The sequence below is a fragment of the Hyalangium sp. genome, from assembly GCF_045802625.1.
In the GTDB taxonomy this organism is placed as follows: domain Bacteria; phylum Myxococcota; class Myxococcia; order Myxococcales; family Myxococcaceae; genus Hyalangium.
The window spans coordinates 1-115343 of sequence record NZ_JBJMQP010000019.1 but is presented as its reverse complement, the minus strand read 5'-3'; the positions used below and the strand labels follow the sequence as shown (position 1 = coordinate 115343).

94 protein-coding genes and 1 pseudogene (1 of these 95 running past the window's edge) are annotated in these 115343 nt (G+C 69.1%); 57 read left to right on the top strand and 38 right to left on the bottom strand.

The window, feature by feature from the left end; all coding sequences use genetic code 11:
- The 11 genes from ACJ8AT_RS03825 to ptsP all read left to right on the top strand — a co-directional run.
- Positions 1 to 714 carry the 3' portion of a methyl-accepting chemotaxis protein gene (locus tag ACJ8AT_RS03825; RefSeq protein WP_407736164.1) on the top strand. 876 nt of this gene lie to the left of the window's left edge, so only the last 714 of its 1590 coding nucleotides appear in the window; its start codon lies beyond the left edge, outside the window; it ends in the stop codon at positions 712 to 714.
- 92 nt (positions 715 to 806) lie between these two features.
- Entirely contained in the window at positions 807 to 3461 is a 2655-nt protein-coding gene (locus ACJ8AT_RS03820; protein ID WP_407736163.1) for a TonB-dependent receptor domain-containing protein, read from the top strand.
- On the top strand, positions 3461 to 4411 hold the full coding sequence (locus ACJ8AT_RS03815; protein WP_407736162.1) for a hypothetical protein: 951 nt from the start codon (positions 3461 to 3463) through the stop codon (positions 4409 to 4411). Before ACJ8AT_RS03820 ends, ACJ8AT_RS03815 begins: the two co-directional genes overlap by 1 nt.
- Positions 4412 to 4514: 103 nt before the next feature.
- Positions 4515 to 5513, top strand: a complete 999-nt coding sequence (locus ACJ8AT_RS03810; RefSeq protein WP_407736161.1) for an SPFH domain-containing protein — start codon at positions 4515 to 4517, stop codon at positions 5511 to 5513.
- 7 nt (positions 5514 to 5520) lie between these two features.
- Complete coding sequence (locus ACJ8AT_RS03805; RefSeq protein WP_407736160.1) at positions 5521 to 6441, top strand: NAD+ kinase; 921 nt, start codon at positions 5521 to 5523, stop codon at positions 6439 to 6441.
- 302 nt (positions 6442 to 6743) lie between these two features.
- Complete coding sequence (locus ACJ8AT_RS03800) at positions 6744 to 7166, top strand: PTS sugar transporter subunit IIA (protein WP_407736159.1); 423 nt, start codon at positions 6744 to 6746, stop codon at positions 7164 to 7166.
- 33 nt (positions 7167 to 7199) lie between these two features.
- Entirely contained in the window at positions 7200 to 7685 is a 486-nt protein-coding gene (locus ACJ8AT_RS03795; RefSeq protein WP_407736158.1) for a PTS sugar transporter subunit IIB, read from the top strand.
- 4 nt (positions 7686 to 7689) lie between these two features.
- Positions 7690 to 8406, top strand: a complete 717-nt coding sequence (locus ACJ8AT_RS03790) for a PTS sugar transporter subunit IIC (RefSeq protein WP_407736157.1) — start codon at positions 7690 to 7692, stop codon at positions 8404 to 8406.
- Entirely contained in the window at positions 8403 to 9173 is a 771-nt protein-coding gene (locus tag ACJ8AT_RS03785) for a PTS system mannose/fructose/sorbose family transporter subunit IID (protein WP_407736156.1), read from the top strand. The genes ACJ8AT_RS03790 and ACJ8AT_RS03785 overlap by 4 nt, the downstream gene beginning before the upstream one ends.
- A gap of 25 nt (positions 9174 to 9198) precedes the next feature.
- Entirely contained in the window at positions 9199 to 9477 is a 279-nt protein-coding gene (locus ACJ8AT_RS03780) for an HPr family phosphocarrier protein (RefSeq protein WP_407736155.1), read from the top strand.
- Positions 9478 to 9517: 40 nt separating this feature from the next.
- Complete coding sequence (gene ptsP / locus ACJ8AT_RS03775) at positions 9518 to 11284, top strand: phosphoenolpyruvate--protein phosphotransferase (protein WP_407736154.1); 1767 nt, start codon at positions 9518 to 9520, stop codon at positions 11282 to 11284.
- Between the two features lie 120 nt (positions 11285 to 11404).
- Here the strand turns inward: ptsP and ACJ8AT_RS03770 are convergent, their stop codons facing one another.
- From ACJ8AT_RS03770 to ACJ8AT_RS03730, 9 genes are all read right to left on the bottom strand, one after another.
- Positions 11405 to 12001 carry a hypothetical protein gene (locus ACJ8AT_RS03770; RefSeq protein WP_407736153.1) on the bottom strand — a complete coding sequence of 199 codons (597 nt, stop codon included), beginning with the start codon at positions 11999 to 12001 and terminating at the stop codon, positions 11405 to 11407.
- 23 nt (positions 12002 to 12024) lie between these two features.
- Positions 12025 to 13512 carry a hypothetical protein gene (locus tag ACJ8AT_RS03765; RefSeq protein WP_407736152.1) on the bottom strand — a complete coding sequence of 496 codons (1488 nt, stop codon included), beginning with the start codon at positions 13510 to 13512 and terminating at the stop codon, positions 12025 to 12027.
- A gap of 448 nt (positions 13513 to 13960) precedes the next feature.
- Positions 13961 to 14383 (bottom strand): hypothetical protein, encoded by a 423-nt coding sequence (locus ACJ8AT_RS03760; protein ID WP_407736151.1) that lies wholly within the window; start codon positions 14381 to 14383, stop codon positions 13961 to 13963.
- Positions 14384 to 14511: 128 nt separating this feature from the next.
- Complete coding sequence (locus tag ACJ8AT_RS03755; RefSeq protein ID WP_407736150.1) at positions 14512 to 15234, bottom strand: hypothetical protein; 723 nt, start codon at positions 15232 to 15234, stop codon at positions 14512 to 14514.
- Positions 15231 to 16118: a transporter gene (locus tag ACJ8AT_RS03750; protein ID WP_407736149.1), complete on the bottom strand. Its 888-nt coding sequence runs from the start codon at positions 16116 to 16118 to the stop codon at positions 15231 to 15233. Before ACJ8AT_RS03750 ends, ACJ8AT_RS03755 begins: the two co-directional genes overlap by 4 nt.
- A 134-nt stretch (positions 16119 to 16252) precedes the next feature.
- Positions 16253 to 16756, bottom strand: coding sequence for an MgtC/SapB family protein (locus ACJ8AT_RS03745; RefSeq protein WP_407736148.1), 504 nt, complete (start codon positions 16754 to 16756; stop codon positions 16253 to 16255).
- Between the two features lie 6 nt (positions 16757 to 16762).
- A complete protein-coding gene (locus tag ACJ8AT_RS03740; RefSeq protein ID WP_407736147.1) occupies positions 16763 to 17362 on the bottom strand; it encodes an MXAN_6521/LA_1396 family lipoprotein in 600 nt (199 codons plus the stop codon).
- A gap of 77 nt (positions 17363 to 17439) precedes the next feature.
- Positions 17440 to 20052: an efflux RND transporter permease subunit gene (locus ACJ8AT_RS03735; RefSeq protein WP_407736146.1), complete on the bottom strand. Its 2613-nt coding sequence runs from the start codon at positions 20050 to 20052 to the stop codon at positions 17440 to 17442.
- A 205-nt stretch (positions 20053 to 20257) separates the two neighbouring features.
- Complete coding sequence (locus tag ACJ8AT_RS03730; RefSeq protein ID WP_407736145.1) at positions 20258 to 20842, bottom strand: ABC transporter substrate-binding protein; 585 nt, start codon at positions 20840 to 20842, stop codon at positions 20258 to 20260.
- A 231-nt stretch (positions 20843 to 21073) separates the two neighbouring features.
- Here ACJ8AT_RS03730 and metK point away from each other — a divergent pair, with 231 nt between their 5' ends.
- Positions 21074 to 22255 carry a methionine adenosyltransferase gene (gene metK / locus ACJ8AT_RS03725; RefSeq protein ID WP_407736144.1) on the top strand — a complete coding sequence of 394 codons (1182 nt, stop codon included), beginning with the start codon at positions 21074 to 21076 and terminating at the stop codon, positions 22253 to 22255.
- A 257-nt stretch (positions 22256 to 22512) separates the two neighbouring features.
- On the opposite strand, the gene ACJ8AT_RS03720 is transcribed toward metK, so the two are convergent.
- A complete protein-coding gene (locus tag ACJ8AT_RS03720; protein WP_407736143.1) occupies positions 22513 to 22983 on the bottom strand; it encodes a YchJ family protein in 471 nt (156 codons plus the stop codon).
- A gap of 130 nt (positions 22984 to 23113) precedes the next feature.
- Here ACJ8AT_RS03720 and ACJ8AT_RS03715 point away from each other — a divergent pair, with 130 nt between their 5' ends.
- Complete coding sequence (locus ACJ8AT_RS03715) at positions 23114 to 24007, top strand: undecaprenyl-diphosphate phosphatase (RefSeq protein ID WP_407736142.1); 894 nt, start codon at positions 23114 to 23116, stop codon at positions 24005 to 24007.
- A gap of 1 nt (position 24008) precedes the next feature.
- Positions 24009 to 24623 carry a CoA pyrophosphatase gene (locus ACJ8AT_RS03710; protein ID WP_407736141.1) on the top strand — a complete coding sequence of 205 codons (615 nt, stop codon included), beginning with the start codon at positions 24009 to 24011 and terminating at the stop codon, positions 24621 to 24623.
- A 6-nt stretch (positions 24624 to 24629) separates the two neighbouring features.
- Here ACJ8AT_RS03710 and ACJ8AT_RS03705 read toward each other — a convergent pair whose 3' ends face one another.
- Both ACJ8AT_RS03705 and ACJ8AT_RS03700 read right to left on the bottom strand, forming a co-directional pair.
- Positions 24630 to 26054, bottom strand: coding sequence for an MBOAT family O-acyltransferase (locus tag ACJ8AT_RS03705; RefSeq protein ID WP_407736140.1), 1425 nt, complete (start codon positions 26052 to 26054; stop codon positions 24630 to 24632).
- Position 26055: 1 nt separating this feature from the next.
- Positions 26056 to 28965, bottom strand: a complete 2910-nt coding sequence (locus ACJ8AT_RS03700; protein WP_407736139.1) for a GDSL-type esterase/lipase family protein — start codon at positions 28963 to 28965, stop codon at positions 26056 to 26058.
- Between ACJ8AT_RS03700 and ACJ8AT_RS03695 the strand changes: the two genes are divergently transcribed.
- Positions 28964 to 30028, top strand: a complete 1065-nt coding sequence (locus ACJ8AT_RS03695; RefSeq protein ID WP_407736171.1) for a mannose-1-phosphate guanylyltransferase — start codon at positions 28964 to 28966, stop codon at positions 30026 to 30028. The two genes, ACJ8AT_RS03700 and ACJ8AT_RS03695, sit on opposite strands and share 2 nt — an antisense overlap.
- Before the next feature lie 57 nt (positions 30029 to 30085).
- Here the strand turns inward: ACJ8AT_RS03695 and argS are convergent, their stop codons facing one another.
- A complete protein-coding gene (gene argS / locus ACJ8AT_RS03690; protein WP_407736138.1) occupies positions 30086 to 31864 on the bottom strand; it encodes an arginine--tRNA ligase in 1779 nt (592 codons plus the stop codon).
- A 143-nt stretch (positions 31865 to 32007) separates the two neighbouring features.
- Between argS and rdgC the strand changes: the two genes are divergently transcribed.
- The 6 genes from rdgC to ACJ8AT_RS03660 all read left to right on the top strand — a co-directional run bounded on the left by rdgC (position 32008) and on the right by ACJ8AT_RS03660 (position 40453).
- Positions 32008 to 32658: a recombination-associated protein RdgC gene (gene rdgC, locus ACJ8AT_RS03685; protein ID WP_407736137.1), complete on the top strand. Its 651-nt coding sequence runs from the start codon at positions 32008 to 32010 to the stop codon at positions 32656 to 32658.
- Entirely contained in the window at positions 32645 to 33319 is a 675-nt protein-coding gene (locus tag ACJ8AT_RS03680) for a hypothetical protein (protein WP_407736136.1), read from the top strand. Before rdgC ends, ACJ8AT_RS03680 begins: the two co-directional genes overlap by 14 nt.
- Positions 33320 to 33670: 351 nt before the next feature.
- Entirely contained in the window at positions 33671 to 35437 is a 1767-nt protein-coding gene (locus ACJ8AT_RS03675) for a protein kinase domain-containing protein (protein ID WP_407736135.1), read from the top strand.
- Positions 35438 to 35724: 287 nt separating this feature from the next.
- Positions 35725 to 37095: a phosphomannomutase/phosphoglucomutase gene (locus tag ACJ8AT_RS03670; RefSeq protein WP_407736134.1), complete on the top strand. Its 1371-nt coding sequence runs from the start codon at positions 35725 to 35727 to the stop codon at positions 37093 to 37095.
- Positions 37096 to 37127: 32 nt separating this feature from the next.
- Positions 37128 to 38063: an ROK family protein gene (locus ACJ8AT_RS03665; protein WP_407736133.1), complete on the top strand. Its 936-nt coding sequence runs from the start codon at positions 37128 to 37130 to the stop codon at positions 38061 to 38063.
- Between the two features lie 107 nt (positions 38064 to 38170).
- Positions 38171 to 40453 (top strand): hypothetical protein, encoded by a 2283-nt coding sequence (locus ACJ8AT_RS03660; RefSeq protein WP_407736132.1) that lies wholly within the window; start codon positions 38171 to 38173, stop codon positions 40451 to 40453.
- A gap of 15 nt (positions 40454 to 40468) precedes the next feature.
- Here the strand turns inward: ACJ8AT_RS03660 and ACJ8AT_RS03655 are convergent, their stop codons facing one another.
- Together ACJ8AT_RS03655 and ACJ8AT_RS03650 are read right to left on the bottom strand one after the other, a co-directional pair.
- The gene (locus ACJ8AT_RS03655; protein ID WP_407736170.1) at positions 40469 to 40939 is read right to left on the bottom strand and encodes a hypothetical protein; all 471 of its coding nucleotides are present in this window, start codon (positions 40937 to 40939) and stop codon (positions 40469 to 40471) included.
- A gap of 205 nt (positions 40940 to 41144) precedes the next feature.
- Positions 41145 to 41330: pseudogene (locus ACJ8AT_RS03650) on the bottom strand (Rpn family recombination-promoting nuclease/putative transposase); the annotation flags it as partial.
- Between the two features lie 295 nt (positions 41331 to 41625).
- Here ACJ8AT_RS03650 and ACJ8AT_RS03645 point away from each other — a divergent pair.
- The 4 genes from ACJ8AT_RS03645 to ACJ8AT_RS03630 are packed head-to-tail and all read left to right on the top strand — an operon-like array spanning position 41626 to position 45923.
- The gene (locus ACJ8AT_RS03645) at positions 41626 to 42762 is read left to right on the top strand and encodes a sugar ABC transporter substrate-binding protein (protein WP_407736169.1); all 1137 of its coding nucleotides are present in this window, start codon (positions 41626 to 41628) and stop codon (positions 42760 to 42762) included.
- Positions 42763 to 42777: 15 nt separating this feature from the next.
- On the top strand, positions 42778 to 43566 hold the full coding sequence (locus tag ACJ8AT_RS03640; RefSeq protein WP_407736131.1) for an ATP-binding cassette domain-containing protein: 789 nt from the start codon (positions 42778 to 42780) through the stop codon (positions 43564 to 43566).
- Positions 43563 to 44792: a sugar ABC transporter permease gene (locus ACJ8AT_RS03635; RefSeq protein WP_407736130.1), complete on the top strand. Its 1230-nt coding sequence runs from the start codon at positions 43563 to 43565 to the stop codon at positions 44790 to 44792. Before ACJ8AT_RS03640 ends, ACJ8AT_RS03635 begins: the two co-directional genes overlap by 4 nt.
- 42 nt (positions 44793 to 44834) lie before the next feature.
- Positions 44835 to 45923 carry a Gfo/Idh/MocA family protein gene (locus tag ACJ8AT_RS03630; RefSeq protein WP_407736129.1) on the top strand — a complete coding sequence of 363 codons (1089 nt, stop codon included), beginning with the start codon at positions 44835 to 44837 and terminating at the stop codon, positions 45921 to 45923.
- Positions 45924 to 45928: 5 nt separating this feature from the next.
- On the opposite strand, the gene ACJ8AT_RS03625 is transcribed toward ACJ8AT_RS03630, so the two are convergent.
- Positions 45929 to 46837, bottom strand: coding sequence for a DUF547 domain-containing protein (locus ACJ8AT_RS03625; protein WP_407736128.1), 909 nt, complete (start codon positions 46835 to 46837; stop codon positions 45929 to 45931).
- Positions 46838 to 47087: 250 nt separating this feature from the next.
- Here ACJ8AT_RS03625 and ACJ8AT_RS03620 point away from each other — a divergent pair, with 250 nt between their 5' ends.
- The 7 genes from ACJ8AT_RS03620 to ACJ8AT_RS03590 all read left to right on the top strand — a co-directional run bounded on the left by ACJ8AT_RS03620 (position 47088) and on the right by ACJ8AT_RS03590 (position 55252).
- On the top strand, positions 47088 to 48167 hold the full coding sequence (locus ACJ8AT_RS03620; RefSeq protein ID WP_407736127.1) for a hypothetical protein: 1080 nt from the start codon (positions 47088 to 47090) through the stop codon (positions 48165 to 48167).
- Positions 48168 to 48221: 54 nt separating this feature from the next.
- Complete coding sequence (locus tag ACJ8AT_RS03615; RefSeq protein WP_407736126.1) at positions 48222 to 49325, top strand: hypothetical protein; 1104 nt, start codon at positions 48222 to 48224, stop codon at positions 49323 to 49325.
- A gap of 26 nt (positions 49326 to 49351) precedes the next feature.
- The gene (locus ACJ8AT_RS03610) at positions 49352 to 50656 is read left to right on the top strand and encodes a hypothetical protein (RefSeq protein WP_407736125.1); all 1305 of its coding nucleotides are present in this window, start codon (positions 49352 to 49354) and stop codon (positions 50654 to 50656) included.
- Between the two features lie 19 nt (positions 50657 to 50675).
- On the top strand, positions 50676 to 52730 hold the full coding sequence (locus tag ACJ8AT_RS03605) for a hypothetical protein (protein ID WP_407736124.1): 2055 nt from the start codon (positions 50676 to 50678) through the stop codon (positions 52728 to 52730).
- A gap of 61 nt (positions 52731 to 52791) precedes the next feature.
- Positions 52792 to 53136, top strand: coding sequence for a hypothetical protein (locus ACJ8AT_RS03600; protein WP_407736123.1), 345 nt, complete (start codon positions 52792 to 52794; stop codon positions 53134 to 53136).
- Positions 53137 to 53182: 46 nt separating this feature from the next.
- A complete protein-coding gene (locus ACJ8AT_RS03595; protein ID WP_407736122.1) occupies positions 53183 to 54274 on the top strand; it encodes a hypothetical protein in 1092 nt (363 codons plus the stop codon).
- Positions 54275 to 54289: 15 nt separating this feature from the next.
- Positions 54290 to 55252, top strand: a complete 963-nt coding sequence (locus ACJ8AT_RS03590; protein ID WP_407736121.1) for a DUF4438 domain-containing protein — start codon at positions 54290 to 54292, stop codon at positions 55250 to 55252.
- 12 nt (positions 55253 to 55264) lie between these two features.
- Here the strand turns inward: ACJ8AT_RS03590 and ACJ8AT_RS03585 are convergent, their stop codons facing one another.
- From ACJ8AT_RS03585 to ACJ8AT_RS03575, 3 genes are all read right to left on the bottom strand, one after another.
- A complete protein-coding gene (locus ACJ8AT_RS03585; protein WP_407736120.1) occupies positions 55265 to 55657 on the bottom strand; it encodes a response regulator transcription factor in 393 nt (130 codons plus the stop codon).
- Positions 55658 to 55680: 23 nt separating this feature from the next.
- Positions 55681 to 56844: a hypothetical protein gene (locus ACJ8AT_RS03580; protein ID WP_407736119.1), complete on the bottom strand. Its 1164-nt coding sequence runs from the start codon at positions 56842 to 56844 to the stop codon at positions 55681 to 55683.
- 144 nt (positions 56845 to 56988) lie between these two features.
- On the bottom strand, positions 56989 to 58398 hold the full coding sequence (locus tag ACJ8AT_RS03575) for a hypothetical protein (protein WP_407736118.1): 1410 nt from the start codon (positions 58396 to 58398) through the stop codon (positions 56989 to 56991).
- 109 nt (positions 58399 to 58507) lie between these two features.
- On the opposite strand from ACJ8AT_RS03575, the gene ACJ8AT_RS03570 reads away from it, so the two are divergent.
- The 3 genes from ACJ8AT_RS03570 to ACJ8AT_RS03560 all read left to right on the top strand — a co-directional run bounded on the left by ACJ8AT_RS03570 (position 58508) and on the right by ACJ8AT_RS03560 (position 61487).
- On the top strand, positions 58508 to 59557 hold the full coding sequence (locus ACJ8AT_RS03570) for a Rieske 2Fe-2S domain-containing protein (protein WP_407736168.1): 1050 nt from the start codon (positions 58508 to 58510) through the stop codon (positions 59555 to 59557).
- Between the two features lie 93 nt (positions 59558 to 59650).
- Positions 59651 to 60295 (top strand): NADPH-dependent F420 reductase, encoded by a 645-nt coding sequence (locus tag ACJ8AT_RS03565; protein WP_407736117.1) that lies wholly within the window; start codon positions 59651 to 59653, stop codon positions 60293 to 60295.
- Positions 60296 to 60335: 40 nt separating this feature from the next.
- Positions 60336 to 61487, top strand: coding sequence for an FAD-dependent monooxygenase (locus tag ACJ8AT_RS03560; protein WP_407736116.1), 1152 nt, complete (start codon positions 60336 to 60338; stop codon positions 61485 to 61487).
- Between the two features lie 21 nt (positions 61488 to 61508).
- On the opposite strand, the gene ACJ8AT_RS03555 is transcribed toward ACJ8AT_RS03560, so the two are convergent.
- From ACJ8AT_RS03555 to ACJ8AT_RS03530, 6 genes are all read right to left on the bottom strand, one after another.
- A complete protein-coding gene (locus ACJ8AT_RS03555; protein WP_407736115.1) occupies positions 61509 to 62840 on the bottom strand; it encodes a DUF1552 domain-containing protein in 1332 nt (443 codons plus the stop codon).
- Positions 62840 to 64489 (bottom strand): DUF1592 domain-containing protein, encoded by a 1650-nt coding sequence (locus tag ACJ8AT_RS03550; protein WP_407736114.1) that lies wholly within the window; start codon positions 64487 to 64489, stop codon positions 62840 to 62842. The genes ACJ8AT_RS03555 and ACJ8AT_RS03550 overlap by 1 nt, the downstream gene beginning before the upstream one ends.
- 129 nt (positions 64490 to 64618) lie before the next feature.
- A complete protein-coding gene (locus ACJ8AT_RS03545; RefSeq protein ID WP_407736113.1) occupies positions 64619 to 65830 on the bottom strand; it encodes a GNAT family N-acetyltransferase in 1212 nt (403 codons plus the stop codon).
- Positions 65827 to 66987, bottom strand: coding sequence for a DegT/DnrJ/EryC1/StrS family aminotransferase (locus tag ACJ8AT_RS03540; protein ID WP_407736112.1), 1161 nt, complete (start codon positions 66985 to 66987; stop codon positions 65827 to 65829). Before ACJ8AT_RS03540 ends, ACJ8AT_RS03545 begins: the two co-directional genes overlap by 4 nt.
- Positions 66988 to 67001: 14 nt before the next feature.
- A complete protein-coding gene (locus ACJ8AT_RS03535; protein ID WP_407736111.1) occupies positions 67002 to 68108 on the bottom strand; it encodes a polysaccharide deacetylase family protein in 1107 nt (368 codons plus the stop codon).
- A 234-nt stretch (positions 68109 to 68342) separates the two neighbouring features.
- Positions 68343 to 69866 (bottom strand): TolC family protein, encoded by a 1524-nt coding sequence (locus tag ACJ8AT_RS03530; RefSeq protein WP_407736110.1) that lies wholly within the window; start codon positions 69864 to 69866, stop codon positions 68343 to 68345.
- A 151-nt stretch (positions 69867 to 70017) separates the two neighbouring features.
- Between ACJ8AT_RS03530 and ACJ8AT_RS03525 the strand changes: the two genes are divergently transcribed.
- Positions 70018 to 70548, top strand: coding sequence for a MarR family winged helix-turn-helix transcriptional regulator (locus tag ACJ8AT_RS03525; protein ID WP_407736167.1), 531 nt, complete (start codon positions 70018 to 70020; stop codon positions 70546 to 70548).
- On the opposite strand, the gene ACJ8AT_RS03520 is transcribed toward ACJ8AT_RS03525, so the two are convergent.
- The 4 genes from ACJ8AT_RS03520 to ACJ8AT_RS03505 all read right to left on the bottom strand — a co-directional run bounded on the left by ACJ8AT_RS03520 (position 70545) and on the right by ACJ8AT_RS03505 (position 73993).
- Positions 70545 to 71327: an energy transducer TonB gene (locus ACJ8AT_RS03520; protein ID WP_407736109.1), complete on the bottom strand. Its 783-nt coding sequence runs from the start codon at positions 71325 to 71327 to the stop codon at positions 70545 to 70547. The two genes, ACJ8AT_RS03525 and ACJ8AT_RS03520, sit on opposite strands and share 4 nt — an antisense overlap.
- Positions 71328 to 71344: 17 nt before the next feature.
- The gene (locus tag ACJ8AT_RS03515; protein WP_407736108.1) at positions 71345 to 71788 is read right to left on the bottom strand and encodes an ExbD/TolR family protein; all 444 of its coding nucleotides are present in this window, start codon (positions 71786 to 71788) and stop codon (positions 71345 to 71347) included.
- A gap of 3 nt (positions 71789 to 71791) precedes the next feature.
- Positions 71792 to 72493: a MotA/TolQ/ExbB proton channel family protein gene (locus tag ACJ8AT_RS03510; protein WP_407736107.1), complete on the bottom strand. Its 702-nt coding sequence runs from the start codon at positions 72491 to 72493 to the stop codon at positions 71792 to 71794.
- Between the two features lie 165 nt (positions 72494 to 72658).
- Complete coding sequence (locus tag ACJ8AT_RS03505; protein WP_407736106.1) at positions 72659 to 73993, bottom strand: hypothetical protein; 1335 nt, start codon at positions 73991 to 73993, stop codon at positions 72659 to 72661.
- A gap of 139 nt (positions 73994 to 74132) precedes the next feature.
- Here ACJ8AT_RS03505 and ACJ8AT_RS03500 point away from each other — a divergent pair, with 139 nt between their 5' ends.
- The 15 genes from ACJ8AT_RS03500 to ACJ8AT_RS03430 all read left to right on the top strand — a co-directional run bounded on the left by ACJ8AT_RS03500 (position 74133) and on the right by ACJ8AT_RS03430 (position 93505).
- Positions 74133 to 75650 carry a hypothetical protein gene (locus tag ACJ8AT_RS03500; RefSeq protein WP_407736105.1) on the top strand — a complete coding sequence of 506 codons (1518 nt, stop codon included), beginning with the start codon at positions 74133 to 74135 and terminating at the stop codon, positions 75648 to 75650.
- A gap of 16 nt (positions 75651 to 75666) precedes the next feature.
- Positions 75667 to 76662, top strand: coding sequence for an AAA family ATPase (locus tag ACJ8AT_RS03495; protein ID WP_407736104.1), 996 nt, complete (start codon positions 75667 to 75669; stop codon positions 76660 to 76662).
- Positions 76655 to 78565 carry a hypothetical protein gene (locus ACJ8AT_RS03490; protein ID WP_407736103.1) on the top strand — a complete coding sequence of 637 codons (1911 nt, stop codon included), beginning with the start codon at positions 76655 to 76657 and terminating at the stop codon, positions 78563 to 78565. Before ACJ8AT_RS03495 ends, ACJ8AT_RS03490 begins: the two co-directional genes overlap by 8 nt.
- 28 nt (positions 78566 to 78593) lie before the next feature.
- Complete coding sequence (locus ACJ8AT_RS03485) at positions 78594 to 79574, top strand: ABC transporter ATP-binding protein (RefSeq protein ID WP_407736102.1); 981 nt, start codon at positions 78594 to 78596, stop codon at positions 79572 to 79574.
- Complete coding sequence (locus ACJ8AT_RS03480; protein ID WP_407736101.1) at positions 79571 to 81049, top strand: ABC transporter permease; 1479 nt, start codon at positions 79571 to 79573, stop codon at positions 81047 to 81049. Before ACJ8AT_RS03485 ends, ACJ8AT_RS03480 begins: the two co-directional genes overlap by 4 nt.
- Positions 81046 to 81906 (top strand): DUF58 domain-containing protein, encoded by an 861-nt coding sequence (locus tag ACJ8AT_RS03475; protein ID WP_407736100.1) that lies wholly within the window; start codon positions 81046 to 81048, stop codon positions 81904 to 81906. The genes ACJ8AT_RS03480 and ACJ8AT_RS03475 overlap by 4 nt, the downstream gene beginning before the upstream one ends.
- Positions 81903 to 83621 carry a BatA domain-containing protein gene (locus ACJ8AT_RS03470; RefSeq protein ID WP_407736099.1) on the top strand — a complete coding sequence of 573 codons (1719 nt, stop codon included), beginning with the start codon at positions 81903 to 81905 and terminating at the stop codon, positions 83619 to 83621. Before ACJ8AT_RS03475 ends, ACJ8AT_RS03470 begins: the two co-directional genes overlap by 4 nt.
- On the top strand, positions 83618 to 84286 hold the full coding sequence (locus tag ACJ8AT_RS03465; protein ID WP_407736098.1) for a hypothetical protein: 669 nt from the start codon (positions 83618 to 83620) through the stop codon (positions 84284 to 84286). The genes ACJ8AT_RS03470 and ACJ8AT_RS03465 overlap by 4 nt, the downstream gene beginning before the upstream one ends.
- Positions 84287 to 84360: 74 nt before the next feature.
- Positions 84361 to 84780: a hypothetical protein gene (locus tag ACJ8AT_RS03460; protein ID WP_407736097.1), complete on the top strand. Its 420-nt coding sequence runs from the start codon at positions 84361 to 84363 to the stop codon at positions 84778 to 84780.
- A gap of 105 nt (positions 84781 to 84885) precedes the next feature.
- The gene (locus ACJ8AT_RS03455) at positions 84886 to 86466 is read left to right on the top strand and encodes a serine/threonine protein kinase (protein WP_407736096.1); all 1581 of its coding nucleotides are present in this window, start codon (positions 84886 to 84888) and stop codon (positions 86464 to 86466) included.
- A gap of 166 nt (positions 86467 to 86632) precedes the next feature.
- Positions 86633 to 87649: an Rpn family recombination-promoting nuclease/putative transposase gene (locus ACJ8AT_RS03450; protein ID WP_407736095.1), complete on the top strand. Its 1017-nt coding sequence runs from the start codon at positions 86633 to 86635 to the stop codon at positions 87647 to 87649.
- Positions 87650 to 87885: 236 nt separating this feature from the next.
- Positions 87886 to 88779 (top strand): Ku protein, encoded by an 894-nt coding sequence (locus ACJ8AT_RS03445; protein WP_407736094.1) that lies wholly within the window; start codon positions 87886 to 87888, stop codon positions 88777 to 88779.
- A gap of 120 nt (positions 88780 to 88899) precedes the next feature.
- Positions 88900 to 89100, top strand: a complete 201-nt coding sequence (locus ACJ8AT_RS03440; protein ID WP_407736093.1) for a hypothetical protein — start codon at positions 88900 to 88902, stop codon at positions 89098 to 89100.
- Between the two features lie 256 nt (positions 89101 to 89356).
- Positions 89357 to 90655 (top strand): immunoglobulin-like domain-containing protein, encoded by a 1299-nt coding sequence (locus tag ACJ8AT_RS03435; protein ID WP_407736092.1) that lies wholly within the window; start codon positions 89357 to 89359, stop codon positions 90653 to 90655.
- 78 nt (positions 90656 to 90733) lie between these two features.
- Positions 90734 to 93505 (top strand): VWA domain-containing protein, encoded by a 2772-nt coding sequence (locus ACJ8AT_RS03430; protein ID WP_407736091.1) that lies wholly within the window; start codon positions 90734 to 90736, stop codon positions 93503 to 93505.
- A gap of 9 nt (positions 93506 to 93514) precedes the next feature.
- On the opposite strand, the gene ACJ8AT_RS03425 is transcribed toward ACJ8AT_RS03430, so the two are convergent.
- From ACJ8AT_RS03425 to ACJ8AT_RS03390, 8 genes are all read right to left on the bottom strand, one after another.
- On the bottom strand, positions 93515 to 95521 hold the full coding sequence (locus ACJ8AT_RS03425; protein ID WP_407736090.1) for an MASE1 domain-containing protein: 2007 nt from the start codon (positions 95519 to 95521) through the stop codon (positions 93515 to 93517).
- 257 nt (positions 95522 to 95778) lie between these two features.
- A complete protein-coding gene (locus ACJ8AT_RS03420) occupies positions 95779 to 98595 on the bottom strand; it encodes a carboxypeptidase regulatory-like domain-containing protein (RefSeq protein ID WP_407736089.1) in 2817 nt (938 codons plus the stop codon).
- Positions 98596 to 98627: 32 nt separating this feature from the next.
- Complete coding sequence (locus ACJ8AT_RS03415; RefSeq protein ID WP_407736088.1) at positions 98628 to 99623, bottom strand: hypothetical protein; 996 nt, start codon at positions 99621 to 99623, stop codon at positions 98628 to 98630.
- Between the two features lie 271 nt (positions 99624 to 99894).
- Positions 99895 to 101628, bottom strand: coding sequence for a LysM peptidoglycan-binding domain-containing protein (locus tag ACJ8AT_RS03410; RefSeq protein ID WP_407736087.1), 1734 nt, complete (start codon positions 101626 to 101628; stop codon positions 99895 to 99897).
- A gap of 117 nt (positions 101629 to 101745) precedes the next feature.
- Positions 101746 to 102459 (bottom strand): expansin EXLX1 family cellulose-binding protein, encoded by a 714-nt coding sequence (locus ACJ8AT_RS03405; protein ID WP_407736086.1) that lies wholly within the window; start codon positions 102457 to 102459, stop codon positions 101746 to 101748.
- Positions 102460 to 102571: 112 nt separating this feature from the next.
- Positions 102572 to 103279: an expansin EXLX1 family cellulose-binding protein gene (locus ACJ8AT_RS03400; RefSeq protein ID WP_407736085.1), complete on the bottom strand. Its 708-nt coding sequence runs from the start codon at positions 103277 to 103279 to the stop codon at positions 102572 to 102574.
- A 49-nt stretch (positions 103280 to 103328) separates the two neighbouring features.
- Entirely contained in the window at positions 103329 to 108101 is a 4773-nt protein-coding gene (locus ACJ8AT_RS03395; RefSeq protein ID WP_407736084.1) for a translocation/assembly module TamB domain-containing protein, read from the bottom strand.
- Entirely contained in the window at positions 108098 to 110179 is a 2082-nt protein-coding gene (locus ACJ8AT_RS03390; protein ID WP_407736083.1) for a BamA/TamA family outer membrane protein, read from the bottom strand. The genes ACJ8AT_RS03395 and ACJ8AT_RS03390 overlap by 4 nt, the downstream gene beginning before the upstream one ends.
- A 178-nt stretch (positions 110180 to 110357) precedes the next feature.
- Here ACJ8AT_RS03390 and ACJ8AT_RS03385 point away from each other — a divergent pair, with 178 nt between their 5' ends.
- Complete coding sequence (locus tag ACJ8AT_RS03385; protein WP_407736082.1) at positions 110358 to 110711, top strand: hypothetical protein; 354 nt, start codon at positions 110358 to 110360, stop codon at positions 110709 to 110711.
- Between the two features lie 9 nt (positions 110712 to 110720).
- On the opposite strand, the gene ACJ8AT_RS03380 is transcribed toward ACJ8AT_RS03385, so the two are convergent.
- Positions 110721 to 112271, bottom strand: a complete 1551-nt coding sequence (locus ACJ8AT_RS03380; protein WP_407736081.1) for a 4-alpha-glucanotransferase — start codon at positions 112269 to 112271, stop codon at positions 110721 to 110723.
- 126 nt (positions 112272 to 112397) lie between these two features.
- On the opposite strand from ACJ8AT_RS03380, the gene ACJ8AT_RS03375 reads away from it, so the two are divergent.
- The 5 genes from ACJ8AT_RS03375 to ACJ8AT_RS03355 all read left to right on the top strand — a co-directional run.
- Positions 112398 to 112976: a DNA-3-methyladenine glycosylase gene (locus ACJ8AT_RS03375; protein WP_407736080.1), complete on the top strand. Its 579-nt coding sequence runs from the start codon at positions 112398 to 112400 to the stop codon at positions 112974 to 112976.
- A gap of 35 nt (positions 112977 to 113011) precedes the next feature.
- On the top strand, positions 113012 to 113644 hold the full coding sequence (locus ACJ8AT_RS03370) for an RNA polymerase sigma factor (RefSeq protein ID WP_407736079.1): 633 nt from the start codon (positions 113012 to 113014) through the stop codon (positions 113642 to 113644).
- 70 nt (positions 113645 to 113714) lie between these two features.
- Positions 113715 to 113954, top strand: coding sequence for an anti-sigma factor family protein (locus ACJ8AT_RS03365; protein WP_407736078.1), 240 nt, complete (start codon positions 113715 to 113717; stop codon positions 113952 to 113954).
- Complete coding sequence (locus ACJ8AT_RS03360) at positions 113951 to 115018, top strand: radical SAM protein (RefSeq protein ID WP_407736077.1); 1068 nt, start codon at positions 113951 to 113953, stop codon at positions 115016 to 115018. The genes ACJ8AT_RS03365 and ACJ8AT_RS03360 overlap by 4 nt, the downstream gene beginning before the upstream one ends.
- Before the next feature lie 92 nt (positions 115019 to 115110).
- Positions 115111 to 115343: PAAR-like domain-containing protein (locus tag ACJ8AT_RS03355; RefSeq protein ID WP_407736076.1), on the top strand; the 233-nt coding region annotated here is incomplete at its 3' end.

The following is a 115343-nucleotide window of genomic DNA, read 5'->3' as shown; positions in this document are numbered from 1 at the left end:
GTGGAGCAACTGCGGGAGACCTCCTCGCTGGCGGCCGAGACGGCGGGGACGGTGCTCCGGGTGGCCGAGAAGGCAGACTCGCTCGGCCGGGCGGGCGAGGCCTCCATCGCCCTAGGCGTCTCGGGGCTGGCGGACCTGGGCGCCCAGGTGCAGGAGATTGCCCAGCGCATCCACAACCTGGGGACGACCACCCAGCAGATCGGCGCCATCACCAAGACGGTGAAGGACCTGGCGGACCGCTCCAACATGCTGGCGCTCAACGCGGCCATCGAGGCGGCGCGCAGCGGCGCCGACGGCAAGGGCTTCAGCGTGGTGGCGCGGGAGATCCGCTCGCTGGCGGACCAGTCCATCGAGGCCACCTTGAGGGTCCGGGAGATCCTCGAGGTGGTGGGCCACGCCGTGACGGAGACGGTGAGCATCACCCAGCGCAACGCCGAGCGGATGCAGAGCGGGCTGGAGCAGGTGCGCGCCACGGGCGAGAGCCTGCGCGAGCTGTCCTCGCTCATCCGGGACAACACCACCGCGGTCCGGCAGATCGTCGCCGCCGTGAGCCAGCAGGACCTGGGCATCGCGCAGATCCTCGGCGCGGTGACGGAGCTCTCCATGATGATGGAGGACACGGAGAAGGAGCTGGACTTGACGAAGAACGCGGCGGTGATGCTCGACGAGGTGTCCCGCAAGCTCACCGAGGTGGTGACGCGCTATCGCGCCTGAGTGGCAGCTTGACGGGATGAGACCCGTGGATGAGCATGGGTCCGTCGGGGCCGGCCACTGCTCACCGCGTTGCAAGAGCTCACTACCTGAGAATGCTCGTTCACTTCCGTTCTGTGGGGCGCCGCGGCTGTGGGCGCGCGGCTCGATGGGTCCTCGTCGTCTGTGCGCTGCTCGCGGGAAGCGCGGGCGCCCAGGAGGACCAGGGTATCCACCGGGAGCCGGAGGACGCGGGAGTCCCGCCATCGGCTCCGCAGCTCACGAAGGCGCCCGAGCTCCTCAAGTTCGTCGAGGCGGTCTATCCCCCCGAGGCGCTCGCCCGAGGCGAGGCGGCGGAGGTGGCCTTCACCATCGACATCGATGAGACGGGCAAGGTGACGCAGGCGGAGGTGACGCGCTCGGCCGGGCCGGAGTTCGATGCGGCGGCGCGCGAGGCCGTGCTGCAGCTCGAGTTCTCCCCGGCCGAGGTGGATGGCAAGCCAGCGCCGGTCCGCATCGAGTACGTCTACCACTTCGTGCCGAAGCCGCCGCCACCCCCCGAGCCTACGGCCGTCGTCGAGAAGCCCGTGAACTTCCGCGGCCGGGTGGTCGAGCGCGGCACGCGGGATCCCATCGCGAACGCCACGGTGTACCTGCCCGAGCAGGGGCTGACGGCGGAGACGGATGAGGAGGGCCGCTTCGAGCTGCGCGGAGTGGTGCCTGGGCGCATCAAGGTCGAGATCTCCGAGCCGAAGCACCGGAAGTTCCTCACCACGGAGGAGCTGCGCGAGGGCGAGGTGACGGATCTCACCGCGTACCTCTGGAAGAAGGTGGAGAGCGGCTTCGAGACGGTGGTGGTGGGTGCCCGGGAGAAGAAGGAGGTCGCCCGGCGCACGCTCCAGAAGCAGGAGCTGCAGACCGTGCCGGGCACCTTCGGAGACCCGCTGCGCGTGCTGCAGAACATGCCGGGCATGGCGCGAGCTCCCTACATCTCGGGAGCCCTGCTGGTGCGAGGCGCTCAGCCGGAGGACACCCAGGTGATGATCGACGGGGTGCCCATCCCGCTGCTCTACCACTTCGCGGGTGGCCCCTCGGTCATCAACGCGTCCTTTATCGACCGGATCGACTTCTTCCCGGGGGCCTACGGCGCGAAGTACGGGCGAGCCATCGCCGGCATCGTGGACGTGGGCGTCAACTCGCCCGAGCCGAAGCGGCTGCACGGCCTCGTGGACATCAACCTGCTGAACTCGGGCTTCTACCTGGAGTCCCCGCTCAGCGAGACGAAGAACTACGGCACGCTCGCGGTCTCGGCGCGGCGCAGCTACATCGATCTGTTGCTGCCTCCCGTCCTGGAGGCCTTCCGTTCCCCTGGCGGTGCGACGACCGTGGCCTCGCCGGTCTACTGGGACTACCAGGCTCGCTATGACTTGAAGCTCGGGAAGGACCGGCTCGAGGTCCTCGCGTTCGGTTCGAGCGACAGTCTGGCCATCTCCCAGAGCGGCTCGGAGGAGACCCAGCCCTTCTCGCTGGACACGCACCAGGCCTTCCACCGGCTTCGCCTGGGGTGGAACCGGCTGACCGACTCCGGATGGAAGCTCTCGCTGGCGCCGACGATCGGAATCACCCCCTTCAACTTCCAGATTGGAACCGTGTTCAAGGGAGGGATCACCTCGCACGATGTGAACGTGCGAGGGGCCGCCGAGAAGGAACTCGTGAAGGGGCTCTCCGTCGAGACGGGCACTGACATCAACGTCGCCAACTACGACGTGCACTTCGAGTTCCCCCAGGTGGCCAAGCCGGAGGACACCGAGCCGCCGCCGCCGCGCGTCGTCAGCAAGCACGTGAACGTGTCCACGTATGCGGCCTATGGGGAGGCGGTGTGGTTGCCGCTCGAGCACCTGAAGCTCGTTCCCGGGCTCCGGTTCGAGGCCTATCAGCTCCCCGGAGGCACGCGAGGCTCGCTGGAGCCTCGGCTCGCGGCGCGCTACGAGCTGACCGACACGCTCACCGCGAAGGCCGCGGTGGGACTGTACCGGCAGGCGCCTCAACCCGCGCAGGTCGCGCCCACGTTCGGCAACCCGGAGCTGGGGCTGCCGCGCAGCCGGCAGACGGCCGGGGGCATCGAGTGGAAGCTCAGCCAGTTGGTGCTGTTGGATCTCCAGGGCTTCTACAACTGGAGAGATCACCTCGTCGTCTCGTCCCAGGACTTCGTGGAGCGCAACGGCCAGCAGGAGCCCGAGCTCTACAACAACCGGGGCCATGGCCGGGCCTACGGCATGGAGCTGCTGCTCAAGCACGAGCTCACCGAGCGCTTCTATGGCTGGGTGGCCTACACGCTCTCGCGGTCCGTGCAGTGGGACGAGGACGCGAAGGTCTACGCCCCGGTCGAGTTCGATCAGACGCACATCCTCACGCTGGTGGGCTCCTACAAGCTGGTGGGGGGCTGGGAGTTGGGGATGCGGTTCCGCCTCACCACGGGACGGCCGGAGACGCCCATCTCGGGAAGCACCTACAACGCGGACACCGGGCGCTATTTCCCGGTGGAGGGCGTGCCGGGCTCGGCCCGAGGCGTCACCTTCCACCAGCTTGATCTCCGGGCCGAGAAGCTCTGGACGTTCGAGCGCTGGAGGCTGTCCGCCTACCTGGACGTCCAGAACATCTACAACGCCTCGAATCCGGAGGGGACGCTCTGGGACTACCGCTATCGCGAGAACGCGCCGATCCGGGGGCTGCCCCTGCTTCCGACCTTCGGTATGAAGGGAGAGTTCTGATGTCCGCCCGTCTGATTCCTCTCGTGACGCTGGTGGCGCTGACGGCCTGCTCCTATGACTTCCAGCGCTCGAGTGAGGTCATCGATCGCCGGATCCTCGCCATTCAGGTCGATCCGCCGGAGCTGGCCGGTGGAACCGCGCTCCCCGACTCCGTGAAGGCGCTGGCGCTGGTGGTGGACCCGGCGGATCCGCTCGGCGCCGCCGAGGTGAGCTGGGCCGCCTGCCTCCTCCCCGCGCTCTCCAATGGCAACGAGGGCGATGCCCAGAACAAGCGCTGCCCCGAGGGCGATTCGACCCTCCGGCTCCCGAGCAACAGCATGCCGCTCTCCTCGGTCGGCTTGACCCTCCCTGTCCCGCCGGACGTGGTGGGCCTGCTGGGCTCCGGGAGCGACATCCCCGCGGCGCAGATCCAGATGGAGCTCTCGGTCAGCTCGGACCAGGGTGAGCTGGTGGCGGTCAAGGAGGTGGCGGTGACCGCGGTGCTGCCAGAAGGGCAGGAGCCCAACCGGAACCCGGTGGTGAAGGGCCTCACGCTGGATGGTACCGACTGGCTCCCGGATACGCCGAGGACGATCACCTACGGAGCCTGCCCGGACGAGAAGAAGAAGGAGGTCGAGGCGAAGGACAAGAGCCTCGTCCGGGTCTGCGAGCACGAGATCGAACCGCTCTTCGACGAGTCCGAGTCCCAGTTCTACAACGACCGGGGGTTCAGCGGAGAGACGGAGCTCCAGCGCGAGCGGCTCCGGTTCGCCTGGTTCACCGACGCGGGCTCCTGGCGGCATGACGTCACCCGACAGTACGATCCTCGGGATCCCTCGCCCGACAACGTCGGGCCCCAGTCCTTCTGGCGCGAGCCTCCCGAGAAGACCGAGCGGTCCACCCTCTGGGTCGTCGTCCGGGACGGGCGCGGCGGCACGAGCTGGGAGCGGCGCGAAGTGCTCTTCCAGTAGCGGTTCTCCCACCCCGTTGCTCCCTGTGCGCGTTCATCTACGTTGCGAATGTGTTTTTGAGACACTAAGTTAGTGTAAGAAGAACACAAAAGGGGAGCGGGTCATGCCCATCCGGTACATCAAGGCTGCGCCGACGACGTACGTCATCCAGTTCCAGGACGGGAAGGTGAGGCGGGAGGGGCCCGGGTTGTCCTTCCTCTACTGGGCGCCCACGACGACGCTGGTGGCGGTGCCGCTGGCGAGCGCGGATGTGCCCTTCGTCTTCAACGAGATCACCCAGGACTTCCAGGCGGTGACGCTCCAGGGGCAGCTCACCTACCGGGTGGCGGATCCGAAGCGGCTGGCGTCGCTGCTGGACTACTCCATCGCTCCCTCGGGGCGGTACCTCTCCCATGATCCGGAGAAGCTGGAGGAGCGGCTGGTGCAGGTGGCTCAAGTCCGCGCCCGCACGGTGGTGCAGGGCATGGGGCTGCGCGAGGTGCTCGGGCGCTCGGACGTGGTGGAGGCGCAGGTGCTCGCGGCGCTGGGCAGCTCGGAGGCCATCCGCCTGCTGGGCGTGGAGGTGATGGGCTTCTCGCTGCTCTCGGTGCGGCCCACGCCGGAGATGGCTCGAGCGCTGGAGGCCGAGGCCCGCGAGGGGTTGCAGCGCCGCGCGGACGAGGCCATCTACACCCGCCGCAACGCCGCCGTGGAGCAGGAGCGCCGCATCAAGGAGAGCGAGCTGGCCACGGAGCTGGCCGTGGAGGCAAAGCAGCGGCAGATCCGCGAGGCGAAGATGGCGGCGGACATCGCCGTGGAGGAGCAGCGCGGGGCGCTCATGGAGCGCTGGAGCCAGAACGAGCGCCAGGCGGCGGACGCTCGGGCCTATGCGCTGGAGAAGGTGCTGGCCCCCGTGCGCGACGTGGACTGGAAGACGCTGATGGCGGCCAACGGCGGCGGGAACGATCCCAAGCTGAACATCGCCCTGGCCTTCCGGGAGATGGCGGAGAACGCGCAGAAGATCGGCGAGCTGAACATGTCTCCGGAGCTGCTGAGCGGGCTGTTGGGCCCCTCGCAGCGCGAGCCGCCCGCCGAGCCGCAGCGCACGCGGGCCAGCCGGTGAGGGAACCATGTTCGAGAAGATTGTCCTCGTCACTCGGAAGACGCGGCTGGCGGAGCTGGTGGAGCGGCTGAACACCCGCGCTCAGGCGCGCTTCTACCTGGAGCACGCCGGGCAGGACTTCGAGGACTACGCCCGCGAGGATGACACCTACCGCCGGGCGCTGGAGGGGCTCCATGGAGCCCTGGCGCTCGGGCTGCCGGTGCAGCAGGTGGACCGCTCGCTGGTGCCCACCTTCCTCTTCACCGGCAAGGAGGTGGTGGTGGCGGTGGGCCAGGACGGGCTGGTGGCCAACGTGGCCAAGTATGTGAGCGGCCAGCCCCTGGTGGGCATCAACCCGGACCCCTCGCGCTTCGACGGGGTGCTGCTGCCGTTTGGCGTGGACGGGGCTCGCGCGGCGGTGTGGCGGACGCTGGAGGGCAAGGCGAGCGTGCGCGAGGTAACGCTGGCCGAGGCTCGCCTGGACGACGGGCAGCGGCTGTTGGCCTTCAATGACCTGTTTCTCGGCGCGCGCACGCACGTCTCCGCCCGCTACATGCTGCGCTACGGGGACACGGCCGAGTCCCAGTCCTCCAGCGGGGTCATCGTCTCCACCGGAGCGGGCTCCAGCGGGTGGCTCTCGTCGGTCTTCAACCTGGCCCGCGGGCTCACCACCGCCGCCGGTGGCGTGCCGGGGAATACCTGGCGCATGGGCTGGGAGGACCCTCGGCTGGCCTTCGTCGTGCGCGAGCCCTTCATCAGCCGCCACTCCTCCGCCAGCCTGATCAGCGGCTTCGTCTCCTCCGAGCGGGAATTGGTGCTCGAGTCCCGCATGCCCTTGGGTGGCGTCATCTTCAGCGATGGCGTGGAGGAGGACTTCCTGGTCTTCAACGCGGGGGCTACCGCCCACGTCCTCCCAGCGGCGCAACGGGCCCGACTCGTGGTGTCCTGAGGCCGCCTGCCCGCCCGCCAGCCAATAGGCAAGGGCCGGAAAATCGGCTCCGAGCTGAACCTTTAGTCATGTCCCGGCATCTACAGAATGTGGGAAGCTGGGGAGGTGCTCCCCCGTCCGGTGGGTAACGGCGCCTTGTCCCACGGGGCGAGGAATGGTGGGCGTAAAACTGGGTGCGTTCTTACCTTTCGAGATAAGAGGGTAGTCTGTAACAGGTGGCGGGACGCGGAACCTTTCACCGGGGTTGCACGCCGTTGGAATCAGGCGTAGGACGCAAGCCCGGGGGGTGGTGAGGAGTGAATATGGTTGGCCTCGTCGTCGCATCTCACGGGCGTCTGGCGGAAGAGTTGGTCGCCACCGCCGAGCAGATTGTGGGCAAGTTGCCCTCGGTGGCCACATGCAACATCGAGCCGGGCACGTCCGTCGAGGACCTGCGCGCCAAGATGAAGCAGGCGGTGGCCCGGGTCGATGACGGGGAAGGTGTCATCGTCATGGCCGACCTGTTCGGAGGTACCCCCTGCAAGGAGTCGCTGATGATGTGTCAGCGGGGGAATCTCGAGGTCCTCGCCGGCGTGAACCTTCCGATGATCCTCAAGGCCAACTCGCTGCGCGACGAGCACCTGCCGCTGCCGGAGATGGCCAGCCTGTTGGCCTCGTATGGGCAGCGCAACATCACCTGCGCCTCCGCCCTGCTTCGTGAGGCCCAGCAGTCGCCGCGAACTTGACGCGCGTGCGTCCCTAGGCGATTCGAGACAGCCGTGATCACCCTGGTCCGGGTCGACAACCGCCTCATCCACGGACAGGTCGTCGAGGCCTGGCTGCCGCACCTGAAGGTGCAGCGCGTCGTCGTGGCCGATGACGAGGCCGCCTCCAGTCCGCTCATCCGCGCCGCCATGGCGCTGGCGGTGCAGAGCGCCATCGAAGTTCAGATTCTTCCCCTGGCCCAGGTGGACTTCGCCTCCGTCTCCAAGGACGGGGTGCGCACCCTGGTGCTGCTCAGGGATGTGGCCTCGGTGCCCTTCGCCTTCGCGCACGGGCTGGCCATGGACCACCTCAACCTGGGCAACGTGCACTTTGGAGCCGGTCGCCGGCAGGTGTCTCCGTCCGTGTTCCTCGCGGAGGCGGAGGTGCAGGCGCTCACGGGGCTGGCGGACAAGGGCGTGCGGGTAGAGGCGCGAGCGGTGCCCTCCGAGAAGTCGTTGGAGCTGGGGGAGCTGACCGAGCGCTGGGCAAAGGGCGGGTGAGCGCGTGAGCGTGAGCTGGACCCAGGTGCTGCTCGCGGGGCTCTGGGGCGGCGTGGTGGCCGTGGAGCGCAAGGCGTTCCTGCAGGCCATGCTCTCCCGGCCGCTGGTGTCCGCCACGATCATGGGCGCCCTGCTGGGAGATGTCCGCTCGGGCCTCTACATTGGCATGCTGCTGGAGCTGTTCTACCTGGGCACCGCCAACCTGGGCGCCTCGCTGCCGGAGAACGACACCGTGTCCGCCACGGGCACGGCGGCGGCGGCGGCCACCATGGCGGCGGCCACGGGCGCGGGCTCCACGCAGGCGATCTGGTCCGTCGCCGTGCTGCTCTTCATTGGCCTGGGCCGGGCGGGGCGGTACGTGGATCGGCTGCTCGAGGGGTACATGGCGCGGCTGGCCCGGGTGGCGATGGCCTCGGCCGAGGCGGGCAACCTCTCTCGCGCGGTGCGGCAGAACCTGTGGGGCATGTGGCCGCACTTCCTGGTCTATGCCCTGGCCACGGCTGGGTGCGCGGTGCTGGGCTTCTTCCTCGGGCCGTGGATGGAGCGGCTGCCGTTGGATCTGCTCCGGGGGCTGGCGTGGGCGTTTCCGGCCATGGCCTCGGTGGCGGCGGCGCTGGCGGCGCAGGGCAGCCACGCCAAGCGCGCGCCCCTGTACGCGAGCCTGGGCGCGCTGGTGGTCATCCTGGTGGTCATCCTCCGCACCTACCAGGAGCGCCGATGAGCTCCGTGCCCGCGCCTACCCTCAGCCGGTCCGTGCTGCTGCGCGTCTTCCTGCGCTCGCTGGCGCTGCAGGCCTCGTGGAACCCCAAGGGGATGCAGAACCTGGGGCTGGCCTACAGCCTCTTCCCGGCGCTGGAGCAGCTCTACCCGGAGAAGAAGGAGCAGGAGGCCGCGGTGCAGCGGCACCTGGTCTTCTTCAACACCCATCCGTACGTGGCGGCGGCCATCGTCGGCGGGGTGCTCAACCACGAGCAGCGCATCGCCCGGGGCGAGGAGACGCCCGACAAAGTGGTAGCCTTCAAGGCCGCGCTCATGGGCCCGCTGGCGGCGCTGGGGGATGGGTTCTTCTGGCTGTCGCTCAAGCCGGCCGTGGGCGCGGTGTGCGCCGCCCTGGTGCCCCTGCTGCACGCGTGGGCGGCCCTGCTCTTCCTGTTCCTCTACAACCTGGTGCACCTCACCCTGCGCGCCCGCTTCTACTGGCTGGGCCTGGAGCTGGGGGACCGGCTGGTGGAGGCCGTGGCCCGCGCCAACCTGCCTAGCCGGGGCGCCCGGCTGCGCTCCATCGCGGCGGCGTGCGCCGGGGGCACGGCCGCCTGGCTCTCGGTGGACCTGGGGCGGACGGCGGGAGGGGACCATGCGCCCTTCCTGGTGGCTGGCTGTTTGGCGTTGGGGGTGGTGTCCTATGTGCTCGTTCAACAGCGGGTGCCCAACTACGTCGTGCTGTACCTTGCCGCGGGCCTGGCGTGCGCGGCGGGGGCCTTTCTCTAGATGACGAGGGGGAGTGGAGCCGCACATGGCTAACGTCGCTGAAGGCACGTACGAGATCATCAACGCACTGGGCCTGCATGCCCGGGCGGCCGCGCAGCTCGTCAAGGTGGCCAACCGCTTCAAGTGCGAGACGTCCATCGAGCACCAGGGCCAGAAGGCCAACGCCAAGTCCATCATGGGAGTGCTCATGCTGGCGGCGGGGCAAGGGTCCAAGGTGAAGCTCACCTGCAAGGGCGAGGACGCGGAGGCCTGCCTGGCGGAGATCGTCAAGCTCATCAACGATCGCTTCGGAGAGGGCCAATAGGCGCGGCAGGGTATGCTCTGCCGCGGATGAACGAGGAACCGTGAGCTCGCCAGGTACCCCCACCCTGAACTTGAAAGGCATCGGCGCCTCGCCCGGCGTCGGGGTAGGGCACGCCTTCATCCTGGACCGCAAGCGGGTGCGCACCCCCAAGCTGCGGCTGGCCGAGGCGGAGGTGGAGCCCGAGCGCATGCGCATGCGCACCGCGCTGGAGCTGTCGGACCGCCAGCTCGCCGAGCTCAAGGACCAGATCACGCGCTCGGAGGGGCATGACCACGCGCTCATCCTCGAGGCCCATCGGCTGATGCTGCACGACCCGATGCTCGTGGACGAGGTGGACAAGCTGATCGTGGAGGACCGCATCAACGCCGAGTGGGCGGTGCGGCGGGTGGCGCGCAAGCTCAAGCACCTGTTCGACAACATCCCGGACGAGTACTTCCGCGAGCGGCGCTCGGATGTGGACTACGTGGCCGACCGCGTGGTGCGCAACCTGATGGGCCAGGTGGTGGACGAGGAGGTGGAGATCCCCGCCGAGGCCATCGTCGTGGCGCATGACCTGGCTCCCTCGGACGCGGCGATGATGGCTCGCAGCGGGCGGGTGGCCGGCTTCATCACGGATCTGGGCGGCCAGACGAGCCACACCGCCATCGTCGCCCGCGCCCGGGAGACTCCCGCCGTGGTGGGCGCGGGCAAGGCCAGCGAGCAGATCTCCCCGGGAGACCTGGTGGCGCTGGACGGCTCGAGCGGCGTCATCCTGGTGAACCCCACGCCGGATCAGCTCGCCCTGTTCCGAGAGGCGCAGCGCGTGCAGCAGGCCAGCGAGCAGCTGGCCCTGCGCACCAAGGACTTGCCGGCGACGAGCGCGGACGGCTACCGGATCCGGCTCAACGGGAACATGGAGTTCCTGGAGGAGATCCCCTCGCTGCTGGCGCACGGGGCGGAGGGCATCGGGCTGTACCGCACGGAGTTCATGTTCCTGGACCGGAAGACGGTGCCCTCCGAGGAGGAGCACTACCGGGCCTACAAGCAGGTGCTGGAGGCGATGGGCGGGCGGCCTGTCACCATCCGCACGCTGGATCTGGGCGGGGACAAGGTCCCAACCAAGGTGAAGCACGAGAAGGAGCCCAACCCGGCCATGGGCCTGCGGGCCATCCGCTACTGCCTGGCCCACCGGGAGCTGTTCCGGGCGCAGCTCCGGGCGCTCTTGCGCGCCAGCGCGCACGGGAACCTGCGGCTGATGTTCCCGCTGATCAGCGGCATGAGCGAGCTGCGCGAGGCGCGCGCGGAGCTGGAGCACTGCCGCACGGAGCTGAGCCGGGCGGGGGTGCCCATGGGCAAGCGCTTCTCGGTGGGCATCATGGTGGAGACGCCGAGCGCGGCGCTGATCGCGGACCGGCTCGCCCAGGAGGCGGACTTCTTCTCCATCGGGACGAACGATCTCATCCAGTACACGCTGGCCATCGACCGCCAGAACCGGGACGTGGCCTACCTCTACAAGCCGCTGCACCTCTCGGTGCTGCGCTCGATCCAGAACATCGTCGGCGCGGCGAAGTCGGCCAACATCCCGGTGTCCATGTGCGGTGAGATGGCGGGAGACCCCATCTACTCGCTGGTGCTGCTGGCGCTGGGCTTCGACGAGCTGTCGATGACGTCGGGGCAGATCCCGGTGGTGAAGAACATCCTGCGCAGCGCCAGCCGCGCGGATGCGGTGGCGCTGCTCAACTCCGCCATGGAGCTGACCACGGCGGAGGAGATCGAGCGCTACATCCGCACGGAGATGGAGCGGCGCTTCATCTCCGCGGAGCCCTGAGCGGCGCGGCCACCTTTCTTGTTGGGGTGGCCGCCACCCGCCCACGACTGGAAGGATCCGTGGTGAGTGCATGGAATGGGGGCTGCATCTGGATCAGTTGCGCGATGGACGCGGGGCGGCTCAGTAATACACGCCGTCCAGCTTTTCGATGAGCGCTTTGATGGCTTCCGGGGTGGTGCCGCAGAACTTCGCGAGGTCTGGGGCCGCATAAGTCAAGGCAACGGTTGAAGGCGGTTCCTCCGCGATCGATTGCGCAATAACGCGCCCGTACTTCCCGGGCCAGGGAAGCGCGGCCAGTTCGGCGGCCCTGCGCGCGGGGGCGAACAGTGTGAAGTACGGCCAAGGGGGGAAACGCAGCGTACGAACGTCGCAGTGGAGGAACCGACACTGATCCACGTGCGCGGAGCTGAAGTCACAATCCACAATGGTTGCTTGGGTTGCGTCCCGCCAATTCCCAAAGTCATTGCCGACGAAGCGCCCCTTGAACCGGCAGCCTTTCAGGTGGACTGAGTCCCACCCGAAGTTCTTCAGCACCCGTGCCACCTCAATGGTGCAGTCGATCAAACGAACCTGGTTCACCACCAGCGCTTTCCTGGGGACCTTCACGACGAGAGTGCAGTTCCTCAGCGTCAGCGCGGGTCCCAAATAATAGAGTTCGGTTTTACTATCCAGGACAAGTTGCTCATTGGCGATTTCACGGTTGCGGAACGTGATCATGGTGCCCCTGGGTGCCGCCTGGCTCAGAAGGTAATCATCCGGAAGAACTCTTCGGCCATCCTCCGCCCGTGCAATTGCATGTTCCAGTCCGTCCCGGTAAGAATCTCGTATTTGAGCCCCGTCACCGGATCAACTGCATCAACACCGGTTGGATTCCACTTCAGGTTCGTGAACTCAAGGCTCAGTTGCTCTTCCACCCATTGCCCTCGGAACATGCGCTCCATCAAGCGTGCTCGTAGATATTCGCCCGCCTCGCGCGCCTTGTTGATGGCGTTGCGCTGGGCTGGTCTTAGAGCATCACGGCTCCAGGCCTGCCTAAGGCGCTGGGCCGCCGCCGCCAGAGCATCCCCGACAGGGTCTTTCGCCGGGATGTCCCTGACGGATCTGTTGGCGGACACGTGCCAGCGCTGACCGTTGAAGAGAACCTGCCGGTTGCCGCCTTGGTGGCGGATGATGACCGTGACACCCTCGCGTCCCTCCGCCGCTTCCTCCGCCGCCGCAGTTGCGCGTCCTCCGGGACGGCGCACCATGAGGGTGAAGGTCTCGTTCTCGGCGGCAGCCACCGCCTCCACCTCGTCGGCCCCCGCGAGACTCAAGCCCTGCGCCTCGGCCTGAGTCACTGCCTGCGCGTAGCCCGGCAGTTTGGGCAACTGGGCGGTGAACTTCGCCGCGCCCCCCGCCAGCACCGCCGTGACCACCATCACCAGCACGTGCGCTGTATTCTCCCCCAGCACCTGGCTGAACTTCGCGCTGGCCTCCTGCACCTGCTCAAAGGAGGTAGCCCGATCCACGTCGTGCACCAGGCGGCCCCAGCCATCCATCATCCCCCACAGCGTGTGCACCGGCAGCCACGCCAGCAGCGCCAGCGTTAATCCGGCGGCCACCAATTTAGAGGCGGGCTCAGGTAGCAGCCAGAGCGTGAGGTACACGCAGCACGACCACACAATCATCCCTATCAGCGCCTGAGGAGACACCATGCCCTTGAGCGCCACGCGCGTCTGCTTGAGCACGTCCTTCAACGCCAGCGCCAGCCCCAGGGTGCGCACGTCCTCCCGGGTGAGAGTGGGCCCGTCCGCCAGCAGTCCCAGGCAGTCGCCTCCGCCGTACTCCTGCTGGCACAGGCCCAGGTACTTGCGCCTTAGCTCCGCTGCCGAGCCTGCCTCCAGGGGGCTGCCGTCCTCCATCGGCATCAGCCGCACCACGCGCCCGTGCTCCAGTTCCGCCAGCAGGTCCGCTTGACGCGAGCCCTCCATCAACCAGTGCGCCGTCTCCGCAGGCTGCGCGGACGGGCGGAACTCCCGCGCCAACACCCTCATGGCGCGCTGGAAGTCCTCGGTGTTCACCTCCACCGGCTCGGAGCGCCCACTGTCTGCGGTGAGCACGTGCAGTTCGTAGCGCACTGCCGCCAGTTCAGCCTCGGCTGGGTCGGTTTCCGGGTACAGCGCGCGGGGAGTGCCCGCGCAGGCCGTCAGGTACATCAACACCACCGCGCCCACCTGCCGCAGCCTCATGGAGCACCTCCCTCAGGAGCATAGGTCCAGGCTATGGAAAGCTCCGAGTGGGGGCGATGAAGCCTCGCGTTCCGCGCACTCTTCTCACGTGGCCGGTTCACTTTGTGCCAGCGAAGTGTAAAGGCCTTTGACAGCGTGGCACCCGGCGCGAACGGGCACGTCCGCTCCCGACTGGTCGGTACCGGCACGTTTGCTCCCGACGGGTCGGTGCCGGCAGGCCCACTCCTGAGCGTGAGGGTTGATCACAATGACCGTTTGAGACCTCTTCTGAACCTTCAGAAGTGCCCCGCCTCCTCTGAACCAGACGGGAGCGGCCCACCGGTACCGACCAGTTGGGAGTGGCTCACCGGTACCGACCAGGGGAACTGGTCGGAATACGCCCGGCGCATCTGATCCCATGTAAACCGCAGGCGTACAGCAGGCGTCTGGGAAGTTATCAGGCGAAATTTTAGGGAGCGCCACAGGCCAGCCACTCGCCCAGCTTCTCGCGCTCCAATTGCGTGGGTTGCAGTCGGCCGGCGGGTGGCATCTCGGTGTTGGTGGTGATGGGACCCGCGGCCGCATGCATGTCCATGTGCATGGCATGCATGCGCACCTCGTCGAGGGTGTCGAAGTTGGTGTCCGTGGGGGCGTCGTGGCGCGCATCGCCGGTGACGGACGCGCTGTGGCAGTACAGGCAGTACGTCTGCAGGAACGCCGTGCCGAAGCTCTGGGCCGTGGGGGCGTCCGTCGGGGGGCACGTCGCGCCCGTGGCAACGCCCTCGTGCTCTTCATCACCGCCGCCTCCACAACCTCCATTGTCCGAATGTCCGAGGCACAGGACGGCGGCGATGAGGAGTGCACCAATACGGGACAGGGTACGGAAGGTCATGCTGGGACTCGGAGGGCTCGAAGCCACCGAAGTGGAGGCTCGATCGCGACGATCCAGCATGCCGCGGCCAGGAACAGTGCGGCGAAATGTCGCAGAGGTGAGAAGGCGGCCTCAGCTCGCCAGGTGAGTCAGTAAACGGACTTGAGCGCTGCGGAGCGGGCGACATTGCTCTGCACCTGCGCCGCGGCATCGGTGGCCAGCGGTGAGACCCCGTCCAGCCAGTGATCGTACGCCAGGGAAATCACCTGCTCGGCCTCCAACTTCTCGGTCGAGAGAGTGAGCCCTTCGAGCGACAGCTCGGCATTGGCGATGCCGCTGCTCTCCAGCCGGAAGGGGCGCGAGTCCTCTCCATTGGCTGCGAGGACCTCGCCCTCCATCAGGATCGTCCGGCCGTCCATGGCGCCATCCGCGGGCAGCCCCACGGCGTCCTCGTCCGCAGGCCCGAAGACCAGGTGCACTCTGCAGTAGCGGCTCGGCGGTGGACGCAGGGTGCCCAACTCCAGGGCCTCTCCATCCGGGCGCTCCAGGCTGCTCACGTGAGGCGTGCCCAACTGCCGGGGGCTGGACGCGGAGTGCGCGTAGGCCGTGCCGATGGGCGAGAGCTCACGGAGCCACCGCCACGCGGCGCCCTCCGGGCAGGGGAAGATCTCCACGCTGTTCAGGGTCACCTGGGCGCGGTTCAGGACGATGCGCTCGCCCCGATCGTTGGTGAACCTGCGCGAGCTCCCCTCCACCTGAACCGGGCCTGCCGGCCGCAGGGTGAGTCCCAGGTGCAAGCGAATGCCTTCTTCCCGCGCGCCACAGCCCGCGAGCAACACGAAGAGCATGGAACGCAGCGCCGCTGACTTCATAGGTCGTACGCCAAGGCCGCCTGGAGGATGGGGCTCTGCCGGGTATGGTTCAGGAGGTTGAGCACGGGCACGCGCACTCCCAACTGGATGACGGTGTCCGTGGTGGGGCTGAACAGCACGTCCGGAGACAGGAAGCCGACGAAGCCGCTGCCCTCGGGGTCGCGCACGCCCAGGGTGTCGCTCGGGCCCTCCAGGCGGGTATCGGTGGCCAGGTGCAAGGCCCACCGCGGGCTCGGCTGGTACTGAGCGGCCAGCGTGGTGCGCAGCGAGGCTCCGGCGCGAAAGCCCTCGCGTCCTCGGGTGGGGAGAGAGCCCGTCGCATTGACGACGAAGGACCACTCCCCGCGAAACGCCGTATAGGAGAGCCCAGCGAGTGGATCCCACGAGCCGGTGCCCAGCTGGGCATCAATGGACAGCGGGTCACCCGCCGCGTCATGCAGGGTGGGCGACGTGGGCAGCCGGGCCCCGGCGACAATCCCCAGCAGGTGGTCCGGCGAGAACTCCTTGTCGCGGAACACATACGCCTTGGCGGCAACCTCCAGATCCCCGGGCCCCCAGCCGCGCTCCCGCATCAAGCTGACGTCCTGCACCCGGCGAGCCTGGAGGGGCAGGGTGGCGGAGAGGATGAGCCACGAGCGAGGCGCATAGGCAGCGGACAGGTCCATGCGCAGCTCGCGCAGGGACACGGCGTCCACTCTGGCTTCCCCCTGGGTCTGTCCCCAGGTGCGGACCGTGGTGGCCAGGCGCAGCCGCCCCGCGAAGGGTTGCTCCGTGCCCATGGAGGTGAGCGTAGGGTCTCCACAGGCGCACGTGGCGCAGGCCCGGGCGAGCCCAGGGACGATGAAGAGCGCCACCGCGAGGGAAACGACACACGCCTTCCACATGACGGGCGCACTCTACAGACGCCGCTTCGCAGGCGCCCTGCGGTGAGTTGTCGCGGCGCGCAGCTGTGCCCCGAGCAACACGAGAGCCGGAAGGCTCTGTCCACCCAAGGGCAGATCCAACGCCTGGAGAACGGTCAGCGCTCGTGAGGCCCGGGCTCCTGGGACTCCGATTTGTCGGGGGAGATGCCCTGGCGTACGCGGAAGCGCGCGAGGAGGTGCTCCACCGGGCGCAGGCCCACGAGCACCAGCAGGGCGAAGCCCACGGTGATGGCGGCGCCGAAGAAGAAGCCCATCCCCACCGCGAGGCCCACGGAGGCGGTGAGCCACAGGTTGGCGGCGGTGGTGAGCCCGTGGATGGAGGTGCCATGGCGGAGGATGGCGCCGCCGCCCAGGAAGCCAATGCCCACGACGATCTGGCTGGGAATCCGGGTGATGTCCGCGCGGATGCCCGAGGCCTCGACGCCCACAAGGGACTGCCCGGCGGACAGGCCCACCAGGGTGAAGAGGCAGGCCCCGAGGCTGACGAGCAGGTGAGTGCGCAAGCCCGCGGCATGCCCGCGCAGCTCCCGCTCCAGTCCGAGCAACCCGCCCAGCAGCAGCGTCAGCGCCAGGCGCAGGGCGATGGTGTGCTCGTCCATGGGCGGCTACTCCCCCAGCTCGATCTTCTCGTCCTTGTCCGCGTCGTTCAGCTCGGGGTTGGGCAGCGTGTCGAGCGTGGCCTTGAGCAGCTTGTAGGTGGGCACCACGTAGGGCTCCACCTCGGGGCCGAACTGCTTGACGTAGTGCTCCACGCGCTCGCGGAACTTCTCGTCCCGCGAGTCCCAGCTCCCGGAGGCCTCGGCGCTCCAGACGTCCTCGCCGTCCGCGCACCGCATCAGCCGGGCGCGCACCGCCGTGTCGGCGCCGTCCTGGGTGCGCTTCACCTGGGGCGCCAGCAGGAGCACGCCCTCGAAGCCCTCGGTGCACAGCGCCTTGAGCGAGGCGTCCGTCGCCTGCGCCTCCTGGGTGAGGTTCTGCTTCACCAGGAAGTCGCGGTTCTGGTTGATGTACTCGCGGGCGATGAGGCTCCACAGCTCGCCCACGGGCTGCTTGCCGTCGGGCAGGGGCTGCGTCACCACCACCAGCCGCTTCACGCGCTGCTTGTCCACCTGCGCGTAGTCGGGGCGGGTGGTGCTGTTCTTCACCGTGGCGCAGGCCGTGAGCACGCCCAGGCCCAGCGTGAGCGCGAGTCGCTTCGTCATCATCGTGTCCCTCTCCCGGCCCCTCGTGAGGAGGGGCCTCCAATCATGTCCGGCTCAGCGGGCCCGGAGCCCTGGCGAGCCTAGGCCGCGCGGGTCTCGGAGCCCGGAGCCCCAGGGGCCGCCGAGCCCGAGGGGGGCTGCTGCCCGCTCTTGCGCACGCGCCGGTCGTGCAGCAGCTGCATCACCGCGGCGAGCACCGTGAAGGACACCACCAGCGTGGTGATCAGGCCGATGCAGGCCACCAGGCCCATGGAGCGCAGGCCGTTGTGGCTGGCCCACAGCAGCGCGCCGAAGCCGGACACCGCCGTCAGGGTGGACGAGGCCACCGCGGCGCCCACGCTGCGCAGCGCCACCACGGGCGAGGTGCCCTCCAGGAAGCGGTGGAGCAGGTACAGGCCGTGGCTCACCCCGAAGCCCAGGAGGATGGGCAGGATGATGATGTTCATGAAGTTCAGCCGCAGATCGAAGATGGACATGAACCCCAACATCATCCCCAGGCCCACCGTGAGCGGAATCACGGAGGCGAGCGCCAGCGGCACGCTGCGGAAGTCCGCGAAGTGCATGACGAGGATCCACAGCGCCACCAGCAGCACGGTGAGCTGGCCATCCTTGAGGACGATCCGCGCCAGCCGCGCGTAGAGCTGCGCGGCGCCGGCGGAGCGGTACTCGTGGCCGGAGGCCGTCTTGATGACGCCCGTCTCGTCGGCGAACTGGAGCATCAGCTTGCCATCCCACAGGTCCACGCTCGGGTAGATGAAGGTGAGGTAGCCGTGGTTCTCCACCTTGGTGGTGGGCAGGTGGCGGAACTGCTTGGCGTAGATCTCGGGCACGCCGTTCACGTCGAAGGGCCGCGCCTCCAGCATCTTCTTGAAGATGGCGGCCTTGTCCTGCAGCTCGGGCGGCAGGGAGGTGACGTCGATGTCCTTCAGCTCGTCCTGCCACTCCTGGAGGATCTTCGCGTTGGCCTGGGCGACTTCCGGCGGCGGTACGAAGGTGTAGACGCTCACCACCTGATCAATGGACTTGTACTTGTCCTTGTGCTGCGTCAGCTCGTCGTAGACCTCCTTCGCCTCCTCGAGCGTCTTCGTGTAGACGGCGATGGGGTCGCTGGAGATCTGGAAGCGCCGGCTGATCTCGTCCTGCAGGTGGACGGAGGGCTGGTTGGCGGGCATCAGCGCGCGGGTGTTGTAGTTGAAGCGCACGCCGTGGGTGATGCGCTGGAAGAAGCTCAGCTCCTGGCTGGCGGGCACATCCTCGCTGCTCCAGGGGATCGCGCACGCGCACACCGCCACGACGATGAGGGTGCTGATGCTCAGCAGCAGGCCGGGCCGTGGGAAGCGGATCTCCTTCCCCGAGGCGTTGTTGGTGGCCGGCGGCTTCATGGTGCCAATGAGGCGCTCGGGCAGGGTGGGGTTCATGCGCCCGATGAGCGACAGCAGCGCCGGGCTCCACGAGAACAGGGTGAGGCCGAGGATGAGCGTGCCGCAGCCGGCCAGGAAGCCGAACTGGCTGAAGCCGCGGAACTCGCTGACCATCAGCACGAAGAACGAGCCGCTGGTCACCACCGCGGACACCATGGCGGGCCGGCCCGCGTTGATGATGGCATCCCGGATGGCGATGTCGTACGGCTTGCCGGCGCCCAGCTCCAGCCTCGTGCGGAAGACGAAGTGGATGCCGAAGTCGATGCCGAACCCCATCAGGATTCCGCCCAGGATGCTGGTGATCATGTTGAGCTCACCCACGGTGGCGTAGGTGAAGCCCATGGTGATGACGGTGCCAATCACCATGCCGCTCACCACGATGGCCGTGGGAGCCCACTTGCGGAAGAACGCGATGGTGATGCCCAGGATGGCCAGGAAGGCGATGATGGCCACCGGCGTGAGCGAGTCGTGGATGGCGTACGAGTCATCCACCGCCGTCTTGTACGAGCCGGTGAAGCCATAGGCGACCGTCTTCGCGTCGCCCATCAAGTCGTAGTCCTCCACCAGCTTCACGCCCTGCGGGTTCGTCTTCGAGTACTCGGCGATGTCCTTGCTGAGCTTCTCGACGTAGGCCTTCGTCTTGCCGATCTCGTTGGTGTCCCACATCGGCTTGATGAGCATCATCATCATCTTGCGGTCGCGCGAGATGTAGTAGTCGTCGATGATGCTCTTCTTGCCGACGCTCGAGTACTTCTTGATCAGATCCTGAAGGTCGAGCTTCACGGGCTCGGTCTTCTTCAGCTCGATGAAGAAGGGGTTGTTGCGGCGCAGCTGGTCCTTCATGTAGGCGCTGATGCGCCGCTTGCCCTCGGCCAGGTCCTCCGTCTTGATGAAGAGGGCCATGTTCTGCTGCATGAACTCGACGGGCAGCTTGTAGGTGATGAAGCGGACGTTCTCCTTGTCCGCCTCGAGCTTCATCGCCATGTCATCCGCGACGCGCTTGAGCGTGGCCTCATCGGACGAGCGCAGCGCGAGCATGAAGTAGCCGCTGCCACCCACCATGTCGATGATGCGCTTGACCTCCTTCACCTCGGGGAGATCCTGGGAGATCAGATCGAGCTGGTTGGAGTTGATGGTCAGCTTCGACGTGCCGTAGGCGGAGATACCCAGCAGCGCGAGGATGACGAGGAGAACGAGGCCCGGCCTGCGGACCATCAGTCCAGCGTAGGCGAGAGCGAAGCGATTAGGCGGGTGGTTCGACGAGGCGCTCATGTGCGCAGGACCCTACCGGCAAATGGCCTCGCCCGGAAGCAGTGCCTGGGCGCTCGGCTGCTGGGGCAACGGCCACACTGCCAGAGTGAGAGGACGAGGGGAGGGGCGCCGGCTCCTGAGCAGAGGAAGTCCGGCGCCTACATAGACCAAAGGCCCCCTCCCATGACGAGAGGAGGCCCGGCGGGATGCCACGGAGGCGAGCGGCCTACTTCAGGGTGACCTTCTCCAGCTCCTTGTTCTTCTCGCGCATGGCCTTGAGCAGCGCGTCCCAGCCGCCGTCCTTCAGCAGCGGCTGGACCTGATCATCGCGGATGCCGGTGAGCATCGAGTCGCCGAGCACCGCCACATCCACCACCTTCCAGCCGGCCTTGTCCTTGGCCAGGGCGTACTTGAGCTTGAGCTCCTGCTTCTTCAGCGGGTGGTCGATGACGATGGTGGAGGCCACCTTCGCCTCATCACCCTTCACCTCGGGGTCGTCGTAGGTGATGGAGGCCAGGTTCTTGAAGTTGTCGCGGACCTTGGGGAAGGCGATCTTCGCGAAGAGGGTGTGGAACAGCTCGATGAACTCCTTGCGCTGGGGCTCGGAGGCCTTGTCCCAGGCGGCGCCCAGGAGGAAGCGGGCCTGCTGCTCCCCGCCGAAGTACTTGAGGGCGGCCAGGTCCTTGCCGTAGCGCACGGACTGGACGACGGTCTTCACGGGCTTGGCCACCTCCTCGTTCGCCGCGGCGAACGCCGGGACGGAGAGTGCGAGGACGGCCAGGAGGGAGACGGTGCGGAGGCGAGCGTTCATACGGATCCTTGTTCCAGTCAAAAGGAAGCGGCGGCTTCCTGTAGTCCAGGGGAACGGCGCATGCCTGGGAAAATTCACGTGAAGGGCACCGGCCCTCGGCTGGCCGGCTGGCGGCACTGAGTGAATTCCAGGCCCTCTCAGGGGGTTTGACTGAGGAAGGACCGCACGTTTACTGTGCGCTGCGCCGTAGCCGTCTGTGGTCCGAGCCTTCCTGTTACTCTCTGAGAAGACATGCCTACCGACTTCCTGTTCACGTCTGAATCCGTCACTGAAGGGCACCCCGACAAGATCGCCGATCAGATCTCCGACGGCGTGCTGGATGCCATCATCGCCAAGGACCCGCAGGGCCGCGTCGCCGTGGAGACGCTGGTCAAGACAGGTCTGGCCATCGTCGCGGGCGAGGTGACGACCAACTGTTACGTGGACATCCCGAAGATCGTCCGCTCGACCATCTGCCGCATCGGCTACACGGACAGCTCGATGGGCTACGACGGCAACACCTGCGGCGTGATGGTGGCCATCGAGGGGCAGAGCCAGGACATCGCCCGCGGCGTCGACAACAAGAAGGAGCAGGGCGCCGGCGACCAGGGGATGATGTTCGGCTACGCCTGCGACGAGACGCCGGAGCTGATGCCGGCCCCCATCCACTACGCCCACGCGCTCACCCGCCGCCTGGCGGACGTGCGCCGCAAGCAGCACCAGTGGATCCGCCCGGACGGCAAGAGCCAGGTCACCGTGGAGTACAAGGACGGCCGCCCGGTGCGCATCGACACGGTGGTGGTGTCCACGCAGCACGCGGATGACATCTCCAACAAGAAGATCCACGAGGCCATCCGCGAGGACGTCATCGCCAAGGCCCTGCCGGCGAAGCTGCTGGACAAGAAGACCAAGTTCTTCATCAACCCCACCGGGCGGTTCGTGGTGGGCGGCCCCATGGGCGACTCGGGCGTGACGGGCCGGAAGATCATCGTCGACACCTACGGCGGCATGGGCCGGCACGGCGGTGGCGCCTTCTCGGGCAAGGACCCGTCCAAGGTGGACCGCTCGGCGGCGTACATGGGCCGCTACATCGCCAAGAACGTGGTGGCCGCCGGCCTGGCGCGCCGCTGCGAGGTGCAGGTCTCCTACGCCATCGGCGTGGCGGACCCGGTGAGCGTGATGGTGGAGACCTTCGGCACGGCCACCGTGCCCGAGGAGAAGATCGCCCAGGCGGTGCGCCAGGTGTTCGGTCTGCGCCCGCGCGAGATCACCGAGCACCTGGATCTGCTGCGGCCCATCTACCAGAAGACCGCCGCGTACGGGCACTTCGGCCGCGCCGAGAAGGAGTTCACCTGGGAGCGCACGGACAAGAAGGATCTGCTGCGTGAGGCGCTGGGCGGCTCGTCGCGGCTGAAGGCCGTGGGCAGCCCGTAAGCGGCTCGCCGCGGAACCTCTGGAATGGAAGAAGCGCGCGAGGCCCGGGTTCGGGTCCCGCGCGTTTCTTTTTTTGGAGCTTGGAGGGGAAAGGTTGCTGCCCGAGTGGAGAAGCCACTTTGGGTGACCTTTTCAGGTCTGGAGCGGATTCGAACCGCGTCGCTTTGCAGGCGATTTACCAGAGCGTGTAGGGCCTCACCGGCCGGGCAGCTGAAGGGAGGGACGAAATGGTCCGGAAAATCCTGACGGCGCCCCCTTCACCCGGGGAAGGTCGCCAGCGTGAGCGCCTCCGGAGGCCCCTTCAGCTCGCTCGGTAGCCGCAGCGCCCCGGACACGTAGCGCCAGCCCGTCCCGTCGTGGCGGAAGTCCGAGCGCTCCACGAAGGAGCGGTCCTTGCCCCGCTCGAAGACCTTGGCGAAGAAGAGCACCTGCGCCACCCCCTGCGCGTCCGGCGGCCGGCGATCCATTACCACCAGCCCCGGGAACTGGTGGCTCTGCGAGAAGGCTCGCAGCTCCTTCACCACTTCTGCCTCCGGCCGGGCCCGGTCCGGGTGGCTGGGGTGTAGGGTCTTCCAGAGGTAGGCCGCCTCCTTGAGCGCGAAGGCGCTGTAGCGCGAGCGCATCAACGCCTCCGCGTCGGGCGGTTCCGCCTCGCCTCGATGGAAGGAGGCGCAGCACTGGCGATAGCGGAGTCCGGAGGAACAGGGACAGGGGGGGGCAGGGGGCATGGCGTGGGCCGGGAGCCTACCGCCATGGCGGGCATGCCCACCTTCGGACGTATCCACGAGTGGACAGCCCGATGGGGTGGATATCGCCCTTGCGGGCAGGGGGTGGAAGGCTTACATCCGGGCTCGCCCTATGAGTCTCATTGAAGCCATCGTCCTCGGGCTGGTCCAGGGACTCACCGAGTTCCTGCCCATCAGCTCCACCGCCCACCTGCGCATCGTCCCGGAGCTGCTTGGCTGGAATGATCCGGGTGCGGCCTACTCCGCCATCATCCAGCTGGGCACCGTCGCTGCCGTGCTCATCTACTTCCGCCGGGATCTGGTGAAGCTCATCGCCGCTTTCTTCCAGGGGCTGAAGAGCCGCCAGCCGTTCGCCACCGTCGAGTCGCGGCTCGCGTGGTTCGTGCTCGTGGGGACGCTCCCCATCGGGGTGCTCGGCCTGGCCTTCAAGAAGTACATCGAGACCTCGCTGCGCTCGCTCTACATCATCTCCGGCAGCTTGATCATCCTGGCGATCATCCTCCTCATCGTGGAGCGCATGGCCGCTCATAAGCGCACCCTGGAGGACATGCGCTGGAAGGACGGGCTGGTCATTGGCGGGTGGCAGGCGCTGGCGCTCATTCCGGGCTCGTCGCGCTCGGGCACCACGCTGACTGGAGCGCTGTCGCTCGGGCTGAAGCGCGAGGACGCGGCCCGCTACTCGTTCCTGCTCTCCATTCCCGCTACCTCACTGGCGGGTATCTTCGAGCTCAAGCACGTGCTGCAGGCTGAGTCTCGGCCCTCCACGCTGGCCCTGGTGACGGGGACACTGGTGGCGTTCGGCTCGGGCCTGGCGGCCATCGCGTGGCTGCTGCGCTACCTGCGCACGCGCTCGACGATGGTTTTCATCGTGTACCGCATCGCGCTCGGGCTGGCGCTGATCGGGTTGCTGCACGCAGGCGTGCTCAAGCCGCTCTCCGGGGTGGAGAACATCGACGTGCCCGAGAAGCCGCTGAAGCCGCCCATGGAGAAGCAGGTCACGGACTGACGTGGACTCGTTCTTCGACAGCCTGGAGGCCTGGCTGGCCTCCCATCCGCCCCGGCCGCTGAACCTGCCGGGGTTGGTGCTGCGTGAGTCCGCGGTGCTCGTTCCGCTCTTCGAGCGCGACGGCGTGCCGCACATCGTCTTCACGCGCCGCCCGGCTCATCTGCGCCATCACGCCAACCAGTTCTCCTTCCCCGGGGGCCGCCGGGATCCGGAGGACTCGACTCCGCTGCACACCGCGCTGCGGGAGACCGAGGAGGAGTTGGGCATCGAGCGCTTGCGAGTGCGGGTGCTCGGTATGTTGAACGAGGTGCCCACGACGACATCGTTCCGCATCCAGCCCTTCGTGGGCATCGTCCCGAGCGATGGGCAGTACCGCCCGAGCGCCGAGGAGGTGGAGTTCATCCTCGAGGTTCCGCTCGCCGGCCTGTTGGATCCGTCCATTCTCCGCACCGAGAAGCGCGCGGCGCGAGGGACGGAGTACGACGTATACTTCTATACCTACAACTCTCACGTCATCTGGGGCGCGACGGCGCGCATCCTCTACAACCTGCTGGAGCACATCCGGCAACTCCGCCTCCGTATTCCCTCCGCTCCCCTGGGGAGAGAGATGAGCTGAGGCGGCTCAGAACTGCAGATAGACGTACGGCCGAGCCTCCACGGAGGTCAGGTGCCGGATGCCCAGACCGAGCGCCACCAGCACCACGGCTCGGGCTGGCGCGGGCAGGCGCACGAAAAGCGTGCCCCCGAGATCGTAGAGCTTCATGGGCAGCGCGTGGCTCACCACCGCCACCGCCAACATCCCCCACACCAGGGTGCTCACGTTGGCCAGCCCGGGCATGAACAGCAGCATGCGCGCGTAGAAGTCGGCCGCGTGCGCCATGTTCGGCGCTCGGAAGACGATGCGCGTGAGCACCACCACCGTGAAGGTGAGGAGCATCCCCACAGCCGTGCGGATGGGCCCCACGGACTCGGACTTCGGGCTGATGCCGCGGAGCCGCCACCACGTGCGGGTGAGGCACAGCCCCACGCCGTGCACGCCCCCCCATATGGCGAAGCGCCAGTCCGCCCCGTGCCACAGGCCTCCCAGCACCATCACCGTCATCAGGTTGAAGAGCACTCGCGGCTCCGAGCGCCGATTACCGCCCAGCGGGATGTAGAGGTAGTCCCGCAGCCAGCTCGACAGGCTCATGTGCCAGCGGTTCCAGAACTCGAACAGGTTCTTCGCCAGGTACGGCCGCTTGAAGTTCTCCGGGAACTCGAAGCCGAACAGCGTCGCCGCGCCAATGGCGATGTCCGAGTACCCCGAGAAGTCGAAGTACAGCTCGAAGGTGTAGGCCACCGCCGCCAGCAGGCACTCGGCCGAGGTGTAGGCGCCGGGATCCGCGAACACCGGATCCACCAGCCCGCTGCCCAGCACGTCGGCGATGACCATCTTCTTCACCAGGCCCACGGCGATGCGGTACAGCGCGCGGCCTCCGGCCTCCGCCGTCAGCGTGGGCACCTCGTTGAAGCGCTCCAGCAGCGCCGAGGCGCGCACGATGGGGCCCGAGACGACGCGCGGGAAGAAGAGCAGGTAGAGCAGGTGCTCCAGGTAGCTGTGCTCCGCGCTCGCCTTGCCGCGGTACACGTCCACCACGTAGCTGATGGCCTGGAAGCAGAGGAACGACAGCCCGATGGGCAACAGCAGCCCGAAGGGTTCCTCGCGCACGGCGATGCCCAGCGGCGCCAGCAGCGACCGGGCTGTTTCTCGGAACAGCTCCGCGTACTTGAAGGTGGCCAGCAGGCCCAGGTTGGAAGCCACCGAGGCCGTCACCAGCGCCTTGCGCAGCCCCGGGGACTTCGCTCGGGCCAGGCCCTTGACGATCAGGTGGTCGAACGCCGCGCACCAGAAGAAGACCAGCACGGGCAGCGGCGTCCACACCATGTAGAAGAAGAGGCTCGCCGCGAGCAGCACGCCCAGCCGAGCCACCCGGTGGCGGTGCACCGCCCAGTACAGCGCGAAGGTGAAGGCCAGGAAGGCCAGGAAGGGAATGCTGGTGGACTGCATGTCAGCCTCCCTCCGCGTTCCGAGTGATCGGGGCCGGCGGAGGAATGGGAGCCTGGACCTGCTCTGGAGGCGCCGCCTTGTAGGCCTCGTACGCTCCGAGCAGCTCCTTCACGAAGGACGTGGCGAGCTGCTCGTAGCCGAGCTGCGTCAAGTGCGTGCCGTCCTCATGGCCCAGCACCGGCTCGGAGCGCTGCCAGCGCAGCATGGAGCGCTCGCCGCCCATGGCCGCTCGGGCGGACCAGTAGGCACAGCCCGCGTCGCGCGCCACCACCGGCAACGTGGCGAGCACCTTCCCCAGCGAGACAGCCTCCGTCCAGCGGCCATTCGAATCCTGCGTCAGGCGGTCCGTGGGGCCGATGAGGAGGCACTCCGCGCCGGTCGAGGCGCGCAGCCGGGAGAGCAGGGCGACGTATTCCTTGTGGAGCGCCTCAGGGTCGAGATCCGGTAGACCCGCCTCGTTGGTGCCATACCAGAGCACAAGCAGCTGCGGCGTTCGCGCGGTGAGCTGCGCGTTGAGCGCCGCCGGATCATGGTTGCTCAGGGTGAAGGCCGTGCTGCCGGGCAGGCCCGCCGAGTCGTAGGTGACGCCCGGCTGTTCGAAGTCCAGCGAGGCACCCAGCACCGTGATGGGGCCGCCGCCCGCGTTGGACACCTCGAGCGAATGAATCGGGCCCGTGACGGGGAACGTGCGGATGCGCACCGTGGGCACGGTGGCTGGGGCGAGAGGCGGTTCCTCGGGCGCTACGGGCGCTCCGTCCACCTTCACTTCCATCTTTCCGGCGCCCGGCGCGTCCAGCCAGTACAGGGCCAACTTCGCCCGAGGCGACTTCGCGGGCGCACAGCCTTCGCAGAACTGGATGCGCATCGAGGCTCCTGGGGCCCCCACCGCGCGGATGCCACTGAGCCCCCACGACTCACCGGGCTTGGCCTCCGGCTGGAGCGCGTCCAGCACCTGCCATTCGCCTGTCAGCTCTCGCGCTACGTGGGCGGCGGCCAGCCGGGCAGAGGGCTTGCCCGCCGCGATGAAGCCGCGCCCTCCGTCTCCAAAGGTCTGGGTGAGCGCGCCTCGGACCGCGTCCGTGAAGTAGTGGGCCGCCGTGTGCGACGCGCCGAGCTGGACGATGCCCAGCCGCTCCGTGCTCTTCTTCTCCTCCAGCGCTTGCAGCCGCGCGAAGGTGCCCTTGAGCGCCGTGGCGCCGTCGATCAGGCCCGGTGGATCCTCGACCGCGAGCAGCGGACGGTGGGCCTTGGCGTAGGCGCGCTGGAGCGCGATGTCGAAGAGGTGGCCCATCAGGTCCGAGCCCCTCGCTCGCGGGTGCACCAGGTCCTCGTTGAACAGGCCCGCGGACAGCCACTTGATGGAGGCGCCCTCGCCGCCCATGGCCGACAGCGCATCCCAGAAGGCACAGCCGCCTTCACGCGCCACCTCGCGGAATATGTCTCCCACTTCCTTCGAGCCTCGGCGCGGCACCAGCTCTCCGCCCATCGTCCGCACCGCCGCGTCGATCGGCGACATGATCAGGCACGCGGAGTCCGGCACCGCCTCGTGCACCCACTTCACCAGCTGCGTCGCGTGGGCGCGAATCTCGTCGGGGGTGATGCGGTTGCGCGAGATGTAGAATGCCTCGTTGCCGCCCACCATCAGCACCACCAGCGAGGGCTTGCGGTGGCGGAGCTGTGCGCGAAAGGCCGCGGGCTGGGCTCGGAGGAAGACCTCCGCCGTGGCGCCCGGCAGGCCGATGGTGTCGTAGACGATGCCCGGCAGGCCGGTCTCGAGCGAGACGCCGTGCAGCTCCACCTTGCCGATCGTCTGCAGCGAGAGCGTCTTCGTGTCCTCGGGCAGCGCGAAGCGGGAGAAGGCCACTCCCGGTAGCTCGAAGCGGGTGAGCAGGCGCTGCAGGGGCTTGCCGTCCGCGCTGAACTGCACCGAGCCGCCGTTGGGCTGGGTCTGGAAGAACAGCTCCGCGACCCGAGCGCCCTCCGCCGGGAAGCGCACGCTCTGCGAGCCGGCGGTGCCCCCGGACGCGAAGGCCACGCCCGTGTAGCCCAGCCGATCCTTGGGGTAGTTGCGATCGATGAGGCGGGTGATCTGCCAGCCCTCGCTCGCGGTGCCTGTGCGCACCGCGCGCCCAGAGCCCGTGGGCCGGTCCACGAAGAGGAAGCCCTTGCCACCCGAGCCGTGCCGCTCCTGGAGCCGCGCCCGGATCATGTCCGTGATGTGATCCGAGGCGATCAGCGAGTCGCCCAGGTGCACTACTCGCACGGGCTGGCGCCGCTGGTCCTCACGCAGCTCGTTCAAGGCCGTGAAGAAGGGAGCCAGCCCGCTCTCCTCGCACCCGGACGGGCCCATGCGACGGCAGCCCAGCTCAATGTCCACGTGCTGGGCGCCCATCTTCTCGCGCAGCGCCTCCAGGGAGAGCGCCCGGGCCCGAGTGAGGGTGCTCAGCCCCTCCAGATCGGACGGAGGCGCCGTGGCGAGGGGGCCATCCTCTTCCGCCGCTGGAGTCTCGTCCTCGGGGGGAGGACCCTCCTCGGCGGCGGGAGCATGGGGCGCCGCACCCGCCAGCGCGTCGTCGCCCCCGCGCCTCGGAGCGCCCTTTCCCATCAAGGACTTGGGCAGCACGAGCTCCGCGAGCCGTGGCGCCAGAGGGCCTTCCTTGCTGAGGCTCGGAATAGGACGGTAAGCCTCCGGCAGCGGCGCCAGGGACAGCCCGAGCGCGAGCGCCGCCGTAAGGACGATCGTCCATCCGGTGGATTTGGCCTTGAGGTCCAACGTCCGGCCATGAGACTGGCTTTTTGGCGCGGGGTCAAAACTCTGATCATCGATGCCCCGGCTGCCAGCCAGCAGGGCATCCGAGCGGTGGAAGTGGGCTCCCTTCCGGCCGGGAGGCGCTATGGTGCGCCGCCTCATGGCCCTCTATCCCGTCATCATGGCCGGTGGGTCCGGCACCCGCTTCTGGCCCCTGTCCCGCCAGGCCCGTCCCAAGCAGTTCCTCCCCCTCGCCTCGAAGAGCCCGCTGATCACCGACACGGCCTCCCGGCTCAAGGGGCTGGCCTCGATGAAGAACACCTTCATCGTCTGTGGGCCGCTCCACGCGAAGGCCGCCGCGAAGCTGGTCAAGGGGCTGCCGAAGCAGAACCTCCTGGTGGAGCCCATGGCGCGCAATACCGCTCCGGCCATCGCGCTCGCCACGGTGCAGGTGGCCGCGAGGGATCCGAAGGGGATCCTCATCGTGCTCCCGTCGGATCATCACGTGGCCAACCCGGAGGCATTTCGGCGGACGCTCGCCGAGGCCGCGCGTATCGCCGAGGCCGGCCACATCGTCACCCTGGGCATCAAGCCCCACCGCCCGGAGACGGGCTACGGCTATATCCAGGTCGGCGAGCCCCTGGAGGGCGGTGGGCGAAAGGTGAAGGCCTTCAAGGAGAAGCCGAACCTGGAGACAGCTCGGGGCTACGTGGACTCGGGCGAGTTCCTGTGGAACGGCGGCATCTTCGTGTTCCGTGCGGATGTGATGCTCGAGGCCTTCGCCCAGCACATGCCCGAGATGCAGAAGGGGCTGGGGGCCCTGAGCGCGGCGGTGGGCAAGCGGACGTTCCCCGCGGTGCTCAAGCGCGTGTTCCCCAAGCTGCCGTCCATCTCGATCGATTACGGAGTGATGGAGAAGGCCTCGAACATCGCCGTGCTGCCTGGGGACTTTGGCTGGTCGGACGTGGGCTCCTTTGCCGCCATCCCCGAGGTGCGCCCCGCGGACGAGCGCGGCAACGTCGTCTCCGGCCCCGAGTCCATCGTGGTGGACTGCAATGGCTGTGTGGTGATTGGGGACAAGCGTCCGCTGGCGGTGGTGGGGCTGACGGACGTGGTGGTGGTGGACGCGGGAGACGCGGTGCTCGTGGTGCCCAAGGACAAGAGCCAGGACGTGCGCAAGGTCGTCGAGGCGCTCAAGGCTCGCAAGCGCCAGACGTTCCTGTAGCCACGGCGATGCGTGCTCCCGCGGCCCGGCTCACGGAGAGGGCTCTGGGAGCTGCGCTCACTCCTCCTCGGGCGGCGCCTCCATGTACTCGGGGGCGTTGATACCCAGCAGCGCGAAGGCGCTGCGCAGCGTCTGCTTCAGCGCCGCCACCAGCGCCAGCCGACCCTGCGTCTTCTCCACGTCCGAGCTGATGATCGGGTCCGTCTTGTACTTCGTATAGTAGCTGTGGAAGTCGGTGATCAGCTCCTGGCAGAAGTACAGCACGTGGTGAGGCTCGAGCCGCTCGGCGGCGCTGGCCACCACGTCCGGCAGCTGGCTCATCTTCTTCAGCATCGCCAGCTCCTCGGGCAGCGTCAGCCGCGCGAGCTGCGCCTGCGTGAGGTTCTCCGCCCCGACGAACGGTGTGCCCTTCTCCACCGCCTTCTTCAGGATGCTCGCGCACCGCGCGTGGCCGTACTGGAAATAGAAGACCGGGTTGTCCTTCGACTGCTTCTGCACCAGGTCCAAGTCGAAGTCGAAGCGCGAGTTCGCGGTCTTGATCAGGAACAGGAACCGGCACACATCCGGGCCCACCTCGTCGATGAGGTCCGCCAGCTCGAACACCGTGCCCTTGCGCTTGCTGACCTTCACCTCTTCGCCGCCGCGAGTGATTCGCACCAGCTGCACCAGCAGGAAGTCCAGCTTCTTCGGATCCAGCCCGAGCAGGATCATCCCCGCCTTGATGCGCGGCACGTGCCCCGCGTGGTCCGCGCCGAACACGTCGATCATCCGATCGAAGCCCCGGTCGTACTTCTCCTTGTGGTACGCGAGGTCCGCCGTCAGGTACACCGGCGTCCCGTCGTGCCGGAGAATCACGCGGTCCTCATCGTCCCCGTGCTGGCTCGTCACCAGGAAGGTGCCACCCTTCTGACGCTCCGTGTACTGCGCGGCCTTGCTGTCCTCGCTGCGGACTTTTTCGGTGTCGCGCCGGGCCTCGGACGCCTCGTAGGTGACGCCCCGCTTCTTGTACTCCCCGGCGATGGCCACCACCTTGCCCGAGGTGTGCAGCGATGCCTCGCTGAAGAACACGTCGTGCCGGATGTTCGCCTTCTCCAGCGTGGCCTTGATGGCCTTCAGGTTCTCCCGGATGGCCACCGCGATCGCCTCCGGCATCCACTCGGACTCCGGCGCCCGCAGGTACTTCTCGCCCACCTCCGCCCTCCACGTCTTCGCGATGTCGATGACGTACTCGGCCGGGTACTCGCCCTCGGCCAGCTCGATCTGCTCGCCGAAGAGCTGCCGGTAGCGCTTGTGCACCGTGCGGCCCAGCGTCTCCACCTGCTTGCCGTAGTCGTTGATGTAGAACTCGCGCGTCACGTCGTGCCCGGCCGCGTCCAAGAGCCGCGCCACCGCGTCGCCCATGAACGCCCCGCGCGCATGGCCGATATGCACCGGGCCCGTGGGGTTGGCCGACACGAACTCCACCATGATGCGTTTGCCCGTCGACTTCGGCGCCCGCCGCCCGAACGTCTCCCCGGCGCTCAGCACCTCCCGCGCCACCTGCTGGATGACCTGCTCCTTGAGCGTGAAGTTCAGGAAGCCCGGGCCCGCCACCTCCACCTTGGCGACGATGCCCTCCTTGTCCACCAGCCCCTTCACGATGGCGTTCGCGAGGTCGCGGGGCGGCTTGCCCTCGGGCTTGGTGAGCAGCATCGCCACGTTCACCGCCCAGTCGCCGTGGGCTGCGTTCTTGGGGGGCTCCACGGTGTAGCCGGGCACCTGCTCCAGCTTGAGCGTGCCGGCCGCCTTGAGCGCCTGGAGCGTTGCATCGATGAGAGCGAAAACCTTCTGCCGCATGGGGACTCCAATAACGGGACTTGAGGGCTGCGCAATCTAGGCAGAATCCGCGCGGGCTTCACGGCTTCCGTGCGCCCTCTGCTGACGGATGCACTCTCGGTGACTTGACGCAGGAAGCGGCCCTCCTCATTGTGCCGCGCCTCATGCCCGTCCTGCGTGGTGCCGTCACCTTCTCACGCTTCCTCGTCGAGCCCGCCGAGGGAGCTGCCGCGGACCTCAAGCGCTCGCTGTCTCGCGCTCTGAAGGCCCGAGCCTTCGCCCCCATCGATCGCCGCTCCGAGGAGGAGCGGGCCGCCGGCTTCGTCGAGCTGGAGAATCACGACGCCACCGAGTTCTCCGCCGGCGCCCTCTTCTATGGAGAGTACGCCCTGTTCGGGTACCGCATCGACACCATCAAGGTGCCCGGCCCCGTGCTCCGCGCCGAGGTCGACAAGTGGGCCGCCGCCTTCGAGAAGGAGAAGGGCCGTCCGCCCAGCCGTGGAGAGAAGGGCGAGAACCGCTCCTCGCTGCGCCAGGTGCTCCGCAACCGCGCCGTGCCCCTCACCAAGGTGCATGACGTGAGCTGGAACCTGAAGTCGCGGCAGCTTCAGATCTGGGCCGCCTCGCGCAAGGCCGTGGAGGAGGTGCTCAACGCCGTGGAGACGGGCTTCAAGGTGAAGCTCACCCCGCTCATCCCCGCCTCGGCGGCGGCGCGCATGGGCATTGATGAGGCGACGCTGGGACCGACCGCGGAGCTGATTGGTGTGGAGCTGGCGGCCGAGCTGCCGGTGGAGGTGAGCCATGGGGAAGCGTGAGCAGGCCCGCGAGGAAGCGGCCTTCATGCGAGGGGATGTCGGCGTCGATGGCGCCGCCACCGAGGAGAAGCAGGACGAGGCCGAGGTCGAGCGCGGCAAGGCCCGCGAGGCCCTGCTGCGCGGCAAGGCGTACCTGGGGCGGGAGTTCCTCACCTGGCTGCTGTGGCGCTCGGAGGAGGGCGAGCCGCTGGCCCAGTTCGACAAGGCTGGGCTCACCGTGCTGTTCCTCGGGCGCGTGGTGCTCAAGGGCGTCAGCGGGGATGTCACCGAGCTGTCCGCTCGTGGCTCCATGGCGCCGTACTCGGAGCAGGTGAAGCACTCGCTGGATCGCGGCCTGCTCGTCCACCAGGCGCGCTTGCGCATCACCCACGGCGAGCGCGCGTTCGAAGTCACGGTGGACGCCGAGTTCCTCGACATCCGCGCCGCCAAGCTCCCGGAGCTGATGAGTGAGGAGGAGGACTCCCGGCTCGACGAGCGGCTGTATCTGTCCGAGCAGCTCTCCGCGATGATCCACACCCTGGTCGAGACGTTCATCGCCGTGCGCGCCGGACGCGCTTGGAACAAGCAGGTGGTCCCCGCGATGAAGGAGTGGATGCGCGGCGAGGAGGGCACCCGGAAACAGACGGCCCTCCAGCGCGCCGCCCACGTGCGCAAGCGGTAGGCGCACCGGCTCCCACGCCTCGCACCGTTGCAGAAGTCCCCACGTGTGGCACCCCGCCTCGCATGACCGGCAATCTCGGAAAAGCCGGTAGATGCTGGAGTCTCTTTGCGGGGTACATCGGTAGAAATGACAGCCACGCTCCACCCGGAGTTGCGCGCCTCCGTGCCGCTCCGAGGGTTTCGAACGTCCGATAAGCCACCTCAGCGCTCTGCACGAAGGTTGCAGTGATCCGGCTCGCGCATTTCGGGGGGGTTGGGGATCGATGTGGGGGTGGCGGTCATGAGATGCGTTCGATGCCAGGCAATTCACTCGGTCGGCAGTCCCTGTCCGGCCTTCTCAGGTGCCACGGAGATGGACGAGGTCAACTCGCTCGTAGGCCATCACCATGGCCCGCTCCTGCTGGAGCGTTTGATCGGGCTCGGAGCCGTGGGCTCCGTGTACCTGGCGCTGCATCCGCCCACCGGCACGCGCTTCACCGTGAAGGTGTTGCACCCGCCGCTGGCCGCGAACCCCAACGTTCGCACTCGCTTCTACGTCGAGGCGCAGGCGGCCAGCCGGGTCATCCACCGCAACGTCACGCGCGTGCTCGATGCCCGGCCGGGCCCCTGGGATCTGCCCGCCATCCTCATGGAGTACGTCGAGGGCGAGTCCCTGTCGTGCCTGTCCCTGCCGCTGCTGCCCAATGACGTCATCGGGCTGCTCATCCAGGTGCTCGAGGGGCTCGAGGCCGCGCACGCTCGGGGCGTGGTGCACTGCGATCTCAAGCCGGACAACATCGTCCTCACTCGGGACAAGCACGGCGAGCGGCAGGTGAAGGTGCTCGACTTCGGCATGGCCAGCGTCCTGTCCGCGTGCTTCTCCCAGGAGGAGCTGGCGGCGGGCGTGTCCCTGGGCTCGCCCGCGTACATGGCTCCGGAGCAGTGGGAGACCACCGCCGCGGACACGCGCATGGACATGTATGCGCTGGGAGTCATCGGCTACCGGCTCCTCACCGGGCGGCTGCCCTTCGGCCGTGGCCGCGTGGGCGAGGTGCTCCTCAAGCAGCAGGAGATCCGTCCGCCGCCGCCGCACGCCCTGGATGCCCGCGTTCCGCAGGCCCTGTCCATGGTGGTGATGCAGGCCATCGCCCGGCGCCCGGAGGAGCGCTTCCCCAGCGCCCGGGACTTCCAGCTCGCGCTCGTCGCGGCCCAGCGCCGCCTGGCTCGGCCGACGGTGACGCTGCAGGCCGTGGCGCCGCGTGCGGAGGTGCCCTCGGGCCTGCAGGTTCGCGTGGGAGGGCTGGGCAGTCCGGAGGCCCGCTCCGCCCAGGCCAGCGATGTGACGGCCGAGGGGCTCTTCATCGCCTTCGATGGGCCTCCGCCTGCGCTCGCGGCGCGGCTGCCGCTGGAGCTCTCCTTCCAGGGCCGCTCGCTGCTGTGCTCCGGGGACGTGGTGCGCCACGTGTCCCAGGACGAGGCCCGGGCCTGGAATGTCTCCGCGGGGTTCTTCGTCCACTTCGCCGAGCCCTCGGAGGCGCTGCGGGCCCTGGTGACCCAGGCCCGTGGAGGCACCGTCGAGCCGCAGGCCGACGCCGAGCTGGCGCAGCTGCTCACGCGCACCGCCGCGCTCGGCAAGGATCCCTACGTGTTCCTCGGACTGCCGCCCTCCGCGAGCTTCGATGAGGTGCGCCAGCGCTCCGAGGCCGCGCTTCGCCGCGTGGAGGCCTTCTGGGGACGCGCGCTCCCGCAGAGCCAGCGGAAGGAGCTGGAGGCCCTGCGCGCTCGCGTGGAGGCGGCCCAGCGTACGCTCGGTGATCCGCTGACTCGTGCGGGCTTCGACGCCGCCAAGGGCAATGTCCACGGGATCGCCCGCTGCATCGCCGCGGGGCTCTCGGAGCATCAGGTGGCGCCCATGCGCCATGCCTACCTCTCCGCCCGGACCGGCGCCGAGGTCCGCGCGCGCTCTCTCTTCGCCCAGGGCCAGACCCTGGAGGCGCAGCACGCCTTGAAGGCGGCCCTGGATTGCTACGCGCAGGCGCTCGCGCTGGATCCGCTCAACATCCCCGGGCAGCGCCACTACTGGACGCTCCAGCGGAGGATGCGCCCGATGACGACCTCGATCCCCGCGATCGCCCGCTGATCCGCTCCTTCGTTGGAGCCGCTCAGGCTCCAGCGCCAGGGCAAGCCGATCCGGCCGCGGGCCGCTCCACGGCCACACCCAGGGTGACAAATGGCGGCCATCAAGGTGGCCTGACATGCACCCGTCTGCCCGGCGGGAGGCTTGTCTGGCTTTCCTCCTCATGACATGGAGCGCTTGCGCCGGCCCCCGAGGCCGTGAAGCGCTTACCCCTCTGCCCCCGCTTGTGTAGAGTCCGCCGCCCTCTGGCCTTACCTCTCCCATTGGCTGGGAGGGTGGGGATTTATCCCATGAATACGCACATCTTTCGCGAGTACGACATCCGTGGCCTGGTCGATAAGGATCTCACCGTCGAGGTGGTGGAGCTGCTCGGCAAGGGCCTGGGCACGCTCATCCGCCGTCAGCACGGGCGCTCCATCGTGGTGGGCCGCGACTGCCGAGAGTCCTCCACCCGCTTCCGGGACGCGCTGGCCAAGGGGCTGAGCTCCACGGGCCTGCATGTGCTGGACGTGGGCGTGGTGCCCACGCCGCTGACGTACTTCGCGGCCAACACGCTGCCGGTGGATGGGCTGGCGATGATCACCGGCAGCCACAACCCGCCCGAGTACAACGGCTTCAAGATCGGCGCGGGGAAGACGACGTTCCACGGCCCGGAGATCCAGGCGCTGCGCAAGCTCATCGAGGCGCGCGACTTCGAGAAGGGCGGCAAGCCGGGCACGGTGACGCCGTTCGACATCATCACCCCGTACAACCACTTCATCCAGCAGACCATCAAGGTCGGGCGGAAGGGGATGCGCATCGTCATCGACGCGGGCAACGGCACGGGCGGCGCGGTGGCGGTGCCGCTGTTCCGGGCCATGGGCTTCGACGTGGTGCCGCTGTTCTGCGAGATGGACGCCACCTTCCCCAACCACCACCCGGACCCCACGGTGGTGGAGAACCTCGAGGACCTGATCGCCGCCGTGAAGCGCGAGAAGGCCGAGGTGGGCATCGCCTATGACGGCGACAGCGACCGCATCGGCGTCATCGACGACAAGGGCAACATCCTCTGGGGCGACCAGTTGATGGTCCTCTTCAGCCGCTACGTGCTGAAGGAGAGCCCGGGCGCGGCCATCGTCGGCGAGGTGAAGTGCAGCTACACCCTCTATGACGACATCGCGAAGCGCGGCGGCAAGCCGGTGATGTGGAAGGCGGGCCACTCGCTCATCAAGGCGAAGATGAAGGAGACCCACGCCGAGCTGGCCGGCGAGATGAGCGGCCACATCTTCTTCAAGAACCGCTACTTCGGCTTCGATGACGCGGTGTACTCGTCCGCCCGGCTGCTGGAGATCCTCACCCACGAGCAGGGCAAGCTCTCGGAGCTGCTCTCGGACGTGCCGAAGACGTACGCCTCGCCCGAGCTGCGCGTGGACACCCGCGAGGAGAAGAAGTTCGAGCTGGTGAAGCGCGCCACCGAGACGCTGCGCGCGGCGGGCCACAAGATCATCGACGTGGATGGTGTGCGAGTCACCTTCCCAGACGGGTGGGGCCTCATCCGCGCCTCCAACACCCAGCCCATCCTGGTGCTGCGCTTCGAGGCCAGCACTCCCGAGCGGCTCAAGGAGATCCAGCAGCTCATCGAGGGCACGGTGGAGAAGGTGAAGCGCGAGGTCGGCGGGTAGCAGGAGTATAAGGACCCAAGGAGAGCGCACTGATGTCCACGCTGGGAATCGACCTGGGAGGAACCTTCGCCCGCGCTGCGGTGGTGGACGAGCACGGCCGGATCATGGCCTCCGCCAAGGTGGCGCTCACCGAACGCAGCCCCGCGGCGGTGGTGGAGGTCATCGCCCTGGCCGCCGCCGCGGCCCTGGCCGAGGGCGGTGGAGTCACGGTCCACGGCTGCGGTGTGGGCGCGGCGGGGCAGATCCACCGGGACTCGGGAATCATCGCGGTGGCGCCCAACCTGGGGTGGCGCAACGTGCCGCTGGGGGCGCTGCTGGCGCAGCGGCTCGGGCAACCCGTGCGTGTCGTGAATGATCTGGCCGCCGCGGCCTGGGGCGAGCTGCACGCTGGGGCAGGGCAAGGCGCCACGGACGTGTACGTCGTCTTCGTGGGCTCGGGCGTGGGCAGCTGCATCATCGCCAACAACCAGCTGGTGCGCGGCGCCGGGGGCGTGGCCGGCGAGCTGGGCCACACCAAGGTGGTGCCCAACGGCCGCCGCTGCGGCTGCGGCGAGCTGGGGTGTCTGGAGGCCTACGCGGGTGGGCACAACCTCATCGCCCAGGCGCGCGAGCTGCTCGCCTCGGGGCGCTCCACCGTGCTGGCCCAGCTGGCCGGGGGAGACCCGAACCGCATCACGCCCGTCACGCTGGAGCAGGCGGCGGACGCGGGGGACCTGGGCGCGCGGGAGATCCACGAGCGCGCCGGGCACATGCTCGGCATGGCCATCGCCAACATGGTGACGGTGCTCAACCCGGCGCGGCTGATCATTGGCGGTGGAGTGTTGACGCACTGCCCGGGCCTCCGCCGCCACGTGATGGAGGGAGTGCAGGCGTTCGCCTCCAACACCTCGCGCGAGGGGCTGCTCATCGCCGACGCCGAGCTGGGCGACGACAGCGGCCTCATCGGCGCGGCGCTGCTGGCCGTCTGAGCCTGGGGTAGGGCGCGGGCCCGCGAGCCAGAATTCCGCACGAAGGAGGGGCCTGTCCGCTACGCTGGACGTGCGCTTCGTTCCAGCGCCACGCTCCGAGGTCGCTCATGCCCTTCGATTGGAAGCTGGCCCTTCTCGATCAACTCAAGGCGCTGCTCCCGAGCACCATGCTCCAGGACTCGCAGGTCCCGGTCAGTCTGGCCAAGGCCAAGGTGGATCAGCCGGTCACCTTCGGGTTGGAGCAGCTCACCTTCGTCGTGGACGGGGGCGCCGAGGTCTCCATCGAAGCCTTCAATGCGCCGGGCGACGTGGACGCGGACGGCGTCCTGGGGAACGCGCCCACGAAAGAGGACGTGACCAAGCTGAGCCCTCCGCTGGTGCTTGGCCAGGATGGGTGGCTGAAGTACGCCGTTCGCGCCCGCGCCAAGGCCCAGGCTGGGGTGAACCTGCCCTTCCTCAGCGCCTCCGGCAGCGCAGAGGGCTCGCTGTTCGTGGCCGACTACCACGTGCACGCGCTCACCGACCGGGTGCAGGACTCTGTCATCAACGACGCCCAGCACCTCCGGCTGCCGATGGTGCTCGACCACGTGCTGAAGCTCCAGCCCAAGGAGGCGCTGGCCTTCCAGGCTCGCACGCGCCTGGAGACCTCGGTGACGCTCAAGTGGGCGGACGTGCTCACCTCCAACCTCAACGCCCTCAGCCGCTTGCTGCCGGCGGGTACGCTGGTGGGGATCAAGACCTCCACGGGGGCCACGGTGGGGGGCTCCATCACCGTCACGGACGACTTCCTGCTCACCTTCTCGCGCGAGAAGGCGGGGGCGGTGGTGGTCTCGGTGCAGAGGGGTGTGGTGCGCGAGCCAAAGCTCGCGGCGCAGGTCGGCGTCAGCGTGGAGCTCGCCGATGCGCAAGTGGTGGGAGCGGCGCTGGATGCGCTCGTGGGGCTGCCGGGGCTCGCTCAATTCGAGGCGCTGGTGAACAAGCTGTCCACCGCGCAGCTCAATGACGTGGAGAAGCGGGCGCTGCGCCTGGCGCTGGACCGGCTGGGGTTGAAGGACTACGAGGCCGACGCCTCCGCTCTCAAGCGGGCCTGGGAGGACCGGAAGGTCCAGGTCAAGCAGGCGCTCACGGCCATGGCCGCGGGGAAGATCTCCGCTGGGTTCCAGTACGAGTACTCGCGGCTCTCCGATGAACAGACGCTGCTGCGGATGGAGCTGCCCGACGAGCAGCTCAAGAAGTTCCACACCTCGCTGGTGCTGGGGCGGCTCTCGCAGGTGCTCCCGCAGGTCGACCCGGGCGCGCTGCGCAGCTACTTCGAGCAGGACTCGCGGACGCTGAACGAGGCGTGGGGGTTCTCGCTGGGGTTCTCGAAGTGGCAGCTGCTCCACAGCCAGAGCCAGAAGAAGCTCCAGCGGGTGGCGCAGTTTGGCTCGCCGGATCATGTCCATGGCCCGCGGCGCTACGCCTACGTGGGCGTGCGCAGCTACGAGGGTGGCTTCTTCAAGGACAGGGGTGGCTGGTCCGTCGACTTCAAGTGCGACATGGCCGAGTTCAAGTCCGAGCCCACCGTGCGGGACTTCAACTTCGGGCTCTACATGTTGCTGCGCCGCAACGGGAAGCTCTCGGACGAGTCGCTCCGCCAGGCCATCGACGAGGCCATCGTCTGGCACGTGCTGGATGACGCGGACGAGGAGCGAGTGCTCCAGCAGATCAAGGACACAGCCAGGGGCGGGGAGGTGGAGCTCCGGCTGGAGCTGAAGCTGGCCGACGCGCTGTTCCGGGAGCTCACCTCGCTGATGGCGTTCGGCCAGCCCGAGTTCTTCGCCAAGGCGCTGGCGCGCTCGATGCCGTGGGACACCCTGAGCGCGCGAGCCAACCCCGGGTTCCGTCAGGGCGTGTACGCGCCGCTGTGGATGGCTTACCTGACGGAGAAGGCCAAGGACTGGACGCCGCAGCGGGCCGCGCAGCGAGCCGCGGCGTGGCTCAAGCAGGACCGGATCGCCAAGGGTGAAGACGGACAGGTGGCGTTCTGGGAGGGCACGGGAGGCGCCAACACCTTCGCGGACGTGCTGGACAAGAACTCGCGGCTGGCGGACGTGAGCGGCATGTACGGAGGCACCTACGTGCGGTGGCAGCGCCTGGTGGCCGGTATGGCTCAGCTCAAGGACGGGCTGTTGCAGGGCGGAGATCCGACCCTCATCGACAGCGTGTTCTCGGAGCTGGAGGAGCTCTGGCGCGTCTCGTTCCACGTGAAGGCGTTCGGCGCGATGCTGCTCGACTTGTCCACCAAGAGCATCCAGGGCCTCAAGTCCGCGGAGCGCACGCTCACGGTGGTGACGGGCACGGGCACCCAGCAGGCGCAGCTCGTGTTCAGCGCCTCTCGCGAGGGGTGAGGCCTCACCGCAGGCTCAATCGTTCACCAGCAGATCCGCGAAGCGGATAGCGGTCAGGGCTCGGTCGAACCACCGCTCGAGCGTGGCGAGATCCGAGCATGAGAGGATGAGCTCGCGAGCCTTGTCATCCACGGTGACGCCGCGAGCGGCCAGAATCCGCAGCACTCCTTCGGCTCGCTCCAACGCCCGCCCCCTGGCCAGCCCTTGTGCCAGCCCTTTGGCCATTCCCTGCTCGATGAGTTCCTCTCCCATGGTCTTCATCAGTTCCTTCGCTCGCTGCTCACCTGCTACCGAATTTATCACTCTCCTCAAGGACTCGCGTGCGGCCTTCACCCCTACGAGGAGCAGGTAGTGGACGATGGCGCGCAGGTGCTCCTCCCCGCCGGGGGCGGCCAGCACTTCGGCCAGCAGCGGCTTCCAGGTCTCCAGGAGCACGGCCAACCCTTCGGAGCGGCCAGAGCGCAGCAGCAGCAGGGCCAGCGGCACCAAGGGTGGGCCAGGCCGCGCTCGGAGCACGTCCTCTCGCTCGGCTGTCAGGTCGTCCAGCAGGTATCCGAAGCGGGGTACCAGTGCCGTCCAGCGCTCCGGGTCGTCTTCCGGTAGCTGGAACAACTCTTCGACCCGGCGCGGGGCCGTCCTGGTGCTCCAGCAGGAAATAGAGCAACACGGGCTGTCCCCCGTGAAGCCGAGCCGAGAACAGCAAGTCGCTCTGGCTCTCTCTGAGCTCCGGATCCACCACGCTGGGAGGCTCACGGTGCAGGCTGCTCCAGTCCACCCGAGCGACCACCTCCGGTGGCAACACGGCGCGCAGCTCCGCCGCCGCCCGTTCCGGATGGTCGAAGGTGAAGCGCGCGAACAGATCATGGGGGCCCGGCATGGAGGGCGGTGCCAAGCATGCGGCATGCCAGCACCAGCGGTGCTTCGTGTCCGAGAGGGACTCGCAGGCTGATTGCGCCGCCGCAGGAGCTTCCTGTTCAGGCATTGCCGCGGGGAAGTCTCGCGCGGTGGACGGTGAGTCCACGGAGCGCTCCGTGGCATGACGCGCGGCGGCGCCCGGCGCACTGGCCTGGGCAAAGTCTTGCGGTACCTGGCGGGTGAGGACAGGATGCCCGGCGTTTTCCGGCAACCTACCCACTCACTAGAGGGAGGGACGAGTGACTACCCGTTCTTCGATGACTCGCGTCGGCGCCGCCTCGGTGCTGGCCGCTGTGATGCTGCTGATCCCCGCCTGCAAGAAGGAGAACAAGGAGACGCCGGCTGGCAGTACTGCCACCACTGGCGCCGCCACCGGCACCGCCGGAGCCGAGAAGAAGCCCGCGGGCGGCAAGATCGCCCTGCTGCTGCCCGAGTCCAAGACTGCGCGCTACGAGTCTCATGACCGTCCCCACTTCGAGCGCAAGGTGAAGGAGCTGTGCGGCCAGTGCGAGGTCATCTACAGCAACGCGGACCAGGACGCGTCCAAGCAGCAGAGCCAGGCCGAGGCCGCGCTGACCAACGGCGCCCAGGTGCTGGTGCTGGATCCGGTGGACTCGGCCTCGGCGGCCGCCATCGTGACGCGCGCCAAGCAGGCCAAGATTCCCGTCATCAGCTATGACCGCCTGATCACTGGCGCGGACGTGGACTACTACATCTCGTTCGACAACGAGCAGGTGGGCAAGCTGCAGGGCATGGCGCTCGTGGACAAGCTCAAGGCCGACGGCAAGACGGGCGGCACCATCGTGGTGATCAACGGCGCGCCCACCGACAACAACGCCAAGCTCTTCAAGAACGGCGCGCACAGCGTCATCGACGGCAGCGGCCTGAAGATCGGCGCCGAGTACGACACGCCGGACTGGAGCCCGGACAAGGCCCAGCAGGAGATGGAGCAGGCGATCACCGCGATCGGCAAGGACAAGATCGCCGGCGTGTACTGCGCCAACGACGGCACGGCCGGTGGCGCCATCGCCGCGATGAAGGCCGCGGGCGTCAAGCCGCTGCCCCCCGTGACGGGCCAGGACGCGGAGCTGGCCGGCATCCAGCGCATCATCGCCGGCGAGCAGTTCATGACCATCTACAAGGCCATCAAGCCCGAGGCCGAGACGGCCGCCGAGCTCGCGGTGGCGCTCGCGCACGGGCAGCCCGCCCCGGCCGGCAAGGTCAACGCCAAGGTGAACAACACCCAGAAGGACGTGCCCTCCATTCTGCTCACCCCGGTGGCGGTGACGAAGGACAACGTCAAGAGCACCGTCATCGCCGATGGGTTCTGGAAGGCGGACGAGATCTGCTCGTCCAGCTACCAGGACGCCTGCAAGGCGGCGCAGCTCCAGTAGTCCCGGGAGGGAAGGATGTCCGCGACCCCGCTGCTGGCGCTCCGAGGTGTCTCCAAGCGCTTCGGAGCCGTCCAGGCACTGACGACGGTGGACTTCGAGGTCCATCCCGGTGAAGTCGTCGCCCTGGTGGGCGACAACGGCGCCGGGAAGTCCACCCTGATCAAGATCATCTCGGGCATCCTCCCCGTTGACGAGGGCCAGGTCCTCTTCGAGGGCCGGCCCGTGTCCCTGACAGGGCCACAGGCCTCGTCGTCGCTGGGGATCGCCACCGTGTACCAGGACCTCGCGCTCTGCGACAACCTGGACGTCGTCGGCAACCTGTTCCTCGGGCGCGAGCTGCGCGGCGGGGGCGCTGGGAAGCTGGTGGGGTGGCTGGACGAGACGGCCATGGAGCGGCAGGCCACGGAGCTGCTCCAGCGGCTGAGCGTGAGCATCCCCAGCGTGCGCACGCAGGTGGCGTCGCTGTCCGGCGGGCAGCGGCAGTCCATCGCGGTGGCGCGCGCGATGATGGGCTCGCCCAAGGTGGTGCTCCTGGACGAGCCCACCGCGGCGCTCGGCGTGGCGCAGACCAAGCAGGTGTTGGAGCTCATCCGCCGCTTGCGCGAGCAGGGCCTGGGCGTGGTGGTGATCAGCCACAACATGGTGGACGTCTTCTCGGTGGCGGATCGCATCATCGTGATGCGGCTCGGCAAGCGCGTAGCGACGTTCGATGCCAAGGAGGCCAAGCAGGTGGACGTCGTCTCCGCCATCACCGGCGTGAAGAAGACCGAGGTCGTCGAGACCCTCAAGCCGGAGGTCGTATGAGCGCCCCCCGCGAAGCCGCCATCGATCCCCGGCTGATCCAGGATGCTCCCGGGCTGAAGGGGGCGTGGCAGGGCTTCCGCCGCCGCGTGTCCCAGGGCGAGCTGGGCAGCCTGCCCGTCATCGTCGGGCTGGTCGTCATCTGGCTCATCTTCTACCTGGCCAATGAGCGCTTCCTGTCGGCGGTCAACCTCACCAACCTCATGCTGCAGATCGCGGCCATGGGGACGATCTCCGCGGGCATCGTGCTGGTGCTGCTGCTGGGAGAGATCGATCTGTCGGCCGGTGCCGTGAGCGGTCTGTCCGCCGCGGTGATGGCCATCCTCAACGTGAAGCACCAGTGGTCTCCCGGGCCCTCCATCCTCGTGGGGCTGGCCACGGGCGCGGCGATCGGCCTGTTCCATGGCCTGTGGATTACGCGGCTCCGGGTGCCGTCATTCGTGGTGACCCTGGCCGGGCTGCTCGGGTGGCAGGGCGCGCTGCTCTTCACCCTGGGCGGCACCGGCACCGTGAACTTGAATGATCCCATCATCACCGGGCTCACCGGCACCTTCTTCGAGCCGGCGATCGCCTGGCCGGCCGCGGCGCTGATCCTCCTGCTCTACGTGGCCACGGTGCTGCTGGAGCGGTGGCGGCGGGCGGCGGCGGGGCTGCCGCAGGCGCACCCGCGCTCCACCGTGGCGCGGGTGGTGGTCATCTCCGCCGCCGTGCTGGCGGCCGTGGCCATCTTCACCGAGGACCGGGGACTGCCGCTCGCGGCGCTCATCTTCGCGGGCTTCGTGGTGGTGCTGGAGCTGACCCTCCGCGGCACGCGCTTTGGCCGTCACGTCTTCGCGGTGGGCGGCAACGCGGAGGCGGCGAAGCGGGCCGGCATCCGCGTGGACACCATCCGCGTGGCCATCTTCACCCTGGCGTCGACGATGGCCGCCGCGGGAGGCATCCTCGCGGGCTCGCGCCTGCTGGCGGTGAACCAGTCCTCGGGCAGCGGAGACGTGCTGCTCAACGCCATCGCGGCGGCGGTGATCGGTGGAACCAGCCTCTTCGGCGGGCGCGGATCCGCGTGGTCGGCGATTCTGGGCGCGCTGGTGATCGGATCCATCTCCAATGGAATGGACTTGTTGGCCCTGTCCTCGTCCGTGAAGTTCATGGTAACGGGGGCAGTGCTGCTCGTGGCGGCCTCGATCGACGCGCTCTCCCGGCGCGGACGACAGGCGGCGGGACGAGCCTGATCCGGGACCTTGGGGTGCCTGCCCGGCTTTGATGGAGGCGGGATGACGACCGAAGTACAGCCCCTTCGGGTGGGCATCATCGGAACGGGCTTCGCGCGCTCCACGCAGGTGCCCGCCTTCCAGGCGTGCCCTGGCGTGGAGGTGGTGTCCATCGCGAGCGCCCACCGCGAGCGCGCGGAGCAGGCCGCGCGGGAGCTGGGCATTCCGCACGCCACCGGCGACTGGCGCGAGCTGATGCGCAACCCCGAGGTGGGGCTGATCAGCATCGTGACGCCGCCGCACCTCCACCGCGAGATGGCGATCGCCGCGGTGCACGCCGGCAAGTCCGTGCTGTGCGAGAAGCCCACGGCGCTGGAGGCTGCGGAGGCGGAGATCATGTGGATGGCGGCCGAGCAGCGCGGCGTGGTGGCGCTGATGGACCATGAGCTGCGCTTCCTGCCCTCGCGCCTGCGGATGCGGGAGATCATCAAGTCCGGAGAGCTGGGGGTGATCCACCACGCCCGGGTGCGCTACCGGAGCGACAACCGCGCCGGCTCCGGGCGGCCCTGGGACTGGTGGTCGGACGTGGCGAAGGGCGGAGGGTTGCTGGGGGCGCTCGGCTCGCACGCGGTGGACGCGTTGCGCTTCCTGCTGGGCCGCGAGCCGACGGAGGTGCTCGGGGTGCTCGCCACGCACGTCACGACGCGGACGGACACCGTCACCGGGGCGTCTCGGATGGTGACGTCCGACGACGAGGTCCAGGCGCTGCTGGGCTTCGGTGGAGGCCTCACGGCGGCGGTGAGCCTGTCCGCGGTGGAGCCGGGCAAGCCCACGCACGTGGTGGAGGTGTTCGGGGCCCAAGGAGCGGTACGCGTCGAGGGGCTGGAGCTGCTCCGTGCGGAGGTGGGCAGCCAGAAGTGGGAGCGGGAGCCGCTGCCCACGCCGGAGAAGCTCCCGGCGGGGATGCAGGAGAACGAGTGGGCCCACGGCTTCTTCCACTATGCCCGCGCCATCTCCGAGACGCTGCGCCTGGGGTTGCGTTCGCTCCCCGGGGCCGCGACCTTCGAGGATGGGTGGCGCAACCAGCGCGTGCTGGATGCCATCCGGCGTTCGCACTCGGAGCGCCGCTGGATCTCGCTCTCCCGGTTCTAGCCGGATCAGCGGGTGCCAGCCCGGGGCCCGCGCGCGGCGGCGTCCGGGAGCGCTGGATCCTCGCGCTCGAAGACGAGCTGGCACTGATCGAGCTTCGGGCCGCAGACGCGATCGAGATCGCTCCGGGTGTCACAGCCGTAGCGATCCGTGCAGGTGTCCGGCAGGAAGGCCCAGACGAACTGGAGCACGTTGCCCCGGCGGCCCTCGGGCAGCGCGGCGAGGAAGTCCTCCCGGTACGTGTCGAAGAGGCTGTCCAGGTGGACGGTGTTCTTCTCCAGCCTCACGTGGCGCGGATCTCCCACGAAGCGGCGGGCCGCGTCGTTGAGCTGTGAGTCGAGGAAGGCCGGCTCGAAGGGCGCGCCATCCAGCAGGGGCCCGCCGCGCGTGCCGTGGAAGAGGGCCAGGTGAATGCGCGGGTCGGCGAACTCTCGCAGGAGGATGCGGTGCTCCAGCGCCCAGAGCGTCAGCCGCTGGCCACCCACGGGCCAGGAGCGCCCCCAGAAGAAGCGCCCGAACCACTTGTCATTCACGCTCTCGAGGTAGGGGTACTCGTCCACCACCGCCTGCAGCACGAGCGCATGGTAGGCATTGAGCCAGTAGGCCAGCGCGTCCTCGGGCTTCTCGAAGAGATCAGGCCGGGTGCGCGGCGAGAACGTGGCCAGCGAGCGCACGAAGGTGTCCAGCTCCTGGCGCTCCCGGCCCAGGGCGGAGAAGTCCACGTCGCCGTCCGGCTTCACATGCTGGAGCACGTGGGCATAGCCGCCGTAGTGGAAGGGGAAGTCCCCGCTCGGAACGAAGGCGGGCAGCAGCCCGTGCACGTAGAACACTCCGCCCACCGCGAGCACCGCGGGAAGCACGAAGGCGGCCACCACGAGCAGGAGACGGCGGCGCCGGTTGGGAGCAGGGGGTTCCACGGTGCACGCAGTGTAGTCCAGCGAAGCACCGCGTGGGACATGGCGGGCCGCTCGCGGGAGCACGCCTGGCAGGTGTGGCTCGGTGCTAGTTCAAACGAGCGACAGGGTTAGCTCAAACGAGCGACTGTGCCCGACGTGTCCTGTTCTCCATCTTGGCGCTCTTGTAGGGCTGAGTTCACGCCATGACGGGGGGACATTGATGACCAGCGCCGAGTTCTTTTCGGAAGAGGCTTTCGAGTCCGAGCTTGGGATGGCGGACGCCTTCCAGGAAATGGAGGAGCTGGCTGACGAGTTCGGCGAGCTCGACGGGTTCGAGGAGGACGGCTTCGCCGAGCTGCTCGGCGAGGACGCCGAGGGCTTCGAGGAAGGGGATGGCTTCGAGGGCTTCGAGATGGATCTGGCCAGCGGCCTCTACATGCCCAACGCCAGCCCGCGCCTCATCTCCGGCCCCGCCGCCGTCGTGCTCGCCCGCAGCCTCAACCCCTTCATCCTGGAGTCCATGGACGCCGATGATGCCGAGGCGTTCTTCCGCCGCATCGCCCGGCGGGTCCGAGGGGCCGTGCGTGGCGTTGCCCGGGGTGTACAGCAGGTGGGCCGTGTCGCCGGGCCGCTGCTGCGTCGCGCCGCGCCCCTGCTGCGCCGCGCGCTGCCCATCATCCAACGCGTGGCGGGGGTCGCCGGCCCATGGGGGCGGGTCCTCTCCGCCGGTATAGGTGCTGCCCAGGGGCTGCTGGAGGGCCGCGGGCTGCGAGGCGCGCTGGCCGGAGCCGTGGGCGGGCTCATCCCCGGAGTCGGCGGGCGGATCGCCTCGACCCTGCTGCGCGCTGACGGCGCGGACGACGACGCCTCCCTGGACGCGCTCGCGGACATGGCGGACGCGCGGCAGGTCCCGCCGGCCGTGGCGCTCCCGATGGGGGCGGGCCTCGCGGCACGTGTGGTGGCCCGGCAGGCGGTCCCCTCGGGCACTCCGCTCGGGGCGGCCGCCCAGGGAGCCATGCGGGCACGGACCCGGGCCTTGGAGCAGTACTTGATGCGGGTGGCCCAGCAAGTGCCAGGCACCGCGGGCAGGCGCCTCCGGGTGCTGCGAGCCATCGCCCTGCTCGCGGCGAGGAACCTGCACCGCCGTGGGCCTGGCGCGGCCATCGGGGCATTGCCTCAGGTGGTGCGGGGGGTGTCCCGGCGGGTGCTCGCGCGCACGGCCCAGTCTCCTGGACTCGGCGCGGTTGCCCCAGGCGTGGCGGCGCAGCGGGTGCGGGCGCGGCAGCAGATCCTTCGCCGCATCCCTATTTCCACGGTCAGCGCCGCGAGTCTCCGCCAGGCGCTTACCTAGGCCGGCGTCCCATCCCACCCGTTCACGACGTTTCCAGGACAAGGAGGAGTACCGATGCAGCAGCCTTTCGAGGAGGAGTTTTCCGGCCAGGCCGATGAGATGTCCGACCTGATGGCCGAGGGTGAGGAGGGCATGGAGGAAGGCTTCGAGGGAGAAGGCTTCGAGGGCGAGGGCTTCGAGGCAGAAGGCTTCGAGGCAGAAGGCTTCGAGGGCGAGGGCTTCGAGGCCGAAGGCTCCGAGGGAGAAGGCTTCGAGGCAGAAGGCTTCGAAGGCGAGGGCTTCGAAGGCGAGGGCTTCGAGGCAGAAGGCTCCGAGGGAGAAGGCTTCGAGGGCGAGGGCTTCGAGGCCGAAGGCTTTGAGGCCGAGGGCTTCGAGGCCGAGGAGGCGCACTCGCTCGAGGATGCCTTCGCCCAGGCGATGGACGCGCAGGACGAGGACGAGTTCCTACGACGCCTCTCCGGAGCGTTCCGCACGGCGATGCGCGTGGCCGGGCCCACGCTCCAGCGCATCGGCCGGAGAGCCATGCCCATCGCCGTCCGGCTGCTCCGGCAGGCCGCGCCACAGGTGGGAGGCATCGCGGGGCAGGAGATTGGCCGCACCCTGGCCGGGCTGTTGCGCGCCGATGCCATGGACGCCTTCGCGGACGCCGCGGCGGACTACGCCAGCGACGAAGATCTGGACGCCTTCACTTCGGTGCTCGGTGGGCTCGCCGCGCGCCACGTGGTGCGCTCCACCATTCCTCCCGCGCGCCGCCGGCAGCAGCCCCAGCAGGTGCGGGCGCTCGGGCGTGCCGTGAGCCGGATGACGACGCAGATTGCCCGGCGCATTGTCCAGCGCTTCGGCGCGCGAGCGCTCCCGGCCGTGACGCGCGTGGTCCGCGAGGTGACACGCCTGGTGCGCCAGCAGGGCGCCAGCCCTCAGGCAGTGCCGAGGATGATCCGCCGCATTGGCAGCCGGGTGGCCTCCAGCCCCCGGGCGGTGCGCCGGCTGGCCCGTCCAAGCCCGGCCGCGCGGCAGCTCCGGCAGAGAGCGGGAATCCGGCGCCCGGCCAGCCGGCCCCAGATGGGCAGAGGGGGCCTGGGCGTGGGCGGGGGGATGGGGAGGCGCCGGATGCGGACCGTCACCCTCCGCGCGCCAGTACGAGTCGTCGTGAGGTGAGTCCCGAGGGGAGGGGAGGGGAGCATATGGCCGACGCGCTGCAGCAGTTCCTGAGGGCCAAGGTCCAGAACGTCACGTTCCGCGCGGGGCGGCTGTCGCGCCTGACTCCGCGGGACGTGGGGATCCGGCCGCAGGACGTGCCCTTTGCTCCCTCCGCCGCCCACTTCGCCGCGGCCAACACGCGGCTGCAGGAGATCGATCGCGGTGTGCGCCGGGCGCTGGCCAGCCTGACCCAAGCGATCAACGGCTCCGAGCCGCGCTCCCGCGAGGTGCTGGCCCGGACCGCGTTGCTGGAGCGGGAGATTGACCGCGCCCGCCGCGCCTTTGGCCTCTTCTTCGACGTCTTCAGCCAGCGGGGCACGCGCTTCGCGCCAGCGCTGGCGGCCTGTGACGTCATCGCGGCCGACTGCTTCCGGGTGATCCGGCGGGCCGCGCCGGGGCTGCTGGGCAATTCGCTGCTCAAGCCGCTCGCCTACCTGGAGCACGGCTTCTCGCCCGCCACCTTCCGGCGCGGCGTGTTGCTGCGGCGGTTGCTGGGCGAGCGCAACCCGTTCCCGCTGATCCGCGTCCCGTACGAGCGCGTGGAGGCGCCCTGGGGCATGGGCGTCATCCTCCACGAGATAGGCCATAGCCTGCAGGCGGATCTGAACGTCTGGCAGGAGACGGAGGTGGCCCTCCAGCGCAGGGTGCTCGGCATCACGGGCGACCCCTGGCTGACCCGCCTGTGGGGCCGCTGGCACAAGGAGATCTTCGCGGACCTCATCGCCTGTCTGCTGGGCGGGCCCGCCTCGGTCCAGTCGATGAAGGACTTCCTCGCGTATCCGCCAGCCCGGGTGCTGACGTTCCATCCGCTGAGCGTCCACCCCACGCCGTACCTGCGGGTGCTCATCCAGGCGGAGATGCTGCGGCGGATGGGCTTCCTGGAGCAGGCGCGGGACGTGCGGGACAACTGGTACCGGCTCTATCGCGAGTACCTGCCCGCGGCACGCATCCCAGCGCGGCTGCTGGAGACGGCGGCTCGGGTCATCCCTCACGTGGTGGACGAGGTGGCCTTCCAGACGCGCCGCGGGCTGGCGCAGGCCGCGCTGGTGGACGTGGTGCCGTTCCATGCCGAGGATCAAGAGCGGATCCGCCGCGCGGCCGAGTCCATCGCGCGGGGGAAGGTCCCCGAGCAGCTGCCTCCTCGCTTCACGGTGGGAGCCAGCCGCGAGGCGCTCGCGCGCAGGCTGGCTTCACCCGAGCACATTTCACGCACGGTACTCAATCATCTGGCGGGGCTTGGCTCTCGAGGCGTGGGAGCGCCCAGCGTGAGCGCCGCCATGGCCGCATGACAGCAACTCAAGGGGATGGATGATGTACGAGAATGGGAAGACACAGAGTGCTACGGGCTCCATGCAGCTGGCGGCGACGGCGAAGACGAAGTTCGAGGAGTTCCTGCGCCAGAAGTCCGGGCTCGCGGACGTAGGAAACCCGGAGCAGTGGGTCCAGGTGCTGAGCAAGCTGTACCCGGACATGGCTGCGCGCCTGACGGACGAGAGCCGAGGCCTCTCCATCCGCCCATCGGCGGAGCCCGAGCCCGTGGCGCTGGGGCCTGTGGGCAGCACGGAGTCGCCGGGCTTCCAGCGCTACCAGCAGGCGCGGCAGGCGCTCGAGGCGGACCTGAACTGCGTCGTGGAGCTCGCCTCCAACCGCGACTACAAGGCCCCGCTCGTCGGGTGGCGTGACGCCATCCTCGCCGAGCTGGGAGAGGGGGTGGGGGCGGCCTCCCTGGCGGCGGACGCCACTCAGCGGGACCGGACCTTCTACAGCGTGCGCAAGCTGGGAGACTACGCGCGCGTGGCGCGCATGGTGGGGCTGCTCAACCCCGCGGTGGACGCCGAGTTCCGCCGCCTGGCCGCCACGCTGGATGAGTCCTCCATCGTCCTCCGCGTGCTCGCGGGCGAGGCGCTCTTCCGGGCGGGCTTCGACGAGGGGGGCACCGTCTTCCAGGTGACGCTGGAGGATCTGCGGCAGCGCCGCGAGGCCGTCATCACCAGCCTCGCGCGCCTCATCTCCGGCAGCCCCGAGGACGCGGATGACTGGGGCGATGGCAGTGCGTCCTATGGGGCGCTGTACACCGCGCTCGGCAACCTGGGCCACTCGGACCTCCGGGCCATCATCCGCCCGGATGCGATGTCGCGGCTGCTCACCGTGCTGCTGGATACCGTGCCCCAGCAGCAGCAGGAGCTGGTGCGGGAGATCACCTCGACGGTGCCCCTGGAGCTGGTCCATCTCCGGCGGCTGTACGCGGTGGCGGTGCTGGTGCTGGAGGGGCAGGGCGGCGCCTCCCAGTCCGCCTCCGCGCCCTTGAGCGCCTTCGTCCAGGCCCTGAAGCTGTTCATCGAAGCGTTCGCCAAGCCCGGCACGGGCTCCCGGCTGCTCAACATCGCCTTGCCGTCCCCGCTCGCGTCCGTGGAGCTCGCGCGCGTCGACGACCAGGGCAGTGACGTCGTGCAGGAGCTGTTCCGCCAGCGCAGCAAGCTGGCTGCGCAGCTGGATGCGTTGCACGCGATTCCAGACTTCGACCCCATTACCTGGCCGCTCGCGGTCAAGCTCGATCGCGTCCTCTACGACGTGGACCGCGCCATCGATCTGTACCTGATGGGCGGGGGCACCACCCTCGACGGTGTCGAGGAGCGGCGCGCGGCGATCTACGGGTCGATCTTCGAGACGTGGTTGTTGAGCGACGTGGATCCACCTGGCAGTGACTGGAATGAGCCCCCCCCGCCGAGCATCTCGAAGGAGAATGTGAGGGACACGCTGCGCAAGCTGGTGGAGGACATCGCCGGCGAGCTGAACCGGGCTCCCAACCTGCCGCCCATTGACGAGCGGAATCAGTTCCTGAAGGAGCAGCGCATCCTGGAGGCGGAGTGGAAGGAGCTGGCGCTGCAGCTCACTCTGGCGAGCGCCGGGCGCGAGCAGCTGCTGGAGGATGCGACCCGGCTCTATGCCGGCCCGGACCGCGCGCTGGACGCGGATGACACGCTCGAAGTGGGCCTGATTCCCGCCGAGCGCGTCTCCCAGAACGAGCTCGTCGAGTTCACCCGGCGGCTCAGGCAGACACCTCCAATGGAGGACTTCGCCGCCGGTTCGCCAGGGCGCGCGGGGGGAGCCGCCGCGGTTCAATCGAGGTTGAGCGAGCTCGAGAGCGATCTCCGGGACGAGCGAGAGGCACGGCGGAGGGTGCAGCTCGATCTCCAGCAGCTTCAGGCGAGGATCGACCGCTCGCAGCCGGGGGCGAGCATCGCGCCACCGCCGGGGGCGTCTCCCGTCAGCCCCAGCGTGGGGGCGGGTGATGCGCTGGATCGCACGTTGCGCCAGATCAGCGATCTCGAGGACTCGGTGGACAAGCACTTGGGGCTGTAGGGCGGGAAGTCATGAAGGCCGGACTCCTTTTCGTCAACGTCATTGAAGCAGGTGGCACGCCATGAGCCAGAAGGACAAGATTCATCAGGCTGCGAAGCCTCAAGCCCCATCGGGCCAGGACACGACCCCCTCACACGCGAAGCCCGCGGCCGCGCCGGACCCAGGCACGGCACAACCAACCGTGAAGCCCGCGGCTCCCACGCCGCAAGAGCTCATGAGCAGGCTCCAGGCCTTGGCGGATATCGTGCTCAGGCTCACCTTGCAGGTGAAGCTGCTCAGCGAGAAGCAGGAGTACTTGGAGAAGTCCCTGGGCGTGCGAGGCGAGCTCAAGACGGCCGAGCTCAAGACGACCGGGCCCGGCGAGCAGGCAAAGCCCCCTGAAGCGGAGTTGCCCGAGATGCACTGAGGGCACATTCCTTTTCCGTCAACACGTTTGATCCAGGTGGCACGCCATGAGTCTCGGTACGGCTGAAGCTCTGCAACGTCTCTTCTCTCAGTGGAAGCGGGATGTCCTCACCAACGTCCCCATCGAGCAGCGCGCGGAGCTGCAGAAGCAACTCGACGCCCGGGAGGGGGAGCTGCTCACCCGGGCGTCCAACGGCGCGACTCCATCGTTGTTCTCGGACCTGATGGGCCTGAGCAAGGGGGGCGCGCCCTCCTTCGATGCCATCAGCAAGCCGGTGCTCGTCCAGGACTTCGATGAGTCCGTCATCCAGACACAGCTCCATGCGGCCTCGGAGCTCTATTACATCTACCAGCACGAGCGGATGAAGGTGTTCCAGGTGGCGGGAGTGCTGCTGCGGCTCTTCCACGACGGGCGCATGCGCATCCAGCGAGGCCCCGGCGCGCGGGCGCTGTACCTGCTGGAGAAGCACCACCCGCTGCGGTACAAGCCGCGGGACCGGCAGCTCGCCTACCGGCGCGCGTTCAACTACGGGACGCTGGTGGCCACGCCGGGCGCGGTGGTGTTCCGCAACTTCCACCGCGAGTTCGTCGCGTTCGTGGCCGCCATCGCCCAGTACTTCCGGGACTTGCTGATCGGCGAGGTCATCCGCGGCTCGCAGACGCTCAACGAGCGGCCCTTCGCCAGCCAGGCCACCATCCAGCGGCTGGGCACCGACATGCGCTGGCAGCTGGACCGCGCCACCTACGGCAACCTGCTCGCGCTCACGATGGAGACGGGCGAGTACCTCAAGACGATCCTCGACACGCTGGAGACGCCGGACATCAAGAAGGCCTTCGACGCCAACACCAAGTGGGACGTCATCGAGGTGGTGTCCCAGCGCTACCTGGGCGGCACGGGAGAGATCTCCCAGCGCTCGAAGATGGCGGACGCTGGGCGGCTGCTGCTCAACTTCGTGGCGGACAACCCCTTCAAGACCCGAGACTTCCAGGACTTCCAACTGGAGGTGAGGCCGCTGGGGCCGGTGTCCGAAGAGTGGATCGCCGCCTACCGGATGACGCGCGAGGGGCGCTCCTTCCGCGGCGTCACTCCCACCCTGCGCAAGACGCTCGGCATTCCCAGTGCCGCGGCCGCGCTCTGAGCCTGGGGGCACGACATGGACGTCCAGCAGCTTCCAGTGATGGAGTCGGGCGCGCACGCCCAGGGAGCGCCGCGAACCAACGTGGCGCGGCTGGTGGAGGTGGCGGTCGCGGGGCAGGTCGCCCACCCCATCATTCGCCCCACCACCTATCGCATTGGCCGGGATGGCGTGCTCCGGCTCCTGCCGGGCAGCGGAGGCATCGTCCTCAACCGGCGGGTGGGGGATCCCGCGGTGGGGCTGGCGGCGGACCACATGGAGGCGGGGGTCTCGCTCCACAACAACGGGCGCGAGGTGGTGGGCCCGCGGGACGGCCCCAACCGGGCGCTCATGTTCTACTCCTGCGTGGGCAACCGGGCGCGAGTGACGTCCGGCCCCGCGGAGGGCGCCGTGGGCACGGTGGTGGGCAAGCACGGCGGCATCAACCACGTCATCATCGACTTCCCACCCGAGGTGAAGCGCCGCCTGCTCATCGGGGATCGGGTGCAGATCGACGCGTGCGGCCAGGGGCTCGCGCTGCCGGACTTCCCGGAGGTGCGACTCCAGAACCTCTCCCCGCGCCTGCTGCGGCGCTGGGGCGTGCGGGGCTCCGGTGGGCGGCTGACCGTCCCCGTCACGCACCGGGTTCCCGCCGAGGTGATGGGCTCCGGCATGGGGCGCTTCGAGGGCGTGCTGGGAGACCTGGACATCCAGCTCTCGGATCGGGAGCTGGTGCGGCGCTTCCGGCTTGGCTCGCTCCGGCTGGGAGATCTGGTGGCGATCAGCCCGCTGGACTATCGCTTCGGCCCCTCGCGGCGGCAGGGCCTCGTCACCGTGGGCGTGGTGGTCCACTCGGACAGCCGCATCGCGGGCCACGGGCCTGGGGTGACGCCGCTGCTGGTCGCTCCCGCGACGCGCCTGCGTCTGGTGCGCGAGCCTGGGGCCAACCTCGCGCTCCTCCTGGGGCTGCGCAGGAGCCTGGCCTCCTCCGCGCGGGGGTGAGCCGCCTGCCCCTCAAGGGCTTCGCGGCCCGGGCTGGGCCCCGAAGCAGCGCGACACCATGGCGGCTCGGTTCTCGACTCCGAGCTTGCTGAAGATCCTTCGCAGGTGAGCCGCGACGGTCCACGCGCTGATCTGGAGGTCCGCGGCGATCTGCTTGTTCACCTGGCCCGCGGCGACGCGCGAGGCAACCTGCAGCTCCCGCGCGGTGAGCAGTTGCGCGTCCGGGAGCGTAGGCGCGGGAGTGGGGGCTGGTTCCTCGGATGGCGCCGGCACGAGGTGATAGTGGCGGGAGCCGATGATGAGCTCACCAGCGGGAGCAGGGCCTTGCGCACCTGCCGCTCGCGGCGCCTGTGGCTCCGCGATGATGAGCAGGACACGGCTGCCAGGAGGCAGTGGAGTCTCCATGGTGGCCTCTTGCCTCTGGCGCCCTACGACGGCGCTCCTGCCAGCTCGGGGGACGACAGGATGCGCCGGAGCTCGGTGGCCTCCCGGACGCGCCCGGCGGCTTGCAGGTCCGCCGCGAAGCGCTGGCCCGCGGGTTCCCCGGAGCCTGACTGCCCCGGCTTCTCGTGCGCGTGCGCCACGAGCCGCGTGACGCCTCGGCGGCCCAGGCGCAGCTCGGTGTGGAACAGCAGGGCCAGCGCGCGGGGGGTGGCGAAGGGACTGCCCGGTGCGTCCAGCGGAGCGGCGCTCCCCTCGGAGGAGAGCAGCGCGGGGCGAAGCACCTGTTCGTGGAGATACTCGAGCTGCGCGAGCTGCGCGCCCCGCTCCCGTCCCGCCTGGGCCAGCGCCGCGAGCAACCGAGGATCCTCTCCCAGCCGCTCCAACGCTTGCGGGCCTGTGATGAGATGGCCGTGCTCCAGGTCCATGAGGCTCAGCGAGGGCGGCTCCGGCGGCTGTCCCGGGGTGACGTCGATACCCAGGCGTTCCAGCCGGGCCTTGAACACCTCGGGCTCACGCCGCTTCCAGCGCACCAGGGCTTCGATGAGAGCGGCGCCCGAGAGCGGCCACACACCCCAGCCGGGACCTTCCCCGTCCGAGACCTCCGAGGTGACCGAGTCGAACGGAGAGCCGAACCACGCGAGGACGAACTCCAGCGCTCGGGCCTGGGCCTTCGTCATCCCCAGTCCGAGCAACTCCTCTTGAGTGGGCGCGCAGGGACCCCGGACTCCCACGGTGCCTCGGTGGACGATCCGTCCGCCCTCGCGGCCGAGGACGATCTGCGCATCTCCTGGCGGGAGCGTGACCACCAGGCCCTGGAGGCGGAGCTCCTCACGAGCCGCGCGGGCGGCGGTGGCGGGGTGCCTCTGCTCTCCTGGCTCCCGAGGCCTGGCCTCGGGCCGTGGCCGCGCCGGACTGGGGGCGGGGGCTTGTGGCGCGGGAGCTTCCTCAGCGGACAGCTTGTCGGTGAAGGGATCGGGCTCGAGCCGCTCTCGAGCGGGCCGGTTGCGTGAGCGAGGCGCCTCGGGCGCTGGGGCGGAGGCAGGCGCGTCGCGCTCGAGCTCGGAGACCCACCGCTCCAGGAGCGCCATCACGCCTTGAGCGGGGAGAGGGGGACGTGCGCGCTTCCGCTCGGAGTCATGTTCGGCCAAGGCAACCTCCACGGCAGGAGTCTCGTGGCGAGGCACTGTAGAGATCTCCCAAGCGCGATCATCAGCGCGCGGCGTGGCATGGTTGATTTCAGGAAGGGGGATGGGCGGGCTCTGATGGATCAGACATTGGGCTGCCTTGCGGGGTCAGTCCGCGTGTCGAGGAGGGGACGTACCGGCACAGCGCCGTTCGTACTCGCCGAGCTTCTGTTCCATTGCCTGCTGGGTGGCCTGGGCCGCCTCTCGCAGGGCCGCGGTGATGTGGCCATTCAGGAGGCTGATGGCGCGCTGCTGGGCCGTGACGCTCTCTTCACACCGGCCCGCCTGGAAGAGCAGCGCCGCGTAGGCTTCCAGCGTGGAGGCCCGTCCTGGCGCCAGGTGGACGGCGTGCTCGGCCTTCGCGAGCCCCTCCGCCGTCTCTCCCTTCTCGGTGTGGAGCCAGGCCATCGCCACGAGCGCATCCACGTCCTCCGGTTCCAGCGCCAGGGCGCGTTGGAGCGCTTGCTCCTGCTCGGCCACGGGAGCGTTCGCATCCTGGAGCGCCTGGCCCAACAGGCTCCACGCGGCCCCACTCTGGGGGCGTGCCTGGACCAGGGCTCTCGCCAGCGCGAGCCGCTTCTCCGGCTCCGGGGTGAAGCCGGCCTGGAGCTGCACGGCGCTCACGTTCGTTGGGTCCTCGCGCAGCGCCTGTTCCACCTCCTGCCCAGCCAGGCGAAGGCGCTCGGCCAGGCGCCTGCGCCCCGGGCTGCGCAGGAAGAGCCGCGCGCGCAGGGCGTGGATCTCCGCGCAGTCCAGCTCTTGCACCTGGAGCTCCGGGTCGATCCGCGGCAGCTCCACCGTGAGCGAGTCCTCCCTTCGAGGCACGTACTTCTGGAAGTCCTCCTCCAGCCGAGGCACGTCCCCGAAGGCCGCGTCCCACGCTTGACGGGGCTCCTCGGCACGAGACAGCCGCTCCTGGAAGTCGTGGAAGCGCTTCGGCTGCTTGTCCATCAGGTACACCACCCACAGCCACGAGGTGGCGTAGTAGGGCCGCGCCTCCGCGCCGATGGCGTACGGCCGCTGATCCCACGCCCAGAGCTGCTTCAGCGAGAGCCGCCCATGGGTGCGGAGGTAGAAGTAGTGCTGGGGGTGGAACCACCCGAAGGTGGCCTTCCGGTGCAGAGAGGAGAACCGCACCGTCTCGAGATAGGTGGCCAGTCCCTCCGAGAGCCACTTGGGCTGGCGCACCATCACGAAGCGGCTGATGTGGTGGGCCAGCTCGTGCGCCTGGACCGGGAGGGACTCGGGATGTTGCGCCAGGAACTCGCCCTCTCCGGCCATCACCATCAAGGGGTCTCGCCCGGACGAGTCCAGGAAGGCCTCCAGCGCGGCGCCCTGGGTGAACTCCTCCAGCTCCGCGTCGTTGCGGGCGACGATGACATCCACCTGGCCTGGGGGATCCACCTTGTCTCCCCACACGAGCAGCAGAGCGGCGCGCAGCTGCTCCAGCTCCACGGCCGCGAGGCGCGCCACGCGATCGCCGAGATCCGTCGAGATGCGGAAGTGGGGACTGTTCACTTCACGCCACGAGTGTCCCCCTTCGTCCGGGCAGGTGGCGACCGGGCGCCGGACACAGCCAGCCGAGAGGAGCAGCGCCGCCCAGACCGATAGAAGTATCGTGAGACGTATGGAACCCATGCCGGATGTCACCCGTTTCTTTCACCCCGTTCTGCCAGCCCGCGAGCTTCGAAAGAAGCCCCTGCGGGTGGAGCTTGCCGGGCGCGCCTACGCCCTGTTCCGAGATGGGACGGGGAAGGCCGCGGCGCTGGTGGATGCCTGTCCCCACCGCTTCGCCCCGCTCTCGGCGGGGAGGGTGCGCAAGGATGGGCGGCTCCAGTGCCCATACCATGGCTGGAACTTCGACGCCGAGGGCCACGGCCGCAGCCCCAGCCAGCCCGACCTGAAGAAGTGTGATGCGCGCGCCCTCCAGCTCGTCGAGCGCCATGGCTACCTCTGGCTCGCGGCCCGGGACACGCCGCTGTCGGCCTTCCCGGACTTCGCGCCCGAGGGGTTCGAGCTCACCGGCTCCTTCTCCATGCTCTTCCGCGCGCCGCTGCACGTGGCGCTCGACAACTTCAGCGAGGACGAGCACACCCCGTTCGTCCATACGCGCCTGGGGTGGGACGACCAGGGCACCCGCGCCATCGAGTTCTCGGCGGAGAACCACGAGGACCGGACGGAGGTGCATTACCGCGCGCCGCAGCGAAACAGCCAGCTCCTACGGCTGCTCCTGCTGAAGCCCGGTGACGTCTTCCACAACGACTGGGTGACGCGCTTTGATCCGGTTCGTACGGGCTACTCCATCCGCTGGAGCGCGGCCTCGGGAGAGCCCCGCCCGTTCCATCACCACTTCGCCATCTTCATGGTGCCGGAGACGCCGCGCACCACGCGCTTCCACGTCTTCGCGTTCCTGAAGCTCGTTGATCCCCGCTTCCGGCCGCTGATGCCCGTGGTGCGCAGGGCCCAGCCGATGCTCGCCTGGTTCGAGATCCGCGATGACGCGCGCTTCATCCCCACCGTCGCCGACACACCGTACAGCCTGAAGGGCATGCGCCTGGGCAAGTACGACAAGCCCATCATCCATCAGCGCAAGCTGCTGGAGCGCATCTACTTCGGCCAGGGCTCGGCGGAGGAGCCCGTCGCGCCCGTGGCGCTCGTTCAGGGCTCCACACGCTGAGACGCGCTCCCACTGGAAGTGTTGACCCAGGCGAGCTACACCTGAAAGAGAGCGGAGAGGCACCTCAGCCTCCCGCACTTCAGGAGCAACCTCATGAGCCAGAACCCTCGCATCGCCATCGTCGGCGCCGGAAATGTCGGCGGCAACCTGGGCATCCACCTCGCCCGCAGTGGCTTCTCCGTCCGCTTCGGCGTCCGGGAGGGCTCGGACGCGAAGGAGGTCATCGAGAAGAGTGGAGGCAAGGCGGAGCAGAGCAGCATCCCCGAGGCCGCCAAGTGGGCCGACGTCATCTTCCTCGCCGTCCCCGCCAACGCCGCGGTGGAGGCCACCCGCTCCATGGGGGACATCTCCGGCAAGGTGCTCGTGGATTGCAACAACCCCTTGAAGTGGGACGACGGTCCGGTGCACACCCCGCCCCCCGAGGGCTCGCTGGCCGCCGCGCTCGCCAAGGCCTTCCCGAAGGTCCGCGTGGTGAAGGGCTTCTCCACCTTCGGCGCCGAGTTCCACCTGGAGCCGAAGCTCGGCAACACCTCCATCGATGTGCAGCTCGCGGGGGATGACGCGCAGGCCAAGGAGCTGGTGTCCTCCATCGCCACCCGCGCGGGCTTCACGCCCGTGGACGTGGGGCCGCTGCGCAACGCCGCCCACCTGGAGTCGCTCGCCATCCTGTGGATCCACCTGGCCATGAGGGCCGGGCAGGGCCGGGAGATTGGCTTCAAGCTGCTCAAGCGCGGGTAAGCGGCCTGGGAGCGTGGAGCTGGAACCTGACGGACGCGCCATGAGCCTCTCCGGACTGCGCTGCCTCGTGGTGGGAGGCTCCATTGGCGGGCTCGCCGCCGCGGTGGCGCTGCTCCGGCATGGCGCCGACGTCCAGCTCTTCGAGCGCTCTCCCGGAGCGCCGGACGGGCAGGGCGCTGGCATGGGGGTGGAGCCGGGGCTCATCGGTGAGGTGCTGGCGGCTCCAAGGCCAGCCCTCGCCTGTGCCCACCTCACGCGGCGGCATGTGTTCTCCGCGTGGGAAGACGTGATGGAGCCGGCCTCTCTCTTTGTCACCCACTACGAGCTGCTCCGCCAGTGTCTGCGGGAGCGGCTCCCGGACGAGCGCTACCACCCGGCCTCGACGCTCGCCGCCGTGGAGCAGCATGACGGAGAAGTGCGCGCTGTGCTGGAGGATGGGCGTGTGGCGGCGGGCGAGGTGCTGATCTGCGCGGACGGCTACCACGCTCGCTCGCGAGGCATGCTGTTCCCCGAGGGCGTCGAGCTCCACGCCTCCTACGCGGGCTATGTCCTGTGGCGTGGGGTGCTGAACGAGGCGGACCTGGGCGCGGAGCTGCGCGAGTACTTCTTCCGGGACGCGCTCCACATCATTCCCCGGCCGCCGTATCACATGGTCGTGTATCCGGTGCCGGGTCCGGGAGGAGATCTGCGCCCGGGGCATCGGCGCCTCAACTGGGGCTGGTACTTCGGTGCCTCCGAGGCGCGGCTCCGGGAAGAGCTGCTGGTGGATCGTCACGGCGTCCAGCAGCCCCGTGCGGTTCCTCCCGGGCAGTGCGCGCCCCGGGTGCTGGAGGACTTGCGTGCGGTCTCGAAGCAGACGTGGCCGAAGCCCTGCCACGCGCTGCTGGAGACGACCATCGCCGCGGAGGCGCTCTCGCTGCGTCCCATCTACGAGTACCTGCCCTCGGCGCTGGTCTCGGGGCGCGCGGGCCTGTTGGGGGACGCCGCCCACGTGGCCAGTCCCATCACCGGCTCCGGCGCGCGCTTCGCGATGTTGGATGCGCTGGAGCTGGTGAGGACGCTGGAGCAGCACGCCTCCCAGGGCGGAGCCGATGTCCGCGCCGCGCTTCGAGCGTACGAGCAGCGCCGGCTGGGACCTGCTCGGCAGCTCGTCGCTTCCGGGCACGCGATGGGGGCTTCCTTTCGAAGCTGAGCCCCTCGGGCGTGCTGAAGCCTACGCCTTGATCGCGGCGCACTCGGTGGTGCTGAGCCCCTCGGCGCCTCCCACCGAGGTGACGCCCGTGCCCACCGCCTTGAGGCAGGTGAGCAGCACGTCGCTGGCGTTCGCCTGAGTGGTGGAGCGCACGTGGACGCCGGGATATTTGAAGTAGCCCCCCGCGCGTCCCGCCACGAGCAGCGGGTAGTCCCTGATGGAGTGGGAGATCCCCTCGCTGACATCCGAGGTGAGCAGCAGGCAGCTGTTGTCGAGCAGGTTGCCTCCCGCCTCGGGCGTCGCCTTCAGCTTGCCCAGCAGATAGGCGAACTGCTGGACCACCCAGACCACCGAGGCGTGGACTTGATCCTGCTTCGCCGCGTCGTGGGTGAGATCATGGTTGCCCTGGGTCTGCCCGAGCATGTGGAACACGGTGGCGTTCACCGCGCCGCTGAACATGTAGCTGGCCACGCGCGTCAGGTCGCACGCCCACGCCATGACGAGCAGATCGCTGAAGGCCTTGCTCACCAGCTCCAGCGGCTCCTTGCCGTTCACATCCTGGTTGTACAGGGTGACGGGCGCGGGCTTGGTGCACTCCGGCGGCAGGGCGAGGATCTGCTGGCGCAGCTCGCTGATGCTGGTGAGGTGCGCGTCCAGCCGGGCCCGGTCCGCGCTCCCCAGCCGCTGCTGGAGCCGTTGGGTGTCGTCACGCACCGCATCCAGCACGCTGGCGCGGAGGAGGTTGCGCGGATCCGTCGTGTTGCTGCTCGTGAAGCTGCCGAAGATGCGGTTGTACAGCGCGGCCGGGTTGAACTCCGGCGGCATGGGGCTGTCCGGCCCCTTGTGCGAGATGTACTGCAGGGTCGGCCCCTCGACCCTGGAGGTGCGCTTGGAGACGGCGATCTCGAGGGAGGGGAACGTCGTGCCCTGCGCGATGTGGCTCGCCGCCACCTGATCAATGGAGGGCCCGCCGAACTTGGAGGCGTAGTTGGCGCTGCCCGCCGGGAGCTCGATCAACGGATAGCCGGACAGGATGCCCGCCGCCCCGGTGTGGTGGGCGCGCAGGTCCGGCGTCTTCACCATGTAGCCGGTGATGACGTTGACGTAGTCCTTCACGGAGGCCAGTGGCGCCAGCGCGGGGCTCGGCTGCCAGCCCGGGCCCGTGGCCGAGGGCACCCACTGGTTGAGGATGACACCATCCCCGAAGAAGAAGGTGGCGAAGCGCTTCGGGATGGTCCCTCCGGCCGCGTAGGCGGTGCCGTGGGTGTTCAGCATGGCCTCGAGGGTGGGCAGCGCCACGGCGGCCCCCAGGCCCTTCAACAGCGTCCGGCGAGAGAGACGAAAGGGAGCCATCACTGCACCTCCGGATCGGCGGCGTAACGGAAGGCATCACTCGCGGTGATCTCCACCAGCAGATCCCTCAGGTGGTAGCCAGACCGGGAGAAGGTCGCGGCCAGCTCGCTCAGGGGCTCCGTCTCGCCCTCCACCTCCACGTGGCCGGTGGCCATGCGGAACACGTTGCGGACGAGGCACGGCACGGTGCGATCGCTGCGGCGCAAGAGCTGGCCGAGCTGTCTCGGGTTCTGGAAGGTGCCCAGCGCATCCAGCTGAGTCACCGAGTCGATGGGCGCGCCGTGATCGCTGTCCCGGAAGCGGCCCACCGGGTCGAAGTTCTCCAGGCCAAAGCCGATGGGATCCATCCGCGTGTGGCAGCCGGAGCACGCGGGGTTCTTCTGGTGCTCGGCCAGCCGCTGCCGCATCGTCTGGGGCTGATCCCCGGACTGGGGCTCGGGGAGGTTGGGGATCACATCGGGCGGAGGCGCGGGGATGGGCTGGCACAGCAGGCGCTCGCGCACGAAGCGGCCGCGCACCGTGGGCGAGGTCGTCGTCTGGTGCGACAGCAGGGTGAGGAGGCTCGCCTGGCCCAGCAGTCCTCCGCGGCCCGACTCCGGCGGCAGCTTCAGCCGCGCGAAGCCGGTGGCTGGCGCTCCGGACAGGCCGTAGAGCGTGGCCAGATCCTTGTTCACGAAGGTGGAGTCCGAGTCGAACGCCTCCCGGAAGTCCGTGTTCCGGTCCCACACCAGATCCGCCAGGAAGCGCTGCGTCTCCTCGCGCATCCCCGAGGCGAGCTCCGGGGTGAAGAACGGGAAGAGGGTGGAGTCCTTGCTCAGCGTGGGCAGCTCGCGCAGCCGGAGGTACTCGTCGAAGAAGCGGGTCAGGGCCTCTCGGGCCTCCGGGCGTGACACCAGTTGCAGAGCCTGAGCCCGGACTCCCTCTTGCGTGTCCAGGCCGCCGCGCTCGGCCGCCGCGAGCAGCTCATCGGAAGGCGTCGTTCCCGTGAGGAAGAAGGAGAGCCGCGTGGCCAGCTCCAGGCCCGTGAGCTTGCGGCGCCCAGGGTGCTCCGGATCTGGCTGCCCCACCTCCACCATGTAGAGGAAGGAGGGGGACTGGAGCAGGCCCGCGACGGCGAACTCCACGCCCTTGTAGAAGTCGCCGTACGCGGTGGCGGCCGCCGTGCCCACGTGGATCCACGAGGCCAGCTCCTGCTCGGACAACGGCCGGCGCCAGGCGCGGTGCCCGAACTGGCTCAGGAAGTCATGCAGGCACGACTCGTCGGTGGTGGAGGTGGGCGTGCAGCCAATCAGCGTCTTGCGAGTTGCCGTGCTGGACAGCGCGGCCTGGGCGGCGTGCAGAGCCGAATTCTCATAGCTCACGAGGGCGCTGGGGCTCAGCGCGAGCTGCGCGGCGCCGATGGCATCGAACCCGTTGACGGCGGTGTCCTGGGGAGGCTGGACCGCGTTGGCGGCCTCGACTCCCAGCAGCGAGCCGATGGCGTTGCGGTACTGCCACCCCAGGAGGATGCGCAGGGTGACGGGCGCTGGCTGGAAGGGAGGCGGCGGCGGCCCAGATGAGGGCTGCGGGGTGTTGATCGGGCCTGTGTGGACGTCGTCCAGCGCCGCCTTGCCCGAGCAGCCTCCAAGGAAGCTGCACGCCAAGGCCATGGCGAGTGGGACGCGATACAGGTGGTGGAGGTGGTTCCCTGGATGGGAGCGCGCCATCGTGATCCCCGGAGCAACGAGTCCAATGCGTCGCGCATGAGACAGTGCAAGCCAGGGGAATGCCAACGCCGCTCAGTCGTGGGGTCGGGTGTCCGATCGGAGGGCAGACGACCGGATCCGCCGCAGCGCGCTCAGCGCTCGGGCTGGCAGTACGGATCGCAGTACCCGGCGTGTCTGCTGCCCTAGGCGTTCGGCGTGAGCCACCCACGCGCCTGGGCCTCCGGGGCGCCAGATCTGGATCCGGGCCGTGCGGCGCACCTGGGTCGTCCACTCGAGCTTGTAGGGTTCGGTGCCTCGCAGGAAGTCGTATTCGCGGTGGCCCTCGGCGATGGCGTCCTGGAACGTCGTCCCCACGAGGACGAGCCCCACGCTCTTGCTCTGCCAGGCCGGATCATATCCCGCGTTGTAGTAGCTGAAGGTGCCGCCATGGCGCAGCGCATGGACGGAGGCCACGGCTGCTCCTTCGACCCAGAGCGTGTACAGGCGCAGCTGGCCGCGCTGGGCCAGCCTCGCGGCAGCCTCTCGATGAAAGGCCTGGGCCTCCGGAGTGTTCAACTGGGAGTGGCCTTGCCAGCGCAGCTCGTGCAGCCTGAAAAAGGACGAGAGCGCCTGTTGAACCTCCTCGCTGGACTCCGCGCGCTCGATGCGGAATCCCGGCTGGCGCTCCAGCCAGCGCCGCCGGCGCAGGAAGTTGTCGGCTCGCCGCGTCCGCGCCAGGAAGCGCTCGAAGGTGAGCCCTGGCTCGAAGGGCTCGAAGGGGCACTCATTGCGCTCCTCGAAGCGGACGCCAAGCCCGGCCGAGCGGAGTTGCTCCACGAGCGCCCGGGTACTCGGGGAGTCGGTGTCCACATCGAGCAGCTCGAGCAGATCCCACTCCTCCTGGTGCGAGAGCAACCCCTGCGTCAGCGCGGCCAGGGCCTTCTCTTCCTCCCCCTGCCGCACCAGCGGCCCAAGGTGATCGCTGCCGACGCCCTCATCCCCCAGCAGGCCCAGGCGGCGGTAGCGGCGGCCAGCGCCATGCTGGACCTCGAGGTAGAGCGGGAGCAGTCCGTGCAGCCTCCGAGTCATCCGATCCCGGGCGCAGATCAGGAACGGCTGACGGCTTCCTCCTGGCCGTTGTTGCCAGGGATGCAGCCACTGCCACGAGCTGAAGATGGACGCTGCGCTCTGATCCAGCAGCTCACTCCATGCCTCCTCGAGCGCGGCGAAGCCCGCTTCGTCGCGCACGACGCGCACGTCGAGCCCCGGCGCTACCGTCCGCTGAAGATCAACCTGCTGTCTCACGTGCCCGCCCCGCCTTTTCCCGAGTCCTCCCGCACCGCCTCCCTCGCCGCGAGGACCAGCCGATCCAACTGATCCGGATTGAGATCCTGGTGACAGGGAATCTCCACGATCTGGCGGCGCAGCGCTTCGACTTCGGGGAAGCGCTCCCGCTCCACCGAGGGGTGCCCGAACCGCCAGAAGTCCACCGCGGCGATCCCGCGCGCGCGCAGCACGGCCAGGGCGCGGTCCTTGTCCTCCACCCGGAGCGCGTAGAAGAGCGGGCAGGTGCCAGCGGGGAGCTCCTCCCACGGAGAGCGCCGCAGCCCACCGAGCTTCTCGTGCAGGTAGAGCCAGTGCAAGCGTCGGCGGCGGACGATCTCCTGCTCGTTGGTGGCCCGGAGCACCTGCTCCGCCACGAGGCTCATCCCCAGGTCCACCGCCGCCAGCTCGAAGTGCTGCGTCCCCACGGCGACATCCACCTCGTCGGCGCGCCGCCGGAGCTGCCGGGTCAGTGACTTGACCGCGTTCCGTGCCGCCCGGGCGGGGACTCCCAGCTCCAGCTCCATGCTGAACAGCAACGAGCCCGTCAGATGCGACAGCGTCGACAGCAGCGGCGGCGGCCGGGTCTTTGGGAGCTGGGGATGCCGGGGCCGGGCCGGCACCAAGAGCGCTCCCCCATGCGTGACGGGCACCGTCTTGTAGAAGCAGAAGATCGCCGCGTCTCCCAGGCTTCCCAGGTGAATCGAGCCGTCCCGTGAGAAGAGCGACAGCGCGCAGTCCTCGATGACCAGCAGCCCGCGCTCCCGGGCCAGGTCCACGATGGGCTTCATGGGCTGGGGAAATCCGGCGTAGTGGATGACGTAGAGGGCCTTGGTCTCGGGGCCAAGCTGTGCCGCGACGTCCTCGAGATCCAACCGCATCGCGGAGTCCACTCGGGCAAAGCGCACGCGCGCCCCCGCCGCGAGTAGGGCGGAGATCTCCACCCCATGGTGGTACGCGGGAGCGATCACCTCCGCGCCCACGAGTCCCAACCGGTGGATGGCTCGGAAGACGGCGTTGCGCCCCAGGTACGTGAACTCGAGGTCCGAGCGGTTCAGTGGAAATCCCCGCCGCGCCTGGATGCGAGGCAGCAGCTGGGAAGGCCACAGGTTGGGCAGGGAATGAATCAGCGTATCCATCAGGTCCGCTCCGCTCATCCGCTCCGCACGAGGGGCCAGAGGAACGGAGGCCCCTGCAGGTGGTGGAGCGTCAACAGGTAGGCCAGCTCCCCCGCCGGGGGCGGAGCGGCGATGCGCGGCAGCTCCAGCAGTGACGTGGCGGGCGAGCACACTCCGGGGCGGGTGGTGACCGCGGCCTCGAAGAAGCGGCCGACCCGCTCGGTGATGGCGCGGCTGGTGATCCCATTGGGATAGGCGAAGAGCGCCGGCCGGGTTCCAAGCTCCCGCTCCAGGACCTCCAGGCTGACCGCCAGCTCCCGCTCCACCTCCTCGATCGGGATGCGAGGCAGGATGGGATGCGTCTCGGTGTGGGCGCCGATCTCGAAGCCGTCGTCCCGCAGCCGCCGCACCTCGTTCCAGCTCAGGAAGCGGTTCTCTTCATCCGGCTCCACCGGGAGCTGTTCGCGCAGCCGTGCCATCACCTCGAGCAGCTCGCCGTGCGGCACGGACTTGAGGTACTCCACGCACGCCAGCATGGTGACCCGGTTGGGCAGCGCCAGCGAGCAGATGCGCTCGATGATCGGGTGCCGGGCGCACTCGCGGATCCGCTTTAGCGGGTACTGGTGGAAGATGTGCTCGCACTCGTAGGCCCACATCCACTGGTTCGTGCCCACGAGGCCCGTGGTGATGAAGAACGTCGCTGGCACGCCGTAGTGGCGCAGGATGGGCGCCGCCAGCACCAGGTTGTTCCGGTACCCGTCATCGAAGGTGAGCACGACGGCCCGGTCCGGGAGGGGCCCCTTGCGCTGGAGCCCAGCCACCAGCTCGGAGAGGGAGATGGGTTGGTACTCGCGGACGAGGAAGGAGACGTGCTCCTCGAACTGCTGCATCCCCAGCACCGGATCTCCCCAGAGGCTGACCGAGCGCCGCTGCACCTTGTGGTAGAAGAGGATGGCGGGCTGAATGCCGCCGGGCTGCTGGAGGATGGGGTACAGGCCCGCGTGGTACGAGAGCGTCTTCAGCCCCTGTGAGAGCATGGAGCCGAGCCCATGCCTCATCACGTTCCGCGCACGCGAGACGAACCGCTCCGTGGTGGAGTGGGGATCCTGCTGTGAGCCTTGGCCTCCTGTCTTCCCTCGCATCTCCTCCCCCCGGGGCTGCGGCCACCGCCCTCGCCATGGCTGGAAGATCCATCGCCGTGGGCCGGTTGGGGACGTCCCCGGGGTCTATCGAGGGTGCAGGGTGCTCAACACGCGAGGCGGGGACACGGCCTCAGCGGGTGGCCAGGCATGCTGCGCAAGACAGCGAGGCAGAGGAGCCCCGAGGGGAGGGCTGCTCGCTCCTCCCCTCTGTCTCACTTCACCTGAGGTGGGGTGCTACGGCGTCGGCCTGGAGGGCGGTGCGTCCTCACCCTGGCCCGAGGCCGGCGCGGTCTGCTGCTGGGGCGCCGCGGGCGCGGACGTGGGCGCAGGTGCAGGCGCGGGCGCAGGTGCAGGCGCGGGCATAGGAGCGGGCGTCGCCGTCTCGCCCGAGGAGCCCTGCCCGGTGAGCTGCGGCGGCGGGAACACGCCCACCGCCTTGAGCAGCCGCAGCGCGGCCAGCGCGGCCTGGAGCCGCTCCGCCACGAAGCCCACCTCCGCCGAACTGAGCGTCGTGTTCGCGTCCGTCACCTCCAGGTACGTGGCCACGCCGGCGCGGAAGCTGATGTCCGTCAGCCGTCCCGACTCACGGGCCAGCTCCACCGCCTCCTGGGCCTTGGCGCGGTTGGCCAGGGCGCTCTCCAGCTCCAGCTGATAGCGGGCCACCTCTTCCTGGGACCGCGACTCGGCCGACTGCCGCAGCGCCTCGGCCTCCGCCACCCTCGCGGACGCCTCGTGCAGGTTGGCCTCGCGCAGGCCGCCGTCCCAGATCGTCCACGAGGCCCCCAGCGTCACCAGCCACGCGGTGCTCTTCCCCGTGAAGCCCACCGCGTTGCTCCACCGGTACGCCCCGTTCAGCCCCACTGACGGCAGGAAGCTGAGCCAGACGCCGCGGCGGTTGGTATGCGCCAGCTCCTCGTTCTCGCGCGAGGCGGCCACGTCCGGGCGCAGCTCGAGCGCGCGCTCCGCCAGATCCGTCCGCTGGGCTGGCAGCTGTGGCTCTGGCGGCTCGGCCAGCTCGAAGTTTGGATCCCGCTGCAGCAGCGTGCTCAGCGCCAGCTTGGCGGCGGACAGCGCGTTGCGCGAGCGCAGCAGATCCTGCTCGGCGCGCGTCCGGTCCAGCTGCGCGCGCAGCACCGCCACCCGCGTCACCGTGCCCGCCTGGAAGCGCGCCTGCGAGTCCTTCTCGCGCGCCTGGTTCAGCTCCAGCAGCCGGGCCTGGGCGCGCAGCGCCGCCTCGGACGCGGCGGCGCCGTAGTACGCCTGCGCCACGGCGAAGAGGATCTCCCGCCGCTGCATCTCCAGGGTGAGCTCGGCCAGGTGCTCGACCTGGGTGGAGGCCTGGATGGCCGCCCACAGCTGGGGAACGATGACGGCCTGGCGCAGCTCGATCTGCGCGCCGAACTGGTTGCGAGGCTGGATGGTCAGATCGAGGATCTGATCCGGGACGACCTGCAGGTTGGTGGGAGCGCCAGGGCCGGCGGCCGGATCGCTGGTGGGGTGGCCCACGTCGCGGACGCTGCCGCCCAGCGGGAAGACGATCCGGGCCTCATCCGAGTTGCGCGTATAGGTGCCGCCAGCGTTGAGGGTCGGCAGGTAGCCCGCCCAGGCCTTGCGCGAGGCCTGTTCGGCTTGTTCGAGCCGGGCGCGAGCGGCCTTCAGGTCCAGGTTCTTGTGTTGGGCCTCCGCCAGCGCCTCATCCAACGTGAGCACCGGTCCCGCGGTCGTGACCGCCAGGGCCAGCGCCAGAAGGGGCGTCATACGATTGATCCTCCAAGGGCCCGCGAGAGCGCGGGCGCGTGCTGCACTCCGTCAGCGGCGAGCTTGTATCTTTCAATATTTGAGGTTGTCAATTGTCGAGGTGCACCGGGTGAATTACCATGAAGGCATGAGCCGGACGGAAGCGGACAGGATGGAGGGCCGGGCCAAGCGCGGCGGCGAGGTGCAGGAGTTACCTCGGGCCGAGGCGGACCTGGCGCGTGAGGCGTGGGCGCCGTTGTTCGAGCTCATCCAAGAGCGGATGCGCCGCTTCCCCGGGCTGGCGGCGGAGCTGGAGCTGTCCTCGGTGCAGGCGCACGTGCTGCGGATGCTGGGCTACGGGCCGCAGCCCATGAATGGGCTGGCGAGCTACCTGGCGTGTGACGCCTCGAACGTGACGGGGCTGGTGGATCGGCTCGAGGGACGCGGCCTGGTGGAGCGGCGCAGCGCCGAGAACGATCGGCGGGTGAAGCTGCTGTGTCTGACGGAGGCGGGCTCGCAGGTGAGGGAGCGGCTGATGGAGCGGCTGGCCGAGCCTCCCCCGGCCATCGCGGCGCTCTCGGCGGCGGACCTGCGCGCGCTGCGGGATGTGATGAGGCGCGCGGTGGAGAAGCTGAACGAGCAGCGGGAGGCGGCGGGTGGGGCCACGGCCGCGTCCCCTCCGCGAGGCGACAAGCAGGGCTAGTCCAGCAGGAACGTGTACGAGTACTTCATCTCGGTGGAGACGGCCTCGCCGCCCTTGATGGCGGGCTTGAAGCGGAAGCGCTTGATGGCATCACGCGCGGCCTCGTTGAGCCCATAGCCCGGGCCGGAGATGATCTTCGCGGCCACCACCTTGCCCTCGGTGTCGATGGTGATGGAGAGCGTGACGGTGCCCTCGATGCCGGCGCGCCGGGCCTCCTCGGGATAGGGGATCTTCACCTCGGAGGCGACCTGCGGCTCGGAGTCCACCTGGTAGATGGGGGTGTACTTGGGCGCCGCATACTGCTGCACCTGCTTCGGGTCCTGCGCCTTGTCGGACACCTTGCCGTAAGCGGTGTTGCCCACGGGCGCGGCGAAGGAGCCCGCGCTGGTGGTGGAGGACATGGAGATGCCCACCACGAGCGGCACCGGCTTGGTGGGCTGCGGCGGCGGCTCGTTGGGAGGCGGCGGGGCCTGCTGCGGAGGCGGCGGGGGTGGCTTCTCGACCTGGGCCACCTTCACCGGGGGCGGCTTGGGCGGAGGCTTCGCCTTGGGCGGCTCGGGAGGCTTGGGCTCCTCCTTGGGCGGCGGAGGCGGCGGGGGCTTCTGCACCTCCACCACGACGAGCTCCACCGGCTTCTGGGCCTCGAGCGGGCGCTCCTTCATCCGGCTGAGCGCGAACAGGCCGGCGCCGTGCACCGCCAGCGAGACGAGCACGAACACCAGCGCCGCCTGTGACGAGCGGCGAGGAGGGCTCGGGCTGTCGAGTGCCGCCTGGCTCATGATCGGCGCGCCTCTGCTCAGGGGCTGGCGGGGGAGGCCGCGGGCGTGGGCGCGGCGTCCTTCTGGATGTTGAGGGCGAACTTGGCGACGCCCTGGCCCTTCACCACGTCGATCAGGTGCATCACCCGGCCATACGGCAGGCTCTGATCCGCGCTGATGATGGCGCGGGTGTCCTTGTCCTTGGCCACGGCCTCGGAGACCTTGCGAGACAGCTCGTCCTCGACCAGCTCGGCGCCATCCAGGTAGAGCTTGCCGTCCTTGTCGATGACCACGTTGACCAGCCCCTGCACCGTCTCTCCGCCGTTGGCGGCGCGAGGCAGATCCACCTCCACTGTCTCTCGGACGATGAAGTTGGCCGTCACCATGAAGATGATGAGCAGCACCAGCACGATGTCCACCAGCGGTGTGACGTTGATGCCGGTGATCTCTTCATCATTGTCCTGCGGGGCCCCGCCGGCCATGGCCTAGCGCCCCTCTCCGGACGAGGGGGCCTTGCGGCCCTCGGCGCGCAGGCTGCCCACCAGCGCGAAGCCCAGGGCGTTGGTGCGGCTGGTGAGCGTCTTGAGCTGGCGGTTGAAGGCGTTGAAGGCGACCACGGCGGGGATGGCGACGGCCAGACCCACCGCGGTGGCGACGAGCGCCTCGGAGATGCCGGCCATGACCGTCTGCTGGATCTGCGCGCCCTTCACGCTGGTGGCGCCCAGATCATGGAACGCCTTGATGATGCCGAGCACTGTGCCGAACAGGCCGATGAACGGGGCGTTGTTGCCCAGGGTGCCCAGGAAGGACAGGTAGCGCTCGTACTGAGGGCGCTCGCGAGCCACGGTGGAGGCGATCACCTGCTCGACGGTGTCGGCTCCCTGGGCGGTGGAGGCGAGGCCGTCGCGGATGACGGCGGCCTCCATGCCCTTCTTGCCCTCGACGGCGGCGCGCACGGCGTCGAACTCGCCGCGGGACAGCTTGAGGGCCAGCAGCTCCGAGTCCGGCAGCCGGTGGGTGGCGAAGTACACGGCGCGCTCGAGCATCAGCGCGATGGACAGCACCGACAGGGTGAGCAGCAGCCAGAGCACCCACTCGGCGCTGGAGAGCGTGACGCTGAGCAGCTTGTGGCTCAGCCAGCCGACCTCGGACTGAATGGCCTGGGCGAGGAGGAGGAGGGGCGTCATGGAACCCTGAGAGGGAAGAGAGTGCCCCGGCGGAACACCAAGGCGCCGCATCCATTCCTGCTCTAGGGGCGGAAAGTCAAATGAATCAGCAGGTTGGCCCGTGTTTCCCAGGCCGCGAGAGGGCGCTTGGGGGTGCGTCAAGGAGGAGGTGGGCGGACGTGCGCTTCAGCGGTCGCGCTGGCGCGGGCGGTCGGCTCGCGCGAGCCCTTCATCCGAAGCGCCGGAGGAGATCTCGCTGATGGGGCTGGGGAGCGGTTCGGAGCGGGAGTCTTCCGCGCCGGAGGAGACGTGCTCCAGCGCGTCGGCGATGGCTTCGATCTCGCGGTGAAGCTGCACGAGGCTCTTCTCGAGCTCTGGATCCGTTGCGGCTCCCGGCTGCGGAGCGGCGCTGCGGAGGCGCACCAACTGGGCGGCCATGCCTTCGAGCATGTAAGCGAGCCGCGTGAACTCCGCGTCGAGCCGATCCGCGTTGCGCTGGAGCGTCTCCCGCTGGCGCTTCTGCTCCTCGATGGCGGCCACGGCCCCCTGGAGCGAGCGGCGGATCACCTCGTCGGTGGTCTTGGCGATGCGCGACTCCAGCACGGACTTCTCGGAGTCGAGCCGGGCGAGCGCCTCGGCGGAGGACTCGTCTCTCAGGGCGCGCTCGCGGCGCAGCAGATCGTGACAGGTGCGGCGCAGCGCGGAGATCGTCTCGGTGCTCGTGCCGAGGAAGGTGCGCACGCTCTCGGGGGCATCGCGCAGCTCGACCTCGAGCCGATCGCAGATCGTATCGATACGGGACTCACGCGGGTCGACGGGCTTCGCGGGCTGTGGCTTCTCGGCCTGGGGAGACGGCGCGGATGTGCTGGCGCCCGGTATGTCGGTCGCGGGCGAGTGATAGTCGGAGCCCGGCATGAGCCAGGTGTTCGGAGGTACTCGTGCGCCGGGCATGATGTCCGAGCCTGCTCCGACCGTGGCGTTGCTGCCGACGACGGCGCCCTCGTGCACGGTCGCGCCCCACGATACGACCGCTCCGGACTCGATGACGGCATGGGGCATGACGGTCGCGCCCATGCGCACGACGGCGCCCGCGCGGATGGTCGCTCCCGAGCCGACGGTGGCGCCCATCTCGACGACCGCGCCCGGTTCGAGCACCGCGTCGGACGCGATGGTGGCGCCCATGCCGATATGGGGACCCTTCATGCTCTGCCCGTGTGGAAGGCCGCGCTCGAACGGGGAGGAGGACTCGCTCAAGCGGCGCTGCACGAGGAGGAAGCCAGCGGCGATGCCGAACACGAGCGCCGGCAGCACCAGCCACGGGTTGCCGAGCGCGATCGCCAGCACGAGGAAGGTCAGGGCGAAGGCCCCGGTGCCGAGGGCGGCCGTGGTGGTTCCCTGGGAAGGCGTGACGGGAGCTCCCGCCTTCGTGGGGGCGGCTTGGTTCGTACGCTCGAGCGCCTCGTTGATGCGGGCGAGGCGCTCTTCGAGGGACTTTTCCCTGGGATCGGATTCGCGGCTCATGCTCGGCGGATTCGTTCACTTCCCGCGAGCGGATTCAAGCTCACGCGCTTCCCTGGCCCCGTTCGGGAAGCGGAGGGGGAGGTTGTGCTCGGGGCGGCTTGTGGAAGCCCCTCGGGGTGACCGACACTCTGTACCGACCATGGCCGTCAGTGAAGAACGCCGCTTCGAGGCTCTCGTGCTCGCCCCCGTCCGGCGCGTGCAGCGGCGTCTCAACGCGGTGAGCTGGGCCGAGGCGGGCATCGCGCCCATGTGGGCCGCCGTGACGGCCTGTGTCCTGGCCCGCCTCCTGCTGCGCGAGACGGCCCTGTGGGTGGCCCCCGCGCTCCTGCTGGCGGGGGGGCTGTGGTGGGGCTTCCGGGCTCGCCACCGAGGCATCTCCCTGGAGCACGCGGCGGTGCTCGCGGACCGCTCGGCCAACGCGGGCGGGCTGCTGCTCACCCGCCTGGAGCGCCCCGTGGGAGAGTGGGAGCTCTCCGTCAACCAGTACGCCCGCGCCGTGCAGCCTCCCGAGGTGCGCTGGCGGCGTCCCGTGGGGGCGCTGCTCGGCTCGCTCCTGTTCCTGGTGGTGGGGTTTCTTCTGCCACTGCCCGCGCCTGCTCCGAGCCGCATCAACGCCGCGGCTGCCGCGAAGGTCGCCGCCGTTCAAGCCAAGGCCGAGGCGCTCGCCAAGGAGGAGCCGTTGGGGACTCCCATGGAAGAGGAGCTGCGCCGGCTGGCCGAGGAGGCCGCCGAGGGCCGCTTCGACTCCGCCGATTGGGAGGCCGCCGATGGGCTGGACAAGCGGCTGTCCGAGCGCGCCGCCGAGGCCGCCGCGGAGCTCGCGGGAGCCTCCGAGGCTGCCTCGGAGCTGGAAGATGCGCTGGGCGCCGCGGGGGACGCGGAGCGCGTGGCTCGCGAGCGCGAGAACCTGGAGCGGGCCTTGATGGCGCTGTCGGACGGAGAGGGAAACCCGGCGGAAGGGGCGGGCCAGCGCGGCGCCAACGGAGAGAATGGTGCGCAGGGGGAGAACGGCGCGAACGGCTCGAATGGAGAGAGCGGGGATGCGGGCGATGGTGGCACGGGGACGAGTGGGCAGCGGGGCACCCAAGGCTCGCAGGGTGCCCGGAGCACGGCGTCCGCGCAGGCGGGAGGAAACCTCGGTCAGATCTCCGATCTGCGTCGCACGTTGGAGCGGAGGCAGCAGCAGCTCCAGGATCACTTCGGCCAGGGCAACTCCGGGCAGCGGGCGACGACGCGTCGCCAGTCCGGCTCAGGGCGGCAGGGCAAGGGACAGGGACAAGGCCAAGGCGAGGGCGAGGGTCAAGAAGGAGAGGGGCAGGGCGAGGGACAGAGCAGTGAACATGCGAGCCGGGGTGTCAGAGCGGGAGAGGGAGCGGGAGTGGGGCGAGGCGGCGAGAGCCAGCCGCTCGTCTTCGGAGGCGAGGCGGAGATGGATCCCAACCGCCTGAAGTTCCAGCCGCTGCCGGAGGGGCAGGGAGGCGAGGCGAGCGAGCTGTGGGGCCTGAAGGCCGCGGATCCCCAGCACGAGGGAGTCACGGTGACGCCCTCGGCGGTGCGCGGCACGGGGGCACAGGGAGACGCGACGCCGGGGTACTCGACCGGGCCGCTGCTGCCGCGCAACCGAGATCTGGTGAAGCGATATTTTGGCAGTCAGTGAAACGAGAGGAGCCGACGTGTCTGAGCTTCTGAGCCCCGCCGAGGTGCAGGGTGCGGCGGAGGTGGCGGCCCAGCTGAAGAAGGGCCTCAACCAGGTGATGCTCGATCAGGAGTCCGTGGTCGAGCAGGTGGTGGTGGCGGTGCTCGCGCGAGGCCACGTGCTGCTCGAGGGCCTGCCCGGGCTCGGCAAGACGGAGCTGTGCAAGGCGCTGGCGCGGCTGCTGGCGCTGCCGTTCCGCCGCATCCAGTTCACGCCGGATCTGCTGCCCGGCGACATCACCGGCACCTATATCCTGGAGGGCGAGGGCCGCCGCGAGTTCACCTTCCGGGAAGGCCCGCTCTTCGCCAGCGTCGTCCTCGCCGACGAGATCAACCGCTCCAGCCCGAAGACGCAGGCCGCCCTGCTGGAGGCGATGCAGGAGCGGAGCGTGACGGTGCTCGGGCAGACGCGCTCGCTGCCGGATCCCTTCTTCGTGCTGGCCACGCAGAACCCCATCGAGCTGGAGGGCACCTACCCGCTGCCCGAGGCGCAGCTCGATCGCTTCCTCTTCCGCATCCAGGTGCCGCCGGTGGGGGCGAAGACGCTCGCCACGCTGCTCACCACCCGCGTGCGAGGCGCGCCGCCCGCGCTGCCGCCCGTGCTCGATGGGGAGAGCCTCTCGCGGCTCTTCGCCGCCACGGACCGCGTGCACCTGCCCGGGCCGGTGGCGGAGTTCATCGGCCGGCTGGTGGAGGCCTCGGATCCGCGCCAGACGCAGGCTCCGGATGCCGTGCGCCGCTTCGTCCGCTATGGCGCGTCGCCTCGGGCCGCGCTGGGACTGGCGGCCGCGGGCCGGGCGCTGGCGCTGCTGCGCGGCAAGCCCAACGTGGGGTTCGACGAGATCGTCGCCGTGGCGCCCGCCATCCTCAACCACCGGCTCGTGCTCGCCTACGAGGCCTCCTTGGAGAAGGTGGCCTCCACGGACGTCATCCGCGCGCTGCTCCAGGCCGTGCCCGAGGTGCCGCGTGCGTAGGTTCCTGGAGCCCTGGCTGCTGCTGGCCTCGCTGCTGGTCGCGGGCCTGGTGTTCGCGCAGCCGTCACCTCCGGCCGCTGCCGCCCCGGCAAAGGCCACAGCGGCCCAGGCGCCGCCTCCAGCGCCCATGGCCGAGCCAGCGGCAGGGGATGAGGATGCGGGGACCGACGAGGCGGACTCCGCAGACGAGGCGGACCCCGAAGATGAGGCGGCCGCCGACGACGAGAACGCTGTCGAGCCGGACGAGCCGGAAGAGCCCCCGCGCTCCGGCTACGCCGACCTGACGGGCACGCTGGAGGCCCTGGATGAGACGGACGGGCTGCGCGTCTCGCTCCACACCGGTGGCTTGAAAGCCAAGCGTGGGTTCACGCCGATCGAGGTGAGCTTGCACAACACCGAAGCCGTGCCGCGCTCGCTGCGGCTCAGCTTCCAGGGGTACGGCTCGGGCGCGTCCACCACGGTGCGGACCGTGGAGCTCGCCCCGCGCCAGCGGCTCACCACGTACCTGCTCGTCCCCGTGGCGGTCCAGAACGGCACCTTCACCATCGAGGGCCCCACCATTCGTCCGCGCACCGGCAACGTGTACCTGGACGAAGGCACCGCGGTGGCCACGCTGGTGCTCGGCACGGCCAAGGCGTTCGAGGCCGGTACGGGGATCCCTCGCACCGAGAGCGGCAAGCCGTCGCAGGTGGACGTCCGCTTCTTGAGCGTGCAGGACGCGCCTCGAGAGCTGGCTGCCTACGTGGGCTACCCCTCGGTGCTGGTGACCGAGGACGTGGCCTCCGTGCCCGCGGATGTCTGGGCCGCGCTGGAGAACTACGCCGCGGTGGGCGGCTCGCTCGTGCTGGCCCGGTCTCCGCGAGATGTGCGTCAGCGCCTGCCGCTGCTCGGCCAGGAGCCGGAGCGCGATGCGTGGAATGCCTATGGCTTCGGCAGCGTGTACCTGTGCCAGGGCGGGGCCGAGGACTGCGGCAAGGCGGTGGCCTCGGTCGAGGAGGAGAGCAAGCCGCTGCTGGAGCCCATCGGTCCGGCGCCGCGTTGGGAGAACAACCGCTTCGCGCTGCGCGGGGGCGAGGTGCCGCTGCTGCCCAATGCCCTGGTCCCGGTGGGGCGCTTCCTCGTCCTCATCTTCCTGTTCTCGCTGGTGGTGGGGCCGGGAGGGCTGATGCTGGCCCGGCGCAAGGGGCCCGTGGCGCTGTTGATCGGCGTGCCGGCGGTGGCGCTGCTCACCTGCCTGATCATCATCGGGGACTCGGTGCTGGGAGAGGGCTTCGTCACCCACGCCTCGCGCTACAGCTACACCTGGCTGGACCGGCCGAGAGACCGCGTGGTGACGGCGGCCGTGGCCGGCTACTACGCCAACCTCTCTTCCGACAAGGTGCAGCTCCCCGCCACCGGAGTGCTGCTGGCGCCGCAGGAGCTGGACGAGTGGCTGGTGGACGTGAGCTGGACGGGAGGCGGGATGGAGGCGGAGGGCCTCCTGCCCGCGCGAACCTATGTGGAGTGGGGAGAGCTGGCCGTGGTGCCCACGCGCGCCCGGCTGGTGGTGCGCAAGGAGGGCGAGGGGTGGAAGGTGCAGAACGCGCTCGGCGCGCCGCTCCAGGCTGGCTACGTGCGCCTGGGGAAGAGCTGGTACTCGCTGCCGGAGCTCGCCGACGGCGCCGAGGGGAGCGTCGCGGAGCTGAAGGATGACGCCAGCGGGGAGCTCGTCCGAGGGTTCGTGAGTCCCCCTGGCAGCGCGATGCACCGCTCGAGGGAGGACGTGGGCAGCTTCGCGTTGCCGCTGAAGGACGGGGACTTCGTGGCGCGGCTCGGGGGCGCGGGCTTCGCGCCGCTGGCGGCGCTGAAGGTGCAGCTCCACGAGGGAGTCCATTACGTGCGAGGGCAGGTGGACACGCCATGAGCCACGCGCGACGAGTCGAGGTGAGGCGATGAGCCTGCTGCAGGTGAAGGGGTTGCGGCGCGTCTACGGCGCGCTGCGTGCGGTGGATGATGTGTCCTTCGAGCTGGAGGCGGGCACCATCCTGGGCTTCATCGGGCCCAACGGCGCGGGCAAGAGCACCACCATGCGCATCATCGCCACGCTGGACACGCCCACGGCGGGCGAGGTGCTGCTGGACGGGCAGTCGCTGGTGGACGCGCCGGACAAGGCCCGGCCGCTGATCGGCTACATGCCGGACCGGTACGGCACCTATGACGACGTCACCGTGTGGGAGTTCCTGGACTTCTTCGCGCGGGCCTATGGCCTCAAGGGCGAGGCGCGGAAGAAGCGCGTGGAGTCGGTGATGGAGTTCACGGGGCTGATCCCCCTCAAGGACAAGCTCACCAGCGCGCTGTCCAAGGGCATGCGGCAGCGCGCGGCGCTGGGGCGGACGCTGCTGCACGATCCGAAGCTGCTCATCCTCGACGAGCCCGCGGATGGGTTGGATCCGCGCGCCCGCATCGAGCTGCGCGAGCTGCTGCGAGCGCTGGCGGATCAGGGCAAGGCGGTCCTCATCTCCAGCCACATCCTCACGGAGCTGGCGGAGATCTGCGACACGTGCGCCATCATCGAGCAGGGGCGGCTGCTGGCGACGGGCAAGGTGGCGGACCTGCTGGCGCAGAGCCAGGCGGGCGGGGGCTCGGAGCTGATGGTGCGGCTGGCGGTGGGCGCCGAGGGAGAGGCTGCGTACGAGCGGACGGAGAAGGTGCTGCTGGAGCAGCCTCACGTGGGGCAGGTGACGCGCGAGCCCGGGGGGCTGCGGGTGCAGCTGGAGCTGGAGCCGGGGGCCACTCGGGCGCAGGTGGATGAGGTGGCGGCGCGGCTGCTGGCGGCGCTGGTGGGGGCGGGCGTGCCGGTCTGCGCCTTCAGCCACCGCGAGCTGAACCTCGAGGATGCCTTCATGACGGTGACGAAGGGGAGGGTGGCGTGAGCGCGCCCGTGGAGAGCATGGCGAGGGCCCCGCTGAGCGAGCGGCTGGGAGATCGGATCAACCCGCTGGTGGTGAAGGAGATCCGCCAGGGCCTGCGCACCCGGGTGTTCTGGGTGTGCTTCGGGCTGATGCTGCTGGCGTGCGTGCTGCTGTCGCTGACGGCGTACGCGGACGTGCGGGATGGAGGCTACCGGGCTCGGGGCGGGTTCTACTTCTTCACCTACTTCGTGTGCCTGGGGCTGGTGCACTTCTTCGTCATCCCCTACAGCGCGTTCCGCTCGCTGGCGCGCGAGCGCGAGGACGAGACGTGGGTGTTGCTGGCGCTCACGGGGCTGGGGCCTCGGCGCATCCTGCGCGGCAAGATGACGTCCTTCCTGGCGCAGGCGGGGCTGTACGCCTCCGCGGTGGGGCCGTTCCTGCTGTTCAGCTACTACCTCAATGGGATCGATCTGCCGACGATCCTGATCATCCTGGCGCTGGGAGGCGCGTGGCTGGTGTTCCTCACGGTGCTGGGGGTGTGCTCGGCGACGCTGGCGGACGGTCGGCTGGGGCGCGCGTTCGTGCACTTCCTCGTGCTGGGCATGCTGGCCAGCGGGGTGGTGATGGGGCTGTCGGCGGCTTTCGGGCTGAGCGAGGGAGGCTCCCGGCTGATGCGCGAGCGAGAGCTGACGTACATGATCGGCATCTCCCTATGGCTGATGCTCGGCTATGGGTGGCTGCTGTTCGAGGTGGCCGCCGCGCGGCTGTCGTTGATCACCGAGAACTACTCCCTGGGGCCTCGGCGGGCGCTCGTGGCGCAGATGCTGATCAGCGCGGTGGTGGTGGGGATGATCTGGTGGAAGCAGGGCTTCGAGCGGCAGGTGGTGGCCGTGGCGGGCGTGGCCGGGTGCCTGCACCTGACGCTGGTGGGGCTCTTCGTCATCTCCGATGTGGACGGACAGGCGCGAGCGCTGCGGGCGAAGACGCGGGCCTGGAGCCTGCTGCGGCCCGGAGCGGTGCGCGGCTTCCGGCTCATGGTGTTGCTGCTCGTGGGCTGGTCGTTCTTCTGCTGGCTGCTCGGGCACAACTCGGTCGATGGACGGACCAACGATCGCTCGATGCTCTATGTGACGGTGGCCGCGGCGGCGTACCCGGTGCTGTACTTCGCGGTGGCGCTGCTCGTGGCGAGGATGCCGCGCTCGGATCGGCTGGCCTCTCCGACGGCGGTGCGCATCGTGTTCGCCGCGCTGGCGGGCCTGGCCTCCGTGATTCCGCCGATCCTGGCCTTGCTGGTGGACGAGCCCTCGGACAATGGGCTCATCAACCTGCTCAATCCCGTCGTGGGGCTCGTCGACTTTGGCTCGTATGACTACGCGCTGGGCCAGCCGAAGATGACCGTGGAGCTGCTGTTCTTCCTATGCGGGGTGGCCGCGCTCGCCGCCTTCGGCGCGGATCGGGCCCTGGTCGAGCGCGAGCGGAGGGTCCACGCCTCGTGAGCGCGGCGGCGGACGAGAGCGAGGTGGCGAGGTTGGCGCCGGGGCTGGCGCTGGCGCTCCCGCGAGTGCCTCACCGGGGGCGCGTGGGCGAGGCGCGAGCCACGTCCGCGGGCTCCTCGTTGGAGCTGCACGACTTTCGCGCCTACCAGCCCGGGGATGATCTGCGGCAGGTGGACTGGAACGCGGTGGCGCGCACCGGAGAGATCATCCTCCGCGTTCGTCAGGATGAGGTGTCTCCGCGCCTGGAGGTGCTGGTGGATGCCTCGCGCTCGGTGGCGCTGAGCCCGGCGAAGGAGGCCAGGACCCGGGAGGTGGCGCTGCTGGCCGTGGAGGTGGGCGCGCTGCAGGGGTTGACTCCTTCGCTGCTCACCACGAGCGTTCGGCCGGAGCGGGCGCAGGGACAGGTGTGCCGCTCGGCGTTGCGTGCGGCGGCCTTCGACGCGAGGGATGATCTGGCCTCGGCGCTGGGGCGGATGCCGCCACTGCGCCCGTGTGGCCTGCGCGTGGTGGTGAGTGACTTCCTCTTCGAGACGGAGCTGTCCGCCCTGGTGGCGCGGCTGGCTCGAGGGGCCTCGGCGCTGTTTCTGGTGCAGGTGCTGGACGCGGAGGACCTGGAGCCCTCGGGAGGCGAGGGGGCTCGGCTGGTGGACTCGGAGAGCGGCGCGGCGCTGGAGGAGTTGCTGACGGAGGACGTGCTGGCGGCGTACGCACGGCGCTTCGCCGAGCACCAGAAGGCGCTTCGGGCCGCGGCAGTGCGAGCGAAGGCAACCCTGGTGACGGCGCCAGCCCCCGAGTCCTTGAGCGCGCTCGTGAGAGGCCCCTTGCGGCCACTGTTCCTGGCGGGAGGAGGCGCGTGAGCTTCGGCTTCCCATGGGGACTGCTGGCCCTGGGGGCGCTGGTGCCTCTGGCGGCGGCGTACTTCCTGCGGCGGCGGCAGAAGCCAGTGACAGTGAGCGCGCTCTTCCTGTGGCGCACGCCTCGCCCGCGCGCCGAGGCGGGGCCGCGCTTCGAGCGCTTCACCCGCGAGGCCTCGCTGTTGCTGGAGGCGCTGGCGGTGGTGGCGGCGGCGCTCTTCCTGGCGGACGTGCGCTTCAGCAGCGACACCCGCGCCCGGCACGTGGTGCTGGTGGTGGACGGGAGCCTCTCGCTCTCGGCGCGAGGGCCGGATGGGGTGACGGTGCTGGAGCGAGTGCGCCGCGAGGCCGCCAAGCGGGTGGAAGAGGAGCGCGCCACGCGGGTGACGGTGCTGGCCAGCGGCTCGGCGCCGAGGGTCATCGCGGGGCCGGAGGCGGAGCCCTCGAAGGCGCTGGGAGCGCTGGAGTCGTTCCAGGCGCTCGGAGCGGACCATGACGTGACGGCCACGCTGCTGTGGGCGCAGGAGCTGGCCGGGCCGGGGCGGCGGGTGCACTTCTTCACGGACGTAATGCCCGCGGAGGGGGCGGTGGTGCCGCCGGCGGTGAGGTGGATGGCGCTCGGGGTGCCTCGGGACAACGTGGCGCTCGTCTCCGCGCAGCGGCGGGACGAGGGCACGAAGGCCACGGTGACGCTGCGAGTGGCGCGCTTCGGCGGACCGGACACGGTGGAGGTCCGAGTGCGCGCCCAGCCGGGCCCGGGCGCGAAGGAAGGCACGGAGCAGCGCGAGCAGGTGCAACTGCCCACGGAGGGAGCGGCGACGGTGCGCCTCACCTTCGAGAACGCGGGAGACGTGGAGGTGACGCTGCCGCAGGACGCGCTGCCGGAGGACGGGCAGGCAAGGCTGGTGCCCTCGGTGGTGAGACCGGTGCGCGTGGCGCTGGCGGAGGGCTTGGATGCGCAGGCCCGTCAGGCGCTGGAGCGTTTCCTGGTGGTGGCTCCGGACGTGGAGACAGGCGCGGGCGAGGGAGCGCTGCTCATCGGACCCCGAGGAACGGACGCGAAGGTGACGGTGGGAGCAGGAGGCACGCTGCGCACATTCCTGGGGCCGTTCTTCTCGGAGAAGAACAACCCATTGCTGGACGACGTGCAGCTCGCTGGAGTGCGTTGGACCGCGGGAGACAATCCGCCGGGGCGAGCGCTGATCACAGCAGGAGACGCGGTGCTGCTCTCCGAGGAGGACGGGCGCGTGCACGTCAACCTGGAGCTGTCGCGCTCCAACCTTCAGCGCACGCCGGCATGGCCCGTGCTGCTGGGAAACGTGCTGCGTGAGGAGCGACGAGCGAGAGAGGGGTTCCCCCGCCGACAGCTCACGCTGGGCGAGCCCCTGCCAGTGGTGACTCAGCCGGGAGCCCGCTACACGCTGGTAGGCCCGCTGGGAGACAAGCCTGTCTTCGGGGCGGGAGCGCTGACCCTGCCCGCGCCGCTGCTGCCGGGCCGCTACACGCTGGAGCGGGACGGAAAGCCCGTGGATGTGACCGAGGTGCTGGCGCTGGACGCGCGAGAATCGGACCTGCGCGGGCGCGGCAGCGGCGAGCGGAAGGCGGAGGCAGAGGAGAAGGAAGAGGGAAGCACGGGCTCACCGGGACGAGCGCGCTGGCCCCTGCTGGTGCTGCTGGGAGCGCTGCTGGCGGACTTCTACGTGACGAGGCGGAAATGATGGGAGGTAAAGGTCTGATTGCAGCGGCGCAGGTATTTGTCATGGCCTCGTGCTTGGCCTGCTCCGCTCCCAACCCCAACATCCGTGCGCATCGCCTGCCTGATGGCAGCGTCGAGGTCGAAGGTCCATTGGCAGGACCGTTTCAGACGATGGAGGAACTGGCTGAGAAGTCGTGTGCCATCATGACCGATCAACCTGGAGCGTCCAATGGTGCTTACGGCTCCGAATATTGCGCCCTGTACTACTACTCACGTTCGAGTGACGGTTACTTTCTCAGCTATCTTTCGGACATCAAGAACAGATTGGACAGTGAGCTGAAGACCTGTGTGGTTCCTTCCTCGATAGATGACCGGGAGCATCGTGATGCCATCATTCTTGGCAAAGCTCACACGCACCCTAACAACCGGCGTCTCTCGTTCAATGACATGAGCGTTGCGGCGCATTGGTATCCAACCAGGGCCGCAGACAGTGAGACAGGCAGAGTCTGGCATCGAGGCGTGATGCTCTTTTACCGAGAGAAGACCGGTGGGTGCAGTGCCTATCTTTATGACAATGTGACACGACTGGTGATGGCCCTCCGTGGAGGGAAGTGGGTCGCGATTGGCAAAGCTTACGATGAGAAGGGCAACGTCGAGATGCTCAAGGGCATGGACTGGTTGCCCTGAACAGTCACCGAGAAGGGGTGCAAAATGAGCCGCGCTGTACCCTACGGCCAGCAGCGAATTGCAGAGGGAAGGCCATGAAGCCATGTCTCTGGATCATCCTGGGATGCTCCGTCGCGATGCTGGGATGCTCCCACTTTGGGTATTACAAATATGAGAAACCCCAAAGGGCTCCTCCAGAGGTCTCGGCCCAGGTGCGATTCCCGAACGCGCTCGAGGGCGGAGCGCAGTTGACTGGGCCGATGATGCTTGCTCTGAAGGTGGCGATGTCTGATTTCCGCCCTCCTTGGATCAAGCCAGAGAAACAGCAAGATCCTGAAGACAAATGCCTCGCGGATTGGAGGTATATCGACACCACTGTCGTGCAGGCCGAGGAGAATCTTTTCTACGTCCTCTTCACGCCAGATTTGAGGCAATGCGGCCCTGGGTTCGTGGTCCTTGATGCGGGGGCGCTCTACGCCATCGATGCTCAGGGTCGGATTCTTGCGAAGGAGTAGTCTTTTGCTTCCGGCAACAGCGAGGCAAGTCCAGTACCTTTCAGACAACCCATGAGGTAGGCTCACCGAGCGGGCGGAGGTGGCGCCCCATGCCGGGAGGAACTCATGGAGGCTCAGCCTCTCGCGCCGGACGAGGACCCAAGAGCCTTGCCCCTGGGCACCCGCATCGGTGCGTGGCGAGTGAGCGGCTACGGAGGCGTGGGAGTCTACGGCGCCGTCTACAAGGCCCTCCGAGTGGGGCATGAAGAGGCCGGGCCCGTGGCCCTCAAACTGGCCCTGTGCCCTCGGGATCCTCGCTTCGAGCGCGAGGCCCGGCTGCTCTCGATCATCCGGCACTCCAGCGTGCCGCGGTTGCTCGACGCCGGGCAGTGGCGGCACTCCTCCGGCTTCATGCACCCGTACATCGTCATGGAGTGGATTGATGGATCGCCGCTGTACTCCTGGGCCGCGCGTCGCAATCCTTCCTCGGCTCAGGTGATGCGGTTGCTGGCTCAAGGAGCCCAGGCGATGCACGCCATGCACTCGGTGGGCGGAGTGCATCGGGACATCAAGGGCGACAACGTGATGGTCCGAGCGGCGGATGGCCGGTTCTTCCTCGGGGACTTCGGATCGGGGCACTACCCGGGAGCGGAGCGATTGACGCCGTCGGTCCTGCCGCCCAGCACTCCGGCCTATCGAAGCCCCGAGGCTTGGGACTATGCCCGGCGCCACGGCCACCTCCCGTTCGCCCTCTATGTTGCCCAGCCCTCCGATGATGTGTTCGCCTTCGGGATCATGGCCTACCGACTGGTGACGGACGAGTACCCACCTTCTCCGGAGTCCCGCATGGCAGAGGGGCGGTGCTGGCTGCCGGGTGGTGGGGGTCCTCGGCCTCCGAGGGCGCTCAATCCCCGGGTGGATCCACGGCTCGATGCGCTCATCCTGCGCATGCTGTCCTCGAAGCCCGAGGAGCGTGGCACCGCGGAAGAACTGGCCGAGGCGCTGGAGCAACGAGCCGCGCACGCCGGGCCGGAGGCGGAGGTCCCCCTATTCGACTGGGAGACGTTGGAGCGTTCGGAGTGGCCGCCCGAGGAGGCAGCCGAAGCCGGGTTCTCTGGCCACCGTCTGCGCCGCAGAGAAAGAGAAGAGGTACGCCGCGCCGCGGAGATGGATGCCGCCGCACAGGCGAAGACAGAACGTCCAGCGGTTGAAGCACAGCCCTCCGCTGCGGCTTCCCGCGAGCACGTCACGCCTCATGAGCGGAGCGGGAGATGGCTGGCTCTGCTTGCGCTAGTGGCGGCTGTGGCTCTGGCGCTGTGGCCTCGGGGGACCGTGCCTGAGCGCACCGAGGATGAGCCGCCCATGGTGCGGAACTCACCCGAGGAGGAGGAGCGCGACGGTGGCTCTATCTCAGTCGGGGACGCTGGGCTGACCTCTTCCTACTCGCCCACGAAAGGGTCCCCAGGTGCCTCCTCAGGAGGAGCGATCGCCGTGGAGGTGCCGCCGAAGCCGCAGCCAGGGCAGATCAAACCGGATGGAAATGGTCGCTGCCGCAAGGGACAGATTGCGATCAACGGTGGATGCTGGTTTGAAACGAAGGTTGCGCTCGAGGACTGCAGTGGGAACGGGGTCGTGTACCGGGGCGGCTGTTACGTCCCCGCCTACCCGTCCGATCGCGAGCCGACCTCTACTCGCATGAAGAAGTGATCCGCGCACTGAAAGGACTCTGTCTCCTTACCTTGCCCCTCCGCTGATCACGCCGCACTTTTGAGGTCTCTCGTGCGAGACGGTAGTGGACTGAGGAGGACCCCTTCGACCCTGTGCTCCCCTGCGAGCGAGCATTGGTCCGTTTTGTGCTTCAGCCCTGCGGACCATGTCCGGTCCGCATGATCTCTTTGTCCGGAGAACCTTCAGCCACCCCGAGCTGGCCGCGGCCGAGCTGCGCGCTGTCTTGCCCCCACAGGTGGTCTCCCAGGTGGACTGGTCCACCCTGCGACGCGAGTCGGGCTCGGTGGTGGACCCGGAGCTGAAGGAGACCGAGAGCGATCTGCTCTTCTCCGCCCGCCTTTCCGGCGGACGGCCGGTGCTGCTCTATCTGTTGCTGGAGCACCAGTCGTCCGTGGATCGCTGGATGGCCCTGCGGATGCTTCGCTATGTGGTGCGCCAGTTGGAGCACTGGCGCAAGGAGCACGCGGGCAGTGGGTTGCTGCCAGTCATCATCCCCTTGGTCATGTACCACGGGCCCGGCGGGGCCTGGAGCGCCCCTCGCCAGATCGAAGAGCTTTTCGATGTGCCAGGAGAGGGGGCGCTGTCCGAGGAGTGGAGGGCACTGCTGCCACGCTTCGAGTACCTGGTGGATGACCTGACGTCCGAGCGGGCGGAAGCGCTCCTGGCGCGCCCAGGCCCGCCTCAAGCCCGGCTGGCGCTGCTGGCCTTGCGGTACGGGCGGACGGAAGAGCTGGCACAGCAACTGCCGCGCTGGGCGGCGCTCTTCGCTCAGGTGCGAGCCACCCCCAATGGTCTCGAGGAGCTGAGCGGAGTGTTTCACTATCTACTGCTGGTGGGGGAGCGGTCCGTGCGAGGTGCCACGGTGGGCATGTTAAAATCGGTCGTGGGTTCACGCCGAACGGAGGAATTGATGCTGACCTGGGGTGAGGAGCATTTCGAGCAAGGGCGTCAGAAGGGCTTGAGCGAGGGCCTGAGCCAAGGGCGTGCCGAGGGGCGCGCCGAGGATGTGCTCCGGATCCTCGCCGCACGCGGGGTGCAGGTCGACGACCAGGCCCGCCAGCGCATCTTGTCGTGCACGGACCTGGCCACCCTCGATCAGTGGTTTGATCGGGCGTTGAAGGCCACTCGCCTCGCGGAGGTCCTGGAGGACCGCGCGCAGTGAGCCCGTAGGGCACGGAACCCAGGTTCAGTGCGATCCCATGATCAGGGTTGTCTGCCGTCCGATCGGCGGGGCCACCCGCGAGGTTTGCCGCGGAGGGGGATCGGATCGAGCTTTCTGACGTCGGCCCATCGCGTCCGGAGCCGATTTTTCGGCCTCCGGCGCGATTCGCGGTACCCGGCGCTGGACCTGCTCCGAGCGCACTTTTCTCCGACCTGGGCCGTCAGAGGAGGCAGCGCATGGCACGCCCCATGTGGAAGGGCTCGGTCAACTTTGGTCTCGTGAACGTGCCGGTGCGGATGTACCGCGCCGTCAGCCCGCGCGACATCCGCTTCCACCAGCTCCACGAGAAGGACAAGGCTCGCATCCGTGAGAAGCGCGTCTGCGAGGCCGAGGGCGTGGAGGTCCCCTACGAGGAGATCATCAAGGGCTACGAGATCAGCAAGGGCGTCTACGTCACCATCACGCCCGAGGAGCTCAAGGCCCTGGCGCCCAAGGGCACCTACGCCATCGACATCGAGGACTTCGTCCCGGCCGGCGACATCCACCCGCTCTTCTTCGACTCGCACTACCACCTGGTGCCCGAGACGAACGCCGCGCGCGCGTACGCGCTGCTGAGCGAGGCGCTGGAGAGCGCTGGGCGCATCGGCGTGGGACGTGTGGTGCTGCGCACCCGGCAGTACACGTGCGCCGTGCGGCCCAACGGGCCCGGGCTGATGCTCTCCACCATGAACAGCGTGGACGAGGTCATCTCCCTGGAGCAGATCGACGGGATGCCCTCGCACATGCCCAAGGTGAACGCGCGCGAGCTGGCCACCGCCGAGCAGCTCATCGAGTCGCTGAGCGCTCCGTTCGAGCCCGACAAGTACCGGGACGTCTACCGCGAGCAGCTGGAGGAGGTGCTGCGGCAGAAGGCCGGCGGCGCGGAGATCCGCCGCTCGCCCGCCGCGGCCCCTGAGTATGAAGCGCCCGCGAACCTGATGGACGCGCTGAAGAAGAGCCTCGCGGCCGCCAAGCGCACCCGCGACCGGGAGGAGGAGGCCAGCACGCCTCGCCGCGCCACCCGGGCCGCGGGCACACGCCGGGTCCGCTCGCAGGCGTCGGCTCGCACCGCCCGGTCCCGCAAGAAGTGAGCTGGAGCCTCCCTGGCTGCTCAGCGTCGAGGGAGCCAGGAAGGCTCGGGCGGGTGTCACAGGTGAATTGGCCACGCTCTCTCCGAGTGACCCCCGAGGTCATTCGAAAGGAAACGTGCCATGAGCCAGACCCCCGAGATTCAGGAGCAGAGCATTGAGCGTCGTGAAGGTTCGAGCAGCGGCCGCCAGCTGATCATTTCCGGACGGCAGGCCGTGATCGAGCTCAACCCCGAGGAGCTGGGCGCGGTGGTGGGCGGCGCCAAGCCTGTCGTGGAGATCACCATCAGCCCCGACGGCACCATCAAGATCGTCCAGAAGTAGTCCCCGCGAGGAGGCGCGCGGTGGGCGGGTGCCCTACGCTCACCGCGCACTCCCTCGCCGCACAGGCTTGCAGGGCCATGGAGACGTTTCACTCAACACATGCGCGGCGTGTCTCCTGTCCGCTCTGAGCCCTGGGCAACACCGGCAGGTCCGCAAACCTTGATGGGTTTGGAAGCGGTGATGACCGTCCCCCCCGCCTTCGAGTGCTGACCCACTCGGGGCAACCGCCGACCTGCTCGAATCGTGGGGGATTCACATGACGAAACGTAGCGTCCTGGGTGCTGTTGCCGTCACTCTCGCCGCCCTGGGAGGACTGCCCGCTGCCGCGCACACCCGTACACCTTGGCAGATGCATGAGGGGCTGGAGGTGACGTCCTCCAACCCGCTGGGCCTGCTGCCCTTTGCCTGCACTCCCTCCGTCAACGGGGATGCGTGTGAGTTCAGCGTGGCCACCATCCCGCCCAAGGGGGATGCGGGTTGGAAGGCTGCTCCCGATGGGAGCTCGATCGGGTTGGTGAGCAGCTCGCTCGTCTGTCAGGCGCCCGTCTCGTGCCTGGTGTACGGCGACTTCATCTACTACCAGACCCAGGTCAACGTAGGAGCCGGCCCGGTGAACCAGTTCACGGTCTCCTTCAACGTCGTGGACGATGGCCTGCGGGTGACGATCTTCAACTCGAAGTACCCCAATGGAATCACCGCCCCGGAGGGCTTCCTGCACATCAATGGGAGCTTGAGCACCGGGAACCTCGCCGCCTACGTGGCAACGGGCGAGGTGAACCGCGTGGTGCTCACCCAGGTGGATGACTGCTGCACCGAGAGCCGCTTGACGGGCGCGGTGATCCAGATCAACGGCGAGGTGGTGGGCCTCGCGTGCCAGAGCGACAGTGAGTGCAACGACGGGGACTCGTGCACCGCGGATTTCTGCTCGAGTGGGACGTGCAGCCACCCGCTGCTGGCGTGCTCCAATGGCCAGAGCTGCGCCGGGCCGATCCTCAACCTGACGAGCGCGGCCACCAGCCCCACCTGGGCCTGCACGCCGAACTCGAACGGCGAGCCCTCGCTGACGGTGCATGGCAGCCTGGACATGACGCTGGAGTGCGGCCAGGACGTGTGGGTGGATCCGGGCGCGGAGGCGTGGGACTCGGCGTGCCACCCGCTGACGGTGCACACGTACAACACCGGGCATGACAGCGCCGGCCCGGGCCCGAACACGTGCGCCGAGGGCACCTACTCGGTGCAGTACATCGCCTGGGATTCGGCGGGGAAGACGGTGGGCGCCATCCGCTCGGTGAAGGTGGATGACACCCAGCCGCCCACGCTCATGCTCAAGGGCGCCGAGCACATGACGCTCCAGTGCGGCCACGGGTACGTGGAGCCGGGCTGGGAGGCGTGGGATGCGTGCTACGGCAACATCACTCCCGAGGTGAAGGTGTACGGCTACCCGAATGGTTGGGTGGCTGGCACGTACACGGTCACCTATACGCTGACGGACAGCGGCGGCAACAGCGCGCCGACCCTGACGCGCACGGTGGACGTGGTCAACTGCCCCTGGTGAGTTCTCGGGGCCGGCGCCCTGCGCGGATGGGGGCGCCGGCTTGGAGGGGCCGTAGTAGAGTGAGGGCCACTGGCCTTCATGAGTTTCTCCCTGCCGCAGGCGCTGGTGTTGCTCGTGCCGCTCGGGCTCTTCCTCTGGAAGCGCGGAGCCCGGCCGGGCACTCCCATGCCTCTGCGGTGGGGGTTGCTGGTGCTCGCCGTGGGCGCGCTCGCCGGGCCGGAGCTGGTGCTGCGCCATGCCGGCAGTGATGTGGTCGTGGTGGTGGATCGCTCGCGCTCCATGCCGCTGGACTCCGATCGCGTGGCGCTGGAGCTGGTGAAGCTGCTGGAGGGACAGCGGCGCCCGGGGGATCGGCTGGGCGTCATCTCCTTCGGGCGCGAGGCGCGGGTGGAGCAGCCGCTGAGCGCCGCGGGGACTTTCGGTGGGTTCTCCCGGCCGGTGGATGCGGAGGCCTCGGATCTCTCGGCGGCGCTGGATGCGGCGGGCGGGCTCATTCCTTCGGAGCGCACGGGCCGGGTGCTCGTGGTGTCGGACGGGCGAGCCACGGGCGCCGATGCGCGCGGCGCCGCACGGCGGCTGGCGGCCCGAGGCATCGCCGTGGACTTCCGCCACGTGGCCCGTGAGGAGGTGCCGTTGGATCTCGCCGTCGTCTCGGTGGACGTGCCCTCGTCCGTGACGGCGCGCGAGCCGTTCCAGTTCTCCGCGGTGGTGGTGGCCTCGGGGGCTGTCACCGGCACGGTGCGCCTGGAGCGCAACGGCCAGCTGCTGGTGAAGGGGCCGTATGAGTTCCGCCCCGGCCCCAACGTGCTGCCCTTCCGGGACCTGGTGGAGAAGGAGGGGCTGGCCAGCTACCGCCTCGCGGTGGAGGCGCCTGGGGACGGAGTGGTGGAGAACGACGAGGGCCGCGCGGTGCTGCGCGTGGAGGGCCCGCCGCGCGTGCTGCTCCTCACCCGGCAGCCGAAGGGCACGATGGCGCAGGCCCTGGAGGCGGCGGGGATGCGGCTGGAGGTGCGCGAGCCCTTCCCTGTCTCGCTGGACACGCTGGACGGTGTGGCCGCCGTGGTGCTGGAGAACGTGGACGCCAACTCGCTGGGCGAGCCTGGGTTGAACGCGCTGGCCGCCTACGTGGAGCAAGCCGGCGGTGGGCTGGTGATGACGGGCGGGCGGGACAGCTTTGGCCAGGGTGGCTATCGGCGCTCGCCGCTGGAGCCCGTGCTGCCGGTGTCCCTGGAGCTTCGCGAGGAGCAGCGGCGCACCGCCGTGGCCATGAGCGTGCTGATGGACTGTAGCTGCTCCATGGGCGTCACCGTGCCGGACGGGCGCACCAAGATGGAGGTGGCCGCCGAGGGCGTGGTGGGGGCGCTCACGCTCCTCAACCAGAATGACGAGGCCTCGGTGGACATGATCGACACCGAGAGCCACGAGATCTTCCCCCTGAGCCCGGTGAGCGAGGGGCTCCCGCTGGACAAGGTGGCGCGCGGCTTCAGCGGCGGCGGCGGCATCTACGTGGGCGAGGCGCTGCGCGCGGGCAAGAAGCAGATCCTCCAGAGCGACAAGGCCACGCGGCACGTGCTGCTGTTCTCGGACGCGGCGGACTCCGAGGAGCCGGACGACTACAAGGCGACCATCTCCGCGCTGCGCAGCCAGAACGTGACGGTGTCCGTCATCGGGCTCGGGACGCCGAAGGACTCGGACGCGAAGCTGCTGCAGGAGGTGGCCGCGCTGGGCGGCGGGCGGATCTACTTCGCGCAGGATGCGATGAGCCTGCCGCGCATCTTCAGCCAGGAGACCATCACGGTGGCGCGCTCGGCCTTCGTGGACGTGCCCACCTCGATGGAGGCGGCGCCGGACCTGCCGCTGCTCGGGAAGCTGCCGTCGCAGGGGCTGCCTCAGGCGGGCGGCTACAACCTCACCTACCTCAAGCCGCGAGCGAACGTGGCGCTGCGCACGCTGGATGAGAACGCGGCGCCGCTGCTGGCCATGTGGCCCCGAGGGGCGGGGCGCTCGGTGGCCTTCATGGGCGAAGTGGATGGGCAGTTCTCCGGCGAGCTGCGCCAGTGGAGCGGCCTGCGGGCGGCGCTGGAGAGCATGGTGCGCTGGGCCATGCAGGGCGGAGGCAAGCCAGAGGGTGAGGTGGTGGCGCGAGCGGAGCGGCAGGGCAACCTGCTGCGGGTGACGCTGGATCTGGCGCCCGGCGAGCCGATGCCCACGGCGCTGCCCACGCTGGTGGTGCTGCCGGGAGATGGGAGCTCCGCGCCGGTGGAGCTGCCGATGCGCTGGGAGGACGAGGATCGGCTGGCGGCCGAGTTCACCATCCCGGGACGAGGCACGTGGCACCCGGTGGTGAAGCTGGGCAATCGCGCGGTGCGGGCGCCCCCGGTGGCGCTGCCCTACGCGCCCGAGTTCGAGCCGGGCAGCCCGAAGGAGGGCAGGGAGGTGCTGCTCGCGGTGGCGGCCGTGGGTGGCGGGGTGGAGCGGCTGTCCATGACGGGGCTGTTCGCGGAGGCGCCGGTGTCCGAGGGCCGGGTGGCGCTAGCGCCGTGGCTGGTGGGCTTCGCGGTGCTGGTGCTGCTCGCGGAGGTGGTGGTGCGCCGCTTCTTCTCCACGCCCCGGCTGCGCAAGCCGGCGCCCGCGAAGGTGGCTCGGCCGGTGGAGGCCACGGCTGGCGTGGGTGCGGCGACCGTCGCCGCCGGCACCCAGACGCGGAGCCCGGAGCCACGGCGAGAGACTGCTCCCGCGCAGTCCGGTCCCGAGGAAGGCGAGAAGCCTCCACCGGAGAAGCCCACGGGCAACGTGGACTCGGCGCTCGAGGCCGCTCGCGCCCGCTCTCGCAAGCGCCTGGGCCGCTGAGGCTCTCGTCTACCCGTGTGGGCGCGCGGCCTCCTGCTCGGCCTGGGGCTGCTGGCCCACCGGGAGCTGCAGCACGAAGGTGGCTCCCGTGCCCGGCGTGCTCTCGACGTGGATCGTCCCCCCATGGGACTCGGCGATCTGCCGGGTGAGGAACAGCCCCAGGCCCAGCCCCCCGTACCGGCGGGAGGACACTGCTCGCTCGAAGCGCTCGAAGATGCGCTCCAGGGCCTCCGGCGCGATGCCGATGCCCTCGTCCCTCACCGCGATGCGCACCCATGGCCCCTGCCGCGTGACGAGCACCTCGATGGGATGGCCCATCCCGAACTTCAGCGCGTTCGCCAGCAGGTTGGCCAGCGCCTGCTCGATGCGCCCCCGGTCCCACCACGCCATGAGCCCCATGTCTCCCTTGATTCGCAGCTCGCTGCCCGCTCGCGAGGCCTCCTCCGCGAAGGACTCCACCAGCTGCTCCACCAGTCCATTCACGTCCACCTGCTCCCGGTGGAGCTCCAGCCGGCCCGTGGTGATGCGCCCCACGTCCAGCAGCCGCTCGATGAGCTGGGTCAGCCGGACAATCTGGCGGAACGTCGCGCGGAGCTTCTCCCGCACCTCGTGCGAGGCGCGCTCGCGCTGCAGCAGCGCGTCCAGGCTCCGCATGCGCAGCGTGAGCGCCGTCAGTGGGGTGCGCAGCTCATGGGCGGCGATGGCGATGAACTCGTTGCGGGCCTCGATGGCCTCCTGGGCCTCCATGAAGAGGCGCGCGCTCTCCAGCGCCATGCCGCACCGGTGAGCCAGATCCTCGGCCAGCGCGAGGTCCATGCGTCCCTCGCAGACGGCCCGCTCGTCCTTCATGAACACGAGCGCTCCCCGCACGCTGCCTCGGATCCGGAGCGGCGCCAGCACCACCGTGCTGTCCTCGGTTCTCCAGCGCCGCGAGGTGGTGGGCAGTGGCGGCAGGTGCCCGCGCAGGAGTGCCTCTCGGTCCGCGCTCCACCCCGCCTGTGCCACGCGCTCCAGCAGCCCGCTCTTTGTCTCCAGCCACACCGCGAAGCCCGTGCAGGCCCGCGGCACCATGAGGCGGGCCACCCGTGGCAAGGTCCCGCGGCTCTCCATGGACGCCGCGAGCACCGCGCCGGCCTCCACCAGCAGTTGCTGGAGCTGCTCCGTCCGTCTCCGCTCGGAGGCCACCGCCGCCAATGTCAGCGCCGTCAGGCCGAGCAGCGCCAGGAAGAGCTGGAGGCTGAACTCCTCCTGCTGCGGCGGGGCGCCCAGGGCGCCGAAGGGGCCTTGATGATGCAAGGTGTGCCAGAGCGCCAGCGTCGCCACCACCGCCGAGGTGCTCGCCGCGCCGAGCGGCCCCAGCCTCAGCGCTCCCCACAGCACGAAGGGGAAGCTGGCGTAGGCCAGCGAGGCCCGGATCCCCTCCGGCTCGGGGTGGCCGAAGATGAAGTTGGCCGCCAGCGCCGTCACGGCCAGCGTCACCCCGAGCTCAATGAGGCGGTGGAGCCGCTTGGGCTGGAAGGCCGCGGGAGTCCAGGTCAACAGCAGCGGGGCCACCAGCAGCGTCCCCAGCCCATCACTCAGCCACCAGGCCACCCAATGGGACACGCTGGAGGAAGGGCCCATCCAGAGCATGGCGCCGAGCACGCCCAGCGTGGCGCTGGCGATCGGGCTCGCCACCCCGCCGAAGAGGAACAAGCCGGCCACCTCCCAGCTGCGGGAGAGCCGGACGGAGGTGCCCACGAAGCGGCTGATCAGCCAGGCCCCCACCAGCGTCCGCAGGACGTTGCCCAGGCCCCACAAGGCCGCGGTCCCTACAGGGGCGCCGATGCCATGCATGAGCACCGAGGTGAACTCGGCCAGGAAGACGGCGGCCAGCAGGGCCGGCCAGTCCTGGCGGGGGGAGCGCAGCAAGAAGGCCAGGGAGAGCCCGCCCGGCAGCCAGAGCACGGCGCTGGGGTGGCTCGGGAAGACGAACCGTCCCGAGAGCAGCCCCAGCCCGAAGAATGACCCGCCCAAGAGGAGCGCGCGAAACCCGAGCGTCCCCCAGAGCAAGTCCCTGCGGCGGGCTGTCACGGAAGCTCCCATCCTTGTCTCACCCGAAGGTATGCCTTGGATCAGCATGCTGCCCTGCTGGCGCTCGGGGAGAGAGGCGGCACGAGCGCTCCCGTGACTGGAGGCTCGACGGCCCGGAGTGCTTCTGCTCCGCGCGGAAATGAAAGAGGGGCCCCCACGCGGTCGTGGGAGCCCCTCGGGTTCAGCGGATCAGCCGGGACTCAGTTGCGGAAGCGCAGCAGCAACTCCGCCTGCAGCGGCCGGTTGCGGAAGCTCCCCAGGCCGTAGGTGTTGGTGCCCGTGGGGGCATAGCGGTCGTTCATGCCCGTGATGTCGGTGTTGTTGAGCAGGTTCACCACCAGCAGCGTCAGCTCGAACTTCTGCTTCAGCCCGAACGGCCGGCCCGCGTCGTAGCGCACCTGCGCGTCGATGAGGAACTGATCCGGGTTGCGCAGCTCGGACACAGTGGACGGATCGTTGAAGTCCGGCCGGCCCGTGGCCGAGTTGACGGCGTAGCCCGTGCCGCGAGGCGAGCGGTACAGCGAACCGCCCGGCGCGTTGTTGATGTTCATCCACAGCGGCGTGCCCGTCAGGTAGCGGGCGCGGAAGCCGAAATCGAGGCCGAAGTCCGTCGTGTAGGCGATGGAGCCCTTGATGGTGTGGCGGATGTCGTCCGGGTTGGGGCCCTCCTGGAAGTACTTCATGCGCGGGTTGAAGCCGTACCCGTCGAAGTAGTTGCCCACCGTGCCGTTGGCGAACGCCAGCGTGTAGCTGGCCAGCAGGTCCCACGAGCCCACCTTGCCCTGCGTCCACAGGTCCATGCCCTTGTAGTCACGCCACGCGTCATCCGGCGTGGAGACCTTCACGATGGAGCGCGGGTCGCCGTTCACGTAGCCGAGGATGCGCGTGCCGGACGGATCCCAGAGCTGGTTGATCTCCTCGTCCACCCACATGTTGGAGTACTTGCGATAGGTGAAGTCCACGCCCACCACGGCCTTCTCGGAGACCTCGCGGTGCAGGCCGAAGCTGATCTCGTCCTGGTGCGGCGCCGTGGCCTTGCGGTCGAAGACGCGGCCGGCGGGGCCACCCGCGGTGCTGCAGCCCGGCTCGGTGCCGAAGGGCGTGCAGTCGGGGAAGGTGTTGGTGGTCTTGTTGAACGTGGACGTCACCTGCGTCAGGTCCGAGTTGCCGTGCTGGGCGATGAACACGTCGCCCACGTCCGTGGAGCGCCCGTAGAACGCCGTGAGCATGGTGGTGCGGTCGCCGAACAAGTCATACGTGGCGCCCACGCGAGGCCCGAAGCCCTTCAGGCTGGTGATGAACTGGCCCTGATCCGAGTACAGCCGGCCGGCGTCGAAGCGCAGGCCCGCCGTCACCGTCAGGTTGCGCGTGGCCGTGAAGCGGTCCTGGAGGAACAGGCCCGTCGTCTGCACCGCGGCGTTGGTGGACAGCGAGCCCGGCTCGCCGTTGTCGCCGTAGTAGTCGATGCGCCGGTTGCAGTAGATGAAGGTGGTGGAGTCGGTCGGATCGCACACGCCGCCGCCCGTGTCCTGGTAGCGCTCGTTGCCGCTGACACCCTGGCGCTGCGCGCCCTTCAGGTAGCCCAGCTGCACGCCGGCCTTGAGCTGGTGCTGGTCCAGCTTGAAGGTCAGCATGGGATCGAACTGGAAGCGCCGCTTGACCTCGATCGCGTAGTTGCTCGTGCGGCCGCTGCCCAGCGCGCCCGGGCTGAAGCGCGTGATGCTGCCGTCGTTGTGGGAGACGGCGTCGAGGTCACCGCTCTGTGGGGTGAAGTCCGCGTGCTTGTACGTGGTGCCCGCGGAGATCTGGAACAGCATGTTGTCGCTGATCGTCCGGTCGTAGTTGGTGATGAAGAAGAAGCCGCCGCGATCGATGTTCGACTCCGCGTCCAGCGAGGTGAAGGCGTTGGAGGTGTTGTTGTCGATGCGGTTGTCGTCGTAGTTGAACGCCACCGAGAGGCGATCCTGGCTGGTGGGCTGATAGGTGAGCTTCAGGCGGGCCAGGCGCGTGCGAGTGTCCTTGGGGCGGTTCTCCAGGTCCGCGCCGGGCAGCTGCAGGGGCGTCTCCTGGTGCGACTGGTTCCACTGGCCGGAGGCGTAGAACCAGAGCCGGTCCTTGATGATGGGGCCGCCGAAGGCCACCAGCGGGCTGTAGAAGGTCGTCACCGACTGCGGGCTGTCGTTCTGGGTGAAGTTGCCCACCGCGGTGCTCTGGTTGGAGGCCGACAGCGCCTTGACGTTGCCCCACGAGGGCGAGAGCACCAGCGTCGCGTCATAGGTGTAGTCGTTGGAGCCGCTCTTGGTGACGACGTTCTCGATCATGCCCATGCTGTTGTACTGGGCATCCATGCCGCCGGTGATGACCTCGAAGTTCTCCACGGCGTAGAAGTTGAAGGGCGCGCTGATGCTGCCGTCGGTGACGTCCGTGGTGTCCATGCCGTCCACGTAGCTGCGGCCGTAGCGGGACAGGCCGCCGCGGCTGCTGGGCGCGTTGCCCGGGCCCACTCCCACCGCCAGCTGGGGAATGGCCTGCACCTGGTTGAACACCGGGGTGGCCGAGGCCTTCTCCGCCGTCAACACCTGGATGGTCTGCGCCGAGTCCGGGCTGATGTACGGGTTGATGTGGCCGGCGACGTCGATCGTCTCCTCGCCCGCGTCGAGCAGCGCCAGCTTCATGTCCACCGGGGTGGACTTGCCCAGCAGCACGATGACGCCCGTCTTCTTCAGGGGAGCGAAGCCCTCGGTGTTGATGTCCAGCGTGTACTTGTCGCCCGGGGGCACCAGACTGAACTCGAAGCGGCCGTCCTTGCTGCTCTTGGTGAACTGGGGCTGCTGCAGCGAGGGGCCGGTGAGCTTCACCAGCACGCCGGGGTAGGGCTTGTTCTCCGAGTCATACACGTAGCCGGAGACCCGGCCGTAGTTCTCGCCCGCCGCCAGCGCGGGCAGGGGCAGGACGACGAGCGCCAGCAGCGCCAGCAGCAGCGCCCGGCCACCCAGGGACAGCACGGAGTTGTTCATGGGGCGGATCTCGCAGGAAGAGAGGGAGGAGCTCACGGCGCACCCGTGGTGAGGAAGAGCGTGCCGGTGTACTTGGTGGCCTTGCTCATATCGACGGTGCCCGCGGCGCAGGGCGCGTCGTAGCAGAGGCTCTTGTAGTCAGCGGGCTTGGAGGTGCCCGTGGCGGTGAACTCGCGCAGCTTCACCACCGGGGACCAGCCCACCTCGCCGGGCCGGGCGAAGAGCACCAGCACGTTGTTGGCCGTCACCGAGGAGGCGGTGCCCGTGGCGGGGTTCACCAGCACGCCGTCCATGGTCACCAGGTTGTACTTGGTGGTGCCGGTGGCCGGATCATCCACCCTCTGCACCGGCACCTGGCCCGCGTCCAGGTAGTTGAGCAGCAGGCCCTTGTACCAGCCCAGCGGCGGTGCGTACTCGCTGCCGTCGGCCAGCTGCACCTTGGACGGGGCGATGATGTAGCGCAGGGCGACGACGGGCGTCTCATCCTCCTGCTGGGTGAGGTTGAAGTGGCCCTTGTCCACGCTGGTGGCGCTCTTGATGGCGTTGCAGTCGTACTTGTCCGAGCCGTGCCAGGAGACCACCTTCATCAGCGGGACGACCGCCGGGGCCGTGGCCGAGGTGTTGGCCGCCGGCAGCTTGGTGAAGACCGGGTACTGCTCGTCGAGCGCGTACGCGTCGGTGCGCGGATCATACGCGTGCCCCGCGATGCAGCCGTCCGGGAAGTCGTACGCGGTGGTGGCGATGCTGTCGGTCGTGATGGCCGGGGGCGGCTTGGCCTTGGTGGTGTCGGGGTTGGCGACCAGCCCCAGGTTGTAGACGAGCACCGGGTCGCCATTCACCGTGAGGGTCTGCGGGACGTAGCACTTGCCGCCGCCGCTGCTGCACGTGCCGGCGGGCTGGAACTTCGTGTCCAGTCCACTGGCGTCGATATAGCCCTGGAACGTGTCACTGGTTGGTTCGGAGTCACCACACGACATCGCGCTCAGGGCCACTACGAGCCCGAGCGTCTGCTTCCATGGAATCTGCACGCGGAACCTCTTCGGGAGGGGGTACGAAGATGGGCGCGCGCAACCTGCCATGTGTCCACTGGCGAGCACCAGCCCCACCCAGTACGTAGGTGATACGGATAACTTATGGGGCTGATTCAATAAAAGAATGGAACAGGTTTGACACGGATTCCCTGTTGTGACTGGCGGTGAAAGAGATTTCCGAGGCCCTCCCGCCCCGCAAAAGCGACGGGGCCTGGAGGGTGTCTCCAGGCCCCGCTCGGGACTTCACCGCGGCTTCAGCTCGGGCTGATCAGTTCAGCACGTTCAGCGCGCGGCGGTAGTAGGACTCGCGGACGGACTCGCCGTTGTAGCCGCCGTTGATGCGGTGGGTGATCTCACGGAAGTTGCCCGCGTCCGCCAGCTTGTTCAGGCCGTGCGTGGTCCAGAACCAGGCCGCGGTGCGGAAGCCCACGTCCAGGTCCGCGGCGCGCTTCGGGTTGTTCTCCAGATCAATGCCCAGCGCCTTGCCCGCCGCCCGGTAGTTGTTGCGGCCGGTCAGCTGGATGGGGCCACGGCCCTTGAAGCGCACGCCGTCACCCGGGTGGGTGTTGCCCAGGTCGCGGCGGCCCTCGTACTCGCGGCCCGAGGCCAGCTCCTCGAACCAGCGCAGCTGGCCGCTCTCCTCCGCCAGCTGGGCCAGGAACGCGGACTGGCGCTTGGGCGTGTTGATCTTCGCCTCGGACATCGCCTTGTTCAGGTACGGCAGCACCTGCTTGGCGCGCGCGTCCGAGAGCTGCGGCATGATCTTCTTCAGCTGCGCCACGCTCACCCCGCCCTTCACCGGGCCGGGGGTGGGGCCGTGCACCGAGCCCGTGCTGCCCGTGCTGCCCGTGCCGCCCGTGTGCGCCGGGGCCTTGGCGCCCAGCTTCTCGAGCGCCGCGCGCGTCTTCGGCCCGTAGTAGCCGGTGGCCGGCACGCCGTGCTTCTGCTGGAACTCCTTGAGCGCCGACTCGGTGCGGGGGCCGAAGATGCCCGGGCCCGTGTTCATCTCCTTCTGCGTCAGCGTGCCGGCCTTCACCAGCGCCGACTGCAGCTGCTTCACCGCCGCGCCCTGCGAGCCGCGCTTCAGATCGCCCGCCGGAATCGTCACGCCCTTGAGCGAGGTGGAGGGCGGCTTGGTGGTGCCACCGGTGGGCGGCTTGGTGGTGCCACCGGTGGGCGGCTTGGTGGTGCCGCCGGTGGTGCCCGGGTGCGGGTTGCCGCCGGAGAACGTCACCAGCTCGCCCGTGGTCTTGTAGTTCTTCGGGCCGCCCACCAGCCGGTTGCCCACCTGGCGCAGGGTGATGCCCGTCCCCGTGGCCGGATCATTGGCGTAGTAGACGTTGTGGCCATTCTCGCGGCCGCGGCCGGTGATGGCGATCCAGTGGTCCGTGCCGTTGGCGCCGCCGTTGCTACCGGCGTGGTAGTCCACGCCCACCACCACCGGGCGGCCCGCGTCCACCTGCTTGTTGATGGTGTTCAGGTTCCACGCCTGCTTGCTGGCGCCCAGCCCGCGCGCCCCGGCCGCCGCGCCCCAGATCAGCCCGTTGCCCGAGTAGCCGTGGTGCGTGTCCAGGTACTGATCCAGCTGCCCGGGGTTGATCGTCTTCCCGGAGATCTTGCTGATGGCCATGGAGGTGGCCGTCATCGCGCAGCCAGCCGCCGCGATGCTCGAGCCGGTGCCCAGGCGCCGGCCGCCCCAGGCCGCATCGCCCTGGCGGAAGCGCGGCGTGCCGTCCCGCGACGTGGGGTACTGGCGGCCGGTGCTGTCACGCGCCGGGCCACCGGACGCCGCGGCCGACGAGGAGCCCGAGGAGCCCGAGGAGTGGGACGCCGGCTTGGAGTCGAAGCTGTCGCCCTTGCCGGGCACCGTCAGCTTCTGCCCCGCCATGATGCGGTTGGGGTTGGCGATGTGGTTGGCCTTGGCCAGGGCCGAGACCGAGGTGTTGAAGCGTGCTGCGATGGCGCTCAGGGTGTCGCCGCTGCGGACCGAATAGGTGGACACGAGAATTTCTCTCCGTTTAAGAGTGACGTGCCTTCGTTTTCGGCTGATTCGAGAATCAAGTTGCGTGATCCGGAAACATTTTGATCGATAGGTACGGAGAACCCAGGAAGTTCCGGGTTATTCGCTGAACTGGGCGGCCCCGTCGACGACGGTGCCCCCGTTCACGTCGGGCAGGGTGTCCACGAGCGTCTGCCCGTCCTCGGACGTCACGCGCACCTGCACCGGCCCGGGGGGCATGCCCGCGGGCTCGACGAAGTAGTTGTAGGGCTGCCGCTGGATCTCCACCCAGGCCCCGTTCTTGTTCCACTCCATCTTCTGGATGGGGCGCCGGTGGTTGAGCACCTGGACGGCCACCCAGTACTGGCTGCTGCCCTCCTTGAAGCGGTAGCGCACCGGGCCCTGCACCGGGCAGGTGATGTAGCGCCACTTGACGGCCGTCTTGAGCTGATCCCCCGCTCCCACGGCGTCGAAGACCTGTGGCGTCACGCCGAGCTCCGCTGTCGAGCACCCCGAGCAGCTGTCGACGATGCGCACGTGCACCTTCTTCTGGTTGGGGCCCTGCAGCTCCATGCAGCCGCCGCACATCGCCGCTCCGGCGTACTCGGTGGGGTTCAGCGCGGCCACGAGCAGGTCATCCGGGGTCGCGTCGAAGTTGCAGTTGCCCGAGCCGTCGGACGCGACGCGCGTGGCGGTGATCTGCTTCTGATCCGAGATGGGCTCGACGGGGACCCCCCCGTCCTCGTCCGGGGGGTTGGAGCCGGAGCAGGCCGCCAGCCCCAGCAGGCCGGCCGCGATGAGCACGTGAGGAGAGAGGACGTTCTCGAATCGCATGTGTGAGGACCTCACTGAGAGAGGGAAAGAGGATCATACCCCTCCCCCCGAGGCCGGCGCGCGAGGGGGGCCGCGCACTCCCTGTCGGGCGCTGGACAGGCGCCACGTGCTTCTATTGCAGGGAGAACTGTGCAGCGCCGTCGTAGGTCTGCGAGGCCTTGATGGAGGGCAGGGTGTCCACGAGCGTCTGCCCGTCCGTGGCGGTGATGCGGATCTTCACCGGGCCGGGGCCCATGCCCGCGGGCGCGACGAAGTAGTTGTAGGACTCGCGCTGCACGTCCACCCAGCTGCCGCTCTTGTTCCACTCCAGCTTTTGGATGGGCAGCCGGTGGTTGCGCACCTGGATGGCGACCCAGTCCGCGGAGCTGCCCTCCTTGATGCGGTAGCGCACCGGGCCTTGCACCGCGCAGCTCACCAGGCGCCACTGCGTCTGCACGCGGCCTGCGTCCACGGGGGAGATCTTCGCGAAGGCCTCCTTGCTGAGATCCAGGTGGCCGGCCGGGCACTCGGGGCAGCTGTCGACGATGCGCACGGTGACGGTGCCCTGCGGCCCGTCCACCTCGGCGCACGCGCCGCACATGGCGCTGTTGGCGTACTGCGGCATGTCGATGGCCGCCACGTCCATGTCATTGGGGCTGGCGTCGTAGCTGCAGTTGCCCGCGCCGGTGGCGTTGTACCAGGTGGCGATTCCGTTCTGGAACTCGCCCAGCACGCGGATGTCTCCGGTCACCTCTCCCGGAGAGGAGGAAGAGCACGCCGCCAGCGCCAGCACCCACGCCGCGCCGAGGTTCCGAAGAGAGCAGAGAGGAGAGGCTCGCATGATCAGGCTCCTTGACCAGCCATGTCCGCGCTGGCGGGGGCCGAGCGTATCAGTAGTCCTTGCTCCAGATCAGATCCAAGCCCCCCGAGCGAGCGTCGCCGTAGTTGGCCTCGAGGCTCCACTGGGGAGTGAACTGGTACTCGAAGCGGACGGCGTTGGCGTTCTCGCGGGTCTGGGTGGAGGTGGAGGAGGTGGCAGCCGAGCCCACGCGGCCGGTGTAGCCCACGTAGATCTTGTCCGTGAGGTACTTGCCCACCTCGAGCTTGGTGCCGGCCAGGCCGCTCTCTCCCGCCTCGATGGAGAACACATCCAGCGGCAGTTGGGCGGACAGCGCCTTCTTCGCCTGCGAGGCCACCAGCGAGCCCAGCATCGAGGCCGCCTGGGCGCCGCCCGTCTGCGACGCGCCGGAGTTGCGCTCCAGCGTCCGGCGGCCGGTGGCCAGCAGCGTGTAGATCTCCGTCTCGGACATCGGCGGCTCGCTGGTGGGCTCGATGGTGAAGTCCTTTCCCTGGCCGCGGATGTGGATGTAGACGGTGACGTGCTCGCGCTCGTTCACGTGCTGGGCGGTGATGTTCAGGTAGGGCGCCAGGGGCGGGCCGCTGAAGGTGACCTGGCTGTCCTTCTGCACGTCGAAGCGGCGCCCCAGCGCATCCACCCGGCCGCGCTGCACGTTCACCTGGCCGAAGAGGGTGGCGTGGTCCGTGTAGGAGATCTCGAAGCCCGGTGAGAGCCCCAGCTCGATGTTCACGTCCGAGCCGCGGATCCACAGGTTGCGAGGCGCGTTCACCAGCACCCGGTAGGTGCGCTGCACCTCTTCGGGCGTGTCCTCTACCTCCACCGCGTCCTGCGCGGGCTGCCGCGTGTTCCCCGCGCCTCCCGTGCCTCCCACGCTGCCGGAGCCGCCGGGGGCGCCCGGGCGGGCGCGCGGGGTGTTCTGGGCCATGGAGTTGTCGCTGGCCTGGCCGCTGGCGGGCGGACCCTTGCCCGGGGCGTTGTTCGTCGCCTTGCGGCGGTGCTTGTCCACCGGCACCCCGTTGCGCACCAGGACGATGTCCTCGGCCTTGGCGAGCGGCTGTAGATCCTTGCGCGCCACCTCGGGCAGCTCGATGTGGGCCTCGGGGATGGTGAGGTTGCGGATGTTGACGGCCTCGGCGGTCAGGCTCCCCTCGAACGTGGCGCGCAGCGTGGTGGCGGCCACGAGCTGATCCTCCGAGATGATGGGGAAGTCCTTGAGCTCGCTCTGGCCGGTGAGCTCATAGGCGCCGCTCTTGGCCAGCACCGCGTCCGCGGTGGCGCGCAGCTCGCCCGCGCCGCCACGCGCGAACAGTTGCTGCAGGTGGATGCGCTCGTGCGTCACGTCGAGCGCGACCTGGATGTCGTGGTACTCGCCGAAGCCCATCAGCCCCAGTTTGCCGTTCTTCCAGTTCACCGTGCCCTTGAGCGTGGGCGCGCCCAGGGTGCCGGCCACGGCCGCGTCCGCCTCGAGCACGCCGCCCAGGCTGCGCACCATCTCGGTGGCGCCGGAGAGGAAGGCCATGTCGAACTGCCGGGCCTTCACCGTCACTGCTAGCGGCACCTTCTTGGTCTCCAGCCCCTGCTGCATGGCGGGCAGGGAGAGATCCAGCGGGACGCCGGCGCGGACCAGCAGCGTGCCTCCCGAGGGCGCGGCGACGGTCAGGTCCAGATCCGAGCGCGCGTTCGCGTAGGCGTAGTGGACGTGCCCCTGGCCGAGCGCGAGCTTGCCCACGCCGAGCTGCTGCAGGCCCACGTCGAGCACGGCCTTGGGCGCGGCCGGCGTGCCCGTGGCGGAGAGATCCACGGAGATGATGCCCTGCAGCCCCTGCTCGCGCAGCCCGGGGTCCGTCTGCGACAGGGCCAGCAGCTCCTTGAGGGCCGTGGGGTGCAGGCGGGCCTTGAAGTCGAAGGGCACCTGGCCGATGACGTCCGGATCCTGGATGGCGCCCAGCGGCGCCTTGAGCAGGGCGGTCAGCTCGGCCAGCGGCGCGGTCTGGTTGCCTTCATGCCGGAGCGTGGTCAGCTCCGCGCGGATGTCCTCGCCTCCGCCCGTCACCAGCAGGTGGGCATCCAGCGGCGGCAGCCCGTTGGCGGTGGCGCTGTTGGCCTGCACGTCCAGCCGGGCCTGGGGCACCATCACCGAGCCGTTCAGGGCGAACTTCATCGAGACGGTGCCGTTGGCCTTGTCGAGGTGGGCCAGGCCGCCCACCAGGGAGAGCGGCAGCTCGTCCAGGCCTCCCTCCACACTCACCTGGGCGCGCATCGCCTCGTTCGCGGTGGGCGGCTTGATCAGCACCTGCCCCAGCGTGAAGGGCGTGTTCAGCGAGACATAGGCCTTCTTGCCCAGGCCCTCCAGGTCCAGGCGCGCGCCCAGCGCTCCGTCCTTCTCGTCGGATTTGGCGCTCAGCGTGAAGGAGAGCGGCTCCATCACGACGCTGGGCGGCTTGCCGTCGTATTTGATGCCCTCGCCTCGCAGGGTGAAGGACAGGCGCGGATCCTGCGCGGGCCCCTTCACCTCCAAGAGGCCGGAGAGCTGCCCGCTCACGGGCTCCGGGCGGCCCAGCATCTTCCGCGCGTCCTCGATGCTCAGCCGGGAGAGGTTCACCCGCAGGTTCAGCTCGTCCCGGCGGTGGCGCAGCACGCCCTGCACCGGCACGTCGAAGTCCGCGGCCACGTCGGCGGCCGGCACGCTCGCGGTGAGGGTGCCGGTGGCCCGGTCCTTCACGTAGGTGCCCTTCAACGTGGCGTTGATGTCCGAGTACTCCCGGAACTGGACGTTGGCCACCGTGAGCGAGAAGTCCGCGTCCGGGCGCGGCAGCTTCCCGCGAGCGCTCACCCGCGCCGAGACCGTGCCGCCCAGCTTCAGCGACTCGGGGACGAGGGACCGGGGCAGCTTGGTGAGATCCACCGCGTCCGCCTCCACGTGCCCGTCCACATGCTCGCCCTCCTTCACCAGCGTGAGGGCCAGGCGCTGCTTGTCTGAGATGAGCGTGAGGGTGGGCTTCACCTCCAGCCGGCCTCCGCCGAAGCCAAGGTGCGTGGGGCTCTGCAACTTCCAGGTGGCCTCGGGCCAGCCCAGCGTCATCGTCTGCACCGCGAGGCCCTGCTGGTCCTCGTCCACGAGGCCCGCCAGCGTCAGGCCCAGCACCACGTCCCCCGAGCTGCTCACGGTGGCCTTGAGCGCCCGGCCCTGCGTGGTGATGGCGGCCGAGAGGTTCTGGAAGGTATGGCCGCCCGTGCGCAGCTCGCCCACCACCAGCGAGGCGTCCACGGTGAGCGGCTTGGTCACATCCGGCAGCGTGGCCTTGAGGTTGAGATCCTTGAGCTGGTTGTCCTGGTAGGCCAGCGAGGAGAAGCTGCCCGAGAGGCTCACCCCCGGCGTGCGCAGGGGCCCCTCCACCTGGAAGTCCAGCGCGCCACTGCCGGCCAGCGGCAGCGCCGGGCCCGGGGTCAGCCGGCCCACCGTCTGTCCGAGCACCGCGAGATCCGACGCGCTCAGGCTACCCTTCATCAGGAAGTGGTCCACCGTGCCTTTGCCCTGCGCGTCCACCGACGCGCCCGGGATCAGCACCCGCAGCCGAGACAGGTTGTAGAAGCCATCCTTCGCGCTCGCGTGCAGCTCCATGGGGCCGATGGGCTGCCCGCGGTACTTGGACGGAGAGACAGAGAGGTTCACGTCTCCGTCGAGCGTCTCCAGGCTCTTGCCCCCGCCGTGCGCGGTGAGGTTGGCGACGATGTTGGTGGGCGCCGTGCCCTCCACCAGCTCCGCGAGGTTGATGTCCTTGGCGCGCAGGGTGACGCCATCGGTGCGCATCGTGGCGGCGTTGAACGAGCCGTCCAGGTTCACCGTGGCGCTGCCGGCCTTCACGGTCAGGCTGGCGCGGGCGAGGTCTCCCTGCTTCTGGCCGTTGCCCGCCACGTTGACGGGCACCAGCAGCGGGTAGCTCGGCACGAAGGCGCGTGCCGTCTCCGGCGCCACGGACAGGTGCTGGAGCTCCATCCACAGCTCGTTCATGCCCCGCATGCCGCCGCGGGCCTTCAGCTCGAGCCCGGCCACCGTGAGGCTCACGTCCGTGGAGAGGTTCTGCTCCTCGCCCTGGCCCCGGAGCGTCAGCTTCACAGGGCCGGAGACCGGGCGCGACAGGCCGCCGCTGGCATCCAGCCGCACGTCGAAGGCCTGCTTCGCCGCGCCATAGCTGGCCGTCCCGTTGGCGTTGAAGTCCTCCAGCCGCACCTGCCGGGTGCCCTGATCCGTGTCACCCGTGAAGTCGACGTAGCCCTCCTGCAGCTTGAAGTCGTCCACCGCGAGCTGGAGCGAGCCCCGGCCCGTGTCCGGCTCCGGAGGCTTGGGGTTCTTCGGCGCCACCGCCCGCGAGAGGTTCAGGCCGCGCTCGTCCTGCACCAGATAGAGGCGCGGGCGCTCGAGCCGCACGGATGTCAGCTCCACCCGCTTGCCCACCAGCGGAGCCAGGGCGATGCGCGCGTCCACCAGCGCCACCTCGGCCACCAGGTCCCCTTCCGGGGTGTAGAGCTTCACTTCTCGCAGGGTGAGCCCGTTGAGGCTCAAGTCCACCGAGCCCGCCTCCAGCTTCCCGGACAGCTGCTCGTTGGCGATGGGCAGGGCCTTGCCGAGCACATACCTCTCGCCCGCCGCCGAGGTGAGCCAGGCCAGCACCCCGGCCACCCCCAGCAGCACCAGGGCCACCAGGCCCAGCACGCCCCAGACAATGCGCCGCACCCAGCGCCGCCAGGGCGCGTGCCGGGGCGCGGAGGGCGGGCGTGGGGCTGCGGGAGAGACTTCCGTCAAAACGCTTCTCCAATCGACAGTTGGAAGGTGCAGAGCCCTTCCGGGGCTCCCGCGTACAACGTCTTCTTGCCTCCCAGGCCGAAGCAGGTTCCAGAGCGAGGATAGGTGTATCCCACGCCTTGTACTGGCAAGGGGGGGCCGATGTTCAACCGCCGGGCAATGTCTACTCGGATGGGGCCCACCACGGTGAGGTAGCGCAACCCCAGGCCCAGCGCGTGGTACAGCCCGTCCCTCAAGGGGTTCACATCCAGTGAGCCGGCCCCCACGAAGCCCGTGTCCCAGAAGCTGGCCAGCGCCAGGCTCTGGGTCAGGCGGTAGCGCGCCTCCAGGGTAGACTCGAAGAGGCTGTTGCCGCCCACGGGCACCGTGCCGGCCGCCGGGTCGGTCGGATCAATGGGCGCCTGCGGAGACAGGCGCTGGTAGTTGAAGCCGCGCATGGAGTTGCCACCGCCGGAGAAGAAGCGGTTGACGATGGAGCTCTGCTTCAGGCCCGTCGCCTTGTTGCGGAAGGGCACCAGCGAGCCCGCGCGCACCTTGCCCGCCAGCGTGAACTGCTGATCCAGGCCGAAGGACTGGTAGTAGCGCAGGTCCGGCTGCAGGCGGACGTAGGTGAAGTCCCCGAGCAGCAGCGAGCCGCCGCCCTGCACCGAGAGCGCCATGTAGTAGCCGGCCCGCGGCTCGTTCTTGTCGTCCCGCCTGTCCCACGTGACGGTGGTCTCCAGGTAGCTGAGCCGGATGTTGCACGGCGCCGTCCTGGAGGTGGTGTTGCTGCAGCCCAGGGTGATCAGCGGCACGCCCTGCTGGCGGTCGCTGGGGCCCACCTGCCCGGAGAGCTGGTACACCTCCAGGTTGTAGGCGGGGAAGATGGACAGGTCCGGGTGCGGCTGCCAGATGACGCCGGTGCGCAGCCGCCCGCCGATGAACGAGTACGCCTGCTCCAGGCCCTTCTCCGCCGAGAGCGAGGCCTGCAGGCGCAAGTCCCGGAAGAGGAAGCGCGGCTGCTCGAACTCGTTGGTGAGGTTGAAGATGAGGCCGTGCTTGTCGCTCGAGTAGATGGAGGGCAGGAAGGCGTAGCCCAGGCGCCCCTTCACCGTGAGCCTTCGCAGCCCGCCGAAGATGTTGCGGTTGGTCCACTCGCCCAGCACCCGGCCTTCCTGGCGCGCGGCGTCCACGCCCAGGCCTCCGCCCAGCCGCACCGAGCGCAGCGGCGCCTCGCGCACGTCCACCACCACCGGCACCGTGGCGGCCTCCTTGTCCGGGGCGCCGCGGTTGACCTTCACCGCGCCGAACACCCCCATGGCGAACACGCGCGCCTGGGCCTCGGCCAGCGCCGACTCGCTGTACCACTCGCCCTTGACCACCGAGCCCTGCGCCTGCTCGATGATGCGCTTGGGCGCCACCTGCGGGTTGGCGTCCGTGGCGACGAAGATGTTGCCGAACTTGTAGCGCGGCCCCGGCTGCACCTGGATGTCCACCGTGGCCAGGTGTGTGGCCACGTCCACCCGCACCTCGCCGCCCACCTCGGCCTCCGCGTACCCCAGCTCGCGCAGCCGCCCCTGGATGAGCTCCTTCACGCCCTCCCAGTTGCGCTCCTCGAAGATGTCGCCTGCCTCCAGGGGCAGCTCCAGCGTGGCGCGGTGCTGGTGCTCCTGCGGCAGCGCCTCCATGCCGGACACCACCACGTTGCCAATCTTGGTGGGCGGCCCCTCTCGCACCTGGGCGATCAGCTCCACCTTGTCCTTGCCCTCGGGCTTCACCGTGTCCGAGACGACCTGGGCCTGGTAGTAGCCCCGCGCCTGGTAGTAGCGCTCGATGCGCCGCAGATCCGCTTGCCACGCGTTGGGATCAAAGTAGGAGGGCCCCTTGTCGAACGGCCAGAGCGGCTCCCACCACGGCGTGTCCGTGGTGAGGATCTTCGACTTGATGTCCTTCTCGCGTACCTGATCCGTGCCTTCGATCTTGAGGTCCTTCACCTCGAGGGCGTCAGGCCGGGGCTTGGGGGCGGCGCACGCGCAGGCGAGCGCCAGGGACAGGAGGGCGAGCGTGCGGAGGCGGTGTCGGAAGAGGGCTACGTCCACGGGACGTGTTCATATCCATTCGTCCACGGCTTGACCCGTTCCCCGTGCTCTGGGGGCGTGGCTGTGTCGTGTTTCACGACTCAGGGCCTGTGCGGAAGGGCGGATCCCTGACACTTGGCGCTATCGGACGTGCATGCAGGCCGGGCTTGGGCCAGAGTGTCCGGGTATGAATTGGCGAATGAGCGGGTTGCTTGGCGCGGCGCTGGCAATGGCGCTCTCCTGCGGGCCGGGCCGGGATGACTCGGTGCGGCTCAAGGAGGGCCAGAACCTGGACGATGTGGCCGAGTGCCCCGTCCTGTTCTGCCCCGGAGAGACGGGCTTTCCAGAGACCGAGACGGAGTTCTGTGGGGAGATGCACTTCGACTATGGCTGGTCGCCGCCGCTGTGCTTGCCCACCGGCAGGGGCGTGGACCGGGAGACGCAGCAGCCCATCCCGTCCATCTTCGACCGGATCGAGTGCGTGGGCACGCACAAGCGGCCCGTCCGGTTCGACGGCGCCCCCATCCAGGTGTACTGCATCGACGATCAGTAGCTCCCGGCTTCAGCGGCGCGCGGAGGCGGTGAGCCACGCCAGCCGCTGGGCGGCATCGCGCGACTGCGCATCCTCCAGCAGCGACTCCACGTTCTGGGTGATGCGGTAGGCCCAGTTGCTGTCGCTCATGGTGCCCGGCAGGTTGATGCGCTCGCGCGTGCCGAGGATGTCCTGCCAGGGCAGCACGCACAGGTTGCTGCTGGAGTTGAGCGCGGCGGCCAGCATGGCCCGGTGCACCTCGGGGGTGAAGGCCTTGCTCACCGTGACGCCCTGGAACTCGGGCCAGGCCTTGGCCACGGCGGCGCGCTCCTCGTCCTTGGCCGCCTCCCACCAGTCCGCCATGGGCTCGGTGTCGTGCGTGCCCGTGGTGGCCAGCGAGATGGCCGGGTACTCGTGCGGGTTGCGGTACACCGCGTCGTCCCGCTCCCAGCGCATCACCCGGTAGCCCGGCAGCCCCAGGGTGGCGAGGATCTTGCGCACGAACGGGGGGATGACGCCCAGGTCCTCGGCGATGATGCCCGCGTCCTTCGACAGCAGGCGGAAGTGCCGCTCGCCCAGCCGCTTGTGGCTCTCCTCGTCCGGGGGGATGAAGCGCCCGGTGGGCGTCTTCTCGTCGCGGATCCACTGGCGGAAGTAGCCCACCGCGTGATCCACCCGGCGCAAGTCGTAGTAGCTGGCCGCCTTGGCGGCGCGGTGCTTGAGCCAGCGGTAGTCTTCCTTCTCCATGGCCGCGAAGTCGAAGTAGGGCAGGCCCCAGTCCTGGCCCGTGGCGGAGAAGTCATCCGGCGGCACGCCCAGCCGCGCGTCCCGGCGCAGGATGTCCGGGTGCGCCCACGTGTCCGAGCTGTCCTGGCCGATGATGAAGGGCTCGTCTCCGCACAGGAGGATGCCGCGCGCCTTGGCCTGCTCGCGCGCCTGGTTCCACTGCTGCTCGGCTACCCACTGCAGCCACGCGTGGTAGTGCACCCGCCGCTCCAGCCGCTGCCCCTCGGCCTTCAGCGCCTCCGGCTTGCGGGTGTGCAGCGGCTCGGGCCACTCCCACCACGCCCGGCGCTGCTGATCCTCGGAGATGGCCGCGAACAGGGCGTAGCTCTCCAGCCACTCGCCCTGGGCCTCGCGCCAGGCCTGGAACTGCTGGGCGCGCGCCGTCTTGGGCGCCCACTCGTGATCCTCGAAGTGATCAAACGCCCGGGCGAACGCCGCGTCCGTGAGCGGAAACACCAGGTCATACCGGATGCGGGGCGCCGCGCGGGCCTCGGCCAGCTGGCGCTTCTGCTCGTCCGAGAAGGCCGCCTCGCCGCCGGTGGCCTGGAACTCGGGCACCTGGTGCGGATCAATGAAGAGCGGGTTGAGGCCGAAGGCCGAGCGCGTGGCGTAAGGGCTGGAGTCCCCGGGCGCCGTGGGCAGCAGCGGCAGCACCATGAGGATCTTCTGGCGCGCCTCCGTCATCCAACGGAAGAGGCCTTCCATGCCGCCAAAGTTGCCGATGCCGAAGTCCGTGCGGGAACGCAGCGAAAAGACTGGAAGAAGAAGACCGGAGAGCCGGCCGGTAGGGAGCATGCGCGCAATCTGCCCCAGCCCATGGCGCCTGTGAACTGTTTGCCGCGCCCGGACGCTTGGATGCCCGCTCTGGGATGACGGCGGCGTTGACGGCCGTTGTACCGCAGGACAATTGTCCCTACCCCCGTGAAGCTGCCCGAGTCCTTCTACGCGCGCCCCGCGCTCACCGTCGCCCGAGAGCTGCTCGGCGCCCACCTGGTTTGTGAGGAGGGGGGCCTTCGCCGCGTGGGCCGCATCGTCGAGACGGAGGCCTATATCGGCGAGCACGACCTGGCGTGCCATGCCGCCAAGGGGCTCACCCCTCGCACCGAGGTGATGTTCGGGCCACCGGGGCGGGCCTACGTCTATCTGATCTACGGCATGCACCACTGCTTCAACGTGGTGACGGAGGCGCCCGGGGTGGCCGCGGCGGTGCTGGTGCGCGCGGTGGAGCCCGTGGAGGGCCTGGCCCCGGAGGCGCGCACGGACGGGCCGGGGCGCCTGTGCCGCTCCCTGGGCATCACCCTGGCGCATAACCGTTTGGATCTCCAAACATCCCCGCTGTACCTGACGGCCGGGCAGGCGGTGGCCGAGGAGCGGGTGGCCCGGGGGCCGCGCATTGGGGTGGACTACGCGGGGCCGTGGGCGGACGAGCCCTTCCGGTTGTGGGTGAAGGACAGTCGCCATGTGAGCAAGGGGCCTGCCAAGAGGCCCCGTCGTCCTTGACGGGAGCCGCCGCGGCTGGAAGGGTGGGCCCGTCCATGTCCGAACAGCTCGCCCCACCGCCCGAAGAACGGCAGCAAGAGGATCGGCGGCTGCTGTTGCTCGCGCAGACGGGGGACATGGGCGCCTTCGAGCAGCTCGTCGAGGCCCACCGCGACAAGGTGTTCGGCCTGGCGCTGCGGATGACGCGCTCGGAGGCGGACGCGGCGGAGATCGCGCAGGAGACGTTCCTGTCCGCCTACCAGCACCTGAAGGATTTCCGCGGGGATGCGGCGTTCGGCTCGTGGGTACACCGCATCGCGGCAAACCACGCGCTCATGCGGCTGCGCCACCGCCGGGTGGTGCAGGCGGCCGAGGATGAGCTCAAGGGCCCCGAGTTCACCGAGCGAGGCTCCCTGGCGGAATACCCCGAGCGCGACTGGAGCCGGGACGCCGAGGAGAAGGCCCTGGACGCGGAGCTGGGGCAGGCCATCCAGCAGGCGACAGATCGGCTGCCCGAGGGCTACCGCGAGGTCTTTCTCTTGAAAGACGTGGAGGGCCTCAGTTACGAACAGATCTCCGAGCTGACAGGGGACTCTGTGCCGGCCATCAAGAGCCGGCTGCATCGGGCGAGGCTTGCCCTGAGGGAGGCCATTGATCAGTTCTACAACCAGGGCACCGCGGCGAAGTGAAACGCTGAAGGGCCCTGGGCATCTTCCGGAGTGAGGCAGCGATTCGAGGAAGGCCGCGGTCGAGGTTCGGATGTATACCTGCAAAGACTCAATCAACCTCCTGATGGACTTCCTCGACGGCGAGCTGACGCCGGAGGATGCGCAACACCTGCGCGAGCACCTGCAGGGCTGCGCGCCCTGCGTGGACTTCCTGCGCACGTACCGGGCCACGCCGGGGCTGTGCAAGAAGGCGCTGGCCCACCGCATGCCGCAGGAGATGTCCGCGAAGCTGACCGAGTTCCTCCGCTCGAAGATCAAGTCCGCGTCGTGAACCTGAAACAACTGTCGCTCCCGGAGCTGGAGCAGGCCCTGGCGCCGCTGGCGCCCACCCCCACCGCGATCCGTAAGGTGTTCGCCGCCGTCTTCGCGCATGGCGCGGGCTCGGTGGAAGAGGTGTGCCAGGCGCCCCAGGTGCCCAAGAGGGTGGCCGAGCACCTGCGCGCCCACGCCGAGCTGCCGCGCCTCGAGGTGGTGGAGCGGCGGCAGGCGGAGGACGGCTTCGTGAAGTACCTGTTCGCCTCGCCCCTGGGAGGCCGGGTGGAGGCGGTGCGGATTCCCATCTTCGACGAGAAGTACATCATCTGCGTGTCCAGCCAGGTGGGCTGCGCGCTGGCGTGCGACTTCTGCATGACGGGGAAGCTGGGGTTCCAGCGCAACCTGCGCACGTGGGAGATTCTGGATCAGGTGCTCCAGGTGCGCGCCGAGGCGGACCGGCCCGTGCGCGGCGTGGTGTTCATGGGCATGGGCGAGCCGCTGATCAACTACGCGGAGACGATTCGCGCGGCGCAGATTCTGTCGCACCCGGCGGGGTTTTCGATCTCGGGCACGTCGATTACCTTCTCGACGGCGGGGATGGTGCCGCAGATCCGGCGCTACACGCGCGAGGGGCACCCGTACCGGCTGGCGTTCTCGGTGACGAGCGCCATCGCGGAGAAGCGGTTGAAGGTGCTGCCGATTGAGAAGGCGCACCCGCTGCCGGAGCTGGTGGAGGCGATCCGCGAGTACACGCAGGTGCGGCGCGAGCGGGCGATGATTGCGTACGTGGCCATCTCGGGGTTCAACCTGGGGCTGGAGGACGCGCTGGCGCTGAAGGAGACGTTCGAGGGGATTCCCATCAAGGTGGATCTGATCGACGTGACGGATCCGACGGGGAAGTACCAGCCGCCCACGGCCGAGGAACTGAAGGCGTTCCGGGACCACCTGCAGGTGCTGAAGGCGCCGATTGCGCGGCGCTACTCGGGTGGGAAGGACATTGGGGCGGCGTGCGGCACGCTGGAGGCCAGCCAGTACGGTGGGAAGGTGCTGCGGCCCCCGGTGGCGGCGGGGGTGGAGTAGGCAGTTCTGCTGGCGAATGCAGGACTGGATAAGCGCTAGAATCGTCAGGTGTTGTCAGACGACTGTCCAGCGCTGCATGTGAGGGGGGGAATATGAGCAAGGTTTACATCAATGGGCGATCCGTCGTGCACAAAGGCGACGGACAGACCAACGTCTGTGGAACGCCGGATGTCTGTAAGACCCCCTCGCCCGGCGGCCCAATACCAGTGCCATACGTCAACGTCGCTCAGGATGGAGACCTGGCCAGCGGCAGCCGCTCTGTCAGCATAGAAGGCAATCCCATAGCCCTTGAAGACTCATACCTCAGTACTAAGCCAGGGAAGGT

Coding starts and splice junctions, on each gene's coding strand:
- ACJ8AT_RS03820 (WP_407736163.1), top strand. CDS start 807: ATGCTCGTTCACTTCCGTTCTGTGGGGCGCCGCGGCTGTGGGCGCGCG.
- ACJ8AT_RS03815 (WP_407736162.1), top strand. CDS start 3,461: ATGTCCGCCCGTCTGATTCCTCTCGTGACGCTGGTGGCGCTGACGGCC.
- ACJ8AT_RS03810 (WP_407736161.1), top strand. CDS start 4,515: ATGCCCATCCGGTACATCAAGGCTGCGCCGACGACGTACGTCATCCAG.
- ACJ8AT_RS03805 (WP_407736160.1), top strand. CDS start 5,521: ATGTTCGAGAAGATTGTCCTCGTCACTCGGAAGACGCGGCTGGCGGAG.
- ACJ8AT_RS03800 (WP_407736159.1), top strand. CDS start 6,744: ATGGTTGGCCTCGTCGTCGCATCTCACGGGCGTCTGGCGGAAGAGTTG.
- ACJ8AT_RS03785 (WP_407736156.1), top strand. CDS start 8,403: ATGAGCTCCGTGCCCGCGCCTACCCTCAGCCGGTCCGTGCTGCTGCGC.
- ACJ8AT_RS03780 (WP_407736155.1), top strand. CDS start 9,199: ATGGCTAACGTCGCTGAAGGCACGTACGAGATCATCAACGCACTGGGC.
- ACJ8AT_RS03770 (WP_407736153.1), bottom strand. CDS start 12,001: ATGATCACGTTCCGCAACCGTGAAATCGCCAATGAGCAACTTGTCCTG.
- ACJ8AT_RS03765 (WP_407736152.1), bottom strand. CDS start 13,512: ATGAGGCTGCGGCAGGTGGGCGCGGTGGTGTTGATGTACCTGACGGCC.
- ACJ8AT_RS03760 (WP_407736151.1), bottom strand. CDS start 14,383: ATGACCTTCCGTACCCTGTCCCGTATTGGTGCACTCCTCATCGCCGCC.
- ACJ8AT_RS03755 (WP_407736150.1), bottom strand. CDS start 15,234: ATGAAGTCAGCGGCGCTGCGTTCCATGCTCTTCGTGTTGCTCGCGGGC.
- ACJ8AT_RS03750 (WP_407736149.1), bottom strand. CDS start 16,118: ATGTGGAAGGCGTGTGTCGTTTCCCTCGCGGTGGCGCTCTTCATCGTC.
- ACJ8AT_RS03745 (WP_407736148.1), bottom strand. CDS start 16,756: ATGGACGAGCACACCATCGCCCTGCGCCTGGCGCTGACGCTGCTGCTG.
- ACJ8AT_RS03740 (WP_407736147.1), bottom strand. CDS start 17,362: ATGATGACGAAGCGACTCGCGCTCACGCTGGGCCTGGGCGTGCTCACG.
- ACJ8AT_RS03735 (WP_407736146.1), bottom strand. CDS start 20,052: ATGAGCGCCTCGTCGAACCACCCGCCTAATCGCTTCGCTCTCGCCTAC.
- ACJ8AT_RS03730 (WP_407736145.1), bottom strand. CDS start 20,842: ATGAACGCTCGCCTCCGCACCGTCTCCCTCCTGGCCGTCCTCGCACTC.
- metK (WP_407736144.1), top strand. CDS start 21,074: ATGCCTACCGACTTCCTGTTCACGTCTGAATCCGTCACTGAAGGGCAC.
- ACJ8AT_RS03720 (WP_407736143.1), bottom strand. CDS start 22,983: ATGCCCCCTGCCCCCCCCTGTCCCTGTTCCTCCGGACTCCGCTATCGC.
- ACJ8AT_RS03715 (WP_407736142.1), top strand. CDS start 23,114: ATGAGTCTCATTGAAGCCATCGTCCTCGGGCTGGTCCAGGGACTCACC.
- ACJ8AT_RS03705 (WP_407736140.1), bottom strand. CDS start 26,054: ATGCAGTCCACCAGCATTCCCTTCCTGGCCTTCCTGGCCTTCACCTTC.
- ACJ8AT_RS03695 (WP_407736171.1), top strand. CDS start 28,964: ATGGCCCTCTATCCCGTCATCATGGCCGGTGGGTCCGGCACCCGCTTC.
- ACJ8AT_RS03700 (WP_407736139.1), bottom strand. CDS start 28,965: ATGAGGCGGCGCACCATAGCGCCTCCCGGCCGGAAGGGAGCCCACTTC.
- argS (WP_407736138.1), bottom strand. CDS start 31,864: ATGCGGCAGAAGGTTTTCGCTCTCATCGATGCAACGCTCCAGGCGCTC.
- rdgC (WP_407736137.1), top strand. CDS start 32,008: ATGCCCGTCCTGCGTGGTGCCGTCACCTTCTCACGCTTCCTCGTCGAG.
- ACJ8AT_RS03680 (WP_407736136.1), top strand. CDS start 32,645: ATGGGGAAGCGTGAGCAGGCCCGCGAGGAAGCGGCCTTCATGCGAGGG.
- ACJ8AT_RS03675 (WP_407736135.1), top strand. CDS start 33,671: ATGGACGAGGTCAACTCGCTCGTAGGCCATCACCATGGCCCGCTCCTG.
- ACJ8AT_RS03670 (WP_407736134.1), top strand. CDS start 35,725: ATGAATACGCACATCTTTCGCGAGTACGACATCCGTGGCCTGGTCGAT.
- ACJ8AT_RS03665 (WP_407736133.1), top strand. CDS start 37,128: ATGTCCACGCTGGGAATCGACCTGGGAGGAACCTTCGCCCGCGCTGCG.
- ACJ8AT_RS03660 (WP_407736132.1), top strand. CDS start 38,171: ATGCCCTTCGATTGGAAGCTGGCCCTTCTCGATCAACTCAAGGCGCTG.
- ACJ8AT_RS03645 (WP_407736169.1), top strand. CDS start 41,626: ATGACTCGCGTCGGCGCCGCCTCGGTGCTGGCCGCTGTGATGCTGCTG.
- ACJ8AT_RS03640 (WP_407736131.1), top strand. CDS start 42,778: ATGTCCGCGACCCCGCTGCTGGCGCTCCGAGGTGTCTCCAAGCGCTTC.
- ACJ8AT_RS03635 (WP_407736130.1), top strand. CDS start 43,563: ATGAGCGCCCCCCGCGAAGCCGCCATCGATCCCCGGCTGATCCAGGAT.
- ACJ8AT_RS03630 (WP_407736129.1), top strand. CDS start 44,835: ATGACGACCGAAGTACAGCCCCTTCGGGTGGGCATCATCGGAACGGGC.
- ACJ8AT_RS03620 (WP_407736127.1), top strand. CDS start 47,088: ATGGCGGACGCCTTCCAGGAAATGGAGGAGCTGGCTGACGAGTTCGGC.
- ACJ8AT_RS03615 (WP_407736126.1), top strand. CDS start 48,222: ATGCAGCAGCCTTTCGAGGAGGAGTTTTCCGGCCAGGCCGATGAGATG.
- ACJ8AT_RS03610 (WP_407736125.1), top strand. CDS start 49,352: ATGGCCGACGCGCTGCAGCAGTTCCTGAGGGCCAAGGTCCAGAACGTC.
- ACJ8AT_RS03605 (WP_407736124.1), top strand. CDS start 50,676: ATGATGTACGAGAATGGGAAGACACAGAGTGCTACGGGCTCCATGCAG.
- ACJ8AT_RS03600 (WP_407736123.1), top strand. CDS start 52,792: ATGAGCCAGAAGGACAAGATTCATCAGGCTGCGAAGCCTCAAGCCCCA.
- ACJ8AT_RS03595 (WP_407736122.1), top strand. CDS start 53,183: ATGAGTCTCGGTACGGCTGAAGCTCTGCAACGTCTCTTCTCTCAGTGG.
- ACJ8AT_RS03590 (WP_407736121.1), top strand. CDS start 54,290: ATGGACGTCCAGCAGCTTCCAGTGATGGAGTCGGGCGCGCACGCCCAG.
- ACJ8AT_RS03585 (WP_407736120.1), bottom strand. CDS start 55,657: ATGGAGACTCCACTGCCTCCTGGCAGCCGTGTCCTGCTCATCATCGCG.
- ACJ8AT_RS03570 (WP_407736168.1), top strand. CDS start 58,508: ATGGAACCCATGCCGGATGTCACCCGTTTCTTTCACCCCGTTCTGCCA.
- ACJ8AT_RS03565 (WP_407736117.1), top strand. CDS start 59,651: ATGAGCCAGAACCCTCGCATCGCCATCGTCGGCGCCGGAAATGTCGGC.
- ACJ8AT_RS03560 (WP_407736116.1), top strand. CDS start 60,336: ATGAGCCTCTCCGGACTGCGCTGCCTCGTGGTGGGAGGCTCCATTGGC.
- ACJ8AT_RS03555 (WP_407736115.1), bottom strand. CDS start 62,840: ATGGCTCCCTTTCGTCTCTCTCGCCGGACGCTGTTGAAGGGCCTGGGG.
- ACJ8AT_RS03550 (WP_407736114.1), bottom strand. CDS start 64,489: ATGGCCTTGGCGTGCAGCTTCCTTGGAGGCTGCTCGGGCAAGGCGGCG.
- ACJ8AT_RS03540 (WP_407736112.1), bottom strand. CDS start 66,987: ATGGATACGCTGATTCATTCCCTGCCCAACCTGTGGCCTTCCCAGCTG.
- ACJ8AT_RS03535 (WP_407736111.1), bottom strand. CDS start 68,108: ATGCGAGGGAAGACAGGAGGCCAAGGCTCACAGCAGGATCCCCACTCC.
- ACJ8AT_RS03530 (WP_407736110.1), bottom strand. CDS start 69,866: ATGACGCCCCTTCTGGCGCTGGCCCTGGCGGTCACGACCGCGGGACCG.
- ACJ8AT_RS03525 (WP_407736167.1), top strand. CDS start 70,018: ATGGAGGGCCGGGCCAAGCGCGGCGGCGAGGTGCAGGAGTTACCTCGG.
- ACJ8AT_RS03520 (WP_407736109.1), bottom strand. CDS start 71,327: ATGAGCCAGGCGGCACTCGACAGCCCGAGCCCTCCTCGCCGCTCGTCA.
- ACJ8AT_RS03515 (WP_407736108.1), bottom strand. CDS start 71,788: ATGGCCGGCGGGGCCCCGCAGGACAATGATGAAGAGATCACCGGCATC.
- ACJ8AT_RS03510 (WP_407736107.1), bottom strand. CDS start 72,493: ATGACGCCCCTCCTCCTCCTCGCCCAGGCCATTCAGTCCGAGGTCGGC.
- ACJ8AT_RS03505 (WP_407736106.1), bottom strand. CDS start 73,993: ATGAGCCGCGAATCCGATCCCAGGGAAAAGTCCCTCGAAGAGCGCCTC.
- ACJ8AT_RS03500 (WP_407736105.1), top strand. CDS start 74,133: ATGGCCGTCAGTGAAGAACGCCGCTTCGAGGCTCTCGTGCTCGCCCCC.
- ACJ8AT_RS03485 (WP_407736102.1), top strand. CDS start 78,594: ATGAGCCTGCTGCAGGTGAAGGGGTTGCGGCGCGTCTACGGCGCGCTG.
- ACJ8AT_RS03465 (WP_407736098.1), top strand. CDS start 83,618: ATGATGGGAGGTAAAGGTCTGATTGCAGCGGCGCAGGTATTTGTCATG.
- ACJ8AT_RS03460 (WP_407736097.1), top strand. CDS start 84,361: ATGAAGCCATGTCTCTGGATCATCCTGGGATGCTCCGTCGCGATGCTG.
- ACJ8AT_RS03455 (WP_407736096.1), top strand. CDS start 84,886: ATGGAGGCTCAGCCTCTCGCGCCGGACGAGGACCCAAGAGCCTTGCCC.
- ACJ8AT_RS03450 (WP_407736095.1), top strand. CDS start 86,633: ATGTCCGGTCCGCATGATCTCTTTGTCCGGAGAACCTTCAGCCACCCC.
- ACJ8AT_RS03445 (WP_407736094.1), top strand. CDS start 87,886: ATGGCACGCCCCATGTGGAAGGGCTCGGTCAACTTTGGTCTCGTGAAC.
- ACJ8AT_RS03440 (WP_407736093.1), top strand. CDS start 88,900: ATGAGCCAGACCCCCGAGATTCAGGAGCAGAGCATTGAGCGTCGTGAA.
- ACJ8AT_RS03435 (WP_407736092.1), top strand. CDS start 89,357: ATGACGAAACGTAGCGTCCTGGGTGCTGTTGCCGTCACTCTCGCCGCC.
- ACJ8AT_RS03430 (WP_407736091.1), top strand. CDS start 90,734: ATGAGTTTCTCCCTGCCGCAGGCGCTGGTGTTGCTCGTGCCGCTCGGG.
- ACJ8AT_RS03420 (WP_407736089.1), bottom strand. CDS start 98,595: ATGAACAACTCCGTGCTGTCCCTGGGTGGCCGGGCGCTGCTGCTGGCG.
- ACJ8AT_RS03405 (WP_407736086.1), bottom strand. CDS start 102,459: ATGCGATTCGAGAACGTCCTCTCTCCTCACGTGCTCATCGCGGCCGGC.
- ACJ8AT_RS03400 (WP_407736085.1), bottom strand. CDS start 103,279: ATGCGAGCCTCTCCTCTCTGCTCTCTTCGGAACCTCGGCGCGGCGTGG.
- ACJ8AT_RS03385 (WP_407736082.1), top strand. CDS start 110,358: ATGAGCGGGTTGCTTGGCGCGGCGCTGGCAATGGCGCTCTCCTGCGGG.
- ACJ8AT_RS03380 (WP_407736081.1), bottom strand. CDS start 112,271: ATGCTCCCTACCGGCCGGCTCTCCGGTCTTCTTCTTCCAGTCTTTTCG.
- ACJ8AT_RS03370 (WP_407736079.1), top strand. CDS start 113,012: ATGTCCGAACAGCTCGCCCCACCGCCCGAAGAACGGCAGCAAGAGGAT.
- ACJ8AT_RS03365 (WP_407736078.1), top strand. CDS start 113,715: ATGTATACCTGCAAAGACTCAATCAACCTCCTGATGGACTTCCTCGAC.